We start from the raw sequence: 106,209 nt of genomic DNA, 5'->3' as shown, positions 1-106,209 counted from the left end.
CCCACCACCGCGCGCACCGTGTACGACGCATCCACCGCCGCACCACCATCCAGGAAATTGGTCGACGCGGTGACCGGCGAGGAATTCACCTTCGCGCCACCCCGGTAGACGTTGAACCCGACATCGCGCGCGTCACCGGCCAACAACCGCCAACTCACCAGGTTCCCACTGCCCGACCGCACACTCACCACACCACGATCCAACCGCTCCACCTGCTTACGACCCGTCGGATCACTCGGACCACCCGGGTTCTGGCCGGTCGTCGTCGTCGTGGTCGTAGTGGTCGTGGTGGTCGTCGGTCCGGCATCGCCCGTGCACGTGGTGCCGTTGAGCGCGAACGACGCCGGCGTGCCGACCTCGCTGCCGCTGGTCGTGGCGTTGAACCCGAACGACGCCGTACCACCGGTCCCGATCACCCGGTTCCAGTCCACGTTGGACGCCGTCACGCTCGCCCCCGAGGCGGCGAACGAGGCGTTCCAACCCTGGCCGTACCGCTCCGAGCCGGGGAAGCTCCACACCAGGCTCCACCCGTCCACCGGATCACCCAGATTCGTGATCGTGACACTGGCGGAAAACCCACCCTGCCACCTGTTCTGCACCACGTAATCGACCCCACAGCCTGGAGCGGCCGACGCCACCCCCGCGACCAGGAGGCCGCCCGTCAGCGCGGTGACCGCCGTGGCGGCGGCGATCGCCCGCGCTCTGAACGAGTTGGTGAGCACCGTTGCTCCATTCGTCCGCAGATTTTCCGGGAGCGCTCCCAGGCGGCGGCAGGGTAACGCCCTGCGCGACATCACAGCACCGCGCCCGAGCGCCCGTCAAGGATGAAACGATTCATTCAGCGTCTCACCCGAACGCCGATCCACTGATCCGGACCAGCGCTTTCCGCCGTTACAACGGTTCAACGACTGAACCAATACGAGCCAGGCGGGGCTCAGTCGAGGTGGAAGACCTCGGTGAGCGGTCGCATGGCCTCGTCGGGGTCCCGGCCGTCCAGCGCGGTGAAGAACTCGGCCATCTCCGCCTGCCACCGGTCGTTGACCTCGCGGGCCCGCATCCCGCGCTGGGCGGCGTCCCAGTCGGGGGTCTCCAGGTAGCCGACGAGCAGCCCGTCCTCGGCCAGGAAGAGGGCGTAGTTGCCCCAGCCGGTCTCCCGCAGCGCCTCGCGCATCTCCGGCCACACCTCGCGGTGCCGCTCGCGGTACTCCGCCATCCGCTCGGGGCGGACCCGCAGCAGGAAGCACACACGTCGCACGACTACCTCCGGGATCGGGTGTTGGCACGGGACCGTCGGATCAGGACGCTGTCGGATCAGGACGGTGGCCACCGGGGTCGCGGGTCGTCCGGGACGCGCACGCCGTCGTGGAAGGCGACCCGCACGGTGATCTCCCGCCGCCGGCCGGGTCCCAGCACCAGCGGCCGGTCCCAGGCCAGTGCCGAGCCGATGCCCTGGTACTGCCCGACCCGGACGAACCAGGGGTCGGTCGGTCCGGAGAGCAGGGCCGTCCAGGGCCGGCGCGGGTCGGTCACGACCACCGCCAGCCACGGCGCGGGGCGCCCGTTGACCTGCTCCTCCCCCGTGCCGCCGGGGGTGAGCACGTGCACGGTGGCCGGGTCGAGGTCGGGCAGCCGCCAGAACCAGCCGCCGTAGCCGGCGCCGGCCCGGCCCTTGCTGCCGGGGCTGTGCAGCACGGCCTCGGCGTCGGCGGTCAGCACGCTGGTCCACTCCAGCTCCCAGCCGCCCTCGACCAGCCGGCGGCGCACGCGTCGCCGTTCCGCGAGCAGCACCGTCCCGGTGGAGTCGCACCAGTGCAGCTCGTCGGGGCCGACCTCGCGGACCACGCCCAGCTCGCCGGGCACGTAGCCCCGGCCGGGGACGTAGTTGCGGCCGCCCCAGAGGTTGACGCCGTTGACGTCGGGCAGGGCCAGGCCGATGCCGCGGTGCCAGGGGTGGTCGGCGGGGTGCTCGCCGGTGACCACGACCCCGCCGAGCGTGCGCACCGGGTGCAGCGCGGGTCGGGGCACGACCAGGGGCAGCCGGGCGGTGTCGCGACCGTGGTGGGCGGCGGCGCCCAGCGGTGACCACGGCACCTCCAGCTCGCCGAAGGTGCGCAGCCCCTCGGTGGCCCGGGTGACGGCGTGGTCGACGCCGTCCACGTCGACCCGGTTGCCGTTGCGGCGCAGCCACGCCGGGTCGATGGGCACGGGGTCGGGGGCGGTGCGCACGGCCTCCACCACGCGCGTGAACGCCCCGGTGTCGGCCAGCGGGGCGTTCAGCGGCACGGCGGGGTCGGCCAGGTGGTCGAGCAGGTTGGCCAGCGGGGTGTCGTGCCCGAACCGCTCCTCGACGCCGTCGACGACGAGCCGGTGGCGGGTGTAGTGCAGCTCGGCGCGCTTGCGGGTGCCGTGCACGACGAGCACCGGGTCCGCGGGGACCTCGGCGCACAGGGTCACCGCGACCACCACGGTCGTGCCGCGGCGGGTGCGCAGCCGCAGGCAGGAGGTGTCGTCGGCCTCGATGTCGCGGGCGCGCAGCAGCTCCAGCTCCAGGTCGGCCACGTCGTCCACGCCGGTGCTGCCGTCCAGGGCGAGCGCGGTGGCGATGCCGTGGGCGAACGGGTTGGTCAGGGCGCCGTCCACGACGGGGACGCCGTCGAGGGTGCGGCGGCCCGCCCAGGGCGCGCGGGTGTAGTAGGAGTCCTCGCGCGACCACGTGCCGCGCACGCCGATGCCCCGGACCGCGCCCAGCGCGCCCGAGCGGATGAGGTGCGCCAGGCGGCGCAGGGCGGGCGAGCCCAGGCCCTGGAAGCCGACCTGCACCACCCGGCCTGCCGAGCGCCGCAACAGGTCGCGCCAGTCCTCCAGGGTGGCCGTGGGCGGTTTCTCCAGCAGCAGGTGCGCGCCCGCGCCGAGCACCCGGTGGGCCAGGTCGACGTGGGTGTGGATGGGGGTGGAGACGATGCCGATGACGGGGCCGCCGCCGGCCGCCGGCAGCAGTTCGCCCAGGTCGGCGGACACGGGCCGGTCGCCGACCAGGCGCCGGGCCTCGGCGTCCAGCGGTTCGACCTCGCACACGCCCGCCAGCTCCAGCCGCCCGGCCGCCTCCAGGGCGGCGATCTCCCGCAGGTGGAACCGCCCGTACCCGGCAGCCCCGGCGAGCACGACGCGCGGGGTCACCGGCGTTCCACCGCGACCGCGGCGAACACCAGCAGGCCCGGCGCCACGACCACGAACGCGGGCGCCTGGAGGAGCACCAGCACGATCACGGCCAGCGCGACGACCAGGTAGGCGTGGCCGGCGGGGTCCAGCGGGGGTCGGGTCAGCAGCGCGGCCCAGCGCTCCCCCGGCCGCCACCGCGCGGCGGTGCGCAGCAGCACCAGCGCCGCGGCCGCCAGCACCAGGCCGATCGCCGGGCCCAGGACCGCCGCGCCGGGCAGCCCGCCGGCCAGGGCGAGCAGGTCCAGCGCGCCGACGGCGAGCACGGCGAGCGGCGCGAGCACGGCCACCGGGTCGCGCAGGACCCGCCCCAGCAGCACGGCGAACCGCCGCGCGGTCGGCGTGCGGCCGTCCTCCACCAGCTCCCGCAGCAGCACCGCCCCGGCCGCCAACGCGGGCACGGCCGTGACCAGCGGCAACGCCGCCAGGCACACCAGCACCCCGATCAGCAGCACCTCGGCCAGCAGCGTCAGCGGCCGCGCCCACGCGTTCATCGCTACCCCTTCAACCCGGAGGTCGCCACACCGTCCACCAGGAAACGCTGGAACGCCAGGAAGAACAAGCCGATGGGCAGCAGCGCCAGCACCGACATGGCGAACATCGGCCCGAACGCCGACTCGGTGGCCTGGTCGACGAACAGCTGGAGCGCCAGCGGCAGGGTGAACTTCTCCGCGTCGTTGAGGTAGATCAGCTGCGAGAAGAAGTCGTTCCAGGTCCAGATGAAGGTGAAGATCGCGGTGGTGATCAGCGCCGGGCGCAGCAGCGGCAGGATCACGTGCCGGAAGGTGCCCACCGGGCCGCAGCCGTCCAGGGTGGCCGCCTCGTCCAGCTCGCGCGGCAGGGTGCGGATGAACTGCACCATCAGGAAGACGAAGAACGCGTCGGTGGCCAGGAACTTGGGCAGCACCAGGGGCCAGAACGTGTTGACCATGTCGAGCTGCTGGAAGATGACGTACTGCGGGATGAGCACCACGTGGTGCGGCAGCATGATGGTGATCATCATGAAGCCGAACAGGGGTCCCCGGCCGCGGAAGTGCAGCCGCCCGAACGCGTAGGCCGCGAGCGAGCAGGACACCACGTTGCCGATCACCGCGCCGACGGAGATCAGCAGGGAGTTCCCGAAGTAGTGCAGCACGCCGAACTCGCCCACCCCGTCGAACACCTGGGCGTAGTTGTCCCCGGTCGGTTCCCGGGGCAGCAGCGAGAGCGTGGACAGCACCTCGGTGGCGGGTTTGAACGAGGTGGACACCAGCCACCCCAACGGGTACAGCAGCACCAGCAGCGCGCCGATCACCACGACGTGCCACAGGACCTTCCTGGCCGGCGTCACCGGTCCTCCCCCGCGTAGAACACCCAGCGCTTGGAGCCGCGGAACACCAGGGCGGTCAGCAGCGCCACCACGACCAGCAGCACCCACGCCATGGCCGAGGCGTAACCCATCCGGAAGTCGGTGAACCCGCGCTGGTACAGGTAGAGCGGGTAGAGCAGGGTCGAGTCGCTGGGCCCGCCGCGCCCGCCGCTGACCACGAACGCGCCGGTGAACGCCTGGAAGGCGTTGATGGTCTCCAGCACGAGGTTGAACAGGATCACCGGCGAGAGCATCGGGAGCGTGACGTCGAGGAAGCGCCGGGCCGGGCCCGCGCCGTCGATGGCCGCCGCCTCGTAGAGCTCGCGCGGCACCTGCTTGAGGCCCGCCAGGAAGATCACCATGGGCGCGCCGAACTGCCACGCGGCCAGCGCGACCAGGGTGAGCAGCGCGTACTGCGGCTGGTCGACCCAGCCGCCGGTGTCGATGCCGATCCGGGCCAGCAGCCCGTCCACGGTGCCGTCGGTGGAGAACAGCGCCCGCCACACCAGCGCCACGCTCACGCTCGCGCCCAGCAGCGACGGCGCGTAGAACGCCGACCGGTAGAGGCCGACGCCGCGGCGGGGCCGGTTGAGCAGCAGCGCCACGGCGAGCGCCAGGGCCAGCTTGAGCGGCACCGACAGCAGCACGTACTCGGTGGTGGTCCACGCCGCGTGCCAGAACCGCTCGTCACCGGTGAACATGGTGACGTAGTTGTCGACGCCCACCCAGTCCGGGTCGTCGAACAGGTCGTAGTCGGTGAACGACAGGTACAGCGAGGCGGCCATCGGGCCGATGGTCAGCAGCACCGCCCCGACGATCCAGGGCGACAGGAACAGGTAGGCCACGCCCTGGCCCCGTCGCCGGCGCGCGGGGGGCGCGGGTGCCGGCGGCGGGGTGTCGGGGGTGCCCGCTCGGGCAAGCACGGACCGCGTCATCTCGGTCAGGACCCCAGCGAGGTCTCGGCGTCCTGGACGACGCGGGCGGCGGCCTCGGCGACGCCGACCCGGTTGAAGATCACGTCGTCGTAGGTGCGCTGGAAGTCGCGCTTGACGGCCGAGGAGCCGGTGGGCCAGGCGCCGAAGGCGGGGCCGATCTTGTCCTGCTGGGCCTGCTCGTAGTCGCACACCGCCTTGCTGGCCTCGGTCGAGCCCGCGCAGACCTGCGCGCGGACGTCCTCGTTGGGCGGCACGCCGCGGGAGGCGCCGAGCAGCCTGCCCGCCTCGGGGTCGTTGAGCAGGAAGTCCAGCAGCTCCACCGCGGCCTCCCGGTGCTCGGAGCGGCGGGCGACGGCGAAGGACACCGGGGGCAGCGCGGCCATGCCGCTCTCGGCGACGTCGCTGGGCACGGGGGCGAGCCTGAGGTTCGGGCCGAACGCGCCGAAGTAGCCGGTGGCGGTGGAGTCGTAGCCGATCTCGGAGGCGGACTGCCCGGTGACGATGCCGGAGTTCTGCACCGAGCCGTCCATCTTGGTGGTCACCTCGGCCGCGGACACGCCCTTGCCGGCGCGCATGGCGCCGATCATCTCCCAGTACCCGGTGAGGTCCTCGGCGGTGAAGCCGAGTTCGCCCTCGGGGGTGTAGAGCTGCTTGTCGTGCTGGCGCAGCCAGACCTCGAACCAGTCGATGGCCCAGCCGAAGTCGGTGGTGCCGGCGACGGTCCCGGCCGCGCCGACCTTGCCCACGGCCTCGGCGAACTCGGCCCAGGTCCACTTCTCGCCGGGCGCGGTGGGCACCTCCGCGCCCACCGCCTCGAAGTGGGTGGGGTCGAAGACCAGGACCTGGGTGGTGGCGCCGGCGGCCACGGCGTACTGCTTGCCGTCGACCTTGCCGCCCTCCAGCAGGTCGGCCGGGATCCGGTCGAGCCTGAGCGGGCCGCCCGCGTACTCGTCGAGCTCGGCGAGGACGTTGCGGCCCGCGTACTCGCCCAGGGTGGCCCGGTCCAGCTGGAGCAGGTCGGGCCCGGCGCCGCCGGCGACCTGGGTGGACAGCTTCTGGAAGTAGGCGTCGTACCCGCTGTACTCGGTCTCCACCCTGATGTCGGGGTTGCGCCGCTGGAACTCCTCGACGGCGGCCCTGGTGACCTCGGCGCGGTCCTCGTTGCCCCACCAGACGAACCGCAGCGTCACCGGTCCGTCGCCCTGGTCGCCGCCGCACCCGGACAGCGCGGCGGTCGCCGTCAGCAGTCCGACCAGCAGACCGGCCGCGCTCCGGCGAGACACTCGTCCCATCGCCCTCACCTCTCGTTTGAATCGGTTCAAACAACGTAGGTGAGGTGCATCACGGCGTCAAGGATAGCGCTTTCCTGGGAGAACGCCGAGGAGTTCCGGAGGGCTTGCCTTTCGGCTTGAAACGGTTCATCGTGTGGCCTCGTCACGCACCTCGCGCACCGTCGCGCCCCGGGAGGCCCGATGACCCGCCCGCGTTCCCGCCCTCTGCTCGCCGTGCTGGCGGCGACGGCGCTCCTGCTCACCGCGCCACCGGCCGGCGCCACCGGTGGTGGTGGTCCCCGGCTGGAACGCCTGGACCGGGGCCTGGTGGCCGTGCGCACCGACACCGGGGTGTTCCTCAGCTGGCGCCTGCTGCGCCACGAGGCCACCGGCCACACCGCCACGGGCCTGGCCGGCCCGGCGTTCGCGGTGTACCGCGACGGCCGCCGGGTCGCCACGGTCACCGACAGCACCAACTTCCTGGACCGCCAGGGCGGCTCGCACTACCGGGTGGCGCCCCTGGTGCGGGGCGTGCCGGTGGGCGTGAGCGGGTCGGTGTCGCCGTGGGAGGGCGGTTTCCACGACCTGCCGCTGCGCAAGCCCGCGGACGGCGTGACCCCGGCGGGCGAGTCCTACACGTACTCCGCCAACGACGCGAGCGTCGGCGACGTGGACGGCGACGGCAGCTACGAGTACGTCGTGAAGTGGGACCCGTCCAACTCCAAGGACGTCTCCCAGGTCGGCTACACCGGACCGACCTATGTGGACACCTACCGGTTCGACGGCACGCTGCTCCACCGGGTCGACCTCGGGGTGAACATCCGCTCGGGCGCGCACTACACGCAGTTCCTCGTCTACGACTTCGACGGCGACGGCCGGTCGGAGATGATGCTCAAGACCGCCCCCGGCACCTCGGTCACCTCCTACGACCGGCGCGGCCGGGAGACCTCGAAGCGGTACGTGACCATGCCACGCGAGGACGTGCGGGCGGGCTACTCGCACCGCGACGACTACCGGCTCGACGCCGCCGGCTACCACGAGCACCTGGTCCGGGTCTTCCGCGGCTGGCACGAGCACCCCGAGGTGGTGGCCGGGCGGTGGCCGGCCACGCTGGAGCAGGCGTTCGGCATCCCCGTGCGCCACACCTACCCCCTCTCCGACGCCGACGCGCGGGCCCTGGTCGACCACTTCGTGGACGTCTACGCGCCGAGCCGCAGCGCGCGCAACAACCTGCGGGCGTTCGCCGGGTTCGTGCTCTCCGGCCCCGAGTACCTGACCGTGCTGGACGGGGCCACCGGCCGGGAGCTCACGACCGCGCGCTACGAACCGGGCCGCCACGACGACGGGCTCATGTGGGGCGACTACGCGCTGGCGCGGATCGAGCCGGGCAACCGGGTGGACCGGTTCCTGGCCGGGGTGGCCTACCTCGACGGCAGGCGCCCCTCGGCGGTGTTCGCCCGCGGCTACTACACGCGCAGCACCCTGGTGGCCTACCGGTGGGACGGCCGGGACCTGCGGCGGGACTGGTTCGTCGACAGCGGGTGGGTGCCGATGGCCAACCCGTTCAACGACCCCGTGCACGGCCGCGACGGCACCTCCCCGGAGTACGGCACGCTGACCACCCAGGGCGCGCACTCGCTCAGCGCGGCCGACGTGGACGGCGACGGCAAGCAGGAGATCGTCTACGGCGCGGCCACCATCGACCACGACGGGTCGCTGCGCTACAGCTCCTTCGCCGAACTGCCGCCGGGCAGCGCCAACCCCGGCGAACGGGCCCGGCTGGGGCACGGCGACGCCCTGCACGTGACCGACGTCGACCCGGCCCGCCCCGGCCTGGAGATCTACATGGTCCACGAGGGCGCCCGCTCCGCGCCCTACGGCTACACCCTGCGCGACGCCTCCACCGGTCAGGTGATCTACGGCGGCTACACCGGCGTGGACACCGGGCGCGGCATGGTGGGCGACGTGCTGCCGGCCGAACCGGGGCTGGAGACCTGGGCGTCGGTGCCGGGCGGCGCGGGCGCGGTCGGCCTGTGGTCGGCCGACGGGCGGCGGCTGTCCGAGGCCATCCCCGGCACCAACCAGAGCATCCGGTGGGCGGCGGACCTCACCACCCAGGTCGTCGACGGCTCGGGCACCGCCGAACCGACCGTGCGCGACTGGCGGCGCGGCACGCTGCTGACCGCCGCCGGCACGCTGACCAACAACGGCACCAAGGGCAACCCGTCGCTGGTCGCCGACGTGCTCGGCGACTGGCGGGAGGAGCTGGTGGTGCGCACCGCCGACAGCTCGGCGCTGCGCGTCCACCTCAGCACGGAGGTGACCGGCCACAAGATGTACACCCTGATGCACGACCCCCAGTACCGGGTCGACGTGGCACGCCAGCAGACCACCTACAACCAGCCCGCCCACCCGGGTTTCCACCTCGCGTCGGACACCGACTGGGCCCGGGTGCCGCGCTAGGGTTGGCCGGGTGATCACCGTTGCGGTCGCCCAGCCGCGCTGCACCGCCCACGACGTGGCCGCCAACGCGGCGGCCCACGCCGAGGCGGTGCGCGCGGCCGCCGCGCGGGTGGTGGTGTTCCCGGAGCTGTCGCTGACCGGCTACCACCTCGACGCGCCCGAGGTGTCGTTCGACCTCCTCGCACCCCTGGTCGAGGCGTGCGCCGAGACCGGCGCCACCGCCCTCGCCGGCGCCCCCGTGGCGCAACGGCACATCGGGGTGCTGGAGGTGACCGGCTCCGGGGTGCGGGTCGCCTACCGGAAGGTGTGGCTGGGCCCGCTGGAGGCGGTGTGCTTCGACCCCGGCCCCGGACCCGCGGCCATCGAGGTGGACGGGGTGCGGCTGGGCCTGGCCGTGTGCCGGGACACCGGCGTGCCGCGCCACGCCGCGGACACCGCCGCGCTGGGCGTGCACGCCTACCTGGCGGGCGTGCTGGAGCACGACGTCGACGCCGACGTGGTGGCGGCGCGGGCGCGGCGGATCGCCGTCGGGCACGGGCTGTGGGTGGCGGTGGCGAGCTTCGCCGGCTCGACCGGCGAGGGGTTCTCCCGAGCCGCGGGCGGTTCGGGCATCTGGGACCCGTCGGGCGAGCAGGTGGCCGCGGCGGGCACCGCGGTGGGAGCGGTGGTCTCGGCGGTCCTGGACCGGCGGTGAGCGGCGGAACCCGGTCGATCAGCGGGGACCGCGGCGTCCCCGCGCGGGAGGGTGGATGACGAACTCCGACTTACCCGGCTTCTTCCACGACGCCGACAGCGCGGCACGCCGCGGGCAGCGGCGCACCCTGCGGTGGAACCGGGTCAGGCTGGTGGCGACGGTGGTGGCCGCGATCGGCGGGGCGCTGCCGTGGAAGATCGGGTCGTTCGGGTTCTGGGCCGCGGTCTCCGTCGCGGGCTTCGCGGTCGCACTGGCCGTGGAGATCCTGCTGCTGGCCACGCACCCCGAGCGGGACTGGTTCCACGGCCGCGCGGTGGCCGAGTCGGTCAAGACGCCGGCCTGGCGGTTCGCCGTCGCGGCCGACCCGTTCCCGCCGGGCCTGCCGCCGAAGCAGGCGCGCACCGAGCTCAGGCGCCAGGTCGCGGCCGCGCTCCCCGCCGACGAGGGCCGGGTGACCACGGGCTCCGACGACCCCTGCGCCACCCCCGGCATGGTGGCGCTGCGGGCCGGGTCGTTCCCCGAGCGCCGCGCCGCCTACCTGACCGGGCGGGTGCTCGACCAGAAGCAGTGGTACGCGGACCGGCCCGCGACAACGAGCGGCAGGCCCTGGTGTGGCGCCTGGTGCTCGTCGTGGGCGAGCTGACCGCGCTCGGGCCGGCCGTGTGCCGGGTGTTCGGGCTGTGGGACCTCGACCTGTCCGGGGTGATGGCCGCGGCCGTGGCGGGCGGCGCCGCGTGGCTGGGCCCGCGGCGGCACTCCGGACTGGCCACCACCTACGGCAAGGCCGCCGCCGACCTGGTGCTGGTCCACGACCACCTGCGCGACGTCGACGAGGACGAGTGGCCCGCCGCGGTGGCGCAGGCCGAGGACGTGATGACCGACGAGCGCACCCTGTGGCTGCACACCCGCCCCGCCGACCAGTGAGCGGCCCGGCCGCCGCGTCGTTAAGGTCGCGGGGTGGACGTGGCGGTGGTGACCGGGGCGGCGCGCGGGTTCGGGCTGGAGATCGCGCGGCGGTTGCGCGGGCGCGGCTACCAGGTGGTGCTGACCGACGTGGACGACGCCGTGGGCGACGCGGCGGCCGGGATCGGCGGGCACGGGCTCGTGGCGGACGTGCGGGACCCCGCGGCGCACCGCGCGACCGCCGCCCGCGCCACCGACCTCGGACGGCTCGCGCTGTGGGTGAACAACGCCGGGGTGCTGGCCACCGGCGCGGCCTGGGAGCACGACGACGACGCGGTGCGGCGACTGGTCGAGGTCAACGTGCTGGGCGTGGTGCACGGCAGCCGGGTCGCGGTGGAGGCGATGCGCGGGCACGGCGGCACGGTGCTCAACGTCTCCTCCATGTCGGCGCTGGGCCCGGTGCCGGGACTGGCCCTCTACGCGGCCACCAAGGCGGCGGTGCTGAACTTCGGACTGGGCCTCCAGGGCGACCTGAGGCGCGCCGGGGTGCCGGTGCGGGTGCTGACCTGCTGCCCCGACGCGGCGGACACCGACATGGTGCGCGAGGTCCGACCGGACCCGGCCTCGGCGGTGCTGTTCTCCGCCCCCCGCGGGCTGCTGACGGCGGCCGAGGTCGCCGACCGGGCGGTGGGGATGCTCGACGGGCGCCGCCTGGTGCGGGCGGTGCCCGCGTACCGGGCCGCGATGGCGCGGGCCGGCGCGGCGGTGCCGACGATCGGGCTGCGGGCGATCGAGGTGCTGCGGCGGCTGGGCGAACAGCGGCGCTCGGGCGGGTGACCGCGCGGGCGTGATCTCGGGGGCGTGATCTCGGGGGCGTGATCTCGGGGGCGTGATCTCGGGGGCGTGATCTCGGGGGTGACCGCGCGGGGATGACCTCCCGCCGAGGTCACCGCAACGCGCGAGGACGACGGCGGCCCAGGGCGATGCCGTTGTCGACGTGGTGCCGGGCCTCCCGACCGGTCCACCCCTCCACGCCCTCGTGCACCGAGGCGGCGTCCAACAGCAGGTCCGCCGCCACGTGCGCGTCCAGCCAACCCGCGCCGACCAACTCGCCCAACCGGCAGGCGGCGGTGAACACCACGTGGGCGCGAACCCCCGGCCGGGCCTCCCGCACCCGCTCCAACTCCCCCGCCACCACGGCGTCCCGGTAGGCGCCGACGCGCCGCGGCGAGGGCCGCTGGACCGGGATGTCCAGCTCCTCGGACGGCGGCGGGGCCAGCACGTCCACCAGCCAACCCGGCACCGGCGCCACCGGCAGGTCCCGCAGCACCCGGTAGCGGCGCCCGCCCACCCGCGACCCCGCCGCCACCACGTAACCGCCGATGCCGCGCGTGTCCACGTGCGGCGCGACCCGGCCCACGCTGTTGCCCAGCGGCACCTCCGGGGCCAGGAAGTAGCGGTGCTCTCCCCCGCCCGCCGTGGCCACCGCGTAGGTGTCGCGGGGGTCCTCCGCACCGTGCTGCCACGCGCGACGCGCGAAAGCCTCGCGGCCGTGGGGCACGTCCAGGTCCACCACCAGCAGCCCGGCCGGACCGCACGCGATGCCGATGTTGTAGGGGCGGTGCACCCACCACTGCCGGATCCGGTCGCGGTCCGTGGTGGCCTCGTGCTCCCAGCCGCGCAGGGCGGGAGCCTTGTCGTGCGGGCGCAGCGGCACCACCGGCCAACCACGCGCGGCGGCGGCCAACGCCTCCTGGTACCTGGTCACGCGCTCCCCCTCCGGCCGGTGCGGCGGGGGGAGCGCCGCTGCACCCAGTGTGCCCGCCCCGACCGGTCCTGGACACCGCCGGGAGAGCGATCCGCGCAGGTGGGCGCGGGTTCTCGGCTCACCGTCGGTCATCGGCCCCACGCCCGGCCCACCGGGAGCACCGCCGCCAGACCGGCACCCCTGGCCGTGCGACCCGACCGGCCGCTCGCCGAGGGCGGCGGCGCCACCGGGCCGACCTTCGGCACGCCCCGGGTGGCGTTCGAGGACGAGATCGCGGGCTACGAGCCGCGCGGCCCGCGCGTCGCGGCCCACCCCGGCGCGGTTCGCCGCACCCCGCTCGGGTAACCGGGCGGAGGGTTCACTCTTTCAGGGAATGGATGGGTGGATCGCCACGGAGCGCGCCGACGTTGTGGCACCGTGAGTCGCGATGGGGTTGTTCATGGCAGAGGGCGACCTGGTCGCACGGTTCGCGCGCCGGCTGCGGTTGTTCGACGCCAACGCCGACGGCGCGGTGCGCCACCGGGACGTGGTGGCGGTGGCCGAGCGGCTGATCCGCGGGTTCCGGCTCGACCCGGCGTCCACCGGCGCGGAACGGGTGCGGGTCGCCTACGAGGCGCTGTCGCTGGTGCTGGTATCGGACTACGGCGACCCCGCGCGCGACGCGGTGACCGGGACCGGGCTCGCGGCCGCGCTGGAGGCCGACCCGCGGCGCACGGCCGAACTGGGCGGGCGCCTCGCCCGCGCCGACGCGGTGGCGGTGCGCGAGTGCCTGGCCCGCGTCGGCGCGCAGGTGAAGGCGGAGCAGGTGGCCGAGGTCGTGGTGGCGCTGGGGGCGCACCCGGGCGACCTCCCGGTGATCCAGCGGGTGTTGGAGCGGGACGGGGCGCTGCTGCCGCTCGCCTCGGTGGACCGGGTGTTCACCGACTACTTCGCCGGCTGCGGCGACCCGCGCCTGTACGGCAGCCGGTAGGACCGCCGGCGGACCGGGTGTTCGACCAGTAACACGATCGAGTTCACTCGCGCCCGAAAACCCTGCCGCACACACCCCCACGCTAAGATCACAGCAGGCGCACCCCTGCCACGGCGCCGGTTCCGAGGGCGGTCGTCCTCACCCCCCTTCCCGCTCGATCGCGGTCCTCGACCGCCCGAAACCTCCTACGCCGCAACGCTTCCGGCCACGCCGCGTCGGACGACTCCCACCCGTACCCGGATTCCCCCCAGGAGACCACCGTGTCGCGCAGGAGAAGGTCCACCGTGGCGATGCTGCTCGGCCTGGGGGTCGGCGCGCTCACCGCAGGCACGTGCACCACCGTGTTCACAATGGACGGTCGACGACCGGCGGAGGCGGACCGCGGGTCGTGGGTCACGCCGGCCGTGCCCCGGATCGATCCGATCGACCGCGTCCCGAGCCGTGAACCGGCGCGGTGGAGCCAGCCCCGGGAGGCATTACCGTGACTCCGCTCCGCCCCCTGCCTCGTTGACAGTGTTGCTTTCGAGCAACACTGAAGTTGTCGAGCGCACTGACGAAAGGTGGTGACGACACGGCGGCGGACGACGGACGGCGGTTGTCAGCCGGTGGTCAGCGGGCAGCAGTCATCGGGCAGCAGTCGCCGGCCGGCGGTCAGCGACCGTCAGTGATCAGTCCCGGAAGGGGATCTCGGCCCACACGGTCGTGTCGCGTCCCTGCGACACCACTCCCCAGCGCTCGGACAGCGCGGCCACGAGCACCAGACCCGCCGCGATCCGCCACGGCCCGCTCGGGCGCAGGGACCGGTCACGCACGCTGACGACCAGCCGTTCGCGCCAGTGGTCGAGGACCAGCTCGATCACGAAGGGCGGAGCGCCGTGCCGCCGGGCGTTGTCGAACAGCTCCCCCAGGACGACGCCGATCAGCAGCACGTCCGGCGCGGGCCACCCGTCGATCCGGTCGCGCAGCCACGCGGCGACGTCGGCGGGCGAGGTCGTGTCCTCGTCCTGGACGACCAGCACGGCGGTGTCGTTGCCGGCGGTCACAGCTCGCGCTCGGTGGTGTCGAGCGGGCGGACCGGGTGCACCGGCGTCGGCTGGTGGGCTGGCGGGGAGGACACGTACGAGCCTCCCACGCACCCCCGCGACCGCACCTGACGATCACCTTGCGATCCCGCGCCACCCCACCGCCTCAACGACCCACCGCCTCGCCCACCCACCACCTTCCTGCGCCACCGACTCTCCGACCTATGGCCTCCCTACGCCACCACCTCGCTACGCCATTCCCTCTCCGCACCACTCCCCCCTGCGCCGCCACCTGGCCGGCCCGCGACCTCGCTTCCTCCACCTCCCTCCCCGGCGAAGGCGCCTCCCACCGCCTCCTCCGCCGGCACCTCGTACGCCCAGGTGGTCATCCCGCAACCCCGCGTGGGAGGGTCGGGTCCGCTCCCCCGCACGGGGGAGCGGACCGGTTCGCGGCGGGCAGGGCCGCGGTCGCGGCCATAGGGTGGGGTGATCATGGATCCCGATTCCGAGTCGGCGCTCACCCCGGCGGGCGACCCGGCGTCCGTCGTGGCCTGTTTCGAGGAGCTGCCCGCCGCGGTGTGGGCGTTCCGCGGACCCGACCTGGTGGTGGTCGCGGCCAACCGCGCGGCACGCGCGTCCGTCGGTGATCGGCCCGGTCTCGTCGGCCGACCGGTGCGCGAGTCCGTGCCGGAGGCGGCGGGTCAGCAGGTCTTCGACCTGATCGAGCAGTGCTACACCGGCGACCGGGTGGTGCTGGGCAGCGAGCGGCGGGTGCTGGTCGACCGGGACGGTGACGGGCGGCTGGAGGAGAGGTTCTTCACCTTCACCTGCCTGCCCTCGCGAGATGAGCACGGCCTGGTCACCGGGGTGGTCGCCCACGCGGTGGAGGTGACCGGGCAGGTGACCGCGCGCCGCGCGGCGGAGCAGCGCCACCAGGCCGCGCAACACGTCGTGCACGTGCTGCAACGCGCCCTGCTGCCCGACGCCCTGCCGGTCCTGCCCGGTGTGCGGCTGGCCGCCCGGTACGTGGTCGCGGGTGACGAGCGGGCAGCGGGCGGCGACTGGTTCGACGTGGTTCCGCTCCCGGGCGGCGGGCCGGCGGGGCGGGAGGGTGGCCGGGTGGTGCTGCTGGTCGGCGACGTGGTCGGGCACGGGCCCTCGGCCGCCGCCGCGATGGGGCAGCTGCGCACGGTCGCGCTGCACGCGCTGTGGTCGGGCGCGGGCGTCGAGGGGGCGGCGGCGCAGCTGGACGCCTTCGCCGCCCGCCTGCCGGCGACCCGCGCCGCGACGATGTGCCTGGTGGAGCTGGACACCGCGACCGGGGACCTGTGCGGGGTGAACCGGGGTCACCCGCCCGCGCTGGTGGTCGCCGCCGACGGCTCGACCCGGTTCCTCACGGGCTCCGGCCACGACGCCCCGCTGGGCGTCGGCAGGCCCGCGAGCACGCCGTGGCGGGACCGGCTCGGGTCCGACGACGCGCTGCTGCTGTACTCGGACGGCCTGGTCGAGCGCTCGGGCCGGTCCCTGGCGGCCGGGCTGTCCGCGCTGGCGACCGTGACCGCGGCCGCGGTGTCCGAGACGGTCGACGAGGACGGCACGCTGCCGAGGAGCCCGGCCGACCGGCTGTGCCTGGCCGCGGTGGAGCGCATGGGGTGGCTCGGGTACGAGGACGACGTGACGGTCCTCGTCGCCCGGCGTCCGGGCCTGCGGCAGCCGCCGCTGCGCCTGGTGCTGCCCGCGACGCCGGCCGCGCTGGTGTCGCTGCGGCACGGGATCGCGGACTGGCTCGCGGACCTGGACGTCGACCGCGACCGGGTGTTCGCGGTGCAGCACGCGATCGGTGAGGCGGTCACGAACGCCGTCGAGCACGCCTACGCCGGCGGGCCGGGGCCGGGGCCGGGGCCGGGGTCCAGGTCGGGATCGGGGTCCAGGTCGGGATCGGGGTCCAGGTCGGGATCGGGTGAGGTGGTGGTGGTCGACGCGCACCTGTCCGACGACGGCTTCGCCGAGTTCGCGGTGACCGACCGGGGTCGGTGGCGGCCGGTGCCCGAGTCGCCGGGCGGCCGTGGCCGGGGGTTGGCGCTGTTGCGCCACTTCGCCGACCGGGTGGAGATGACGCCGTCCGAGGGCGGCACCACGGTGCGGATGGCCTTCCGGCTGACCCGCGTGCCGCACCTCGACCACCCGGAACAGCCCGCCGCCCGACCGGCGGACGACCTGACCAGCGAGCTGCGGCGCGGCGCGCACCCGGTGCTGACGGTGCGGGGGGCGATCGACGCCCACACGGCGGAACTGCTGCACACCACCCTGCTCGACGCCAGCCGTGGTGGCGGGCGGCCCCTGGTGGTGGACCTGACCGGGGTGACGCACCTGGCCAGCGCCGGGGTCCGGCTGCTGCACGAGGTCGCCGGCGAGCTCGACGCGGAGCTGGTCGCGCCGGTGGACAGCGCCGCCGGGCAGGTGCTGGCGCTGACCGACCTGCGGCACCGACCCGACCTGCCCGAACCGACTGGTCCACCCGAACCGCCCGCTCGGCCCGGTGGCGGCTGAGCGGCGGGGCCGGCAGTCCCCGGCCCGCCCCGCCACCACCCCCGCCTACTGCGAATCCACAGTGGACATCTCCGGTTCGCTGTCGTCCAGGAACCCGCCCGACTGGTGCCTCCACAACCGCGCGTACGCGCCGTTCGACCGCAGCAGCTCGTCGTGCGTCCCCTGCTCGACGATCCGGCCGTGGTCGAGCACGATCAGCCGGTCCAGGCGGACCACGGTGCTGAGCCGGTGGGCCACCACGAGCGCCGTGCGCCCCTCCATGAGCCGCCACAGGGCTTCCTGGACGAGGAGTTCGCTCTCCGAGTCCAGCGCGCTGGTCGCCTCGTCGAGCAGCAGGATCGGCGCGTCGCGCAGGATGGCCCGCGCCAGCGCCACCCGCTGGCGCTGCCCGCCGGAGAGCTTGACGCCCCGCTCCCCCACCAGCGTGCCGAACCCCTCGGGCAGGGCCTCGGCGAACTCGACGACGTGCGCCGCCCGCGCCGCGTCCCGCACCTCGGCGTCGGTGGCGCCCGGCCGGGCGAAGGCGATGTTGTCCCACAGGGTCCGGTGGAACATGGCCGGTTCCTGCGGCACGTACGCGATGAGGCTGCGCAGGTCCGCCTGGCGCAGCCGGGCGATGTCCTGGCCGCCGACCAGGATGCGGCCTCCCTGGATGTCCATCAACCGCAGCAGCAGCCGGGTCAGGGTGGTCTTGCCGCCGCCGGAGCGGCCGACCAGGCCGATGGTGGTGCCGCCGGGCACGGTCAGGTCAAGGCCGGCGAACAGCGGCGGCGCGCCGGCGTGGGCGAAGGTCACGTCCTCGAAGCGGACCTCGGCGGTGGACGGGCGCAGCGGCACCGGGTCGGCCGGGTCGACCACCTGCGGCGGGGTGAGCAGCAGCTCGGTGAACTGGGCCGCCTCGGTCAGGGAACTCTCCAGCCGCCGGTAGATGTTGTTGAACTCGAACATGATCCGGGTCGCGTTGGTGAAGTAGGTGAAGGCGACCACGATCGCCTCCACCCCGAGCGCGCCGCCGCCCAGGCTCACCGCGAGCAGCAGGCCCAGCGCGTTGGTGATCACCAGCATCGGCGCGATGGCGGTGTCGATGCGGAGGTTGGCGTAGTCCCACGACCGGATGGCGATCCTGCGCTGCTCGGCGGCGCGCTCGCGGTGCTCGGCGTTCTCGCGCTCCTCGGCGGCGAAGGCCCGCACCGCGTCCATGTTCGACAGGGTGTCGGCCACGCGGCCCGACACGCGCGCGATGGCCGCCTCCCGCTCGTCGACCAGGCGCTGGCGGCGGCGGATCAGCGGGGCCACGACCAGGGCGGTGACCAGGATGAAGCCGATCAGGACGACCACCAGCAGCGGGTCGTAGCGCCACAGCACCACCGAGGCGAACACCAGCGGTACCAGGTTGGACAGCACGGAGAACGCCATGGCGTCGATGAACTGCTCGAACCTCCCGGCGAAGCTGAGCACCCTTTTGGTGAGCGAGCCGGCGAAGTTGTCGTGGAAGAACGCGGCGTCCTTGGCCAGCAGCTCCTCCATGCCGAGCACGGACAGGTGCTCGATGCCGCGCCCGTCGGCGCGGTTGAGGCAGTGCAGCCCGACGCGCCACAGGGCTTCCCCCGCCAGCGCGAGGCCGGCGAAGGTCAGCACGTAGGGCAGGGCGGTGGCGACGTCGACGGTCGCGCCGTCCGCGATGCGGCCCGCGAGCGCGGCGACCACCAGCGGCGGCAGGTAGTAGTGGCAGATGTTGCCCAGTGCGGGCAGCAGGAGCGCCGGTGTGGCGGTCTTCTTCTGGCGGACCAGCTCGCGCAGGTAGTAGCGCAGCGCGAGCAGCACCGCTGTTTTCCTGGTGGTCGGGTCCTCCGCGTCGCCACGTGCTCCGGGCGCGGTCATCCGTCTCCCTCCCGGGGATTACGAACTCGGACCGGCCATGCTGCCGCAGCGGGTGCGGTCGCAGCGATCGATTATCGGCGGCGCGGACCCGCCCGTGCGCTCGTGGGCCGGTCCGCGCCGCGCCTGCCTCAGCGGGCGCCGCCGTCCTCCTCGTGGTTCGGGCGGCGGGCGCGCAGCGAACCGGGGTGCGCCTTGGCGGCGGGGTCGCGGCGGGTCTTGAGCAGGCTCGCCACCGTGACCACGACCAGGATCGCGATGATCACCCCGAGGCTGAGGGGGGTGGGGATCTCGGGCACGTCGGGCGAGAGGTCCACGTGGGCCCAGTGCAGGATGAGCTTCACGCCGATGAACCCGAGGATGACGGCCAGGCCGGCGGAGAGGTAGACCAGCCGGTCGAGCAGGCCCTTCACCAGGAAGAACAGGGCGCGCAGGCCGAGCAGCGCGAAGGCGTTGGCGGCGAAGACGATGAACGGCTCCTCGGTCACGCCGAACACGGCCGGGATGGAGTCCAGCGCGAAGAGCAGGTCGATGCCGCCGATGGCGACCAGCACGATGAGCAGCGGCGTGCCGACCCGCCTGCCGTTCTCGCGGGTGAACAGCCTGCCGCCCTGGTACTCGGTGGACAGCGGCAGCAGGCGGCGGGCGGTGCGCACGACCGCGTTGTTCTCCACGTCCGGGTCCTCGTTGCGGTGCCGGAACAGCTGCACGGCGGTGAAGATCAGCAACAGGCCGAACAGCAGGAACATGAACGAGAACAGCGAGAGCAGGGTCGCGCCGACCGCGATGAAGATGGCGCGCATGACCAGCGCCAGCACGATGCCGAAGGTCAGCACCTTGTGCTGGTGCTCCTCGGGCACCGCGAACGTGGTCATGATGATCACGAACACGAACAGGTTGTCCACCGAGAGGGACTTCTCGACGATGTAGCCCGCGAAGTACTCGGTGCCGAACTCGCTGCCGTGGGCCGTCCACATCCAGACGCCGAACCCGACGGCCACCAGGATGTAGAACACCGACCAGGCGGTGGCCTCGGCGAAGCCGACCTTGTGGGGGCGGACGGCCGCGAGCACCAGGTCCACCGCGAGCAGCACCAGGATCAGCCCCACGGTGACGACCCAGGTGAGGGTGTCGATCTCAAGCACCGGGTTCCTCGCTTTCCTGATCACCCGTCATGTACGAATCGGACATTAGAGGCAAACGGTACCGGCGCGCGAACCGGCACACCGGAATCCGACCCCATCCCGTGCCCGGCCGCATCTCGTGGTGCCCGACGACCTCACGGTTCACCCGTCAGCGCGGTGTCACGTGATCTCCGCCGCCCGGCCGGGAGCCCCGCGGTTCAGGGGCGCGGGCGCACGCGCGCCCACCGGCGGCCTCGCTGGGACCTGGGCGTGGTGGCGGCCGAGCACTTCGGGCACAGGTGCAGCCCGTGGTCCGCGGTCTGCTCGATCCACACCGCGTCCGCCCAGCTCACGTGCTGGAACCTGCCGAGCCGGCTGCGGCTCAGGGCCAGGCCGCACAGGGTCTGGTCGGTGCCGGGCGTCCACGCGTGCACGTCGCCCGAGGGCTGTCGCACGCCGTCCTCGTCGACCCACAGGCTGGACGCGGCGACCGCTGGTGCCGAACTCATGGTGGCGGTGTACCCGCTGCCCGGCCCGTGACGCGCCGGTGGCCCGGACGGCGCCCGCCGTCCGGCCCACCGGGGCCGGTCTCGGGACCTTCGTCGGCGGGGGTCCTCAGTAGCCGGGACCCGTGAACTTCTTCCGGTCGACGAAGTCGCGGACCCGGGCCGCCAGGTCCGACGCCGGGGCCGGGCGCTCGGCGTCGGCGGTCGCGGCGAACGCGCCGTCGGCCGGGACGTCCGGGCGCGGGGCGCCGGGGCACTCCACGCGGCTGCCCGGCAGCACGCCGTCGACCAGGTAGCGGTCGACCAGCGCGGTCACGCACTCGTTGCGGGCGTACAGGCCGTGCGTGCCCTCGTCCGAGACCGAGACCAGCGCGTCGTCGAGCCTGGTCGCCATGGCCGGCCCGCCGTCGTAGTGGGTCTGCGGGTCGGAGTCGGCCTGGACGACCAGGCCGACCGGGTACCTCGTCCGCTTCAGGTCGGTGACCCGGTCGGTGGTCTTGAAGGTGCGGAACGTGCACTCGGTCGGCGCGGCGCGCAGCACGCCGAACCCGTACGGGTACTGGACCCGGTACCGCCGCATGTCGTCGTAGTAGGTGTTCAGGTCGGTCGGCCAGTCGGCCTCGCAGGTGACGGTCTGGAACACGCCCGGCACGGTCTGGGCGATGCCGAGCTCGTAGAGCGCCCTGGTCGCCGCGACCGCGTCGGCCACCCGCCCGGGCGCGACCTCCTCACCCAGCACGTCGCGCCGGATCAGCGCCATGTCCTCGGCCAGCAGGTCCCAGATCTCGCGGTACCGGGCGTTGGCGCCGACGACGACGTCCCAGGTGCTCTGGTCGAGGTAGCCCTCCCACGGCTCCACCGCCAGGCGGGCAGACAGCTCCTCGCTGGTGGCGAGCACCTCGGCGGCCGTGGTGCCGAAGCCGTAGCGGCTGTCGCGCTCGGCGACCCAGGCGAAGAAGGTGTCCACGTTGTCGCGGATGGCCCGGGACTGGGCCTTGAACTGCTCGCGCCAGATCCACTCCGGGTGCACCGAGGAGTCGAGGACGTTGCGGTCGAGCCTGGTCGGGAACAGCGTCCCGTACACCGCGCCCAGGTAGGTGCCGTAGGAGAAGCCCAGGTAGTTGATCTTCTTCTCGTCCAGCACGGCCCGGATGACGTCCATGTCGCGGGCGGTGTTCGGGGTGTTGACGTAGGGGCGGATGCCGCCCGCGGCCCTGGCGCACGCCTCCTCGGCGGCCCGCGCGGTGGCGGTCCAGTTCGCGAACTCGGCGTCGGTGGGCCGCGTGGTCAGGGCGCCGACCTGGTCGGCCGCCTCGCACAGCAGCGGGCTCGACTTCCCCACACCGCGCGGGTCGAAGCCGATCAGGTCGTAGGTCTCCGCGATCCGGTTGGTCGCGAAGTACAGCGGCAGGTCGAGCCCGGGGCCGCCGGGCCCGCCGGGGTTGAGCAGCAGCACGCCGCGGCGCTTGGCCGGGTCGCTCGCGGGCCGCTTGCTGATGGCCACCTGCAACCGCCCGGCGTTCGGCTTCCGGTAGTTCAGCGGAACGGTGATGGTGGCGCACTGCAACTCGGCAAACCCGTCGCACGCGGCCCAGTCCACGTCCTGCTCGTGGAATTCGGTCAGGTTGGCGGCCGACGCCGTCGGCGCGACCGCGATCAGCCCGGACGCGGCCACCACGGCGGTGCCCAACGCCGCGACGAGCCGTTTCACCTTGCTCTTCACCCTGTTCTCCCCCTCATCCAGTCGGACGGCACCCGCAAACTAAGGAATTCGGGAAAGGCTCCGGCAGGTCCGAAAGTCGCATGGCCGGTGTGACGCCGAACTCATCGGATGGGCGGGCGAAAGGGCGTCCGCACGGATTGCCCCGGAGCGCCATATCACTTCTTCCGGCGGAATTCATCGTGCCCGGGGACCTTTTCGGCGACCGCTTTCGACGGATGTCCGCCCGACCCGTCATGATGTCGGGGTGAGGACGTCGCGCGAGGTCACCGTCATCGGTGGTGGGGTCGTCGGGTACACCTGCGCGCACGAGCTGGCGCGGGCCGGGCACGAGGTCACGGTGATCACCGCCGACCCGCCGGGGCGGACCACGTCCGCGGTCGCGGCGGCGGTGTGGTTCCCCTACGAGGCGGCCCCGGCGGACGCGGTGCTGAGGTGGGGCGCGGAGTCGCTGCGCGCGTTCGGCTCGCTCGCCGGGGACCCGCGGACCGGGGTGTCGCTGCGGTCGGGACTGGTGCTGCACCGCAGCGCCTCGCCGGACCTGTGGTGGACGGCCGCCGTGCCGTCGGCGGAGGCGGTCGGGACCGGGCTGCCCGCCGGGGTGGTGAGCGCGACGCGGTGCACGCTGCCGGTGGTCGAGATGGACCGGTACCTGGCGTGGCTGGTGGCGGCGGCCGGGGTGCGCACGGTGGTGGGCGAGGTGCGCGACCTGGCGGAGGTGCCGGGCACCGTGGTGGTCGCCGCCGGGCTGCGGTCGGGCGTGCTGGTCGGGGACGACGACGGGCCGGTGCCGGTGCGCGGCCAGGTCGTGCGGGTGGCCAACCCGGGGCTGACCGACTGGCTGATCGACGACGACAACCCGGCCGGGCTGACCTACGTGGTGCCGCGGGCGGCGGACGTGGTGTGCGGCGGCACGGCGGACCGGGGCGAGCACTCGCTGGAGCCGTCGGCCGAGGTGGAGGCGGCGATCCTGGCGCGGGTCGGTGACCTGGTGCCCGAGCTGCGCGGGGCGGCCCCGGTGAGCCGGGCGGTGGGGCTGCGGCCGGCCCGGTCGGTCGTGCGGCTGGACCGGGTCGTCCGCGACGGCCGGGTGGTGGTGTCCTGCTACGGCCACGGTGGCGCGGGCGTCACGCTGTCGTGGGGGTGCGCCGCCGACGTGGTCGCCCTGGTGTGACCGCCCAGGGGTGACCGTTCAGGGGCGACCGCTCAGGTCGCGGGCGCACCGGTCGGCCGTCGGTCTGCGGCGGGCGGACAGCGAGGTCATCAGCGTCAGCAGCCGCACCAGGTCGGCGGGCAGGTCCCGGGGCACCTCCGGTGGCCGGTGCAGCCGGGCGTTGGCGGCGGCCACCACGCCGCCGCCGTACTCGCGCCGCCCGGTCAGGCACTCCAGCAGCACCAGGCCCAGCGCGTAGACGTCGGCGGGCGGGCCCACGTCCTCGCCCCGGATCTGCTCGGGCGCCAGGTAGGCGGCGGTGCCGACGACCTCGTCCACGCGGGTGAGCCGGGTCGCGTCGGCCGAGCGGGCCAGGCCGAAGTCGGCCAGGTGGGCGGCGCCGTGGCGGTCGAGCAGGACGTTGCCGGGCTTCACGTCGCGGTGCACCACACCGCGCGAGTGGACGTGGGCCAGCGCGTCGGCCAGCCGGGCGCCCAGCTCCCGGACCCGCCCGGTCGGCAGCGGCCCGGCGGCCAGCAGGTCGCGCAGGGTGCCGCCGTCGAGCAGCCGCATCACCACGAACGGCGTCGGGCCGGACTCGGCCAGGTCGTAGACGGGCACGAGCCCGGGGTGGACCAGGGCGGCGAGGGTGCGCGCCTCGTGGGCGAAGCGCCGCACCCCGACCTCGTCGGTCGCGGTGCACACCTTCACCGCGACCGGTCGGCGCAGCCGCAGGTCCCAGCCGAGGTGGACCCGCGCCATGCCGCCCACGCCGAGCACCCCGTCCAGCCGGTACCGGTCCACCAGCACCCGAGCACCGCGCACACCGCTCCCTCCCCCGCCTCCCGAACCCCGGCACAGGTTGCCCGATCGGCGGCCGGTCGCGCTGCGGAGGTCCGAAGCGGTGTCGGGCGGGCACCGGGCGCCGCCGCGCACGGGGTGTGCGGCGGCGCCCGGCGGCGGTCAGCGGTTCGCGTGCAGTTCGGCCACCTCGGCGTCGCCGAGGGCCCGGTCCACCGCGCGGACCTCGTCCACCGACCCGCGCCAGTGGTCGGTGGGCTGCCCGGCGTACCGGGCCCGGCCGAGGGTCAGCGGACCGGTGCTCACCTCGTCCGGGCCGGCCGGGATGGTCGCCGCCCGCTGCCCGTCGACGTACAGGCGCAGCTCGCCCGCCGCCTCGTCGCGCACTCCGACCAGGTGGTACCAGCGGCCGGGTTCCGGGTTCACCGCGTGGGTGGCCCGCCGGCCGCCCGGCACGCTGAACGCGAAGTTCCCGTGGCCGTACTGGAGGTAGAACGGGTTCTCGGTGCGCCGGCCGTCCTGGCTGACCGCGGTGGCGTAGTTGCCCGGCAGCGAGTCCAGGGCGACCCACGCCGAGACGGTGTAGCTGCCGCGCGTGTCCAGGACCGGTCCCGCGGTCCGGGCGGAGTCGCCGTCGCCGTCGAACCTCAGCGCCTGCCCGCGCACGCCCGGCGCGTACGCCGCGTCCCCGTCGAGCGCGACGGGGTTCCCGCCGCCGCTGGTGTCCTCGCCGCTGCCGTCCAGCGACCACGTGCCGCGGCCCGGGTAGACCCGCTGCCCGGCGGCCGCGCCCGCGGCGAGCACCCGGCGGTTGACCTCGCGCACCGGACCGGGGTCGACCTTGATCTCCCGCCGGTCGTAGGTCCAGAAGCCGTTGAGCTCGGTCTCCACGTCGGTGATCTGGGTGTAGACCGAGCCGGACAGCTCGGCGCCCGCGCCCTCCAGGTAGTGGGTCTCGGTGTTGGAGACGTACTTCGCGGTCAGCGCCGCCTTGTCCGCCACCCCGCTGTAGATCGCGGCCGGCGCGCCGGGCCACTGGTGGCCGGGCGTGCGGAGGGTGAACCCGCCGTGCTCGCCGTCCATCGCCGCCCGGGTCGCGTCCGGCCACGGCGCGTCGTTGTTGAGGTAGTCGTGGTGGTCGATGACCTCGCCCTTGCCGGAGTCGCCCTTCGACGCGCAGCAGTTGACCCCGCTGTGCGCGTTGACCACCCGGGACGGGTCGGCGGCCTTGACGGACTCGGCGATGCGGCCCGTCTCCTCCCGGTCCCACTCGCCCCAGCCCTCGTTGAACACGATCCAGCCGATGATCGAGGGCGAGTCGTGCAGCTGCGCCCGCGCGCGGGCGCCCTCGGTGAGGAACGCCTGCCTGCCGGTCTCGTCGGTGACGTTGACGTTGACGAAGTCCTGCCACACCAGCAGGCCCAGCCTGTCCGCGTGGTGGTACCAGCGGGCGGGTTCGACCTTGATGTGCTTGCGCACCGCGTTGAACCCGAGGTCCTTCTGGGCCTTGAGGTCGAACAGCAGCGCCTCGTCGCTGGGCGCGGTGTTCAGGCCGTCGGGCCAGAAGCCCTGGTCCAGCATGGACAGGGAGAACACCGGTTTGCCGTTGAGGACGAGCTTGGGGAAGCCGCCGACCTCCTGGACGCCGACCGAGCGCATCCCGAAGTAGCTCTCCACCTCGTCGCGGCTCGACCCGTCGACCAGGCTGACGTCGAGGTCGTAGAGGTAGGGGTCCTCCGGGCTCCACAGGCGCGGGGCGGGCACCGGCAGGGTCAGGTCGGCGTTGGGGCGGCCGGTGACCTCGCCGACGCGCTTGCCCCGGTGGTCGCGGGCGGTGACCTTGACCGCGGCGCGGTCCGTGGCGGTCGCGGAGGACACCCGGACGGCGAGGGTGCCCGCGGTGATGTCCGGGGTGGTCTTCACATCGTCGATGGCCCGGTCGGGCACCGGCTCCAGCCACACGGTCTGCCAGATGCCGGAGGACTGCGTGTAGACGATGCCGCCGGGACGGCGGGACTGCTTGCCGATCGGCTGGTTGTCGCCGGTGGTGTCGGTGACCGCGACCACCAGTTCGTGCCGGCCGCGACCGCGCAGCGCGTCGGTGACGTCGGCGGTGAAGGCGGTGTAGCCGCCGGTGTGCTCGGCGACCGGCGTGCCGTCCACCCACACGCGCGCGTGGTGGTCGACCGCGCCGAAGTTGAGCTTCAGCCGCTCGCCCCGGCCGATCCTCCAGTTCGCCGGCACGGTGAACGTGCGGCGGTAGAACATGTGGTCCTCGTGGCGCTCCAGCCCGGACAGCTGCGACTCCACCGGGAACGGCACGATGACGCGCTCGGGCAGCCGTTGGCCGAAGGTCGGCTGCTGCCCGGCGGTGGCGGCGGCGAACTCCCACGGGCCGTTGAGGTTGAGCCAGTCCTCGCGCACCTGCTGCGGGCGGGGGTACTCGGGCAGCGGGCGCTCGGTGTCCACCTTTTCACCCCAGGGCGTCCGGAGCCGGTGGGTGGAGGTGTTGGTGGCGTTGCGGATGATCCCGGGCACGACTTCGCCGCCGACGGTCAGGCCGCCCTCGCCGTCGTAGGTGACGCGGACGCGCTGGCCGCGCTGGATCGCGGCGGGCACCTCGACGAGCGCCCTGGTCCGGTCGCCCCGGGCAAGGCCGGCCCGGCCCAGGGGGAACGGGACGGTGTCCACCTCGACCTTCAGGTGGGCGGTGAGGTCGCCGAGGTCGGTGATCTCGCGGTCGAAGTCGAGTTCCAGGCGGTCGCGCGAGACGGTCGGCCGCACCGGGTAGACCGGGAAGTCGGCGGGCGGCAGGAAGGCCGACTCGGGCACGGGCTGCTTGGCCAGCGCCGGGGTGGACCAGCGCAGGTACATGTTCGCGCCGCCGACGTCCTGGAACAGCTCCAGCCGGAAGTCGTGCTCCCGGCCCGCTTCCAGGCGGACCGGGGCGCTGTGCTGCTCGACGTCCCAGTCACCGACCCAGTGGTCGATCACCGGGTTGCCGTCGAGGAACAGGCGGAAGCCGTTGTCGCCGATGGCGTGGAAGGTGTAGTCGCCGGTGGCGGGGGCGGTGAGCCGGCCGGTCCAGCGGGCGGTGGTGTGCTCGGTGCGCCCGGTCAGGGCGGCGAACGTGCTGGTCAGGTCGCTGAAGTTGATGTCGGGGTCGAGGGTGGTGCCGCCGGGTTCGGCGAAGTCGCGCGCGCCGGGCGCGGACATGCGGAAGTACTCGCCCTTCAGGCCGTGCACGGGTGCGGGGTCGGCTCTCGCGGGCTCGGCTCTCGCGGGCAGGGCGGTGGCGGGGAGGAGGAACAGGCTGAGGAGGAGGACGAGGAACCGGCGGGCAGGGCGCATACGGGTTTCTCCTGGACTCGGCGGTGAGGCCCATCACAGCTTTGCTCATCTATCCACACCGTCGCGCAGAAGACAACAACAAAGCTCACTTTGGGAGCGCTTCCACGGGGGAAACGCTCAACTTCCCGCAGAGGTCCGGGTGCCGGAAAGCCACAGGGCCGGTGCGACCAGCTGACTGGTCGCACCGGCCCACGCGGGGGAGGTGGTGCACCGGGCGAGAGGTGGCGAATCGGGCCCGGAAGGTGGCGCACCCGGAGGGAGGTGGCGAATCAGGCCCGGAAAGTGGCGCACCGGGCGAGAGGTGGCGCACCAGGAGGGAGGTGGTGCACCGGGCGCGGCCGGGGGTGCTGTCCGGCCGCGCCCGGTCCGGCGGGGTCAGGTCGCGGTGCAGCTCACCGCGGTGACACCGCCGGTCGCCTGGCCGTTGGCGACGAACCCGAACGTCGCCGAGGCCGAGGGCGCCAGGGAGCCGTTGTGGGCGGTGTTGGTGACCGTGCCGCCGGTCAGCGTGCCGTTCCACAGGCTGGTGATGGTCCGCCCGCCGGCGACGGACAGTTCGACGCTCCAGCCGCGGGTCGAGGCGGTGCCGGTGTTGGTCACCGCGACCTCCGCCTGGAAGCCGCCCTGCCGGCTGGTGGTGGTGCGGTAGATGGCGGTGCAGCCGGAGCCGCCGCCCGTGCCCGGCCGGGTCGTGGCCGTCACCTCGGCCGTCGCCGGGGAAAGGTTGCCCGCCGCGTCCTTGGCTCGCAGCGCGTAGCTGTAGCGGGTGTTCGGGGTGAGCCCGGTGTCGGTGTAGCGCTCGCCCAGGCTGATGCCGGTGGTGCTGCCCTCGCCGCCGAGGCGGACCTGGTGGTCGAGGCCGACGAACTTGCCGACGAACTTGCCGGCGTGCTGCCACAGGGCGGGCTTGAGCAGGGCGTACTTGGTCTCGTCCCAGGTCTTCCAGTCGTCGAGCAGCAGGCCGCCCGTGTCACCGGAGTTCGGGTTGAGCACCCAGAACGTCTGGTGCAGGCCCTCCTCCACGATGAGGTCGCGCAGGGCGGCCATCCACCGGTCCTGCCGCTCGTCCTGGCCGAGCCGCCCGCCCCACTCCCCGATCAGCAGCGGCGCGGCGCCCTGCTCGTGGAGGTAGAGCCAGTTCGGCCGCCACACGTCGGCGATCAGCGACTCCTTGGTGAACGGCTTGTCGAACCACGGCTGGTTGAACACCAGCGGGCCGTAGTCGTGCGGCGAGTAGACCAGCTGGTCCTGGTGCGCGCCGAGGTCGACCGGGTGCTCGGCCACGCCGCGCGGGTTCCCGCCCCACCAGGTGTGGTGGTAGTTCGGGGACAGGTCGGGGTCGGTGTCGGGCGACTGCCACGTCTCACCGGCGCGCGGGTAGACCTCGACGCCCTCGCACAGGATCAGGACCTTCGGGTTGATCGCCAGGACGCGCCTGCCCGCGGTCTCGCAGACGTGCTTCCAGTTGTCGACGTCGGTGGAGCCGTCCCACTTGGCGCGCGGCGGCTGGTTCGGGGTGCCGTGCGGCTCGTTCTTGACGTCCATCGCCACGATGGTGTCGTTGTCCCGGTAGCGCGCGGTGACCCATTCCCACGCCTGGTGGAACAGCTCGGTCGTGATCGCGCCCTTGTACCAGACGGGGTGGACGTGGCCGGAGTTGTCGGCCTCGGCGCTGTGCACGTCCAGCAGCACCTTGAGCCCGTGGCGCTCGCAGAGCCGGAGCCAGTGGTCCCAGACCTGGAGGCTGTTCAGGCCGGCCAGCTCGGGGTTGACGTGGGTGTTGACGTTGGGGGCGGTCGCCTGGCCGTTCTTCCACTCCAGCAGCAGCCGGGTGGAGATCGGCACCCGGACGATGTTGATGCCGCGGTCGGCCATCGACCTGGTGACCTCGGCGATGTTGGCCGACCACAGGCCGTGGAACACGCGCTCGGTGGCGTTGAAGCCGAACCAGTTGGCGCCGGTGAGCCACACCCGGTTGCCCGCCTCGTCGACGATCTGGTTGCCCTCGACGTGCAGCCAGTCCTCCCGCGGGGCCGCCGAGGCGGCGGGGGTGGCGGCCGCGCAGGCGAGCGCGGTCAGCGCCGTCGCCGCGACGAGTGCCGCCGCCCGGCGCCACCGCGCCCGGCCCGGTCGTGTCGTCCTCATGTGCTGCTGTCCCGACCTTCCGACGTTGGAACCCGGTTTCGGCGCGGCTGCGGCGGGGGCGCTCCACCGGCGGCGATTCTTTCTGGGAGCGCTCCCAGTCCCGGCGTAGTGCAGGCGTTCGAGCCCGGTTGGCAACATCCCGCGCGCACAGTTGTCCACTATGGACACATTGGGCCGATCAGGTGACGAGTGGCGGTCTCGTTCGGGTGTTTTGTCGGTCGGGGTCCGGGTACCTGACGGGTCCGACGCGACATCGCAGGAGGTACCTGGTGGAACTCGGCCCGGCCCTGTACGCCGGGGCGGGCCTGGTCACGCTGACGGCGGCGTTGCTGCCCCGGTTGCTGGCCAAGGCGCCGATCTCGATGCCGATGGTGTTCTTGGGGGCGGGCGCGCTGGCGTTCGGCTTCGCCGAGCCGCTGCCGGAGCTGGACCCCAGGCTGCACGGGTCGGTCGTACTGCACCTGACCGAGCTGTGCGTGATCATCTCGCTGATGGGCGCGGGGCTGGCGCTCAACCGGCCCGTCGGCCTCCGGCGGTGGGGCACGACGTGGCGGCTGCTGGGCGTGACGATGCCGTTGACCATGCTGGCGGTCGGCGTGCTCGGCTGGGGGCTGCTGGGGGTGGGGGTGGCGGCCGCGGTGCTGCTCGCGGCGGTGGTGGCGCCCACGGACCCGGTGCTGGCCGGTGAGGTGCAGGTGGCCGAGCCCGCCGAGCACCCGGAGTCCGACGAGGACGAGGCGCGGTTCGCGCTGACCTCGGAGGCGGGCCTGAACGACGGGCTGGCGTTCCCGTTCACCTACGCGGCGGTGGCGATCAGCCTGGTCGGGGTGGCGCCGGGCGGCTGGTTGGCCGAGTGGGTCCTGGTGGACGTGCTGTGGCGGCTCGCGGCGGGTGTGGGCATCGGGGTGCTGGTCGGCTGGCTGCTGGGCCGGTTGTTCTTCTCCGCGCCGTCGGAGAAGTTCCGGTTGGCCGAGCACGCCGAGGGGTTCGTGGCGCTGGCGGCGACGTTCCTGGCCTACGGGGTCGCGGAGCTGGTCGAGGGCTACGGCTTCATCGCGGTGTTCGTGTGCGCCTGCACGGTGCGGGCCGCGGAGCGCCGCCACGACTACCACCACGTGCTGCACCAGTACGTGGAGCAGGCCGAGCGGATGCTCACCGTGGTGATCATCCTGCTGCTGGGGGGTGCGGCGGCGTCCGGGCTGCTGGCGGGCACGGGGTGGCGCGAGGTGCTGTTCGCGGCGGTGGTGCTGCTGGTGGTGCGGCCGGTGGCCGGGTTGGTGGGCCTGGCGGGCGGGAGCACGGGGCCGCGCGAGCGGATGGCGATCTCGTTCTTCGGCGTGCGCGGGGTGGGGTCGCTGTTCTACGTGGCCTACGCCCTGGAGGAGGGCCACTTCGCCGAGGAGGGCGTGATCTGGCGGGTGGTGGCGCTGGTGGTGATCGGTTCGGTGGTGCTGCACGGGCTGTCGGCGACGCCGGTCATGCGGCTGCTGGACCGGCGGCGCGACCGCGAGGCGCGGCGCAAAGGCCACCCGGACGAGGCGGCGGAGACCCCCGTCTGACCGGTTCTTCAGGGGCCTCGGGTCCCGTGCGCTCGGGCCCGAGGCGGTGGCCGCAGGCCGGTCACGCAGGCCGATCACCCCGGGTGGTTCCCCGGCTCCGGCGCGCCCTGGCCGTTCCAGCTCAGCAGTTTCGCGCCGAGCACCGCGGTCTGGAGCGTGAACCCCTGCCGGGGGTCGTCGGCGGCGTAACCGGTGAGCTCGCGGACCCGCTGGAGCCGGTAGGTCACGGTGCGCACGCCCACGTGCAGCTCGCGGGCGCAGGCGGTGGCCACCCGCCCGGCCGCGAAGTAGGCGGCGAGGGTGTCCAGCAGCGGTCCAGGGCCGCCGCGGGCCCGCCGCAGCGGTTCCAGCACCGCGTCGACGAGGTCGGCCAGCGCCGCGCTGTCGCGCAGCAGCACCCGGTAGACGAGCAGGTCGGCGGCCCGGTGCACGCGGCCGGGCAGGTCGAGCCGCTGGGCGATGTCCAGGGCGTTGCGGGCCTGCTCGAACGAGCGCACGGGACCGCCGGGGCCGGGCTGCGGGCGGCCGAGGCCGACGCGCCAGGTCGGTTCGGTCCCCAGCGCCGCCGCGACCTGGCGGGCGAACTCCTCGGGCGCCTCCCCCATCGCCTCGGGCGCCACGCACACCAGCAGCCCGTCCTTGGTGGTGACCAGCACGTCGCGGGAGCCCAGCCGCAGGTGCAGGGCGGTCTCCACGTCGCGGGAGACCTCGCCGCCGTCGATGACCGGTTCCGCGGCGCGCGCGGCGGCCACCACGGTGCTGCCGGCCAGCCGCAGCCCGAACCGCTCGGCGCGCTCGGCGAGGTCCCCGGGGTTGCGGCCGTCGAGCAGGTCGTCGACGAACTCGCGGGCCAGGCCAGCCAGGTGGCGCTCAGGTAGAGGTCGACCAGGTCGCGCAGCGGCACGCCCAGGGTGGCGGCGCGGGCGCCGGTGCCGTGGCGGGCCATCAGCCGCTCCGGGCCCAGCTGGGCGCCGGTGGCGCTGACCTCGGCGAGGTCCTCCAGGTAGCCGTCGAGGAGTTCGGGTGGCGCGTCCCGCGCGTCGCGGCTCGCCCGCGCCACCACGGTCGCCACGTCCAGCCCGGTTCCGGTTCGGCCGCTCATGGCGCCCAGTCTCGCAAGGGGATCTGCACCGTTCCCGCACCTCCCCACCCCGGTGCGCGCACACGGGTGGTCGAGCATCGGTCGGGTGGAGCACTGGTGGCGGGTGGCGGTGGTGTCGACGGCGGTGGCGCTGGGGGTGTTCGCGGTAGGGGTGGCGCCGACGGTGTTGTTCGGTGTGGTGCCGGTCCTGGTGTGGTGCGCCGACCCGCGGCGGTCCCGGCGGGTCGGGGTGCCGGTGGGGGTGGTGCTGCTGGTGCTGCTGGCGTGGTTCGCGCTGCCGCACGGCCTGGGGTGGTCCGGGCGGTGGGTGCCGTCGGCGGCGGAGGTGTGCTGGCTGTACCCGCTGTCGGCGGCGGTGGTGTGCCTGGTGGGCGCGCGGGTGGAGCGGCGGCCGGCGGGCTGCGTGCCGTGGGCGGTGGTGCTGTGCCTGGGGTTCGCGCTGGCCCTGGGCGACCTGGTGCTGCTGGACGAGTCGCCGCCCGGGGACGAGGGGGTCCTGCCGGGTCCGGTGGGGCTGCGGGCCGTGGAGGCGGATCCGGTGTGCGGTTCGGGCGGCTGCGCCCGGGTGGTGGGGTTCGGCGGGGACCGGGCGGCGGTGCGGGCGCACCTGGGGTCGCGTGGCTTCACCACGCCCTCGGGGCGCGGCGGCGGGTGGGTGTGCCGGGTGACCGGGGTCGTGGTGGAGCGGCGGGCGTGCGCGGGGCTGCGGGAGCGGGCCGGGGTGGTCGAGGTCACCTGGTACGTGGGGTGAGGGTGTTCAGCCGGCGGCCAGGGCCTGGTCCAGGGTGGGGTGGACCACCAGCAGGTCGCCCAGGCCGGTGAGCTGCACCGAGCGCATCGCGGGGGTGGTGTCGGTGGCCACGATCCGCAGCCGGGTCTCGGGCACCGCCTGGTCGTGCGCGGCGATGAGCGCCGCCAGGCCGGCCGAGGCCAGCAGGGCCACCCCCCTGAGGTCGACCACCACCACGGCGGGTGGCTCTCGCAGGACTTCGCCGAGCACGCGGCGCAGTTCCGGGGCGGTGACCGCGTCCACCTCCCCGGCGACCGACACCACCACCGCGTCGGCGCGGCGGGTGACGTCGAGGGCGAACCGCTGCGGGTCCGTGGGCTGTGTCGAGGCGTGCACGTCGTGGTCGCCTTTCGTCCGGGGCCGGCCGCCCGGCGGGCCTGGTGAGCCGCCCCGGGCCGGTCCCATCGTCACCCGTCCGGACGCGTACCGCCATTCAGCGGCTCGCCACCGGGCCGCCGGCGGCCCGGGATCTCCCTGGTCTCAGGGATGTTCGGGGCGGTCGGGTTCGCGAGGCTTGGGTACATCGCCCGGCAGGCGGGCGGACGAGGGGAGGACGGATGATCGGGAGGAAGGTGCGGCTGGCCCTGGCCGGCGGCCTGGCGGTCGCGGCCCTGGTCGGGGGGTCGGGCGCGGCCCAGGCCGACAGCGGCGGCGAGCGGGCGGGCGTCGAGCGGGGGTCGGGCGAGGTGGCCGTCGCCGCGGTGTGGCGCGGCGGCTACTACAACTACTACGACTGCGACCTGGCGGGCTTCCAGGGGATCTACCACGGCTGGTGGACCGGCTACATCTGCTCGTACCGGGCGGGTAGCTCGCCGGCGATCTGGGACCTGTACGCGTGACCGGGAACGGGGGAACGACCATGTGGATCAGGAACGTGGCGGCCGGTGCCGCCATCGCGGCGGCCGTCGGCCTGACCGGGGTGCTGGGCGCGGGGGCGGCGACGGCGGCGCCCTCCCCGACCTCGGCGGTGTCGGCGGAGGCGGCGGAGCTGCGCGCGGCCGCCTCGTGGCACCAGATGGAGATGTGGTACGACCTGAGCGCCTGCATGTTCTCGCAGCAGTTCAAGGCGTACCCGACCTACTGCGCCTACGGGCAGTGGGGCAGCACCGGCAGCTACGGCTACGTGCTGTGGGGCTGGTACTGACCTGACCGGCGCGGGGAGGCGGACCGGTTTCCGCCTCCCCGCTCACCCGCGTCGGGCGAACTCCGCGGCCAGCGCCGCCCGCGAGGTGATGTCGAGCTTGACGAAGACGTGCTTGAGGTGGGTCTCCACGGTGTAGCGGGACACGTGGAGCCGCTTGGCCACCTCGGTGTTGGTGAGGCCCTCGGCGACGTGGCGGATCACCACGAGCTCGGTCCCGGTCAGCGAGTCCCAGCCGGTGGTGGCGGGGCGTCGGCGGCCGCGCGGTCCCCGGCGCAGGCCGTGGCCGCGCATCACGGCGTGGACGCGCCGGGCCTCGCCGACCGCACCGCGTTCGTCGAGGGCGTCGAGGGCCCGGTGGAACAGCGGGCGCGCCGCGTCGACCTGCCCGGCGGCGGCGAGCGCGGTGCCCGCCTGCTCGCACGCCAGGGCCAGTTCCACGGGGCGGGGCGCGTCGCGGTAGGCGTCGACCGCCTGGAGCGAGTGGTGCGGCGCGTCCTCGACCAGGCCGCGGCAGCGCAGGGCGGCGCCGGCGGCGGAGGCGGTGCCGAAGCGCCGGGCGGCGGCCTCGGTGTCCCCGGTGACCCGGTGGGCCAGGGCGGTGTCGGACGCCGCCAGCGCGATGCGGACCAGGTCCGGTGGCGCCATCCAGTTGGTGTGCAGGAAGCGCAGCTCGGGCAGCAGGTCCCAGGCGCGGGCCGCGGTGGCGGCGGCGTCGGCGGGCCGGCCGCGCTGCTCCAGCAGCAGCGCCTCCACCCACAGCACCCAGTCGGCGCCCAGGACCGCGCCGCAGGCCCGCAGTTCGGTCCGGGCCCGTTCGACGAGGTCGGCGGCGGTGTCCGGTTCGCCCCGGGCGAGCGCGATCCTGGCCAGCACCGCGAGGACGTGGAAGTTCCAGCGGGTCGCGGTGTCGCGGGCCAGCGCCAGGCAGGCCCCGGCGCCGGTCGCGGCGTCGTCCCAGGAGCCGGCGTGCAGCTCGGCGATGGCGAGGTTGGCCTGGTAGTACGGCAGGACGCTGGCGTTGCCCGAGCGGGAGGCGTCGGCCAGGCCGCGGTGGTGGGTGGCGCGCGCGTCGGCGAGCCGGTCGGCGTCGGCCTGGGCGACGCCCAGGCACAGGTCGGCGATGAGGAACCCGTCGAACGAGGTGGCGGCCGGTGCGGCCGTGGCGGTGCCCTCCCGGCCCAGGACCAGGGCGCGGTCGACCGCGCCGCGGGCGGCGGCGCCCAGGGTGAGCGTCATCAGCGCGGTCGCCTCGGCCACGGCCTTCCCGGCGCGCCGCGCGGCGTCGAGCGACCGCTCCGCCTGCGCCACGGCCTCGGTGACCTCCCCCGTCATCAGCCGCAGGAACGCGCCGGGACCCAGGGTGATGTCGCGGGCCAGCGGGTCGGCGCACTGCTCGGCGGCGAGGGTGATCCGGTGGCCCGCCTCCTGCCACCGGCCCTGCCGCACCAGGGCGTGGGCGACCAGGACGGCCAGCCTGGCCCTGGCGGGCCGGTCGAGGGTGGTGGTGAACACGGTGCCGGCCAGCGCCTCGGCTTCGGCGACGCGACCGGACAGCACCAGCAGCGGGGCCAGTTCGACGACCAGGCCGGGTCGCGCGGGGTCGTGCTCGGGCAGCGCCCCCAGGGCGCGCTCGTACCAGTGCAGGGCCGAGGGGACGGAGTGCCGGGCGCACTCGCGGGCGGCGCGCCAGTACCAGGCCGCCGCGTCGGGTGCGGTCGTCTCAGGCGAGGCCGCGCCGGCGACCTCGACGTGCTCGGCGACCCGGGCGGCCGGCGCGCCGGCGGCGGCCAGGGCGCGGACGACCTCGTGGTGCAGGCTGCCGCGCAGCGCGGGCGGCACGTCCTCGTAGAGGGCCTGGCGGAACATCTCGTGCCGGAACGCCAGGCGCTCGCCGGAGCCGTCGACCACGCCGGTGGCCAGGGCGGGGCGCAGCTCGGTGAGCAGGTCCACCGCCTGCCGGCCGCTGACCGCGGCCAGTTCGCCCGCCAGGCAGGAGGTGCCGAGCACGGCCATGAGGCGCAGCAGGTCCAGTGTGGTCTCGGGCAGGAAGCTGTAGCGCAGCAGCAGCGTCTGGCGCAGGTCGGGCGGCACCGCGCCGGCGGAGGTGTCGACCTGGTTCCCGGCGCGGCGCAGCACCTGCCGCTGGTCGAGGGCCCGCAGCAGCTCCAGCAGGAACAGGGGGTTGCCGCCGGCGGCCCCGGCCAGCCGGCGCAGGCCCGCGCCGGGTTCGGCGTCCAGTGCCCGGTGCAGCAGTTCGACCGCGGCGTCGGGGGTCAGCCCCGCCAGCCGCAGCACCTTCCCGTCGGCGGCGGCGAGCCGGTCGAGGAGCCGGTCCACCTCCTTGCGGCGCGGCACCGGGCGCAGGGTGCCCACGACCAGCAGCGGCCGGTCGGCCAGGTGCCGGACCAGGGCGCCGATCGCGGTCAGGGTCGAGGTGTCGGCCCAGTGCAGGTCCTCCAGCGCGAGGGCCACGGGCGTGCGGGCGGTGCGCTCCTCGAACCACTCCACGATCGTCTCGATCACGGTGAACGACTCGTCCCCGGTGGCCGGGCGGCCCGCGGCGGTCGGGTCGACCGAGTCGAGCGCGGCGCGCAGGCGGTCGCCGGACCGGTCGCCGGACCGCAGGTCGGTGAACACCCGGAACGGGCGGCGGGCGTCGAGTTCGTGCGCGGAGCCGGTGAACAGCTCGAAGCCGCGCTCCCGCGCCCCGGCCTCGACCTCGCGCAGCAGGCGGCTCTTGCCGATGCCCGGTTCGCCCTCGACGAGCAGCGCGGTCGCCCGGCCGGACAGGGCGCGGGCGAGCGCCTCCCGCGCGTGGTCGAGTTCCGCCGCGCGGCCGACCAAGGGAAGCCCCATCCCCCACGCCCCTCCCGCGGGCCGTGCGTGCGACGTCCCCGTTCGTCGGCATCGGCGCGGCCGGAACCGGCAGCGTAACAAGGGGTTCGGGGCGTCGGCCGGCGATTTCCCGGATGCGTTCGGGCGCGGGGCCACGCGCGGGGCGGCGGTCGCGCCCGGCTCCGACCGGCGACCGCGGGCGGAGGTGATCTAGCATCCGCTGGGTGGACCGGACGAGGGTGGGCGCGTGGGCCGTGGTCGTGCTGGTGGTGGCGCAGGCGCTCGCCTCGCTGGTGTCGGTGGACGCGGACGGGCTGCGCGGCACCGGGGTCCTGCTCAACGCGGCGGCGGGCGCGTCCGCGGTGTGGCTGCTGCTGCGCCCCGGGCGCAACCGGTGGCCGCTGACCGCGTGGGCGGCCGGGTTCTTCGGCTGGCACGCGGTCGGCCTGGCGACCCTGGCGGGCCTGGTGACCACCGAGCTGGACGCGGTGTTCACCGGCTCGTGGCCGAGGGAACCCGCCACCGCCTACCAGGCGGTGCTGCTCACCCTGGCCGGTTTCGCCGTCCACCTGCTCCTGCCCCGGCCCGCGCGGGACTGACCCCCGCACCCGACAGCACTTCATCGAGGAGGCAATCCCGTGGCTCAGACGGTTCGTGGTGTGGTGGCCCGGAGCAAGGGCGCGCCGGTGGAGGTGGTCGACGTCGTGGTGCCCGACCCTGGGCCGGGTGAGGCGGTGGTCCGGGTGCAGGCGTGCGGGGTCTGCCACACCGACCTGCACTACCGCGAGGGCGGCATCAACGACGAGTACCCCTTCCTGCTGGGCCACGAGGCCGCCGGTGTCGTGGAGTCGGTGGGCGAGGGCGTCTCCGACGTCGCGCCCGGTGATTTCGTGGTCCTCAACTGGCGGGCGGTGTGCGGGTCCTGCCGGGCGTGCCTGAAGGGCAAGCCCTGGTACTGCTTCAACACCCACAACGCCGCCCAGCCGATGACCCTGGCCGACGGCACGGCGCTGTCCCCCGCGCTGGGGATCGGGGCGTTCGCGGAGAAGACCCTCGTCCACGCCGGGCAGTGCACCAAGGTCGACCCCCGGGTGTCCCCCGCGGTGGCGGGCCTGCTGGGGTGCGGGGTGATGGCGGGGCTGGGCGCGGCGGTCAACACCGGCAACGTCGGCCGCGGCGACTCCGTGGCCGTGATCGGCTGCGGCGGCGTGGGCGCGGCGGCGGTGGCCGGGGCGCGCCTGGCCGGGGCGACCACCGTCGTGGCGGTGGACCTGGACCCGCGCAAGCTGGAGTGGGCGACCGGGTTGGGCGCCACCCACACCGTCAACGCCCGCGACGAGGACGTGGTGGCGCGGGTCAAGGAGCTGACCGGTGGGTTCGGCGCGGACGTGGTGATCGACGCGGTCGGCCGGCCGGAGACCTGGAAGCAGGCTTTCCACGCCCGCGACCTGGCCGGGACGGTGGTGCTGGTCGGCGTGCCCACGCCGGACATGCGGCTGGAGATGCCGCTGCTGGACCTCTTCTCCCACGGTGGCGCGCTGAAGTCCTCCTGGTACGGCGACTGCCTGCCCTCCCGCGACTTCCCCTACCTCATCGACCTGCACCTCCAGGGCAGGCTGGACCTGGACGCCTTCGTCACCGAGACCATCGCGCTGGACCAGGTCGAGGAAGCCTTCGCCAAGATGCACCGCGGCGAGGTCCTGCGCTCGGTGGTGGAGTTCCGATGAGCACCCGCGTCGACCACGGCGTCACCCGCGGCACCTTCAGCCTCGACGGCGAGACCTTCGACGTGGACAACAACGTCTGGGTGATCGGGGACGACGAGGAGTGCGTGGTCGTCGACGCGCCCCACGACGTCGACAAGGTCCTGGGGGTGGTGGCCGGGCGCAGGGTGCGCGCGATCCTGGCCACCCACGCCCACGACGACCACGTCCGGGTGGCGCCCGCGCTGGCCGCGGCCACCGGCGCGCCGGTCCTGCTGCACCCCGACGACCTGGTGGTGTGGCGGCTGACCCACCCCGACACCGACCCCGACGGCGAACTGGCCGACGGGCAGGTCCTCGACATCGCGGGCACCGGGCTGCGGGTGCTGCACACCCCGGGCCACTCCCCCGGCGCGTGCTGCTTCCACGTCCCCGAGCTGGGCGCGGTGTTCACCGGGGACACCCTGTTCCGGGGCGGGCCCGGCGCGACGGGGCGGTCCTTCTCGGACTTCGACACCATCGTCGGCTCGATCTCCCGGCGGCTGCTGACGCTGCCCGCCGACACGGTGGTGCACACCGGGCACGGCGACGACACCACCGTGGGCGCGGAGGCGCCGCACCTGTCGGACTGGCTCAGCCGGGGCCGGTGAGCGGGCGGGGAGCGGATCGCGCACCCCGCCCGACCGGGTTTGGCTGTCACCCGGAGCGGTGAACCGGTGGTGCGTGACCACCGGGAGCAGCACGCGCGTGCGGGACGGTCGACAGCCGCACCGGGTCCGCTGGGACGGCGGTGTCCGCAGCCTGGAGGCCGGGTCCGGTCGGGAGGACGGCCCGGTGGTCGTCCTGGTGCCGGGGCTCGGCGCGCTGGGCTACCTGACCGACGCGCCGGCGGGCTGCGGCGGGTGGGCGCGGTCGTTCCTGCTGGACCTGCCCGGGTTCGGGCACCGGCGGCCGCGGCCGTGCGCGGCGGAGGTGCGGGCGGTGGCCTCCGCCGCGGCCCGGTGGCTGGACCTGGTGGTCGGCGACACCCCGGTGGTGCTGGTCGGCCACTCGACCGGCGCGCAGGCCGCGCTGCACGTCGCCGCCGACCACCCGGACCGGGTGGGCGCGCTGGTGCTGATGGGGCCGACGTTCCCGCCGGAGCAGCGGCGGTTCCCGGCCCTGTTCCGGGCCCACTTCCGCAACTCCCGGCGCGAGCCGCCCGGCCTGGTGCCCGTGACCGTGCCCTACTACCTGCGCGGCGGGCCCCGCGACCTGGCCCGGTTCGTCCGCTCCGCCCAGCACGACCGGCCCGAGCAGGTGATCACCGGGGTGCGCTGCCCGACGCTGCTGGTCCGCGGCGAGCACGACGCGTTCTCACCCCGCGGGTGGGTGGAGCGGCTGGCCGAGGCCGCCCGCGACGGGTGGGCGGAGACCACGGCGGGCGCCCACACCTTCCCCCACCAGCACGGCGGGGCCACCTCGGCGCTGATCGCGCGGGCGGCCCGGCGGGCGGGGATGCTCGGCGACGGCTGAACCCGGTGGTGGGCGGACCGGCGCTGCCGGTCGACTCGACCGACGCCGGCCGCGCCTACCTGCCGGACGCCGGCGGGTCTGATGGGCCACCCGGTGCGGGGCAAGCAGCACTACAGCGACCTGGTTCCCCTGGTGCGCCGCCCCAAGCCGCTGTCGGTGGCCGCCGAACTGCTGTGGCAGGTGCCATCACCCGCGCCGTGCCGGAGCACCGGCACGGCCGCCTCCAGGACGACGCCACCCCGCTGCTGCCGGAGTGGGGCCCGGACCGCGCGCACGCCCTGCTGCCGTCCACCTGACCTGCGTGGTTGCCGCGCCGGACGCCGGGTACCCGAGCGCACCGCTCGCGGACGGCGCGGCGGGCCCGGCGTCGGAGGTCTTGGTCATGGCCCACCCGTCCCTCCCCCAACGGGGGTCGATCGTCACCTACCTCAACCCCGACGTGTTCGCCCCGGAGGCGTTCCTCACCGGCGTGGTCACCGGGACACCCCTGGTGGACCCCGAGACCGACCGCGCCTGGGTGTCGGTGCTGCTGCCCGGCCGCACCACGTTCGTGCTCGACGCGGCCAACATCGTCGAGGTGCGGCCCTCGGTCAGCCCCGAGACCCGACCCGGGTCACAGGGGTGAGCAGTCCGGCTTGTCGGTCCACCCCGTCGAGCACCGGTAGAGCGGAAAGGCCGCGAGGTAGCCGTACCGGGCGCCCAGGGTGTTGTAGTCGGCGACGCCGACGCGCCCGGCGACGTAGTGCTGGGTCGCGGTGCCGGAGGCCGTCGCGGTGTACGGGGGTCGCGGGGTGGTGCCCGTGGAGGTCGTGGTAGGGGTCGGCGAGCCCGCGTCCAAGCCCCAGAAACGGCCCATGTGGTAGGCCGAGCAGATGTTGACGTCCAGGACGTAGGCGCCGGCCGCGCCGCACTGCGCGGGACCCGAACCGGGGTCGACCGGGTGGCCGTGACCCATGCCGGTGATCCGGTACAGCTCCACCACCCCGCCGTACACGCGGTGCGGGTAGCCGGCCACGGTGTCGCTGACCTCCGGGGTCTGGTCGGTGCCGTGCACGTCGGTCCACTGCTCCACCAGCTCGTCGGCGTTGGCGGGGACGACGGTGGTGTCCGCGGTGCCGTGCCAGATGGACACCTTCGGGCGCGGCCCGCCGGAGTGGGCGGCGCGCACCCGGTCACCCCACTGGGCCGGGGTCAGGTTCACCCCCGGGCTCATGCACCCGTACGCCTGCGCCACCGAGGTCGCGCAACCGTGGGGCAGACCCGCGACCACGCCGCCGCCGGAGAACACGTCGGGGTAGGTGGCGAGCAGGACCGAGGTCATCGCGCCGCCCGCGGACAGGCCGCTGGCGTAGGCGGCGCCCGCCCCGGTGTCCTGGCGGGTGCGGTCGACCATCTGCTTGATCGACAGCGGTTCCCCCGCGCCGCGCCGCGTGTCGCCGGGCTCGAACCAGTTGAAGCAGGAGTTGAGGTTGTTGCCCGTGCGCTGCTGCGGGAAGACCACCGAGAAGCGCCACTGCTCGGCCAGCTTCGCCCACCCGGTGCCGGCGACGTAGGTGGTGGCGTTCTGGGTGCAGCCGTGCAGCGCGACGACCACCGGGCGACCGGCGGGCAGCCCGTCGGGCACGTAGCGGAACATCTGGAGGTTGCCGGGGTTGGTGCCGAAACCGGTCACCTCCTGGAGCGAGGCGGCTCGGGCCGGACCCGCCGCGGACAACCCCACGACGGCCACCGCGGCGACCACCGCGGCGGTCAGGACCGCGGTGGCGGGGCGACGAACGGACATGACGCGACCTCCCCGTTGAGGATGAGCGACGACCGCCGCTCGCGTTGCGGTGAATCGTAAGGACCACCGGGTCGGGTTCGCCGTGGTGCGCGCCACCACTCCCGCCGGCGACGGGGTATCGGCACGCCACACTCCACTCAGGACTTGAGGGCCCCGGTCGTGGCGAGCGCGGTGCGGGCGGCGGACGCCCAGTGGGGCGCGCCGGCGCGGTCGGCCACGACCAGCGCGTGGCGGTAGTGGTCGGCCGCCGCCCCGTGACGGCCCAGGACGCGTGCCAGGTCCCCGAGGTGGTGGGCGACGGGCCGCAGCGTGAGCATCCCGCTGCCCGCGCCCGCCACCTCGTCGGCGGCCGGCGCGAGGTCGGCGTACAGGCGCTCGGCGGTCGACCGGTCGCCGCGCCGGACCGCGACGGCGGCGTGCAGGCAGGTGCGGGCCTCGTAGAGCAGGTCGCGCGGCGAATCGGGGACGGCGGTGCCCGCCGCCGGGTCGAGCAGGGGACGGCACCAGGGCTCGTAGGCGCCGAACCCGGTGTCGGGCGCCGGGGGATCGCCGCGCTGGAGGTGGTGGCACAGCAGGGCGAACGACAGGACGCCGCCGTCCACACCGGACATCCCCGTGCCGGCCAGGTGGGCGGCGGCGGCGCGGTAGGCGGCTTCCACCCCGGTGGTCCGCCCCGTGGCGGTGGCGCGCATCGCCCGGTACCAGCGGGTGAACACGCCCACCAGGGGCAGCCGGTGGTCCTCGCCCAACCGGTCGGCCGCCGCGGCGTGGCGGTCGGCGGCGGTGAAGTCGGCCAGCGCCGAACGGGCCTGGAGCAGGACCAGGTGACCCAGGACCTCGAAGGTGACCAGGTCGTGCCGGCGGGCCAGGTCCACCAGTTCGGCGCCGGTGCGGGCGCGGTCCGGGGCGAGGCCGGCGCGGTCGAACGACTGCATGAAGCGGGCGTTGAGGGCGAGGGCCAGCAGCGCCGGATTCCCCGACTCGCGAGCCAGCGCCTCGGCCTCGCGGGCGGCGGCGCGGGCGCGGTCACCGCCGGTCGCGCGCAGCTCCAGGGCGAGGGTGGCCAGCAGTCGGCCCCGGGTCTCGGTGCGGTCGGGTGGGAGGGCGGCCAGGGTGCGCTCGGTGATCCCGGCGATCCGGCGGGCCAGGTCGGGGTCGTCGTGGTCGGTCCAGATCGCGGGCACGTCGAAGGCGCCGATCACGCGGGCGGTCAGGTCGGGATCGCCCAGGCGGTCGGCGAGTTCGACCGCCTCGGCGCGGTGGTGGCGGGCTCGGTCGAGGTCCCCGGTGACGGCTTGGGTGCGGACCATGCCCATGACCAGTTCCAGCCTGGTGGCCGATCCGTGGGTGTCGGCGGGCTGGTCGGTGGCGGGCCGGTCGTGGGCGGGCCGGTCAGTGGTGGGCCGGTCGTGGGCGGCGAGTGCGGCCTGCCACCACCGCGCCGCCTCGTGCGGGGCGCGGTGACGTTCGGCGCGCTCGGCGGCCTCCCGGGCATACCGGGCGGCGCGGGCATCGGTCCCCGGGCTCTCGGCCAGCAGGAAGTGGTGGGCCAGCGCGTCCACCGCCCACGGGCGCAGCCGCTCCAACGCCTCCCCCGCCGCGGCGTGCCACCGGGCCCGGCGCGAACCGGACACGTCCTGGTGCAGCGTGTCCCGCACCAGCGCGTGGGCGAAGCCGAACCGCCCCGGACCGCGCTCGACGAGGAACCCGCGCCGGGCCGCCACCTCCGCCGCGTCGAGCACACCCGGACCGACCAGGACCGCCAGCAGCTCCAGGTCGAGGTCGCCGCCGATCACCGCCGCCCACCGCAGCACCTCGCGGACCGGCTCGGACAGGCCCGCCAGCCGCAACCGCACCACGTCGCGCACCCCCGGCGGCACCGACTCCGCCCAGCCCGCCCCCTCCGCCACGACCAGCCGGGCCAGCTCGCGCACGAAGAACGGGTTGCCACCGCTGCGCCGGTGGATCGCCGCCGCGGTGGCGGGATCGACCTCGTGGCCGGTCGTGGCGCGCACCAGCGCCGGCACCACCGCCGCGGGCAGACCACCCAGGTAGAGGCGGACCGGCTCGGCACGGGCGACCCGGCCGAGCAGGTCGGCCAGGGCCGCGGGGACGTCGGTGGTGCGGTAGGTCGCCACCACCAGCACCGGGTGGGCGGCCGAGTCGGTCACCACCGAGGCCAGCAGGTCCAGGGTCTCCTCCCCCGCCCAGTGCAGGTCGTCGAGCACCACCAGCAGCGGGGCGCGGCGGGCCACCCCGGCCAGGTGCGCGCCGACCGCGCGGTGCCGGTGGAAGCGAGCCACCAGCGGATCGCCGCCGGCCGGGCCGTCCCCCGCCGGCAGGCCGTGACCGGCGGCGGCCAAGGCGTCCAGCACCCGGCTCCACGGCCACGCCGCGGGCAGCCCCTCCGCGTCCGGGTTGGCGCCCCAGGCGGTGATCCACCCGCGCGCACCCAGGAGCCCGGCGAACGCCTCCGCCAGAGCCGTCTTGCCCGCACCCGCATCACCGGACACCAGCACCAGCGCGGGCCGCCGCAGCCCGGCGGCCCGCTCGGCGGCGGCGACCAACCCAGCCACCTCCTCCGCCCGACCGACCAACGCGGGCGCGCCCCCACCGCCCTCCTCCGCCCGATCGCACGACCCGGGCGCGCCCCCACCGCCCGCCGCCACCTCCGACGACCCGCCCACCTCGACCAGGTGAGGCGCCTGCGCCAGGACGTCCGCCTCCAACCGCCGCAGGTCCGGGCCCGGGTCCACCCCCAACGCCTCGGCCAACCCCTCCCGCGCCCGGCGCAACGCACCCAGCGCGTCACCCTGCCGACCCGCCCGGTACAGCGCCAGCGCCAGCAGCCGCCACGCCTCCTCCCGCCAGGGGTGCGCGAGGACGTGCGCCTCCAGGTCCGGCACCGCCACCGCCGCCCGCCCCAGCTCCACCAGCGCCCCCGCCCGCCGCTCCAGCGCCAGCAGCCGCAACTCCTCCAACCGCGCGGCCTCACCCCGCGCCCACGGGAGGTCCGCGAACTCCGCGTAGGCGGGCCCGCGCCACCACCCCAGTGCCTCCTCGACCCGCGCCAACGCCGCCCCGGCGGACAACTCCCCCGACCCGACCACCCCAGCTCCGACCACCGCCGCTCCGACCACCGCCGCCTCGAACCGCCACGCGTCCACGGCCCCCACCTCCGCCCGCAGGGCGTACCCGGGCGGCGCGGTCACCAGCAGCCGAGCCGGGGCGCGCGGCGGCCGATCGGGTTCCAGGGCCCGCCGCAACGCCGCCACGAACGTCCGCAGCGCGCCCACCGCACCCGCCGGCGGCTCCTCCCACAGGTCGTCGACCAGCCGCTCCACCGGCACCACCCGGCCACGCGCGAGCACCAACCGCGCCAGCACCGCCCGGTGCCGCGGCCCGCCCACCCCCACCGGACCCCGGCCGTCCTCGACCACCAGCGGACCGAGCACGCCGAACCGCACCGACACCGACCTCCCTCCCGAGCCGCGCACTCTAACCCGCCCCCACCACCCCGGCAGCCCCACGCCCGGCCACCGCCCACCGGCCCGCTCACCCAACGCTGACCGACCACTCATCGGCCCGGTCCACGCTGGTCACACCGCAGCCCGAACAACCCAGGAAGGCCCACCATGCGCATCCCCGGCTTCCACTACCGACGAGTGACCGTCGCCGACGGCGTGGCGCTCAACGTCGCCACCGCCGGCGAGGGCGACCCCGTCGTGCTGCTGCACGGCTTCCCCCAGACCCACCTGATGTGGCGGCACGTGGCCACCGACCTCGCCGCCGACCACACCGTCATCTGCCCCGACCTGCGCGGCTACGGCGACAGCGACAAACCCGCCGACACCGACGGCCACACCTACAGCAAGCGCACCGCGGCCGGCGACGTCGTCGCCCTCGCCCGCCTGCTCGGCCACGACCGCTTCGCCCTCGCCGGCCACGACCGCGGCGCCCTGGTCGCCACCCGCCTCGGCCTCGACCACCCGGACGCCGTCACCCACCTCGCCCTGCTCGACGTGCTGCCCACCCTCGACACCTGGGAGGTGCTGCACGGCGTCACCGCCTCGGTCGCCTTCCACCTCTACCTCATGGCCCAACCGCCCGGCCTGCCCGAACAGCTCATCAGCGCCGCCCCCGACGCCTTCTTCGGCCACTTCCTCGACACCTGGACCCGCTCCCCCGACGCCATCCCGCCCGAGGTGCGCGCCGCCTACCTGACCGCCTCCCGCGACGCCGTCACCTCGATCGTCGCCGACTACCGCGCCTCCGCCGGCGTCGACGTCGAGCACGACACCGCCGACAAGCGCGCCGGCCACCGGCTCACCATGCCCGTCACCGTCCTCCAGCAGGACTGGGGCGCCGCCCTCGGCTACGACGCCACCGCGCGCTGGCGCGCCTGGGCCGACGACCTGGAGCACACCACCGTGTCCTGCGGCCACTTCATGGCGGAGGAGGCCCCCGCCGACATCGTCAAGGCCCTGCGCGACCTGATGAACCGCTGAACCCGGCCCGAGCCCGCCGGCAGGTGCTGCCGGCGGGCCGGCAGCACGCTGGCAGCGCACCCCGGCACCGTCCCCGGCATGGACACCCGAGTTCTCATCGCCGGAGCCGGACCCACCGGCCTCACCCTCGCCTGCGACCTGGCCCGGCGCGGGGTCGACCACCTCGTCGTCGACCGCGACCCCGGCACGTTCCCCGGTTCCCGCGCCAAGGGCCTCCAGCCCCGCACCCTGGAGGTCTTCGCCTACCTGGAGCGGTGGTCGCGGGCCCGGCCGCCGGTCACCGGGTCCCGGTGATGGCGGCGCGCAGGTCGGGGTTGTCGGTGCCCCGCACCCGCCCGGCGCGCTCCAGCAGCGCGACCGCCGCCGCGCGGTCGCCCCGGGCCGCGCACCACGCGGCCTGGTCCTCCGGCACGGAGGCCGGCGCCGGGCCGTCGTGGCTGCGCCGGGCCGGCTCGACGGCCAACCGGTGGTGCTCCCCCGCCAGGTCCGGCTCACCGACCTCGGCCGGCGTCTTGGCGTAGTTGCTGTGCACCACGGCTCGGAACTGCGTGGTGGCCGCGGCGGGGTCGAGCGCCAGGGCCCCGCGGTGCTGCTCCAGCGCGGTCGCGGTGTCCCCGTTCAGCCTCGCCAGCTCGGCCAGGCCGTTGCGCACGCGGGCCAGGGCCGGCGGGTCGTCCTCGCGCGCGGCGGCGCGCTCCGCCCGCTCCAGGTCGAGCCGGGCGCGGTCGAGGTCGCCCGTGCGGGCCCACAGCGCCGCCGACTGCACGAGCACGAGCACCGGGACGGCGGGCGCGTGGCGCATCGCCTCCGACAGCGAGCGCTGCGCCTCGGCGGTGGCGCCGCGACCCGCCTGGAGGGCCGACAGGAACATCAGCGGGTAGGCCAGTGCGAGGTGGTCGCCGGGGTCCCGGAAGCCCCGGGCCGCGGCGGTGTAGTGCCGTTCGGCGCGCGCCGCGCCGCCGTCGCCGATCTCGGCGGCGGCGTAGCCCCGCAGCAGCTCCGCGACCGCGCGCCGCCACGGGTCGTCCGCGCCGGCGAGCCGGTCGGCGATCCCGGTCAGGCGGGCGCGGTGGGTGTGGTCGCCGAGCACGGCCACGGCCAGGGCCGCCGGCTCGTCACGGGTCGCGAGGCGGTCCAGCAGCTCCGCGGTCGGGTCGAGCAGGCCCCGGGCCAGGTCGGAGTCGATGCCCGCGGCCCAGCTCCGGGCCTCCGCGAGCCGGGTGCGCACCAGCCAGTACCACAGCCGGGCCGCGAACAGCCGCGGCGACATCGCCAGGTCGAGGTTCGCCCCCTCGGTGGTCAGGCGGTCCAGCCACACCGACTGCTCGGGCCCGCGCAGCCGCGGTTCGGCTCGTTCGGCCAGCCCGGTGTAGTGGGCCGCGTGCCGGGCGCGGACCTCCGCCAGGTCGTCGACCGGCTGGGCGGCCGCGTACTCCCGGACCGTCTCCAGCAGGCGGTAGCGCTCGTCGACCGCCACCACCAGCGACTTGTCCACCAGGGACGCCAACCGGTCCAGCGAGCCGCCGGCGACCTGCTCGACGGCGTCCGCGATCGAGCAGGCCGAGCCGGTCGCCCAGGCGGCGCGCGAGCTGCGCCGGGGTGAGCGAGCGCAGGCGGGCGGCGGCCAGCTCGATGGCCAGCGGGATGCCGTCGAGCGCCCGGCAGACCCGCGCGGTGGAGTCGTCGGGCGCGAACCCCGGCCGGACGGCCCGCGCCCGGTCGGTGAACAGGGCGACGGCCTGCGCCTCGGGCAGCGGGTCGAGCGGGCGCAGCACCTCCCCGGTGACGCCGAGCGGTTCCCGGCTCGTGGCGAGCACGCGCAGCCGGGGACAGCGGGCCAGCAGGTCGGCCGCGAAGTCCGCGACCGCGTCCACCAGGTGCTCGCAGTTGTCCAGCAGCAGCAGGCCGTCGCGGTCGGCCAGGACGTCGGCGGGCTCGTCGGTGGTGCCGAGCGCGGTGCGCACCGCGGACCCGATGCCGTCCCCGGCGGTCACGGTCGAGAGGTCGACCGGCCACACCCCGTCCGCCACACCCCGTCCGGGGCGGTGGCGAGCAGGCGTTCGGCCACCTCGACGGCCAGCCGCGTCTTGCCCGCGCCGCCGGTGCCGGTGAGGGTGACCAACCGGGCGCCCGCGAGGGCCCGGACCACCTCGTCGAGTTCCCGCTCGCGGCCGACGAAGCTGGTCAGCCGGGCGGGCAGCGGCGAGCGGCGAACCGGTGCGCGCAGGGCTTGCCGGTGGGCTTCGCGCAGTTCGGGACCGGTATCCGCGCCCAGCTCCTCGGCCAGCACCGCGCGGGCGCGTTCGTGGGCCGCGAGCGCCTCGGCCTGGCGGCCACGGGCGCACAGCGCGCGCACCAGCCGGGCGTGCAGCCCCTCGCGCAGGGGTGCGGCCGCCACCAGCTCCTCGATCTCGGCGACGAGGTCCGGCGTGCCGCCCACCGCCAGGTCCAGGTCGATCCGGGCCTCCACCGCGCCCAGCCGCAGCTCGACCAGGCGGGCGACCGGCGCCCGCGCGAACCCGGCGTCGGCGACGTCCGCCAGCGGGGTGCCCCGCCAGAGGGCCAGTGCCTCGCGCGGTCGCCCCTCGACCACGGCTCGGGCGAACACCTCGGTGTCGACCTCCTCGGGCGGGAGGTCCAGCCGGTAGCCGGTGGGGTAGGAGGTGATCGTGTGGTGGCCGATGGCGCGGCGCAGCCGGGAGACGAGCGAGTGGAGGGCCGCCGAGGGGTCGGCGGGCGCGGTGTCGGGCCACAGGTCGGTGATCAGCCGGTCGGTGGTGACGACCCGGCCGGTGTCGACGGCCAGGCGGATCAGCAGTGCGCGCAGCATGGCTCCGCCGAGGTGGACGGGCGTGCCGTCCGGGCCGGAGACCTCCAGGCGGCCGAGCACCCTGATCCGCACGCCGCCATTCTGGCAGCCGCTCGGTCGGGAGCCGGGGCCGGCGTGAGCTGGGGGTGAAGGGAACTGGGCGGCGGTGGCGCGGGCAGCAGGTGATCCCACCCGCCGCCCGCGCCACCGCAGATCAGACCCCCGCGGGCGCGGTGACGCTGGCCGACAGGCCGGCCAGCACCTCACCGAGCCGGGCGGTGACCTCGGCGTCGTCGGCCGGGTGCGTTTCGGCGAAGCGGGTGACCGAGCCGGGCACGGACAGGGTCAGGTCGTCGAGCACGGCGGCCCCCGCGATCCTCGCCGCCTTGCGCGCCTCGTCCTGCGCCCACACCCCGCCGTACTGGCCGAACGCCGTGCCGATCACGGCCAACGGCTTGCCCTTCAACGCCCCCACGCCATAGGGCCGCGACAACCAGTCGACAGCGTTCTTGAGCACCGCCGGGATAGTGCCGTTGTACTCCGGGGAGAACAGCAGCACGGCGTCGGCGCGCAGGGTCGCCTCGCGCAGCGCGGTCGCGGCAGCGGGCACTGCACCCTCGACGTCGAGGTCCTCGTTGTAGAAGGGCAGGTCGGCCAGCCCCTCGTACACCTCGATCCCGACGCCCTCCGGGGCGAGCCGGACGGCGGTCTCGGCGAGCTGGCGGTTGTGCGAGCCGGCTCGGAGACTGCCGACGAGCGCGAGGATGTGGACGGTCATCTCTGGAACCCCCGTGTGGGTGCGGTCGAACACTGCTCCCCATCTAAACGGGCCGTGTTCCGTTTCTCTTCCGGCTAGGCTGCCGAGGTGACCGACGCCACTCCGCCACCGGCCGCCGGAGAGCGGTTCGGGATCCACGACCCGCTGCCCGTGCTGCACCCGGGACCGCGCCTGCGGGCCGACGCGGTGCGCAACCGGGCCCGGCTGCTGGAGGCCGCCGCCCGGCTGGCCGCGGAGCACGGGGCGGCGAACCTGACCATGGAGGCCGTCGCCGGCGCGGCCTCGGTCGGCAAGGGCACGGTGTCGCGGCGCTTCGGCGACCGCACCGGCCTGCTGCTCGCCCTGCTCGACCACCACGAGCAGCGGTTGCAGGAGTCCTTCCTCACCGGCCCGCCGCCGCTGGGCCCCGGCGCCGACCCCGTGGCGCGCCTGCTGGCCTTCGGCCCCGCCGCCATGCGCCACGAACGCGCCCACCTGGACATGTACCTGGCCGCCGACCCCGCCCCGGCGCGCCGCTTCACCGTGCCCGCGTACCGGGTGCGCCTGACCCACGTCACCGTGTTGCTGCGGCAGGCGGGCGCGCCCGTCGACGTGGACCTGACCGCCTACGCGCTGCTGGCGTCCCTGGACACCGCGCTGGTCGACCACCTGATCACCCGGCGGGGCTTGTCCCTGGAACGCCTGGAGGCCGGGTGGCGCGACCAGGTCGGCCGGGCGACCGCGACCTGACCGCGCGCCCTCAGCGCAGGCCGATGGCGGGCAGCCAGCCGCGCGGAGCCCCGGCCGCGGTGCGCAGTGCGGCCAGCACCCCGGCGGCCCCGGTGAGCAGCGACATGTCGGTGCGCGCGAGCTCGGCCACCTCCTCGCCGCGTCGGCCCAGGTGGTCCGCCAGTCGGTGCCGCAGCCCGGCGGCCTCCGGCAGGTCCGCGTGGGTGGCGAACGCGTCCGCGACCGCCAGCACCCCGGCGGCGCCGTGGCAGACGGCCACCCGGTCGGTCACCGCCTCGCCGTAGAGGTGGAAGTCCTCGTCGTAGTGGTCGCACAGCGACCGCATCGCCGTCGTGGCGGGCGTGGTGAACCCCGGCTCGCCCAGCGCGTCCCCCGCCTCCCACAGCGCCCAGGCCGCACCGGGGCAGCCGTAGCACCACGCCTGTCGCCGCACGGCCCGCGCCGGCGGCGGCGCGCCCCCGGCGGTCGGCCAGCTCACGATGCCCAGCGGGTCGCGGCGCGCCTGGGCCGGCAGCCACCGCGCCAGCCCGCGCAGCGGTTCGGCCACGTCGGACCCGGCTCGCAGCGCGGCGGCGAGCGCCACGACGACACCGGGCACGCCGTGCGCCAGCCCCGCGTTGATCCGGCCCTGCACCCACCCGAGCAGCTCGTGCCCGTCGTACGCGGTGCACCGCAGTCCCCCGGCCCCCTCCTCGCACAGCGCGGCCAGGCGCGCGGCGATGACGTCGGTCCCGCCGGGCCGGGCGGCCGGGACGCAGTGGGCCAGCAGCACCCCGGCCGGTCCGCCGACCAGGTCGTAATCGCCGTAGGCGAGCCCGTCCGGCGTGCCGGGCGGGGACCGGTGCAGCGCGGCGGAGACGGCCTCCGCCGCCCGCTCCAGGGGCGGGTGGACCGCGGCGAGCAGGCGCAGCCCCGCCAGCTGCCCGGCGAGCCCGCCGAACAGGCCGGGGTGCGCGGTCGTCGTCCGGCGCAGACCGCCCAGCCACGCCCGTGCCGCGAGCGCGGCGACCGGGTCGCCGGGCGGCAGGGTCGAGGCCAGCACCACGGGCCCCGGGTCCGGGGTCGGCGCCCCGTGCTCGGCCCACTCGCGCAGGGCGTGGCGCGCGAGCCCGTCCACCAGGGGGTGCTCCCCCACCGCGTTGACCACCGTCCTCCTCCCGCGGGTGGGCGGGTCCGCCCGGACCCGCCCACACCGGCTCTCACCCGTGCCCGGCTCCGCGCGCGATCAGAACGCCCCGTCCCCGTCACCGTCGTCGCAGAACGCGATGAGCGAGCACGCGAGGACGCTGCACTGGTCCTGGCTGAACGCCATCGGCTCCGTCGGGGTCACCAGCCGCACCTCGCTGATGCGCTCCTCCAGGTCCGCGATGAGGGTGTCCAGCTCCGCCGGCTCCAAGATCGCCTGGTCCATGTGTTTCTCCCTTTCGAACTGCTCCGTACTGCTTCGGCAAGTGGTCCCGCCGGTCACCGGCGGTGTGGTGGGGCAAGGGGAAGACACGCCGCCACCGCGTGGGGCGTCGGCCTCCCCCGCGGGTCGGCGGGGTCCGCGAGGACCCGATCACCCGGTGCTCGAACGCGGTGAGCCCGGCCCGTGGTCAGAACATCCCGTCGTCGTCACCGTCGTCGCAGAACGCGAGGACCGAGCACAGGAGGTTGCTGCACTGGTCCTGGCTGAACGCCATCGGCTCCGTCGGGGTCACCAGCCGCACCTCGCTGATGCGCTCCTCCAGGTCCGCGATGAGGGTGTCGAGTTCGGCCGGCTCCAAGATCGCCTGGTCCATGTCGTTGTGTCCCTTCACACTGCGTCGGCCACTAGTGCCGCTCCCGCCCGGCCGGGCGGGGAGCTGGGGTCACCGGTCACCGGCAGGCGCAGCAGCAGCTGGCACGCCAGGCGGTCACCGGCGGTGTGGGTGGTGTCGTCGACGGGGAAGTCCGCCGGGGTGGGCAGCATCTCGGTGAGGACCAGCTCCTCGCCGCCGGCGAGGACCCGGTCCAGCACGCGCGACGCGGGCAGCCCGGCCAGGTCCACCGGCACCCGCCGACCTCCCGGCGGGCCGGCGAGGGCGAACCGGGGCAGCGAGCGGGCCCGGGTGAGCCGGCCCAGCGCGCGGAACCTCGCCCCCTGGTCCGCGTCCGGGGCCCACAGCTCGTCCCGGCGCACGCGCCACTGCGCGCGGCAGACGACCAGCGAACCGGCGGTGAGGCGCGGCAGGTGGCGGCGTCCCGGGAACGCCGCGAGCGCGTCCGCCCGGTGCCCGGTGGCGCGGTGCGCCCCGGGCGGCCCGGCGACCAGCAGCAGGGCCAGGGCGACGTCCCACGGCGGGAACGGCATGCGGGTGGCGTGGTGGACCGGCCACAGGCGTTCACCACCCGCCTCGGCGATCACGGTCCGCCCCTCGCGGCGCAGCGTGATCGCGTCCAGCGGGACGTGCCGACCGGGGTGCTCCTCCCCGAAGTACGGGCGGTGGTCCGGGTCCCCGGTCCACAGGTCGGTGCAGGCGGGGCGGCGCACGGCGTTGGCCGAGCGCGCGTTGTGCGGCGGCACCAGCACCTCCACCAACCGGCCGCCGCGGGCCCGCTCGAACTCCCGCAGGAACTCCCGGTAGGCGGTCACCGGTCCCGGTTCGACGTCGTGGACCAGCCGCAGGCCCCGCGCGAACCGCGCGTCCAGGGTCCCGGCGGGCACCGCGGTGTCCAGCACGGCCACCGGGGCGCCGGGCTCGGGCGGCAGGGGCCGCAGCAGGCAGTCCACGGGCCAGTCCGGGAGGGACCGGGGCGCGTCCACCGCGTCGAGCAGGTCGTGGGTCAGCTCCACCGCGCCGCCCGGCTCGTCGGGGTGGTCGGCCAGCCACCGCAGCAGCGCCGAGTACCCGGAGCCCGGGTCGTGCGCGACCGGCCACGCGCCGCCGTCCGCGGGCACCGGCCGGTGGTCGGGGCGGTCGGCCAGGAACCGGCGCACCAGCTCCGGCACGGGCGTCGGCCGCTCGTCCACCAGGTCGCGCAGCGGGGACGAGGAGGCCGGGGCGTCGGCCTTCACCAGCGCGTCCAGCCGCCGCAGCACCCCCGTGGCCACGCGGACCCCGGCCTCGTCGGGGACCGGCGCCGCGCCGGTGACCCGCCGGTGCACGTCCAGGAAGTCGTCGCCCGTGCGGGGGCGCGCCCGCGCCGGGCCCCACGTCGAGGCGCGATCGGTGACGTCCCGGGAGCGACGGAGCACGCCCAGCCGGACGAGGTGGTCGAGGAACGAGGCGAGCGCGGCGCGGCCGGCCGGCTCGCCGGCACGCGGGCCGAGCAGGGCGGTCACCACCTCGTCGCGCGGTCCGGGCCCGGCGGCCAGCGCCCGGCGCACGGCGCTCAGCGCGGCGGTGTCCCTGACCCGCACCTCGCACAGCAGCCCGGGGTCCCGCTCGTGCGGGACCCACGTGACGAAGTCCCCGCCCTCGGACCAGTGCAGGCCGGGCAGCGCCAGGCCGTCCCCGCACGACCGCGCGGTGTGGACGTTGGGCACCTCGTGCACGGCGAACGGACCCGCGGTCAGCGGCCCGGTCCCCCCGGGAGCCGGGGCCACGTGCCCGAACCAGTTGCGCGGCGTGGTCTCGACCGCGCCGCGCGCGATCAGCCGCCACAGGTGGTCGGCCCGCTGCCGCAGCCGCTTGCCCTCCCACGACTCACCGGCCGCCACCCGGCGCTCCACGTCCGCCAGCAGGTCCGCGGCGTCGTGGACGAGAGCGGCGGTCCCGACCGGCGAGGACCGCAGCAGCCGCCAGGGCAGCCCCGCCAGCCGGCGCCGCTCGGCCGCCAGGTCGTCGAGCAGCCGCGCGTCGGCCTCCCGCCGCGCGCGGGCGTGGACGGCCAGGCGGTCCAGCCCGATCGCCGACGGCGGGTCGACCCGGGCCGCGGCGCGGCGGGTGAGTGCGAGGACGGCCTCGTCGGGCAGCTCACGGCCACCGTGCGCGGCCCGCCGCACCCGCAGCACGGCCTGCCGCTCGGCGGCGGTCACCTCCGGCCGGGGCACGACCCGGTCGCCCAGCCGGGCGGCGAGCGCCCGGCCGTGCTCGCGCTCGGCCTCGGCCGCGGCGTCGGCGTCGGCGAGCGCGGAGAACAGCTCCGGGCACCCGCCGGCCAGCCACAGCCGCACGGGCAGCCCGGCCAGCCGGAGCAGCACCGCCGGGTCACCCACGGTCCGCCTCCCCCGCGGGCGTGCCCTGGGGCAGCCGCGCCCCTCCGTCGCCGGAACCCGTTTCCCCCTCCGGCGTGCCCAGGGCCTCGGCCAGCAGGACCTGGCGCTCGGCGGGCAGCGCGCCCCGGTTCCAGTGGAAGACGACGTGGAACGCTGCCGCGTGCCGGGGGCCGGCACCGGTGTCGTGGCCGTCGAAGACCTCCGCCCGCCACCGCGCGCCGATGTCCAGGGCCCGTTCCCGGTGCTCCGCGACGACGTGCCGCGCCCACTCCGGCAGCGACGCCGTGAGCCGGTCCTGGTCCTGCCACAGCGCGCGCAGGCCGCGCACCGCGGCGTCGAGCCCGGTCTGCCCGCGCGCGCCCTCCGGCAGCCGCCGCCCGGCCTCCGAGCGGACCCGGTCCCACACGTCCCGGTCCTCCCACCCGACCACCGACAGGCCGTCGAGCACGGCCCGCACCATCGCCAGCGAGACCACCCACGTGGGCACCCCGCCGCGGCGGCGCACCTCCAGCCAGGCCAGCGAGTCCGCGGTGAACAGCTCGTGGGCGTGCCGCACGGACACCCGGCCGCCGAACAGCCCGGCCTCCGCCTCGTACACCGCGGGCACGACGGTCGTCGTCACGCCACCGGCGGCCAGGCCGTCGGCCCAGCGCAGCACCCGCTCGCGCAGCGCCTCGCGGCCGCCGGGCGGTGCCTGGAACCGGACCCGCAGACCGGGGCTCTTGTGCATGAAGAAGAACCCGGTCGCCGCGCCGCCGGCCAGCAGGCGGCGCGTGAAGTCGAGCAGTTCGCCCTCCAGCGGGGCGCGGTCCCGGGTGGCGGGCGACAGTCCCACCTGGACCCACCGGCGCTCGTCGGCGGGCGTCGCCAGGGCGCCGAGCCCGGCGGCGAGGAACGCCCGCTGCGCCTCGGCCAGCTCGGGATCGGCCCGCGCCCCGTCGTCGGGGCCGTTCCCGGCGACCAGCCGCAGGCACCCGGCCAGCAGGTCCTCCAGGGGCACCCACCGCTCCCCCACCGGCACCGCGCCGCCGCGCGGAGGAGCGACCCGTGGCGCGGCACGGGACAGGAGGCCAGGCGTCATCTCACACCCCTACGTAGGTTGTGCCCCGGGAATACGGTTTTGGCGCGGCCTTAAACGCGGCGAGCTGCCGCTCTCACCGCATCGGGTGGCGCTGTGACCCGGCCGTGAACGCGAGGATCACTCGGCCGGTGAATTGACCCGTTGCCACTCGCGGAGAGTCAGGCGGGGTTGGACGAACCGGGCGGCACGCAGGCAGATGGCACGCAGGCAGGTGACACGCGACCGGACTCGGCACGCCGAACGGCTCGGACCGGCGACCGCCGGGCGCGGTTGTGCGGCTACGCGGTGGGAGCGGTGCCGGCGGCAAGGGCGGTGCGAGCGGTGAATGCGGTGCGAGCGGTGAAGGCGGTGCGAGCGGTAAGAGCGGTGCCGGCGGTGAAGCCGGTGCGGGCAGTGCCGGTGGTCAGAGCGGTGCCGGCGGTCAGAGCCGCCAGTCCGCGCCGCTCGCGATCTCCTCGCCACCACCGAGGTGGAACAGGGTGGCGCGGGCGGCGATGAGGGCCGCCCTGGTGGCGTCCACGTCGCCCGTCACCGCGTGGGTGAAGGCGTTGCCCAGGTAGCCCTGGGCGATCTTGAGCGCGCCGCGGCGGTCGCGCGCGGCCACGCCCGCCAGGTCGCCCTGGACCGGGGCGACGGCGAGGGTGAAGTCGGTGAGCATCAGCTCCAGGGCGTCGGCCCGCGCGGTCGGTGGCAGCGCGGCGATCGCGGCCTCCACGGCCGCGGCCAGCACGGGCAGCGGGTCCCGCTCCGGGTGCCGGCGGGAGACCGTGGCGGATCCGGCGCGCGTCTGTTCCGGGACGGGAACGGACTGCTGGTGGAGGCTCACGGGGACCAGCTTAGAGACCCGCTCGGGCCCTTGCTCACCGTGCATCTGCACGTGCACCCGCACGGGCTAATGCAATCCGCACCAATGCGGCTCCAAAACCCCTCCTGACCTCGGTGTCCGCACCCGGGGCACCGCTCCGAACCCCACGCGGACGTGTCGCGGCGCCGCCGGACCGCGCCACCCCGACCACGTCGGCGGCCCCCGCGCCCGGCTGCTCCGCTCACCGGTCGGGGTGATCGAACCTGGCATAGATTGAGTTCATGAGTGGCGACGCCTCGCTTTCCGCGGCCGAGAAGACGCTGAGCGTCCTGGAGGCGCTCGCCGAGCACTCGCGCATCGCCGACATCGCCGACGCGTCCGGACTGCCGAAGCCGACCGTGCACCGCATCCTGCAAACCCTGGTCCAGCGCGGTTTCGCGCGCGCCGACGGCCGCGGCGGCTACGTGGGCGGCCCGCGGATCCTCAGCCTCGCCGGTCGCTTCCTCCAGCGCCTGGACGTCGCCGAGCACGTCCGCCCGACGCTGCGCGACCTCCACGAGCGCACCGGGTGGACGGTCCACTTCGCCCTGCTGTCCGGCGACGAAGCCGTCTACGTGGCCAAGTTGGAGGGGGCGCGGCCCTACCACCTGGCCTCCCGCGTCGGCATGAGCCTGCGGTTGCACTGCACGTCCATCGGCAAGGCGGTGCTGGCCGCGCTGCCCGACCACGAGGTGCGGGCCCTGGTCCGCCGCACGGGGCTGCCCGCCCGCACCGGGCGCACCATCACCGACGAGGACGCCCTGCTGACCGAGCTCGCGGCGGTGCGGGAGCGCGGTTACGCCGAGGACCACGAGGAGAACGAGGACGGGGTGCGGGCGATCGGCGCGGCCGTGTTCAACCACACCGGCGAGGTGGTCGGCGCGGTGTCGGCGGCCTCGCTGGTGGACTTCGCCGAGGCGCCCCGCGACCTGCCCGCCCTGGTGGTGGGCGCGGCCGGCGAGGTGTCCCGGGCGCTGGGCGCCGATTGACGCCGGACCAGACCGTGTGACCCGCTCCACTCCACCGCCTGCCGCGAGATCGGCGCGGCGCCGGCCGGGTTCTCGCCGCCGGTGGCCGCGGCCGCGGTGACCGGGGAGCGGCGCGGGTCCGGCACACCCTATTGCGGCGTCCCACCCCGCCGGACGATCATGACCTCTGTGCAGAGGCCCCGGGAGATCATCGACCGCGGAGACCTCACCCTGCGGCGGTGGCGGGCGGACCGCGACTTCGAGCCGCTGTCGCGGGTGATCGGGGAATCGCTCGACCACCTCCGGCCGTGGATGCCGTGGGTCGCCCACCACAGCGCGGCCACCACCCGGGCGTTCCTCGCCGGCTGCGACCCCAAGTGGCGCGCCGGTGAGGCGTACAACTACGCGATCGTCGCCGACGGGGAGCTGGTCGGCAGTTGCTCGATGTACCGGTCGGGCGATACCCGGGGCATGTTCATGGGGTACTGGCTGCACCCCGCCGCCACCGGTCGCGGCCTCGCGACCCGGGCCGCGGAGGCGATGGCGGCCGAGGCGTTCACCCTGCCCGGGGTGGACTACCTGGAGATCGTGCACGACCTGGCGAACACCGCCAGCGGCGCCGTGCCGCGGCGGCTGGGGTTCACCGAGGTCGGGCGCGAACGCGCGATCCCGCCCGGCGCACCGTCGGACAGCGGTGTCGACGTGGTCTGGCGGCTGACCCGCGACGCCGGGTCCTGAACACGTCCACCGGCACGGGACCGGGGTGGTCGCCCCGATCCCGTGCCGGTGGTCGCGAAGCAGGTCAGCGGCGGAACGGGCCGCGCCGGGTCACTGGTAGTAGCAGCTCTCCTGGATGACCCTGCTGCGTTCGAGCTGGCCCACCGTCCCGTCGTAACGGGCGAGGTAGTGCAGCGGCCCCCGGTAGTCGAGGATGCGGACCAGCGAGTTCTGGGGCACCCAGATCCCCGAGCTCGGGCTCGTGTAGAGGATGGCGGAGCTGTTGGTGCGGCACAGCTGGTTCGGGCTGGCCGCCTCCGCGCCGCTCGCCACCGACAGGACGAGGGCCGAGGCGAGGGCGGCCGATGCCGCGCCGCGCAGAAGGGTACGCACGTGGTTCCCCGTTTCGGGTCAGGTTCAGCGCGATCTCGCACTGCGGGTGTTCGAGGTGCTGCCCCACCCTGCTGCGCCGCGGTCGACCTGTCCACCCGGGCACTGCGGTACGCCGCAGGCACGTCGCGCCGGCAGTCGGACCCGCGGTGGTCGCGGGCGGGGTGGCCGTCCTGCGGAGGTGCTAACGGCACGGACCTCCTGGCGTCGGGCAGCGGCTCGTACACCATCACCTGGAACACCGGTGACACCAGCACGATCGGCTACCACCGCTCCGCCAACTACGTCCTGGGCACGCTGGTCATCGTGGAGAGCGGGACGGTGACGGCGGGCCGGTTCGCGGGCGACTCCGTCACCCACGTCGTCGAGCTGCTCAACCTCGACCTGTTGTCCTGCCTCGCGGAACCCGGCCTCACCTCGGCCTCGGGCCTCGGCACCTACGTCTTCGCCTGAGCGCGCGAACGGACGGGGGTGCGGACGGGCGGGTCCGCACCCCCGCCGATCACCGCCCGTCCGGCGGGCCGTCGACGACCGCGCCGACGAGCGGGACGCCGGGGGCGCCCGGCGCGGGGTTCGCCAGGTCGAAGCGGACCCGCTCGACCGGCTCGGCTTCCGCGTCGACCACCGTCCGCACGAACTGCTCCTTGGTCACCTCACCGGGCAGGAAGATGGTGACCAGCTGCAACCCGGTGGTCGACAACGGGCGCGAGGGCAGCGGGTCCTCCCGGGAGACGCGCTGGCGGAACCACGTCTCGTCGACGTCGGTGGTGGACAGCTCGGTCCCGTCGGGGGCGACCGGCAGGCCCCGGACCGTGACGTTCGAGTCGGCCGGGGAGGAGATCGTCAAGCGCCAGACCAGGGTGCCGCCCTCGGGGACCTCGTCGGTGACCGGGGTGGCGGTGAGGGTCGGCGGCGGGTCGTCGTTGGGTGTGGTCAGCCTGTCCGTGTAGTGGCCGACGACCGCGCCCCGCACGGTCTTGACCAGCACCGTGCGCCTCGTGTCGAAGCTCCAGCGGGTGTTGCCGGTGACCTGCACGGGCACCTCGACCCGGTGCTGCCCCGGCTCGATCACCACCAGCCGCCCGGTGTAGGTGGTGGCGCCCTGGTCCTGGACGAACACCCGCACGGAGCCCGCGCCGTCGCCGGTGACCGAGACCGGGAACCCGACGGTCCGCGTGCCGGAGTCGCCCTCCTCGACGGTCAGCGGCCCCACGTCGACGCGCGGCAGCGCCACCGGGCGGGGGTCCGGCAGGCCGGGGGCCCAGCCGTGGGCGTCGATGAGCCACGCCTGCCCGGCGCCGCCGTGCGGGACGAGCTCCAGCTCGGCGACGCGGCGCAGGTCGACCCCGCGCGTCGGCAGCGGCACGCGGACCTCCTGCGCCCAGCGGGCGGACAGCCGCTCGGTGGCGGGCAGCCCGTCCAGCGTCACCGAGCCCAGCTGGGCTCGGCGGCCGGCGCTGTCGGTGACGGCCACGTCGAAGCGGTTGCCGGTGGTGTTCGGCGGCACGGCCAGCCTCAGCGCCAGGTGCCGCGACCCCGCCAGGGACACCGGCGCGCCGGGCCGCACGGTCGCGGCCTGCCCGTCGGCGGTCCACCCCAGCGCCACGGCGAACCGGCCGGGTTCGGGCACCACGCGGTTGAACCGGGTGAAGTGCGGTGACGGGCGGGTGGCGGCCGGGTCGACGCACGCCGCGGCCGGATCGGTCGAGACCTGGGCGCACACCCGCGCCGACCCGCCCGCGGCGGTCACCTCGTCGGGCACGACGAACGGGGAGCGCGCGCCGCCCACGGCGTGGGCGAGCACGCGCGCCGGGTCGGCCGAGGGCGCGCGGGCGCCCGACCCGTCGAGCAGCGGCAGCACCCGCCGGTCGCCCGCGACGAACAGCCGCGCCGCCGCGGCGATGTAGGTCGCGCCCGCCGTCTGCTGCTGCTCGGCCGTGAGCCGGGTGGCGGTGCCCGGCGAGCACACCGCGTCGGCGGGCGGGGTGCGGAAGTCGTCGGAGGCCGGGGCCTCGGCCTGGCCGGGCGTCCACTCGGTGTTGAAGTAGTTGTGGTTGGCGCCGACGAAGTACAGCGCGCTGTGCAGCGCGGTCCCCCGGCTCACGCCGCGGGTCGCGTCCACGAACAGCTGGCCCTGGAGGTCGGACACGTCGCCGTCGCAGCCGGGCAGGATCGTCACCGACGGCACGTCCGGCGCGGGGTTGTGCCCGAAGATCGTCGGGCCGATGAGCAGGGTGCCCCGGATGCCCCAGCGCACCGGGCCGTCGCCCGGTGCCGGGGAGAGGCTGTCGAGCGCGGCCCGGTTGACGCCCTCGCCGCCGCGGGAGTGCCCGACCAGGAGCACCTCGCCCAGGTCGGCGACCGGCGCGGCGCGGACGACCTCGGGCGCGGCGCCCCGACCGGCGCCCGCCCAGTCCGCCCACCTCGCCAGGTGGGCGCGGACCAGCGCCGACCGCGCGCCCGCGCCCGACTCGACGTCCAGCGTGTCGTGGGCGTTGACCGCGTTGGCCGACACGGACACGGTCACGTAGCCCTGCGAGGCGAGCAGCCGCTGCGCCTGGAGGTAGCCGCGGTGGCTCGGCACCGGCTTGGCGGGCGCCGGGCAGGGCCACTCCAGCAGCATCTCGACCCCGTTGTAGCAGGTGATGTGCCTGCCGTGCAGGAACAGCGCCAGCGGGCGCCTGCCGGGCGCGTCGGTCGGCGCGACGACCACGGCCCTCATCTCCAGCGGCACCGGGTAGCCGGGCACGGTGATCGGGTCGACCTCGTACTCCCCGGTGCGCGTGGCGAACCGGCCCGGCCTGCCGGGATCGGTGTCCCCGGCGGGCAGCGGCGCGGGTGGCGCCGCGGTCGCCGCGGTCGGCGGGGGCGGGGGCTCCTCGACGTCCAGCCGCCGGTCCGACGCCCGCACCTGGAGCTCGTCGTCGTCGACCACCCCGGCCGCGTCCAGGGTGTAGGTGCGCAGGTCGGTGGACGGGCGCGGCACCCCCAGCAGGCGGTCGCCGTCCCAGAACTCGATCGCGGCGCCGCCCGGCGGGATCGGAGCGGGCGCCGTCCACGTCAGCCGGGTGTCGGTGATCGTCCACCCCTGCGGCGACGGGTCCGGCGCCGGTCGGGGTTGGGCCGTCGCCGTGACCGGAGTGGTGAGAGCCGCCACCACCACGGCGGGCAGCAGAAGAGTCGTCCAACGCATGTGCGATCCCCCTGAATCGACCGACTTCCGATCAGTTCTAGCGGGGCCGGACAGCGCGTCACAAGCGTTGGCGAAACTGTTGCGGCAATTCGCCGAAATACTTCCCGAAAGTACCTGTCACCGGCTGCTCGGCGTGGTCCGGACGGGGCGGCGGCGCTGGTCCCCCTGGCGCAGGGCCGTCGGCCGCGACACCATCGGTCGGGTTTTCGCGATTCTCGACACTGAGGGCGACGGGGGTCGGCAGGGGTGATTTCACCTCCATGGGCGCCGGGGTGGCGGGGGAATTCGGTTTCGCCGCCGATTCACCGCGGGCCCGGAGCCTGATCGCGAAGTACGAGGAGATCCGGGACCAACTCCGCGGCGCGGACCTCGACGGCGGCGGCTACATCGACCTGGACGCCTTCGCGGCCATCCACCGGGGAACCGGGGTCGCGGGGCGGCACGGGTGGTGCCGCGTCCGCTCAGGGGCGGTCGTCGAACAGCTGGACCCAGCGGCCGTCGAACCCGCCGTTGGCCGCGAGGTGCCACCCGGCGGGCAGCCAGGTGCCCGACTCGCGGTGGTCCGCGGTGTCGACGGTGCCGGTGTGGACGAAGAAGTCGTGCTGCCGCCAGTACGCGCCGTGCGAGGCGGGGTCGCCGCTGACCGCGCCCCTGCTGCGGCCGGAGCTGTCCAGGCCGATCCCCTCGTACCCGCCGAAGTCGTCGGAGCTCGCGCTGTCGTCGGCGTTCGCCTCGGCCGAGTACGCGCCGTAGAGCCAGCTCTTGGACGGGATGCCCTCGCGGCCGTCGGTGAGGTCGCCCGCGCCGAGGTCGAGCGAGGCGGTGCGGAAGCGCTGGAGGCCGGCGTCCACCTCCGCCTGCCCCGTCTCCGAGGTCACCGGGGTCTCCAGCAGCACGTCGCTGGTCTTGGTGTCCCGCCAGTGGAGCTGCCAGTCCCGCCAGTGCGTCGGCAGGACGTCGGCCAGGTCCTGGAGCTCGTAGGTGACGCGCTTGACCGACCGCCAGGCCGTGGAGTCGCCGTTGTCGAGCCGGCTGGCCAGGGTCGGGGCGGAGGCGGAGGTCACGGCCCGCGCACCCCACGTGGAGACCGCGGTGGACGACGCCTCCGGGACGAACACGTAGTGGACGTTCTTCTCGCTGTCGTTGTTGATGTCGACCTCGGCCTTGCCGGTCCCGTTCAGGCCCGCCGCGACGGTGCTCCACGGCGTGGTGGCGAACCGCAGCTCGTGACCGCGCGTGGTGGTCGGCAGGGCCCCGCTGCCGTCGGCCTGCCACAGCATCAGGTGCTTGCCCGTGGGCGTGGTCATGAACCGCACCGCGCTGTCGGTGGAGCGGCGCATGATGTGCTCGTGGTGGGTGGTCACCGTGGCGTAGGCGACGCCCTCACCGGTGCCGGGGTTGCCGGTGACGCCGCGCAGCACGATCTCGACGCGCTCCCAGTCGTGGATCTGACCGAAGTCCTTGTCCGCCGCGTTGTAGACGTGGTAGAGCAGGACGAGGTTCTTCGTCCCGTTCTCGGCGTACTCCAGCAGTGCGCTGTAGAGCGTCGGCCGGATGCGCCAGTGGGTGTTCGCGCCCTGCGCGTACTGGTTGGCGTTGCGCCAGTTCACCCGGTTGTCGGAGAACCGCCCGTTGCGGTCGAAGTCGTAGTTGGACAGCCAGTCCGTGCCCTCCTGGCCGTTGTTCTCGTCGCCGCGCTTGAAGATCAGCGGCGCGTAGTGGTTCAGGTACGCCTGCCGCTGCGCGGTGGTCAGGGTCCACGAGGCGGCCCCGGCGCTCCCGGCGCCGGACCAGGTCACCGCGGTGGTGGCCACCAGGGCGGCGAGCAGAAGGCGAATGGTTCTCACGTCACAAGCCCTTCGTCGACGGGCGGGTCCGGTGGTGCGCGCAGTGGGCCAGGGTGCCACCGCGCGGACCCGCGCCACCCGTGGTTCACCGTCCCGGACCAGCGCTGTCAGCGCAGGGGAGCAACCGGACCTGCGGGTCCCCGAAACCGGTCCTCACCCGCCGTCACCTCGTGCCCGCCCCGTCGTCGGCGGGGCCGGCCAGGGCGGGACCGGACCAGGGCGATGAGCCCGCCCAGGACCGAGAGGCCCGCGGCGCACAGGCCCAGGGCGCCGGGGTCCGCCGACCCCCTGAGGACCCCGAAGCCGGCGGAACCGACCGCCTGCCCGACGGCCAGGGCGATGAACAGCACCGAGGTGCCCGCTCCGGCGGCGTCGGGCCAGACCTGCCTGCTCCACAGGACCAGCACGCCGGACAACCCGAGGTAGCCGGTGCCGAAGACCGCCATGCAGGCGTACGCCACCCAGGCGGTGCCCGTGCCCACGGCCAGCGACAGCGCGACACCGGACAGCGCCAGCGCGCCGGAGCAGAGGCACCACCCCCCGCGCCTACCCCACCGCTCGACCACCACACCCGTCAGCGTCCCGAGCACGCCCCCCGACCCCAGGGCGATCCACAGCCAACCCACCCGGTCGGCGCCCACGACCCCGGTCCCGGTGACCGACAGCGGGCCGAACGTCCAGATCAGGGCCGATCCCGCGCCGGCGATCACCGCGGCCGTGCCCGGCACGACCAGGAGCCGCCACGGGCGCGCGGCCGGAGCCGTCCCCGCGCGTCGGGGGGCGGTCAGGTCCGGGCGCGAACGCACGGAACCCCGGGTCGCCGCCGCGGCCACCGCGCACAGCAGCGCCATGAGCACCCAGGCCCAGCCGACCGAGGGGGCGAGCGGGGCCAGCACGCCCGCGCCGATCACCCCCGCGGCCGTGCCCGAGTTGACCAGGGACTGCCCCGTCGCGGCGGCGCGGCCGGTGACGACCGCGTCGACGATCGGGACCAGCGCGGGGGAGGCGAACCCGCCCCCCATCCCCCCGACGAACACCGCGAGCACGAACACCACCGGGTCGGTGGCCACCGCCACGCCGAGGCAGCCCGCGGTCGCGGTGGCGCCGGCGAGGAGCACCCCGGCGCGGGGGTGGCGGTCGGCCAACCGGGCGGCCACCGCGGCGGCCAGGGCGTACGAGGTGAACTGCGCGGCCCCGGCCCACCCGAGGACAGCGGTCAGGTCCGGGCGCTGCGCGCCCAACCGCGGCGCGAAGAGGCCGATCCCGAACCTGGCCATCCCGTAGGTGGCGGCGATCAGGGCCATCCCCGCCACCGCCGTGCCCAGGCCGGACCCGGTCCGGCGCTCCTCGGTGGTCGTCGACATCCGGCACCCCGTATCGGTATAACGATCGTTTCGGTATAACGAGCGTTATAGTAGGAGCATGGCCGGTCGCCCGCACACCAGGGAGCGCATCCTCGACGCCGCCGAGGCGCTCTTCTTCCGCAACGGCATCGCGGTCACCGGCGTGGACCAGGTCGCCGCCTCGGCGGGCGTGGCGATCGTGACCCTCTACAAGCACTTCGGCGCGAAGGACAACCTGCTGCGCGAGGTGCTGGCGCGCAGGCTGGAGGCGTGGACCCGGCACTGGGACGCGGCCGTCGACCGGGCCGGCTCACCGGAGGACCGCCTGCTGGCGGTGTTCGAGGCCGTCGAGACCTTCCGCGCCGCCTCGGGTCCGACGCAGTGGTGCTGCTTCCTGGCCACCGCCTCCGAGCGCGCCGCGCCGGCGGACGGGCGGGCCGACCCCGTGTTCGACCTGGTCCGGCAGGACACGCGACTGGTGGCCGAACGACTCTCCCGACTGGCCGAGGACGCCCGGTGCGGCGACCCGGACGGCGTGGCGTCGGTGCTGCTCCTGCTCTACAACGGGGTGCTCGCCAGCCTGCTGCGGGGAAGTCCCGCCGATCCCGTGGGCCGGGCCCGCAGCGCCGCGCGGTCGGTCATCTCCTCCTGACCCCTTCCTCCGCGGAGCAACGCCACACCGGGCGGCACGTCTTGTCTTCCGCGGGCGGGGAGGCCCGCGACGGCAACGGGGAAGATCACGCGCGAAATCGCATGGGCGACCGCGGTGGAGCCGTGATCCCGGTGAGGAACACGCGGGGGGAACCATGACCGGATCCGCCGAACTCCCGAACAGACCGGATCACTGCGGGTGAGGACGCTCTTCGATCTCGCCCGCGAACTGGACGCGCTGCGTGCGCGGGCCGCGAGGGGGACGCGCCCGACCACGTCGGCGCCCGGCTCACCCCGACCGCGCCAACTACCGCCCGACGTCCCCGCCTTCACCGGTCGCACCGGCGCGCTGACCGACCTCGACGTCCTGCTGGACGGGGCGGCCGGTCGGGCGCGAGTGGCCGTGGTGTCGGCCATCGCGGGGGTCGGCAAGACGGCGTTGGCCCTGCGCGTCGCCGCCGAACCGGCGCGCTCCCGCCCCGACCGGCGGTTGGCCGACCTGGTGGAGGAGCTGTCCGCCGAACAGCACCGACCGGACCTGCTCGACGCGGGCGGCGACGCCCTGGTGGCCGCGCTGTAGTGGTGGTGCCACCCCCGCCGCGCGGCTGTCTTCCGGTCGAGCCCGCACACCCGGCTGTCCAGGATCGTCCAGCTCCGTCCCGACGGGCCCGGTGGCCGCGCTGCGGGTTGGTTGTACCAGGGCAGCCCGTACGACATCTGCCCCGGGGGGAATGGATGCGCCAGATCAGAACGCTGCTCAAGACAGCCGACGGGGAACACGGCCGGCGCGGCCGAGGCCGATTCGGGTCCGTGGCACGTCGTCAACCGGCACAGCGGCCTGTGCCTCACCGTGCAGGGGGCGGCACCACCAACAACGCCTACGTCATCCAGTACGCGTGCAACAGCACCGCGCCGTACAACGAGAGCTGGGCGCTGGTGCCGTAACACCTGCCGACGACCTGACCGACCGTCCCGCCGCAGCCCCGCTGTCCGCGGGGCGGTCGGTCGCCTGGGGAGAGGACCCGCGGCCCTCCCCCGGCGTCGTAGTCGCCGAACGGGTGAGGTCCGTACGCCGGACGAGGTGGCGGATCGGGCAGGCGGTCCGGGAGAGGTGCAGTCCGGGTGTCGCCCATGTCGTCGCCACCGCCGTACCCGCGGGGTCCTGGGTCCGCCCCCGGTACCGGGGTCAGGGCCGCCCCCCGGTCGGCAGCTCCTAGGCGGCCGTTCCGGTCCAGGTGACCGGCAGTTCGTGGACGCCGTAGATGTTCATGTCGGTCCTGAGCCTCACCTCGTCGGCGGGGATGGCCAGGCGCAGGCTCGGGAACCGGCGCAGCAGTCCCCCGAAACCGGCGCGCATCTCGATGCGGGCCAGCTGCTGGCCGAGGCACTGGTGGATGCCGTGGCCGAAGGACAGGTGACCGCGCGCCCCGCGGCGGACGTCCAGGGTGTCGGGGTCGTCGAAGCGGCCGGGGTCTCGGTTGGCGGCCAGCAGCGAGAAGACGACGGTCGACCCCTTGCCGATGGTCTCGCCGCCGAGCTCGACGTCCTCCGCCGCGTAGCGGAACAGGACGTCGACGACCGACAGGTAGCGCATGAGCTCCTCGACGGCACCGGGCAGCAGGTCCGGGTCGGCGCGCAGGGCGGCCGCCTGCTCGGGGTGCTCCAGGAGCGCGAAGGTGCCCAGGGACAGCATGTTGGCGGTGGTCTCGTGGCCCGCGAACAGCAGCAGGAAGGCGATGCCGGTCAGCTCCTCGACGGTGAGCTCGTCGTGGCGGGCCAGGTCGGACAGCAGGTCCTCGCCGGGGTCGGCGCGCTTGCCCGTGACCAGCTCGCCCAGGAACGTGGTCATCGCGGTGTAGGCGGCCAGCTTGTCCTCCAGCAGGATGTCCTTCTCCAGGAATTTGGCGGAGTTGACCTGGAAGGTCTCCCGGTCCTCGTAGGGCACGCCGAGCAGTTCGCAGATCACCAGCGAGGGCACCGGCAGCGCGAACTCCTGGACCAGGTCGACCGGCGGGGTGAGGCGCGCCAGCTCGTCCAGCTGCCGCTCCACGACCTCGGTGATGCGCTCTTCGAGCTGCTTCGTGCGCTTGACCGTGAAGGCGCCGGTGAGCATCCGCCGCAGCCGGGTGTGGTCGGGCGGGTCCATGGCGATGAACAGGCCCGGCACCTGCGGGGACGGTTCGGTGAAGGCGGGCATCCCGGGGGTCTCGTACGGCACGTGGAGGACGCCGAGGTCCTGGCGGGAGCTGAACCGGGTGTCGGCCAGGAGCTGCCGGACCGCGTCGTAGCCGGTGACGACCCAGCCCTGGTGGCCGTCGGGGAAGGTCAGGGGGCTGACGGGGCGGGTCTCGCGCAGCCGGGTGGTCTGGCTCGGCGGGTCGAAGGGACCCGCGTCGCGCTCCGAGGAGAGGCCCTGCGGGACGGGAGCCGTTGAGGTCATGGGACTTCCTTTCGCGGTGGTCGGGCGGGGACGGGCCGACGGTGCGGCTACGCCCGGTCCCAGGTGACCGGGAGGCTGTGCGCGCCGTGGATGTTCCTGTTGTGGCGCATCGGCACGTCCTCGGCCGGGACCGCCAGGCGCAGGGTGGGGAACCGGGCGAGCAGCGCCGGGAACGCGATCCGCAGCTCGACCCGGGCCAGCTGCTGGCCGAGGCACTGGTGGATGCCGTGCCCGAAGGTGAGGTGGCCGGTGGCGTCGCGGCGCAGGTCGAGGGTGTCGGGGTCGGCGAACTTCGCCGGGTCGCGGTTGGCCGCCTGGAGCGCCAGGGTGACCGTCTCGCCCGCCTTGATCACGTGACCGCCCAGCTCCACGTCCTCCAGCGCCCCCCGCGCCCCGGTGTGGGTGATGGTCAGGTAGCGCAGCAGTTCCTCCACCGCCCCGGCGACCAGCCGGGGGTCGGCGCGCAGGGCGGCGAGCTGGTCGGGGTGGGTCAGCAGGGCGTAGGCGCCGAGCCCGATCACGTTGGCGGTGGTGTCGAGGCCCGCGCCGAGCAGAAACGTGCCCAGGCCCGCCACCTCCGCGTCGCCCAGGTCGCCGGCGGCGAGTTCGCTGAGCACGTCGTCGGTCGGGTTCGCGCGTTTGGCGGGGACCAACCGGTGCACGTAGTCCTGGAGGGCGCCGTAGGCGGCGTACATGTCCTCCAGGGAGGCGTCCACGGAGGTCAGGGCCTTCACGTGGCGGTTGAAGGTCTCGCGGTCCTCGTAGGGCACGCCGAGCAGTTCGCAGATCATCATCGCCGGGACGGGGTGTGCGTACGCCTCCACGAGGTCCGCGGGCCCGCCCCGCTGCTCCAGGGCGTCCAGGTGCTCGGCGGTGATCTGTTCGAGGCGCTCGGTGAGCACCCGCATCCGGCGGACGGTGAACCTGCCGGTCAGCAGCTTGCGGTAGCGGGTGTGCCCGGGCGGGTCGATCCCGGTGAGGTCGCCGACCGGCGCCGGTGGCATCGTCGCGCCGTCGGGCAGCGGCTGCGGGAGGTGCAGGAGTTCGTAGCGGGAGGTGAACCGGGGGTCGGCCAGGACCGCGCGGGCCTCGGCGTGGCCGGTGGCCAGCCAACCGACGTGCCCGTCCGGGTAGCGCATCCTGGTGAGCGGGCCCTGCTCGCGGATGCGGGCCAGCTCCGGCGGTGGGTCCAGGGGGCGGCCCTCGGGACGGGTGGTGGGTAACGACTCCACCACCGGGATCTGCTGGTGCTGCACGTCTTCTCCTCGCGGGGTCGGGTTATCGGGTGGATTCGCGGTTGAACAGCTTCTTGGACCACAGGTAGCCGACGAGGGCGATCAGGACGCCCCAGCCGAGCGCGATGACCGCGTTGTCGCCGATCGGGGTGCCCATCAGCAGGCCGCGCAGGGTCTCGATGAACGGGGTGAACGGCTGGTACTCGGCGAACCAGCGCAGCGCGGTGGGCATCGAGTCGGTCGGGACGAAGCCGCTGCCCAGGAACGGGAGCAGGACCAGCGGCATACCCACGTTGCTCGCCGCCTCGACGCTCTTGCTCGCCAGTCCGAACGCGACGGACAGCCAGACGAGGGCGAAGGACATCAGCACCAGGACGCCGGCCAGGGCGAACCAGTCCCCGACGCCCGCCGTCGGCCGGAACCCGATGAGCAGCGCGACGCCGATGACCGCGGTGATGCTCAGCAGCGTCTGGATGACGCTGCCGACGACGTGTCCGGTCAGGACGGAGACGCGGGCGATGGACATCGTGCGGAACCGGTCCACGATGCCCTCGGTCATGTCCATCGCGACCGAGATCGAGGTGCCCTGGACGGCCGAGGCGACCGCCATCAGGATGATCGCGGGGGTGACGTAGTCGACGTACTCCGCGCGCCCGCCGGAGGGTCCGCCGAGGCCGGCGCCGAGCGTGCCGCCGAAGACGTAGACGAACAGCAGCAGGAAGATGATCGGCATCCCGATGAGCATCACCGTCATGGACGGGTAGCGCGCCATGCGCCGGAGGTTGCGGCGCAGCATCGTCGCGGAGTCGGTCAGGGCCAGGGTCGCGGTGCTCATCGCGCGGTCACCTTCTCGTGGTCGGGGTTGCCGGTCAGGGCCAGGAAGACGTCGTCGAGGTCGGGGCTGTGCACGCTCAGGGAGTCGACCTGGACCGCGTCCTCGTCGAGCCGGCCGAGCAGGGCCTTGAGCGAGCGGAGGCTGCCGTCGTGCGGGACCCGCAGCGCGAGGGCGTCGCTGTCGCGGCTCGCCCGGCCCACGGCCCGCGCGGCGGACTCCAGGTCGCGGGGGTCGGTGAACCGCAGCAGGACGTGGCCGCCGGGGACGCGGCGCTTGAGCTCGTCCGGGGTGCCCTGGGCGACGATCCTGCCGTGGTCGAGCACCGCGACCAGGTCCGCGAGCTCGTCGGCCTCCTCCAGGTACTGGGTGGTGAGGAAGATGGTGACGCCGCCGGCCACGAGTTCCCGCACGATCCGCCACATGCTCCGGCGGCTGCGCGGGTCGAGGCCGGTGGTCGGCTCGTCCAGGAAGATCACCCGGGGCGAGCCGACCAGGGTCATCGCGAGGTCGAGCCGGCGCCGCATCCCGCCGGAGCAGGTCGCCGCCGGTTTCCCGGCCGCCTCGACCAGGTCGAACCGCTCGACCAGCTCGGCGACCCGGCGCCGGCCCTCCGCGCGGCCGAGGTGGTGCAGGTCCGCCATCAGCCGCAGGTTCTCCCGGCCGGTCAGCAGGTTGTCGACCGCGGAGAACTGGCCGGTGACGCCGATCGCGGCGCGGACGGCGTCGGGGTCGCCGGCGAGGTCGTGGCCCGCGACGCGCGCGCTGCCGCCGCCGGCCCTGATCAGGGTGGACAGGATCTTGACCGTCGTGGTCTTGCCCGCGCCGTTGGCGCCGAGCAGGGAGAACACGGTCCCGGCGGGGACGTCGAGGTCGATGCCGTCGAGCACGACGTGGTCGCCGTAGGACTTGCGCAGCCCGGTGGCGGTGATCGCCGGCGGGGTGGACGGGGTCATGGGGATCTCCTCGGGGAGGTCAGGGACGGCGGACGGTGATGTCGCCGTAGGAGGTGTGCGCGCGGACCTCGACGGTCCGTTCGGAGCCGTCCGGCGCGCCGTCGACGGCGTCGAGCGAGTTGCGCACCCGGCCGTGCCCGGTGGCCAGGTCCAGCCACGCCGCCACGCCCTCGGCCACGGCGATGTCGAGGTCCCCGCACGCGGTGTCCAGCACGACCGCGTCGCGCGTGGCCTCGCCGATGCGGATGTGGCCGTTGGCGGTCTTGGCCTCCACCTTGCCGCCGGCCCGGCCGACGGAGATGTCACCGTTGGCCGAGCGCACCCGCAGCTCGCCGGCGACCGCGCCGATGTCGGTGCCGCCGTTGGAGTTCTTGACGACGGCGGCCCCCCCGATCCCGCCGACGCGCAGTTCCCCGCTGCCGGTGGTGATCTCGGCGTCGCCGCCGACCTCCTCCACGGTGACGTGGCCCGCGGAGGTGTCCAGGTGCAGCGGGCCGGTCCGGTCGAGGCGGACGTGGCCGACCGAGGTCTTCACCCGGCACTCCCCCAGCACGCCGGTGCCGAGGCAGTCGCCCACCGACATGTCGACGTGCACCCGCGACCCCGCGGGCAGCTCGATCAGCACGTCGACCGACCTGGTCTTCCCGGAGAAGTCGAGCATCCGGGACTTGGGCCCGCGCACCGTCAGCGCGCCGTCGGCGAAGTCGACGCGGGTCGCCCGCGCGGCCTTGACGTCCGAGTCGTCCGACTCGTCGGTGGGCCGCACCTCGACGACGGTGTCCGCCCGGTCGGCCGCGACGATCCGCACCTCCCCGACGGAGAGTTCGACGGTCGCGGAGATCGGTTCCGGGGTGGCGTATTTCGGCATGGCTGTCCCCTCGGGATGGGTGGGAAGAACATCCCCGCAGGTGGTGCGGGGCGAAGGAGGTGCGGTGCGGCGGGCGCCGGGCCCGGTGGAAGAGGTGCGGCGCGGCGGGCGCCGGGGCTAGCGCACCCAGCCCTGGTAGTGCTGCGCGCCGCGCTTGGTGGGCCGCTCGGCCCCGCGCTCGCGCTCGGGGCCGCGCAGCGCCGCCGCGGCCGCCCGGACCAGCCACGCGTTGACCGACCGGCCCTCCTCGGCGGCCGCCTCCTCGATCGCGGCCTTCAGCTGCTCCGGGAGGCGCACGTTGATCCGCACCGCGGGGCCGTCCTCGAAGCCCGCCGCCGTGTCGGCGGCCGGCGCCGCGGTGCGGTCCGGGGTGGGCTGCTCCGGCTGCTCCGGCCGCGGGACGGTCACGACGAACTGCGGGTCGCGGCCGCGCAGGCGCACCTGGGCCGAGCCGGGGGCCAGGTCGCGGGTGATCTCGTCGGCGGCGGCCGACAGCACTTCGAGCAGGGACAGCCGGATGGCCGACTCCATCGCCACCGTCAGCCGCTCGACCACGGCGCCGGCGTCGTCCCCACCGGTCTCGACGACGGTCAGCAGCTCGCGACCGAGGGAATCAACGTACGGCGTCAGGTCCATGGCACCACTGTGGCACACAGTGGTGCCACATGCAACCCGCGATGACTCAAGGTGGCTCACTGTGGCTCAGTGCGGCATCACGTTGGCACATCGCGGCCGGGGCGGTGCGGGTGGCGCGGTCGACTACGCTGCGCTCCCGTGCAGATCGCCGCCGACGTCCTCACCGCGCTGGTCGCGGCCATCCACGTCTACATCGTCGTGCTGGAGGTGTTCCTGTGGAACACCCCGCGCGGGAGGGCGGTGTTCGGCACCACCGAGCGGTTCGCGGCCGAGTCGAAGGCGTTGGCCGTCAACCAGGGCCTCTACAACGGGTTCCTGGCGGCCGGACTGGTGCTGGGGATCGTCCTGCCCGGCACCGCCGGCTTCACCCTCGCGGTGTTCTCCCTGGCCTGCGTCGTCGTGGCGGGCCTGGTCGGCGCCGCCACGGTGAGCCGCCGCATCCTGGTCGTGCAGTCGGTGCCCGCCGCGGTCGCCCTGCTGGTGGTCCTGCTCGCGCGGTGACGCCCGCCGGGGACTCCCCGACCGGGGTCGTTCGACCGACACCGCGGCACCGGGAGGACGCGTACGGTCACCCGGCCCCGATCGGCTGACCGGGGCACACGACCGAGGGAGTCGCCGAATGACCACCACCAGCCGGATCGCCGCGGGGCTCGCCACCGCCGGCCTGGTCGCCGCCGCCGCGGTGCTCACCGCCGTCCCGGCGACCGCGGCGAGCAAGGGCAGCATCAGCATCTACAACAACTGCGGGCGCGCCGTCTCCACCACCATCCACCGCCTCGGCGGTGCGATGATCGCCGGCACCGCCGCGGCCCCGGCGGGCAGCCGCTACTCCTACCCGGTCTACGCGGGCGGCTACCTGGTGCGCGTGCCCGCCGGGCAGCGCACGGTGACCGTGCTGGACGTGCCGGGCAAGGTGCACGTCGTGTCGGTCAAAGCCTGCTGAGGTCCCGGGTCCACGCGCGGCGGCGCGGGGGCGGCCACCTCGTCGTGGCACGCCCCCGCACCGCCGTCGGTCACCTGAACAGGCGCAGCGGCACGGCCTGGGCCATCGCGGCCATGCCGGCGTCGTTCGGGTGCAGGTGGTCACCGCTGTCGTAGTCGGACCGCAGGCGCTGCGGGTCGGCCGGGTCGCGCACGGCCCGGTCGAAGTCGATCACCGCGTCGTACTCGCCGCTGCCGCGGACCCACCGGTTGACCTCCGCGCGGGCCGCCTCGTTCTCGGGGCTGTGGAAGCCCAGCGTGTCGCCCTTGAACGGGGTGATGGTGCCGCCGTAGACCCGCAGGCCGGCCGCGTGCGCGCGGTCGATGAGCTGGCGGTGCGCGCCGATGATGTCCTGCGCGCTCACCTTCTCCGACAGCGGCGCGCTGGTGCCGGGGTGGCCCAGGTCGTTGACGCCGAGCAGGACCACCACGTGGCCGACGCCCGGCTGGGCGAGCACGTCCCGGTCGAAGCGGCGCAGCGCGGAGTGCCCGAAGTGGTTCGCGTAGCCCTCGGCCGGGTGCCCGGCGGGCGGGTTCGGGTCGTGCAGCAGCCGGTTGCCCGCGATGCCCTGGTTCACCACGCCCAGGTGCCGCAGCTCCCGGTCCTCCTGGAACCGGCGGGCCAGGACGTCCGGCCAGCGCCGGTTGGCGCCGCGCGTGGTCTCCGCGCCGTCGGTGATCGAGTCGCCCAGCGCGACCACCGCCCCACCGCGGCCCGACACGCTGACCCCGGTGAGGAAGTGCCACTTGCCCAGCACGCCGGTCGGCGTGATGTCGCGCGCGCCGGTCACGTTGCCCGCCGCGACCCAGCCGTCCTGGTACGGGAAGGCGTGCACGGTGCTGCCGGGCGTGCGGCGCGGCAGGTGGATGCTCACCACCAGGTCGGCGCCCGCCTGCACGGGCAGCGCCACCGGGTCGCTGAGCAGCGGCGCGCCCGCCGGGACGGTGACGGACGTGCGACCGCCGAAGGTCAGCCGCCGGTCGGTGCGCGGCTCGACGGCGGAGCCGGCGCCGTCCCGCCTGGCCACCCGCGCCTCGCCGACGACCAGCGGGCCGGTGCCGAACTCGTTGGACAGCTCCACGCGCAGGCTCGGGCCGCCGACCGACAGGTGGACGACCTGCCGCAGCGTCTGGTCCTCGAAGGACGTCCGGTCCGAGGCGGGCACGGTCGTGGGCGAGGTGCCCCACGAGCCGACCCACGTCGCCGCGCCGCGCGGGGTCGCGGTCGCCGGGAACGGCACCAGCAGCAGGACCGCGACCAGCAGCGCCTTCCAGGCGTGCCCGCGCACCGGGATCGACCTCATCCGGGTCACCGCCTGGCCGGCAGGTCGAATCGCCAGCCACCGGCGCGCAGCTCGGGGATGATCCGGTCGACGGCCTCGACCGTCTGGGCCCGGTCGTCCGGGCCGTCGTGGAGCAGGACCACGGCGCCGGGGGTGACGCCCTCGCGCAGCCGCCGGACCAGCTCGTCGGTGCCCGGCGGCTCCCAGTCGGAGATGGTCAGCCGCCAGCCCAGCGACCTCATGCCCAGCTTCGCGGCGACGGCGGGCGACTGGCCCCAGGAGCCGTAGGGCGCGCGGAAGTAGCGGATCGGCGGCGCCCACGGCACGGCGCGGCGGATGGCGGCACTGGTCTGCCGCAGGTCGGCCTCGATCCGCTCCGGCGTCCAGGTGCCCAGGTCCTCGTGGTGCATGGTGTGGTTGCACAGCACGTGCCCGTGGGCGACGATCGAGCGGACGATCCCCGGGTGCTGCTCGACGAAGTCGCCCCACAGGCAGAAGGTCGCCTTGACGTGGTGCTTCCGCAGCACCCGCAGCAGGCGCGGGGTGTCCTCCGGGTTGGGGCCGTCGTCGAAGGTGAGCGCGACGGTGCGACCGCCGTGGCGAGTCGAGTCGATGATCCCGGTCTCGTCCGCGCCGCTCGCTTGGGCCGGACCGGCGGCCAGGCCCAGGACCAGGCCGGTGGTCAGGACAACCGCTCTCCACCGCATGGGGCAACCTCTTTTCGCTCGGACACCGCAGCGGGCCGCACCACTATCCGGTCAGGTGGTCCCCTCCTCCAGGTGTTTCGCGGATGTTTCGAGTCTCAACTGGAGCCTCGTCCCGGTCGGCCAGCACGCGCCGCGCGACGGCGAAAGCGGCGTTGGCGCGCGGCACGCCCGCGTAGACCGCGGTGTGCAGCAGCACCTCGCCGATCTCGTCCGGGGTCAGGCCGTTGCGGACCGCCGCGCGCACGTGCAGCGCCAGCTCCTCGTGGCAGCCCAGGGCGGTGAGCAGGGCGAGGGTGAGGCAGCTGCGGGTGCGGCGGTCGAGGCCCTCCCGCGCCCACACCGCGCCCCACGCGGTCTCGGTGATGTAGTCCTGGAACGGCCGGGTGAAGTCGGTCGCGGCCGCGGTGGCGCGGTCCACGTGGGCGTCGCCGAGCACCTCGCGGCGGACCTTCGCGCCCTGCTCGTGCCGTGCGTTCAAGGGTTCTCCTCCAGGTGGCGCAGCACCGCCCCGGTGAAGCGCCCGGGTCGTTCGGCGGTGCCCAGGTGGGCCGCGCCCGCCACCACCTCCAGGCGGGCGCCCGGGACGGCGCGGGCGATGCGCTCGCCGTGCTCCGGCGGGGTGGCGGGGTCCTCGGCGCCCGACAGGACCAGCGTGGGCGCGGTGATGCGCGGCAGCACGTCGGTCAGGCGCATGGTGGCGATGGCCTCGCAGCACGAGGCGTAGCCCTCGGCGGGCGTCGCGGCGACCACGGCCCGGTGGCGCGCGGTGCGCGCCGGGTCGGCGGCCCGCCACCCGGGCGTGAACCAGCGCGCCACCACGGCGTCGGCGATCGCCTCGGTGCCGCCCGCGCGCACGGCGGCGGCGCGCCCGGTCCAGCCCTCGGCCGGTCCCGGCGCGGCGGAGGTGCAGCACAGCACGAGGCGGCCGACGCGCTCGGGCCGGTGCGCGGCCAGCCACATGCCGACCATGCCGCCCAGCGACAGGCCCACCCAGTGCGCGCGCCGCACGCCGAGCCGGTCGAGCAGGGCGGTGGCGTCGCCCGCCAGGTCGGCCAGGCGGTAGGGCCCCGGCGGGACCGGTGACGCGCCGTGGCCGCGGTGGTCGTAGCGCACCACCCGGAACCCGGCGGCCACCAGGGGCCCCACCTGCGGGTCCCACATCGTCAGGTCGCTGCCCAGGGAGCCCGACAGCACCACCGCGGGCCCGTCGGGCGGCCCGTGCTCCGCGTGGTGGACCTCGGCGGGAACGCCGTCGACCGGGTCAGACATCGAAGAACACGGTCTCCCCCTCGCCCTGCAACCGCACGTCGAACCGGTAGCCGTCGGCCGCGCGGGTGGCGATCAGCGTGGACCTGCGGTCGGCGGGCACGGCCCGCAGCACCGGGTCCGCCGCGTGCGCGTCGGCGTGCTCGGGGAAGTAGACGCGGGTGACCGTGCGGTGGAGCATCCCGCGGGCGAAGACCGACACGTCGAGGTGCGGCGCCTGCGGCGCGCCGCCCGGACCGGGCACGGGGCCCGGCAGCACGGTGTGGACGGCGTACTCGCCCGAGCGGGTGTCGGACCGGCCGAAGCCGCGCCAGCCCGCCGCCGGGCCGCGCGGGTCGTCGGGGTGGTCGAACCGGCCGTCCGGGTCGGCCTGCCAGGTCTCCACCAGGGCGTCGGTGACCGGCTCGCCCGCGCCGTCGAGCACCCGCCCGCGCAGCCACACCGCGCCGGGCGTGCCCTCGGGCACCACGTGCGGGCCGTCGTCCCAGACCAGTCCGATGTGGAGGAACGGGCCCACGGTCTGCGACGGGGTGGTGGGCAGCTCCGCGCGCGCCGGGTCAGTGGTCGTCATCCTCGTCCTCCTCCTCGAACGGGGTGGCGGCCGACCCGCGCAGCACGATGTCGAACTCGAACGCGAGCGCCCACTCCGGTCGCGTGCGCCCCAGGTCGAAGCGGGACACCAGGCGGCTCCGGGCGGCCTCGGGCACGGAGTTGAAGATGGGGTCCTGGCCGAACAGCGGGTCGTCCGGGAAGTACATCTGGGTGATCAGCCGCTGGGTGAACGACCGGCCGAACAGCGAGAAGTGGATGTGGGCGGGCCGCCAGGCGTTGTCGTGGTTGCGCCACGGGTACGCGCCGGGCTTGACGGTGACGAACTCGTAGTGCCCCAGCGGGTCGGTGACGGTGCGGCCGACGCCGTCGAAGTGGGGGTCGAGCGCGGCGGGCCACCGGTCGGCGGCGTGCCGGTAGCGGCCACCCGCGTTGGCCTGCCAGATCTCCACCAGCGAGTCGGGCACCGGGCGGCCGTCGCCGTCCAGGACGCGGCCGAAGACGACGATCCGCTGCCCGACCGGCTCGCCGGCGTGCTGCCGGGTCAGGTCGTGGTCCAGCTCCCCGATCCGGCCGGGGCCCAGCAGCGGCCCGGTCACCTCGGTGAGCAGGTGCGGCAGCAGCACCAGCGGCTGCCGGGGGTGGCGCAGCGAGGTCGACCGGTAGCCCGGCGAGTCCAGCGGCGGGTGGCTGTCGGGGTCGCGGCGGTAGCTGGGCAGCACGAGCCGGGCCCGCTCGGTCACCGGTTCTCCCGGGGTCGTGGTCCCTCCCGCGGTCACGGGTCCTCCCGGACTTCCGGCACGGTCTCCCCCGTTCACCCGGACGCACCCGTGAGGGCGCGCAGCGCGGCCAGTTCCTCGTCGGTCGGCACGGGGTTGACCACCAGGTCGGGCGAGACCACCAGTTCCCAACCGGTGGCCGCGCGGACCCGGTCCACCCGGACACCGGGGTGCACGGCGGTCAGCACCAGCTCGCGCGTCACCGGGTCGGGGCGCAGCTCCCCCAGGTCGGTGACCACCAGCGTCGGCCCCCGTCCGGGCAGGCCGAGCGCCTCCCGCTCGCCGGGGCCGCGGCCCTGCCCGAAGGAGGTGACGAAGTCGACCCGGTCGACGAACGACCGCACGCCCTGCCGCACCACCACGAACACCTCGCGGCACGACGCGGCGATCTCCGGCGCGCCGCCCGCCCCCGGCAGCCGCACCCCCGGGTTGGCGTAGTCGCCGCCGATGACGGTGGTGTTGATGTTGCCGAACCGGTCCAGCTGCGCCGCGCCGAGGAAGCCGACGTCGATGCGGCCGGGCTGGAGCCAGTAGTTGAACACCTCGGGCACGCTCACCACGGCGTCGGCGGTCTCGGCCAGGACGCCGTCGCCGATCGAGGCGGGCAGCCGGTCCGGTTTCGCGCCGAGCGCGCCGGACTCGTAGACCAGCACCAGGTCCGGGGCGTGGGTGCGCCGGGCCAGGTTGGCCGCCGTGGAGGGCAGGCCGATGCCGACGAACACGCGCTGCCCACCGGACAGCGCCCGCGCCGCGGCCACGGACATCATCTCGTCGGGGGTGAAGCCGCTCACGGCGCCACCCCCCTGATCCCGGCGAGCCAGTCGCCGAACCGCTCGCGGTCGCGGCTGATCGCGTCCCACGCGGCGTAGTGGTCGTTGTCGCGCTCGGAGTAGCCCTGCGCGTAGGAGGGGTGCGCGCCGCCGGGCACCTCCGCCACCCGCGTCACCACCCAGGAGGGCAGCACGACCGCGCCCGGCACGGGCTCCAGCTCGTCCACCACCTCCTCGACGGTGACCAGGCTGCGCTTCGCGGCCAGCACGGCTTCCTTCTGCACGCCCGGCAGGCCCCACAGCTGCACGTTGCCCGCCCGGTCGGCGCGCTGCGCGTGGACGACCGAGACGTCCGGGTTGACCGCCGGCACCGCGGTCAGCCGTTCGCCGGTGAACGGGCAGGTGATCGGCTTGACGTTGGCGGTCACCCGGGACAGGTCGGTGCCGGTGTACCCGCGCAGCACCGCGAACGGCAGGCCCGAGGCACCCGCCACGTAGCGGTTGGCCATGCCCGCGTGGCTGTGCTCCTCCAGCTCCAGCGGCGCGGGCCAGCCGTGCTCGACCGCGTCGCGGAACCGGTGCAGCGAGCCGACGCCGGGGTTGCCGCCCCAGGAGAAGACGAGCTTGCGCGCGCAGCCGGCGCCGATGAGCTGGTCGTAGACGATGTCGGGCGTCATCCGCACCAGGGTCAGGTCGCGCCGCCCCTGCCGGATGATCTCGTGCCCGGCGGCGACGGGGATCAGGTGCGTGAACCCCTCCAGCGCCACCACGTCCCCGTCGCGCACCAGTTCGGCGACCGCCTCGGCCAGTGTTCCGATCAGGGCCATCCCGCCCCCTCCCGTGTTCGGTGGTCGTGCCGGTCTCACGGTTCGACGGGCCAGCCGGTGTAGGACTCGGCCAGGTGGGTGGCCGCGGCCGTGCTGCCCGCGACCAGCTCCAGCTCGCCCAGCTGCCGCCGCAGGTCGAACGGCGAGCCGACCGGGTCCCGGTGCAGCATCGAGGTCATCCACCAGGAGAAGTGCTGGGCCCGCCACACCCGGCGCGCGGCGGTGGGCCCGTAGTCCTCCAGCGCGTCGGCGTCGCCGGTGGCGAAGAACCGCTCCAGCACGCGGGCCAGCACCACCACGTCGGCCACCGCCAGGTTGAGCCCCTTGGCGCCGGTCGGCGGCACCACGTGCGCGGCGTCCCCGGCCAGCAGCAACCGGCCGTGCCGCATCGGCTCGCACACGTAGCTGCGCATGGGGATGACGCCCCGGTCGACGATGCGGCCCTCGTTGAGGGTGAAGCCGTCCTCGCCCGCGACCCGGGCGCCCAGCTCCGACCAGATCCGGTCGTCGCCCCAGTCCTCGGGCCGCTCGTCGGGCGCGCACTGGAAGTACATCCGCTGCACGTCCGGGGTCCGGGTGCTGATCAGCGCGAACCCGCGCTCGGAGTGGGCGTAGACCAGCTCCGGCGACGAGCGCGGCGCCTCGGCCAGGATGCCGAACCAGCCGAACGGGTAGGCGCGGAAGTAGTCGGTGCGCCGCCCGTCGGGCACGGCGCGCCTGCTGACGCCCGAGGAGCCGTCGCAGCCGGCCACCACCTCGCACCGCAGCTCCACCGGGGTGCCGTCGGCGTCGGTGAAGGAGATGACCGGTTCGTCGGAGGCCACCTCGCGCAGCGCCACGTCCCGCGCCCCGAACCGGAGGTCCGCGCCGGCCCCGACCAGCGCGGCGATCAGGTCCTTGAGCACCTCGTGCTGGGGGTAGAGCCACACCGCCCGCCCGGTCAGGCCGGTGAAGTCGATCCGGTGGCCCCGCCCGCCGAACCGCAGCTCGATGCCCTCGTGCCGGGCGCCCTCGGCGTGGACGCGCGCGCCGACGCCCAGTCCCGTCAGCAGCTCCACGGTGCCCTGCTCCAGCACCCCGGCCCGCATGGTCCGCTCGATCTCCGCGCGGTCGCGGGTCTCCACCACGACCGAGTCGATGCCGCGCTCGGCCAGCAGCAGGGACAGCACCAACCCCGCCGGACCGGCGCCGACGATCCCGACTCGCGTTCGCATGTCCCCGAGCCAAGAGCGGAGCGGCGCGGACCGCCAGGAAGTCCTTCCGCCCAGTGGAAGGACGGGCAGATCCCGTGCCGATACCGCGGTTAGGGTCGCCCCGAGCGGTGCTCACGGCGGGGTTCACGCCGGTGCTCGCGCTGGTGTTCACGCCGGAGTTCGCGGCGGTGCTCGCGCCGGGGTTCGCCGCGGTTGTCCACGACGGGGTTCGCGCGGGAGGAGGCCGGCATGGCGGTCCGCGACGGTGCTCCCGGGCGCTCGGTGACCGGGCGGGCGCTGGCCCTGCTCGCCGCGTTCGACGCGGAGCACCCGAGGCTGACCATCACCGAGCTGGCGCGCCGCGCCCACCTGCCCCTGGCCACCGCCCACCGGCTGGCCGCCGAGCTGACGTCCTGGCAGGCCCTGGACCGCGCCGCGGACGGCCGCTACGCCATCGGGCTGCGGTTGTGGGAGACCGCCGCGCTGGCCCCGGTGTCCGGCGGGCTGCGCGAGACCGCGCTGCCGTTCATGCAGGACCTGTACGAGGCGACCGGGGAGAACGTCCACCTCGCCGTGCGCGACGGCTTCGACGCCCTGTACGTGGAGAAGCTGTGCGGCCACCGCTCGGTGCCGCTGGTCTCGCGCACCGGCTCCCGCCTGCCGCTGCACCCGACCGGGGTCGGCAAGGCGCTGCTCGCGCAGGCCGACCCGGGTTTCGTGCGCGACTACGCCGAACGCCCCCTCGCCCGCTTCACCCCCTACACCATCACCCAGCGCGGGCGGCTGCTGCGCGAGGTCCACGCCACCGCGTCCCGGGGCTACGCGCTGACCAGCGAGGAGATGACGCTCGGGTCGTGCTCGGTCGCGGTGTCCATCCCGGGTGAGGGGGCCGCGCCCGCCGGTGCGCTGGGCATCGTGGTGCGCTCGGTGCGCACCGACCTCCAGCGGTTGGTGCCGGACCTGCGGGCCGCCGCCGAGGGCGTCGCGCGCCGGTTGGCCGACACCACCGACGAGAGGGGCGGGCGGCCCCGCCGGACCTGAACCGGTCCGGTCGGTCCGTCCGGTTACGCGCCGGAGCGATGTCGATACCCGGTCACGCCCAGGTGTCGATCAGGCTGATGGTGGTGTACAGGTCCCAGGTCGCCTCCTCGGCGACCTCCTCGGCCTGTAGGCGCAGCACTTCCTCCACGCTGATCACTCCTTTCCTCTGGTATCCGTGCGACTGGTATCCGTGCGACGGCACTCCACGACGTGGTCTCGCCCCGGTCGCGGGCGGGCGCGGACGGCGCGCCGGCACGTCGGCGGCGAAAGCTGCGACCGGGTGCCGGGTGAGGACGCGGGACGGCACCGCGGCCGCGGACCGACCTCGGCACCGCGTACTCCGCGGCCAACCGCGACGTGGCGCCATTCGCGTCCCCCCGGTGAGGTACTTCGCCGCCTCGCACAGGGTATCGCGTTCCTCCTCGGGTGCCCGGCTCCGATTGCCCTAGTCACGACCCCTCCGACGCGTGGGGGCGCTGCCAGGCCCCCGCCGCCGCGGCCCGCACCACGTAGTCCTCGAAGGTCCGGGGCGCCCGGCCCAGCAGGGCGGCGAGGTCGTCCGTCGTCTCGGTGATCAGCCCCTGTTCCATCAGCACGAACATCTCGGCGACGTGGTGGGCGTCGTCCTCGCCCACGCCCTCCGCGACCAGCGCCGCGACGTACTCGGCCGGGGAGATCCGCCGGTAGCGGATCTCCCGCCCGGACGCCCGGGAGATCAGCCCGACGGCCTCGGCGAAGGTCAGCGCCCGCGGTCCGGTCAGCTCGTAGACCCGCCCGGCGTGCCGGCCGGGCTCGGTCAGCACCGCGGCCGCGGCGTCGGCGACGTCCTCGACGTCGATGAACGGTTCGGGGACCTCGCCGGCGGGCAGCGCCAGCTCCCCCGCGACCAGCGGGGCGGAGAACACGTCCTCGTCGAAGTTCTGGTTGAAGTTCGACGGCCGCAGGACGGTCCACTCCAGCGCCGAGCCGCGCACGGCGTCCTCGGCCGAACGCATGTCCAGCCCGAACGCGGAATCGCCCCAGGTGTCGGCCCCGCGCCCGGAGAGCAGGACGAGCCGCCGCACGCCGACCGCCTCGGCCCGCGCCACGAACCCGTGCACCGGGCCCGGCACGCCCGGGGCCACCACGTAGACGGCGTCGACGTCCCGCAGTGCCGCGTCCCAGCCGCCGGGGTCGGACCAGTCGAACCGGGTCGGACTCGACCGGGAGGCCGCGCGCACGGGGGTGCCGTGCAGCCGCAGCCGGGCGGCGACCCGTCGGCCGGTCTTGCCGGTCGCGCCGAGGACGAGAGTGGTGCCGTTGCTCATGGGATCGAGTGAACCCGGCCGGCTCGGACAATCCCATAGGTGAGAAGCCGGACTCCCTACGTGATCGTCTAGCCTGGAGGACGTGGACGCCTTCAGTGACCTGATCCGCGGGGTGCGGGCCCACGGCTCGCTGTTCGGCAGCACGACCCTGTCCCCGCCCTGGGCGCTGCACTTCGTGGACGGCGCGCCGCTGACCCTGTGCACCGTGCTGACCGGGTCGGGCTGGATCGTGCCGGAGCACCACCGGCCGGAGCCGCTGCGGGCCAGGGAGACGATCGTCGTGCGCGGCCCCGCGACGTTCACCTTCGTCGACGAGGTCGGCAGCCGGGCCGAGCCGATCGCGTGCGGTGAGGACTGCGCGACGCCCGAGCAGGGCGGGACCCGGCACCGGCGCGGCTGGCACGACAGCTGCGGGGCCACCGAGGAGGACCGGGGCGCGACGACCCTGATCGTCGGCGCCTACCCGGTGCGCGGCGAGATCAGCCGACGGCTGCTGGACGCGCTGCCGGTCGTGCTGCGCGTGGAGGCCGGTGGCACGGCCGACGCCGTGCTGGACCACCTCGCCGCCGAGCTGTCCGTGGACACGCCGGGGCAGCAGGTGGTGCTCGACCGGCTGCTGGACTGGATGCTGGTGTGCACGCTGCGCGAGTGGTTCGACCGGCCCGGCGGCGAGCCGCCGTCCTGGTGGGCCGCCCAGCGGGACCCGGTGGTCGGCGACGCGCTGCGCCTGCTGCACGCCGAACCGGCGGCGCCGTGGACGGTCGCCGCGCTGGCCGACCGCACCGGGGTGTCGCGTTCGACGCTGGCCAAGCGGTTCACCGACCTCGTCGGTGAACCGCCGCTGACCTACCTCACCCGCTGGCGCATGACGCTCGCGGCGGACCTGCTGGTCGAGCGGGAGGCCGCGACCGTCGCGGACATCGCGCGCACCGTGGGTTACGCCAACCCGTTCGGGTTCAGCGCGGCGTTCAAGCGGGTGCGGGGCGCCAACCCGAGCGAGTTCCGGCGCGCCGCGGCCACCGCTTCCCCGGTGGGGTGAGGAGGGGCTCCCCACCCCGGTCGGCTCGTCAGAGGTGGGGCAGCTCGACCTGGACGGTGCGGCCGTTCAGCGGCTGCACGGGGCGCGAGTTGCCGTTGTAGAACAGGTTCTGGAAGCGGGTGACGGTGGCCTGGGTGACCGTCTTCTCGCTCATCAGGAACCACTGCACGCCCTCGGTGAACGGCGCGGTGGTGAGCGAGCCGGTGTAGCGGGCGGTGGCGCGGTTGACCGGCAGCAGGGTGTTCAGGTCGATGTCGGCGACGTGCACCTCCTCGCCGCACTCGGGCGCGAGGTGCGCCAGCACCGTGTCCACGGTGGACGCCGCGCCGACGCGCAGCGGCACGCCGATCACCAGCAGGGCGCCCGCGGCGCTGCGGTGCACCAGGTGCATCTCCAGCGGGTCGGAGTGGCCGGCGAGCCGGTGCTCCGAGGGGGTGTGGAAGTGGAACTGCACGAGGTCGTACCGGACGTTGGAGAGCGTCACGTGGCCGGCGCCGGCCTCGACCTCGAACTCCTCGGTCTCCTCGTGGTCGCGCACGGCGCAGCCGTTGGTGGCCGCGGCGTCCTTGCGGACGTAGTGGAGGTCGCCGGCGGCGTGGTGGCCGTAGGAGATCTGCAACTGGGGCAGGTGCGGGTTGATGCGGATCGACGCGGGCGAGATGTCGATCGGGCTCTGCAACGGCACCTGCGACTGGGCCGGGGCGACGCCGCCGATCAGCAGCGCGGAGAGGACGACGGGGACGGCGGCGACAACGATGCCTTTTCTTGCCACTGGGGTGCAGCCCTTCGAGAACCTGGGGCCCAGGCGGGGATCGACCCGCCGGGCGGGACCGCATCATCTTCACCCGATCGAGTGGTCGACAAAAGATCAACAAATCACCCGAAAAGAGCAGAAAAGACATAAAAACTGTGCCATCGGTCACAAGCGGCTATTCCTAGACCATTCAGTCTCGCGCTAACGGAGTAATGCTCACGATTTCCGGCACTTTCCGCAACCAACCTGTGGTCACCCGAACAGTGGAGGACCAGATCAGCGGATGACCGGGTGGGCGGATGGTGATTCGGCGGGTGGCCGGTCCGGCGGATGGCCGGCTCGGCGAACGACCGGTCCGGCGGGCACCCGGTCCGGCGGATGACCCGTACGGCGGACGACGACACCGCCCCGGCACTCGTGCTTCAGGCCGGTCTACCGCGGCGCGGCCTCGCCTGATCTGGGCCGGTGCACGAGTTCCTGCGCTCCGTGTGGGCCGAACCGCGTCCCCCTCACCCGCCCTCGCGCGCCCGGTGGGACTGGGCCCTCGTCGGCGTGCTCGCGGTGGCCGCGGTGCTGGAGGGGTTGCTGCGGCGTGACCCCCGGTCACCGGTCGTCTCGGTGGTGGTCACCGCGGGACTGCTGCCGACGCTGCGGTGGCGGCGGACCCGGCCGCTGCTGGTGGTCGGGATCGCCTTCGGCGCCTGCGCGGTGGTCCCGGTGCTGACCGGCGCCGAGCCCGAGCTGAACACGCTGGTGTACCTGTTGCCGCTGCCGTTCTCCCTGTTCCGCTGGGGTTCCGGGCGGGCGCGCGGGCGCGGGAGTTCGACCGGGTCGCGCTGCTCGAACGGGAGCGGCTGGCCCGCGACCTCCACGACACCGTCGCGCACCACGTCTCGGCGATGGCCGTCCGCGCCCAGGCCGGGCTCACCACGTCGGCCTCGCACCCGGAGGCCGCGGCCGACGCGTTGCGGGTGATCGAGGCCAAGGCGTCGAGGGCGCTGACCGAGATGCGCGCCATGGTCCGCGTCCTGCGGCGGGGCGAACCAATCGACCTGGCGCCGAACCCGCGCGTCGCCGACCTCGAACGGCCGGCGGCACGCCCGGCACGCCTCCCGGATCGGGGTCCGGGTGGTCGTCGACGAACGGGCGGTACGCCTGTGGGTGGCCGACGACGGCGAGCGCCCGGCCCCGCCGACCGCGGCGCGGGGCCACGGGCTCATCGGCATGGCCGAGCGCGCCGGCCTGCTCGGCGGCACCTGCGAGGCGGGCCCGAACCCGGACCGCGGGTGGACCGTGGCCGCCGTGCTGCCGCGCACCGGGGGTGCCGCGTGAGCGTCAGCGTGGTCGTCGCCGACGACCAGGAGATCATCCGCACCGGTCTCACCACGATCCTCGACGCCCAGCCCGACATCGAGGTGGTCGGCGCGGCGGCCGACGGTCGGCGCGCGGCCGAGCCGGCCCGGGAACTGCGCCCCGACGTGTGCCTGTTCGACATCCGGATGCCCGTGGTCGACGGCATCGAGGCCACCCGCGCCCTCGCCGGGCCGGGTGTCGCCGACCCCCTGGCGGTCGTCGTGATCACCACCTTCGACCTCGACGAGTAGGTCTACGCGGCCCTGCGCGCGGGTGCCAGGGGGTTCCTGCTCAAGGACGCCGGGCCCGCCCTGCCGGCCCAGGCCGTCCACGCCGCCGCGAACGGCGAGGCGCTGATCACCCCGAGCGTCACCGCCCGGCTGCTCGACGCGTTCGCCGGCTCCCGACCGCCCGGCCCGCCGGCGCAGCCCGTGGAGGCGCTCACCGACCGGGAGGAGCAGGTCGTCGCCGCGGTCGCGGCCGGGCTCACCAACCTGGAGATCGCCCACCGGCTCCACATCACGCTCAGCACCGTCAAGACCCACGTCACGAGCCTGATGAACAAGCTCGGCGCCCGGAACCGGGTGGAGATCGCCATCCGGGCCCACGACACCGGCCGGGTCCGGCGCGGCGAGGCCCGCCGGTAGCCGGAAGTACGACCCCGGTCCCGGTCTTCCGGCCGGCACACCCCGGCCTGGTTCCCGATGAGCCGGCACCGCCGCACCGGCCACCATCCGGGCATGACGACGACACCACCGCGCCTCGCTCCCCCCGGGGTGGGTGGCGCGTGCCGGCCGGGCTGGTGGCGCTCGGCCTCGTCCCGGTGCCGGCGGGCGCCCTCCGGCTGGTCGAGCCGGCCGGCGGCCCCCCGCTCGCGTCGAACGGCGAGCGGTACCACCCCGTCGCGCCGGTCCCCCTGGTGGCGCACATCGTCGCCGTCAGCGCGTACTCCGTCCTGGGCGCCCTCCAGTTCGCGGCCCGGTTCCGCGCCCGGCGGCCCGGGTGGCACCGGGCGGCGGGACGGCTGCTGGTGCCGTGCGGGCTCGTCGGGGCCCTGTCGGCGCTGTGGCCGGCCCTGGTCCACCACGGCCCGGACGAGGCGCTGTTGGTGCTCACCGGCTGGCTGGTCAACGTCGTGGTGGCCGAGCGGGTCGTCCACCGCTCCCGCCGCCCGTCCCCGGCGCTCCGACCGGCGGGTGCGCGATGAGGGCGATCGTCCAGGACCGGTACGGCTCCCCCGACGTGCCGGTGGTCGACCGGACCTACGCGCTCGACGAGGTGCCCGACGCCATCCGGTACGTCGAGGACGAGCACGCGCGGGCCAAGGTCGTCATTACGGTGTGAGCGTGCCGTGGTGGTCGCGGCCCGCGACCACCACGGCACGGGGAGCGGTTACGGCGCCCAGGGGGCCGCGAGGGTCCAACTGCTGTCGGCGGTCAGGGTCTGCGGGCGGTTGGCACCGGTGTCGCCACCGGAGGCGATGTGCACCTGCGAGTCGTGGTGGCGCAGGTAGGAGCCGGGGACGTTGATCGACTCGAAGGTCACGCCGGTGCCGCTCAGCCCGGGGCGGGCGCAGAACGTGGCGTCGTCGCGGAACAGCGCCGTGCCGTCGTTCGGGGAGTTGCGCACGCGGCCGGCCGCGTGCCGGAGGAACTGGCCGGGGAAGTTCACCGACTCGAACGAGTAGCACGACGAGTCGGCCAGGCCGCGCCGGACGGTGTAGGTGGCGTCGGCCTTGAGCAGCGCGCTGCTGCCGCTGGTCACGACCTCGGTGTAGGCCAGGCTGTCGGCGTGCCGCAGGTACCGGTCGGTGTAGCCCCACGTGGTGACCCGCAGCGACTGGCGCACGTCCGTGGCCAACCGCACCGAGCTGCGCCACAGCGCCGGGTCGGCGGTGTTCCAGGTGGCGTCGGCGGCGAAGCCGGTCGCGGTGTCCCAGGCGTTGGGGCCGCCGCTGCGCGCCAGGTACACGCCCTCGGCGTAGTGCCGGAGGTAGGTGCCCGGGAAGTTCAGCGACTCGAAGGACGTGCCGCCCGCCGCGAGACCCGGCCGGGAGCACCAGGTGGCGTCCGCGCGGAACGAGCCCCCGGTGTCGCCGTCCAGGCGCACCCGGCTGTCGGCGTGCCGCAGGTGGCGACCGGGGAGGGAGACCGACTCGAACGAGAAGCAGCGCGGGTCGGCCAGGCCCGGCACGGTCCGGTAGGACGCGTCCTGGCGCGGCCCGTCGGCGCTCGCCGTGCTGATCACGTCGGTGCGGGCGGCGGAGTTCAGGTGCCGCAGGTACCGGTCGGTGTAGCCGGGCGTGGTCACGCGGAACGAGCGGACGTGCCCGAGCGTGAGGGGCACCGGGGCGTTGAGGTTGCGCGAGGCGTTGATCAGGTCGGCGTGCGCGGCGCGCAGCTGGTTGGTGTCGACCTTCTGCACCCGCCGGTCGTAGGTGAACAGGCCGTTGTACTCGCCCTCCACGTCGGTGATCTCGGTGTAGACGTAGGCGGAGACGCCCTTGGTGGTCATCAGCTGCCGCACGTCGCGGACCATGCCGGTGTAGCGGTCGTTGAGCTGGGCGGCGCTGAAGACCTGCTCGTAGGCGAAGAACTGGCCGTTCGGGCTGTGCTCGTGGCCCGGGTTGCGCAGGCCGATGCCGCCGAACTCGCCCAGCACGGAGAACCGCGTCGAGCTCGGGCGGGGCGCGTCCGGCCCGGTGTAGACGTGCCAGTCGATCATGTCACCGGTGCCCGGGTCGCCCTTGGACGCGCAGCAGTTGTAGCCGCTGTGGGCGTTCATCAGCCGGGTGGGGTCGTAGTTCTCCAGGCTCGTGGTGACGCGCTGGGTCTCGGCGAGGTTCCACTCGCCCCAGCCCTCGTTGAACGGCACGTAGGCGATCACCGCCGGGGAGAACCGGTGCTCGTCGACGATCTCGCGGGCCTCGGTCTCGAACTGGGCGATCTGCGCCGGGGTGCGGTTGGCGTCGGAGGTCGGGGTGGACGGGACGTCCTGCCACACCAGCAGGCCGAGCCGGTCGGCGTGGTGGTACCAGCGGGCGGGTTCGACCTTGATGTGCTTGCGGATCATGTTGAAGCCCAGGTCCTTGTGCTTCTGCACGTCGAAGGCCAGGGCCGCGTCGGTCGGCGCGGTGTAGAGGCCGTCGGGCCAGAAGCCCTGGTCCAGGGTGCCGACCTGGAACACGAAGTCACCGTTGAGCGTGGGCCGCATGACGCCGTTGAGCAGCTTCTTGCCCACCTCGCGCATCCCGAAGTAGTTCACCACCTGGTCGACGGTGGCTCCGGAGGCGTTGCGCAGCGAGACCCGCAGGTCGTACAGGTGGGGGTCGTCGGGCGACCACCGCCGGGCGTTCGGGACGGGCACGGAGAACTCGGCGAAGCCGCCGGTGGCGCTGCCCACGACGGTCGAGCCGGACAGGGCCTCGGCGAGCACGGTGTGCCCGGTGACGTCGCCGCGGGTGAAGACCCGGACCCGGGCGGTGTTGTTCGCCAGGTTCGGGTAGACGTCGACGGAGAAGACCGACGAGGTCGGCGTGGGTTCCAGCCAGACGGTCTGCCAGATGCCCGACGACGGCGTGTAGAAGATGCCGCTGGGGTTGTTGACCTGCTTGCCGACCGGCTGCTTCTCGCCCCGGCCGTCGGTCGGGTCGTAGACGCGCACCACCAGCTCGTTCGTGCCGCCGTTGAGCTGCGGGGTGATGTCGACCTCGAACCGGTCGTAGCCGCCCCGGTGCGTGGTGACCTGGGTGCCGTTGACCCAGACGGTGGCCTCGTAGTCGACCGCGCCGAAGTGCAGCTGCACGCGCCGGCCGCCCCAGGACTGCGGGACGGTGAAGGTGCGCCGGTAGAACATGAGGTCGCGGTTGTCGTTGCGCATGATGCCCGACAGCGCCGACTCGATCGGGTAAGGCACGAGGACGCGCTCGGGCAGGGTCTGGCCCAGCGGCGGCGCGGCGTTGCGGTTGACGTTGCCCGCGCCGTCGGTGGCCGGGTTGAGGAACTGCCACTCGCCGTTGAGCGACTGCCAGTCCGGTCGGGTCATCTGCGGGCGCGGGTACTCCGGCAGGGGGTTGGTGGTGGACACCTGGCCGGTCCACGGCGTGGACAGCGGAGGTGTCTTCGGCACGATCGCGGCGGACGCGGTCGGGGTGGCGACGGGCACGGCGACGAGGCCGGCGGCCAGTGCCAGCACGGCCGCCGCCGGGGCGACGAGGCTGCGCATGGAACTCCTTCGGGTGCGGAGGGTGGAGGAGCCGGGTTTTCGCGGGGTGGTGCGGTCGTGCGCCGAGGGGGCGGCGGTCAGCCGAACACGCGCAGTTCGTAGATCCGCGTCGCACCGTCGGTCGTGCCGGTCGGCGTGCCGACGTCCAGGCGGACGTGGCGCCCCGACACGCCGGACACCGGGTGGACCGTGGTGGCCGCGCTGTTGCCGGCCACGTCGACCACCCTGGTCCAGGTGGTGCCGTCCGGGGACACGGACAGGCCGAACGCCCTGGTGTTGAAGCCGGCCTGCTCGCCGCCGGCCTGGGCGTGCGCGATCTCGAACCGGGAGATCGACCTGCTCGCGCCGAGGTCGACGCGCAGCCACGCGCCGGGGGTGGAGGAGCAGAACTTGTCGCCGTTGCCGCCGGTCACGGTGCCGTTGACGGCCTTCTCCGGCCCCTCCCCCGGCGCGCACGGCGGGGTGCCGGTCGCCGGGCGGCCCTGCGCGAGGTTCGCGACCGGTCCCACCGCCGGGCCCACCGCGACGTCGTCGAAGGTCGCCGCCGCGTTGAACACGCGCACGCCGTTCGCGCCGGAGGCGAAGGCCGCGTCGACGACGTCGAGCCGCGGGGTGGTCATGTCGTCGACGTACACCCTGATCGACGCGCCGATCGCGGTGACCCGCAGCCGGTGGGCCGTGCCGACGGCCGTGGTCAGCGGCGCGGAGCCCAGCGAGGTCCAGGAGTTGTCGGCGCGGCCGAGGACGACCCGGCCGGCCGGGCTGATGCCCGCGTAGTAGCCGGCGTAGGCGTCCGCCCCCACCGCCGGCCTGGTCGCGCGGAACACCAGGCCCGCGTCACCGCCGCCGGAGGTGACCGTCACCTGGGTGTCCTGGGTGAAGTCGCCGAAGTTCGTGTCCAGCAACGCCTTGCCCCCGGCGGAGGCGTCCGTCCGCAACCGCCCGCCCGAGGCCGTCCACGTGCCGCCGTGGGTCTTCCAGCCGTGGGTGTTGTCGTCGGCGAAGTTGTCCTGGACCTTCATCGCCACGCGTCGGATGGTGCCGTCGGCGTTGAAGTACATGCGGTCGTAGGCGAGCTGGCGGTGGTTGCCGTCGGTCTCGCCCAGCGGCCGCCGGTGGTAGACGATGTACCAGGTGTCGGTGCCCGGCACGTTGAGCACCGCGTTGTGGCCCGAGCCGCGCGCCACCGCCGGGTCCTGCGCCAAGACCTCGTCCAGCTTGGCGAACGGACCGGTGGGTGAGTCGGCGATGGCGTAGGACACCGAGTAGTCCGGGCCGGTCCAGCCGCCCTCGGACCACATCAGGTAGTACCGGCCGCCGCGCTTGAACATCTGCGCGCCCTCCACGTAGCCCGACGGGGTGATCTCCCGGTACGTGCTGCCGTCGGCGAACCTGCCCAGGCTGACCATGTCGGGGTTCAGCTTCACCACGTTCGCGTGGCTGTGCCCGCCGTAGTACATGTACGCCTGGCCGTCGTCGTCGATGAAGACGTCCTGGTCGATCGGTTGCGCCCCGTTGTGGAACGCGTCGACCAGGGGACGCCCGATCGCGTCGCGGTAGGGCCCCTCGGGACGGTCGGCGACGGCCACGCCGATGCCGCCGAGCTGCGTGTCACCCTGGATGTCGTTGGCGGCGAAGTACAGGTAGTACCGGCCGTTGCGGGCGACCGGCGCGGGCGCCCACACCGCCTCCTCGGCCCACGACACGTCCGCCGTGGTCAGCACGTTCGGGTGCTTGGTCCAGTGCACCAGGTCGGTCGAGGAGAACGCGTCGAGGTAGGTCTGCTCGGCGTAGCGCTTCGACGTCGTCGGGTACACCCAGTACCGGTCGCCGTACACCGCCACGTCCGGGTCGGCGTACCAGCCGTCGACGAACGGGTTGCCCGCCACGGCGGTCGGGAGGTCGGGCGCCGCGGCGGCGACCGCCGGTGGCGAGGAGGTCGTGAGCACGCCGCCGACGAGCAGCGCGGCCAGGGCGGTCGAGACGGGTTTCGCGAGAGCGGTCATCGTGGGCGCCTCCGGGTTGCGGGGGGAACGCGGCGGGAGAGCACGGCGGGGAGCTTGCGCGGGGGCGGGGAGCTTGCGCGGGGGCGGGGAGCTTGCGCGGGGGCGGGCGGGATGCGTCCCCGCGGTCATCTCCTGTCCGGGTCCTTGGCCGGCGAGCGCTGGAGGACGACCACCGCCAGGAGGAACGCGCCGCTGACCACGGACTGGTAGTTGCTGTCGAGCGTGCCGATCTGGTTGATGACGTTCTGGATCACGGTGCGCAGCGCCACGCCGATCACCGTGCCCAGGACCGTGCCCATGCCGCCGGTCAGCAGGGTGCCGCCGATGACCACCGCGGCGATGGCGTCGAGTTCCAGGCCGACCCCGATCACCGTGACACCGGACTGGAGGTAGGCGGCGGTCATGGCGCCCGCGAGGCCGGACAGCAGGCCCGACATCACGTACACCAGGGTCTTGGTCCGGGCCACCGGCAGGCCCATGAGCAGCGCGGAGTGCTCCGCGCCGCCGACCGCGAACACCGACTGGCCGAACGCGGTGCGGCGGAGCAGGACCCCGCCCGCCACGCACAGCGCCAGCGCGACGAACACCGGGTAGCCGAAGCCGAGGAGCGTGCCCCGGCCCAGCTCCAGGAACGCCGAGTCGTCCGCGATCCGGTAGGTCGTGGCGCCCTCGGAGGTGATCGCCAGCAGCAGCCCGCGGGCGAACAGCAGCGTGGCGAGCGTGACGATGAACGGCGCCATGCCCGTCCGCGCCACCAGCAGCCCGTTGAGCAGCCCTATCGCCCCGCACACCGCCAGCGGCAGCAGCAGGGCGGCGAGGAAGCCCCACTGGGAGCCGTAGGCGGCGAGCACCCCGCCCAGCGCGTAGACCGAGCCCACCGACAGGTCGATGCCGCCGGTGATGATCACGAACGTCATGCCCAGCGCGATCACGGCCAGGAACGCGCTCTGCAACGCGATGTCGCGCAGGTTGTCCGGGCTGCCGAAGCGGGGGAAGCCGAACCACGCGACCACCACCATCAGCACCAGCGCCACGGCCGCGCCCTGGCGTTGCAGCACGCTCACCCAGGACGCCCGGCGAACACGGGTCTCGACGGTCATCGGCTGCTCCGCTCACGTGCCGCGTAGACCGCGCCGACGATGATGGCGGCCTGCGCCACCTGCGCGGTCGAGTAGGGCAGGTCGTGCTTGATCAGGGTGGCCGCCACCAGCTGCATCAGCAGCGCCCCCGTCACGGTGCCCAGGACGCGGACGCGCCCGCCGGTCAGCGGGGTGCCGCCGACGACCACCGCGGTGATGGCGGACAGCTCCATGAGCAGGCCGACGTCCGCCGGGTCCGACGCCGACAGGCGCGCGGTGGCCAGCACGCCCGCCACCGCCGCCAGCACCGCGCAGATGGCGTACACGCCCAGCAGCGCGCGCTTGACCGGCAGGCCGGCCAGCGTGCTCGCCACCCGGTTGCCGCCGATCGCCACGATCTGCCTGCCGAACGTGGTCCGCCCCACCAGCAGCGCCACGACCACGGCGAACACCCCGGCCAGCAGGACGCCGACGGGGACGCCGAGCACGTCGCCGGAGCCCAGCCACAGGAAGGTCGGGTCGTGGACCTGCACGAGCTGCCCGTCCGCGATCACGAGCGCCAGGCCGCGCCCGCCGACCAGCAGGGCCAACGTCGCCACGATGGGTTGGATGCCGAGGTAGGCGACCAGGACGCCGTTGAACGCGCCCGCGACGAGTCCCGCGACCAGGGCGACGGCGACGGCGGGCAGCGGGCCGTAACCGAGGTAGAGCGGGATGACGGCGGCGGACAGCGCCATGACCGCGCCGACGGAGAGGTCCACGCCCTCGGTGCCGATGACCAGGGCCATGCCGAGCGCGACGATGCACACCGGCGCGGCCTGGACCAGCTGGGTGCGGAAGTTGCCGACGGTCAGGAAGTTCGCGGTGAACGCGATGTTGAACAGCAGCAGCGCGGCCACGGCGGCGTACACGCCGTACTCCTGCAACCACCGGGCGGTGCGGCGGCGGTCGAACCTGGCCGGCGCCGGGGCGGTCACGACGCCTCCGCTGCGGGCTGCCCGGCGGCGATCGCCGTGAGCACGTTGTCCTGGGTGAGCTGGTCACCGACCAGCTCGTCCACGACCGCGCCGTCCTTGAGCACCAGGAGCCGGTCCGCGCCGTCGAGCAGCTCGTCCAGTTCCGAGGAGATCAGCAGCACCGCCAGCCCGTCCCGGGCCAGTTCGTCGACCAGCGCCTGGACCTCGGCCTTGGCGCCGACGTCGATGCCCCGGGTGGGCTCGTCGAGCAGCAGGACCTTCGGCTGGGTGCACAACCACCGGGCCAGCAGCACCTTCTGCTGGTTGCCGCCGGAGAGCTCCGAGACCTTCTGCTCCGGGCTCGACACCTTGATCCGCAGCCGCTCGACGAACGTGGCCACGATCCGGTCCTGCTCGGCGCGGCTGACCACGCCGAAGCGCGACAGCCTCGGCAGCGCGGCGAGCACGATGTTCTCCCGCACCGACAGGTTCGGGATGATCCCCTCCGCCTTGCGGTCCTCCGCGAGCATGCCGATCCCGGCCCGCATCGCGCCCGGCACGCCCGAGCCGACCTCCACCCCGCCCACCAGGACGGTGCCGGAGTCCAGCGGCAGCGCGCCGACGATGGCCCGCGCGGTCTCCGTGCGACCGGAACCCAGCAGTCCGGCCAGCCCGACCACCTCGCCGGGCCGGACCGACACCGACACACCGCGCAACCGCTGCCCGCTGGTCAGGTCCCGGGCCTCCAGGACCGGTTCGGTGGCCGCGCGGTGCTCATCGCCGAACGCCGTCGCCCCGTGCTCGCGCAGGTCGCCGACGGTGCGACCCAGCATCATCGACACCAGCTCGATCCGGGGCAGGTCCCGCAGCGGACCGGTGTGCACGCGTCGGCCGTCCCGCAGCACCGTCACCCGATCGCAGATCCGGTACAGCTCGTCCATCCGGTGACTGACGTACACGACCGCGACACCCCGTCCCCGCAACCGCTCCACCACCGAGAACAACGTCTCCACCTCACGCGGCTCCAACGACGACGTCGGCTCGTCCATCACCACCACACCCGCCTCCGCCGACACCGCCCGCGCCAACGCCACCATCTGCTGCGCGCCCACCGCGAGCGACCCCAGCGGACGGCGCACGTCCTCGCGGATGCCGTGGTGCCCGAGGATCTCGGCGGCCTCGGCGTTCATCCGCCTCCGGTCCACCAACCCGAACCGACGCGGCTCCCGACCCAGGAACAGGTTCCCCGCCACGCTCATCAACGGGACCAGGTTCACCTCCTGGTGGATCGTCGAGATCCCGGCCCGCTGCGCATCGGCCGGCCTGGCGAACTCCACCGGCTCGCCCCGGTGCAGCACCGTGCCGGAGGTGGGGCGGTGCACGCCCGTCAACACCTTGATGAGGGTGGACTTGCCGGCGCCGTTCTCGCCGACCAGGGCGTGCACCTCCCCCGGTTCCAGCGCGAACGACACCCGGTCCAGGGCGCGCACGCCCGTGAACTCCTTGGTGACGTCGACGACCTCCAGCACCATCAGTACGCGTTCCCCAGCTTGGCGGCGGCGTTGGACTCGTCGTACCGGTCGTCGGAGATGATCACGTTCTCCGGGATGCCCTTGCCGTCGGCGAAGTCCTGGAGCGCCTGGAACGCCAGCGGACCGAAGCGCGGGTTCGACTCGATCACCGCGTTGTAGGCCCCGTCCGCGAGCAGCTGCACCGCGTTGCGCGTGCCGTCGACCGACACGACCTTGACGTCCCGGCCCGGCGACCTGCCCGCCGAGCGCAGCGCGGTCACCGCGCCGATGCCCATCTCGTCGTTCTCCGCGTACACCGCGGTGATGTCGGGGTTGGACTGGATCAGCTGCTCCATCACCGCCTGGCCCTTGGACCGGTCGAACTCGCCGGTCTGCTCGGCCACGACCTCCAGGCCCGCGGGCAGGTTGTCCTTGAACCCCTTGGTGCGGTCGGTGGTGACGTTGTTGCCCGACGCCCCCAGCAGGATCGCCACCTTGCCGGAGCCACCGGTCACCTCGACCATCGCCTCGGCGGCCCGCTTGCCCTGCTCGACGAAATCCGAACCGATGAACGTCAGGTAATCCCCGCACGGCTCGGAACTGACCTTGCGGTCGATGGTGATCACCGGCACCTTCTTCGCCTTCGCCGCCTCCAGCGCCGGTTGCAGGCCATCGGAGTTCAACGGGGCGACGATCAGCAGTTGCGCGCCCCGGTCCAACAGCGACTTGATGTCACCGACCTGCTTGTTCACATCGCTCTGTGCATTCGTCACCAACAGCCTGTCCTCGGGGACACCGAGTCGGGCCGCCTCGTCCCTGATCGACCGCGTCTCCGCGGTGCGGAAAGGATTTGCCTCCTTCTCCGACTGCGAGAAACCGACCACGGCGTCCTTCACGTCGACCCTCGGATAACCGATCGCCTCGCGGGAACAACCGGGCCCGGCGACCTGCGAGGCGGCGGCGGACGCGGCGGGACCACCGGTGCCGCTCGTGGTGGTCGGGCTCTCACGGGCGGTGCAGGCGGTCATCAAGAGGGTCACCGCCGCCAGGGCGGCTCCGGCGCGGACGGACTGCGACATGGGGTGCTCCTCATCCGGGTGTGCGTGACTCGCGTCACGAGCAGTTTTTTACATCGTTGGTACAACGTTGTAAAGGACCGGTGGCGCCGATAGCATCCCGCTCGACCCCAGCACCGGCGGTCGGGTGGAGGTAGTGGTTGGCCACGCTGAAGGACGTCGCCGCGCTCGCGGGCGTGTCGGTGAAGACGGTGTCCAACGTGGTCAACGGCTACGCGTTCGTCCGGGACGACAACCGCCGGCGGGTCGAGGAGGCCCTGCTCGCCACCGGGTACCGACCCAACCTCGGGGCGCGGAACCTGCGTCGCGGGCGCACCGGGTTCCTGGGGCTGGTCCTGCCGGAACTGGGCATCCCGTACTTCGGCGAGCTGGCCGGGCTGGTGCTCCGGGCGGCCCAGGCCCACGAGTGGAACGTGCTCATCGAGCAGACCCTCGGCACCCGCGAGGGCGAGCGCGCCACCCTGGCCTCGCTGGGCACGCACCTGATCGACGGCGCGATCGTGAGCCCGGAGGCGCTGATGGAGGGCGACTTCGCCGAGCTGGCCCCCGGCATCCCGGTGGTGGTGCTCGGCGAGCACAGCGTGGACCTGCCCATCGACCGGGTGGGCATCGACAACGTGCGCGCGGCCCGGGAGGCGGTGCGGCACCTGCTGACGCTCGGGCGCACGCGGATCGCGGCGATCGGCGCGCACCCGCACCGCGGCACGGCCGCGCAGCGCCTGGAGGGCTACCGGTCGGCGCTGGCCGCGGCCGGGTTGCCGCCGCGCGACGACCTCGTGGCGACCGCCCTGAACTACCACCGCCGTGACGGCGCGTCGGCCATGGCGGCGCTGCTGGCGCTGCCCGAACCGCCCGACGCGGTGTTCTGCTTCAACGACCTGCTCGCCGTCGGCGCCCTGCGCACGGTGGCCGAACACGGCCTGCGCGTGCCCGAGGACGTGGCCGTGGTCGGGTTCGACAACGACGAGGAGGGCAGCTACAGCCGCCCCTCGCTGACCACCGTCGCCCCCGACAAGGCCGCCATCGCCGGAGCCGCCGTCGACCTGCTGCTCCGGCGGGTGGAGACCGCCGACCTGCCGCCCGAGCAGGTGCGGACGCCGTTCCGGCTGGAGGTCAGGGAGAGCACCGGGGGCTGACGCGCGCGTCGCGCCGGAACGGTCCGACCGTCGATTCCCCGGGCTGTGTGGAATATTGCGGAACCCCGTATCGCGCACCAGGGGCGTGACGAATTCGCTACTGCGTCCCAACGGTCCCGGAGGTCACGTGGAATCGTTGTGCCGGCCGGCGTCACCGCGACGGAGAAGCCCAATCCGCACTCGTGCCCCCAGCCGCGACCGGTAGACCTTTTGCACGTCAATCGCCTCGGGGTGGAAATACCCGGTCAGCCGGCCGGCCGGGTCGACCGAATTCCACTCGTTGCGGTCCGCGCGCGGCTGTCCCTAGGTTCCGGCTTGTCGGTGAACCACCTCCGGGACGAAGATGAGGGGCGCTTTCAATGCGACGAAGATGGCAGGCGATCCTGGCGTGCGTGCTGGCGCTGGTCGTTTCCGGCACCACCCAGGCGATCGGCGGCGCGAACACCGCCGACGACTGCGTCGGCATGACGTGGACGGTCCGGGACAACCACTGGAACGCGGACACGGTGCTGGTCGGCAACGACGTCACCACCAACGGCTACCAGGGCGACACCTCCTGCGACGTGCCGCTCCCGGTGCTGTGCCTGAAGCCGTCCGGCCTGGCGCTCCCGCCCGGCGTCGTGCCCGACTTCTACAACGGCTGGAGCGGCGGCGAGGCGAAGCTGACCCCCGCCGTGTCGGGCTACGCGCTCTACAGCCGCGCCGCCGCCGACGGGTTCTGCGCCTCGCAGTTCGGCGTGGGCTACCGGATGGGCGAGCACCACGACGGCAACGGCGGCTGGGGCTGGTGGGCCAAGGGCGACCTGCTCCGCACGTGGGTCGCGATCGACGACCAGGCCGCCAACCCCTGGAACACCGGTACCGGCAGGGCCATGACGTGGTCGATGATCACCAAGGACTGGAGCCGGGACCTGGTCAGGTTCGGCAACGACGTCAAAACCGACAGCTACGCCGGAGACACCCCGGTCACCGACCGGCTGCCGGTGCTGTGCCTGCGCAAGGACGGTCGGGCCGCGCCGAGCGGCATCCCCTTCGACTTCTACAACGGCTGGGCCGCCGGTGAGGTCAAGCTGTCGACCCCCGTGCGGGGCACCGCGCTGACCTCCCGCGCGGCCGCGGACGCCGTGTGCGCCTCGCAGTTCGGCGCGGGCTACCGGATGGGCGAGCACCACGACGGCAACGGCGGCTGGAGCTGGTGGGCCGCGGGCAACGTCCGGTTCTGGGTGGCGATCAACAACCAGCCGGCCAACCCCTGGGACTGATCCGCACGAGGTGGCGGGCCCCGTACGCCGGCGGGGCTCGACATCCGGACCAGGGCCACGCGGTCCTCACCGCGAGGAGCCGGCACACGCGGCCGGGCCGCCCACCACCTCGCGGCGACAGACGGCCCGGCCGGAAGCACGAGATCAGAGCAAGGACGTCAGCGCGTCGCGCGTGAACGGGGCGACACCCGCCACATCGCCCTTCTCCACCTTGCGAGCCCACTCGGGATCAGCCAGCAGCGCCCGGCCCACCGCGATCAGGTCGAACTCGTCCGAGGCCAGCCGCTCCAGGAGTTGGTCGATACCGGTGGCCGAGGGGTTCTGCCCCGCGAAGGTGGCCAGGAACTCGCCGTCCAGGCCGACCGAGCCCACGGAGATCGTGGGGCGGCCGGTGATCTTCTTGATCCAGCCCGCGAAGTTCAGGTCCGAGCCCTCGAACTCGGGCTGCCAGTAGCGGCGCGTCGAGCCGTGGAAGATGTCCGTGCCCGCTTCCACCAGGGGCGTCAGGATCGTCTCCAGCTCCTGCGACGTGTGCGCCAGCTTGGCGTCGTAGGCGCCGGGCTTCCACTGGGACAGGCGCAGGACCACCGGGAAGTCCGGCGACGTCGCGGCGCGCACCGCGGCCACGACCTCCGCCACCAACCGGGTCCGGGCGAGCGCGCTGCCGCCGTAGCCGTCGGTGCGGCGGTTGGTGACCTCCCACAGGAAGTTGTCGAGCAGGTAGCCGTGGGCGCCGTGCAGTTCCACGCCGTCGAAGCCCAGTCGCCTCGCGTTGGCGGCGGCCTCGGCGAAGGCCGTCACGACGGACTCCAGGTCGGTGGTCGTCGGCACCGGGCCGGCTTCGCCGATCGGGGCGCCCTCCAGGTCCAGGCCCGACGGCGTCAGCACGGGCGCCTCCGGCACGGGCGGCGAACCCGGCTTGCGGGACGCGCCGACGTGCCACAGCTGCGGCACGATCCGGCCGCCCTCGGCGTGCACGCGCTCGACGACGCGCGCCCAGCCCGCCAACGCGTCCTCGCCGTGGAAGCGCGGGACGTCGGCGCTCTCGCCGGCGCTGGGGTGCCCGACGTAGGTGCCCTCGGTGACGATCAGGCCCACACCGCCGGCGGCGCGCCGGCCGTAGTAGTCGGCGACGTTCTCGCCCGGTACCCCACCCGGGGAGAACTGCCTGGTCATGGGAGCCATCACGACGCGGTTCGGCAGGTCGAGCGAACCGGCGGTGAAGGGGCGGAACAGCGGCGCGGTGTCGACGGCGGTGCGCGCGGGCGTGGTCATGGCCATCCTCGGTGGTCGAAGCGGAGCGTTTGCTCCTCTTGAGGCTAGCACAAGCGGAGCGCGCGCTCCGTTACGTCCGAAAAGCGACTATGCTGGGGTCGTGGCCACCGACCCGCCGCCCCGGCGACCGCTCCGCGCCGACGCCGAGCGCAACCGCGCCGCGATCATCGAGGCCGCCGCCGAGGTGCTCGCCGAGCAGGGCAGCGCCGTGGACGTCCGGGAGATCGCCCAGCGCAGCGGCGTCGGCATGGGCACGCTCTACCGGCACTTCCCCACGAAGGAGGACCTCCTCGAAGAGGTCCTCGACCGCGAGTTCACCGCGTGGGCGGGCGCCGCGCGCGAGGCGGCCGACACCACCGACGACCCGAAGGCCGCGCTGGAGGGGTTCTACGAGCACGCCCTCGCCACCCAAGCCTGCCACCGGGCCGTCGTGGAGGCGTACGGCCACAACTGGAGCGGCCCGCCCCTGGACTGCGCGCGCCTGCTGCACCCCGTGCTCGACGACCTGCGCACCCGCGCCCAGGACGCGGGGGTGCTGCGCGCCGACGCGACGACGACCGACCTGGCGCTGCTGCTGGCCACGTTGAGCCACACCGCGCAACTGGTGGCCGACCACGGCGCGTGGGTGTGGCGGCGGCAGCTGCGCATCGCCCTCGACGGCCTCTCGGCAGCGCACGGCACACCCCTGCCGACGACGTGAGGGACACGGCCGGCGACCGCCCGACCACGCGTGTCGAGACGCCTTAAACACGAATTCACCCTGAACTTCTAGGCCGAACGAGTGATCTTGGCCCCTGCGGATAACTGACAGCGACGTCCGCCGATGTAAGAATCCGTGCGGGCATCGCTTCGCGTGTGCGCCGCACGATCACTCGCGCGCGGGTGGTCTTGCGCACCCGTCACCACCGGAGGCGATCAGGATGTCACTGACCAGCGACGAGCGAACGCCGCACGGACCGGTTCTGCCGGGGGCCGGGGACCACCTCGCCGCCACCGCCACCGCCCCCGCCCGCGTCGTCCTGGGCATGTCGTGCGAACTCGACGACCTCGACGCCGCGCTGTGGGCCTCGGCCTACGCGAAGCGCCGCGGCCACGGCCTCGCCGTTCTGCGACCCGACGACGCGGCGCACGAGCCGGCGGACCTGCTGCCGACGGGCTCGCGGGAGCACGTCCGCGCGTCCACCACACGCGCCCTGGTGGCCGAGTCCCGCACCGCGGACGTGGTCGTCGTGAACTCGCGGACCGCGGCGGACAGGGCGCTCGCGCTCGTCGTGGCCGCCTCGGCGTGGTGCCCGGTGGTCGTCGTCCCGCCCGGCGCGGGGCTGCGCGACGACCTGCCCGTCCTGGTCGGCGCCAACGGCGACGGCCTGTCCGAGGCCACCCTCCTGGCCGGGTTCGCGCTGGCCAGGGTCCTGAACACCGGGGTGCGCGCGGTCTGCTGCACGCGCGAGGCGCTCGATGCCGGACCGCTGCCCACGCCGACCGCGCGCGCCGCAGCGGACCTGGTCGACCGGTGCGCCCAGCGGTACCCCGACGTGCCGGTGGACACCAGGGTGGCCAGGTCCCAGCCGGTCACCGGGCTCACCCGCCACGCCGGGTCGGCCTCGCTGCTCGTCGTCGGCTGCACCCCGACCACCGAGGCGTCCACCAGCCGCCGCCTGCTCGACCGGTGCGCCGGCCCGGTCGCCCTGGTCGGCCCCCGGGCCGCGGTCCGGGCAACGACACCCGCCGAGGTGGGCCGGTAGCCCCACCGGGGCTCAGGCCGGTGGGGACCGGTCCGACCGGTAGCCCCACCGGGGCTCAGCCCGGCGGGAACCGGTCCGGGCCGAACGCGAGCACCACCTGCATCACCAGGTCCGGTCGGGAGTCGACCAGCTCGTACGCCGCCGCCGCGTCCGCCACCGGCAGGACGTGCGAGACCAGCGGGCGCAGCCGGAGGTGCCCGGCCACCGCCAGGTCCAGCACCGTGTCGGCCAGGCGCTTGCGGTCCCAGCGGTGGACCAGGGCGGGCGCCACGCCGGAGATCTGGGAGCACACCAGGGTCACCCGGTTGTGGTGGAACTCCTCGCCGAGCAGCAGACCGAGCCCCTCGCCCTGGTAGAAGCCGCCGGCGACGACGCGGGCGTTCCGGGCGACCGTGCGGACGGCCTCGTGCAGGGCCCGGGGGTTGCCGCTGACGTCCAGGGCCACGTCCGCGCCGCGACCCCCGGTCAGGTCGCGGACCCGCTCGGCCACCTCACCGCCGCGGACGTCCAGCACCTCCTCCGCGCCGAGCCGCGCGGCCAGGTCCAGGCGCTGCGGCACGGCGTCCACGCCGACCACCCGCGCGCCGTTGCGCCGGGCCAGCTGGGCGACGAGCTGGCCCACCACGCCGAGGCCGAACACGACGACGGTCTCCCCCACGTGGATGTCGGCGTCCAGCACCGCGTTGAGCGCGACGGAGCCGATGTGGCTGAAGATGCCGAGGAGCGGGTCCGCCCGCGGGTCGAGCAGCCGGTCCGCCGCGTACGCCTCCTCCACCACGGTCCCCGAGCGGTGGCCCCACACGCCCCAGACCAGCCGGCCGGGCCGGACGGAGGTCACCGCGGGGCCGACCTCGACGACCTCGCCGATCTCCTCGTAGCCCACCACGGTCGGGTAGGCGGTGGCCGGCGCGCCCGGCGCGAACAGGCGCCGGTCGGCGTCCCAGGTCTTGGTGAGGTGGGCGTTCGTGCCGCGGTACTGGCTCATCTCGGTGCCCGCCGAGATCCCCGAGTACAGCGTGCGGAGGCGGACGCCGGTCGCGCCCAGCGGCGGGTCGGGCTCCTCGCCCAGGGAGACCGACCCGGGGCCGTCCAGCCGCACCACCGTCACCACCGGGGCTCCTCCGGTCCGTGCGCGAGGACGTCGAGCAGCAGCGCCGCCGTCCAGCTGAAGTCGTCGGCCCCGAGACCCTCACCGGTCAGCGGGTGGAAGTACTCGCGGAACCCCGCGCCGGCCACCAGGTCCACCGCGTCGGCCGCCAGGCGCCGCGCGAGGTCGGCCTCGCCGTGGTCGCGCAGCGCGGTCCACAGCAGCCAGTTCGTGTTCATCCAGGTGGGGCCGCGCCAGTACCGGCGCGGGTCGGCGTCGGGCGCGGTCAGGTCGTAGCTGGGCACGCCGCGCACGCCCGGCGACCCGAGCCCGAACGCCGGTCCGGTCAGCGTCGCGAGCAGCGCCGACCGGCGCCCGGCGGGCAGGTCGGGCAGCAGCAGCGGCACCAGCCCGGCGACCGTGCGCCGGGGCACGGTCCGGCCGGTGCGCGCGTCCAGCGCCGCGTAGCACCCCAGCGCGGGGTCGAACAGCCGGGCGTGCACCTGGTGCGCCAGCTCCCCCGCCCGCTCGACGTGCCGACCGGGATCGGCGCCGACGCGGCGGGCGAGGCCGGCGAGCGCGTGCTCCGACCAGGCCAGCACCGCGCAGAACAGCGGGTCGACCACGCAGAACGGCAGGTCGGTCAGGTCGTCGTCGGCGTAGCCGCGGTCGCGGTACGCGGCGACGACGGCCAGGTAGCGGGCGTAGTCCTGGTCGGTGGGGCGGTGCCCGGCCTCGGCGTGCCTCAGGTCGCGGCGCAGGCCGGGGACGGCCTCGACCGGTCCGGCGCCGGCGGCGCGCAGCGGTTCGTCCCACGCCGGGCTGTTGTCCAGCCCCGTCTCCCACGGGTGCACCACGGCCACCAGGCCGGACGCCACCCGACGCCGCTCGAACAGGTAGTCGTGGGAGCGCGCGAGCCGGGGGTAGAGGTGCCGGAGGGCGGCGTCGGTCGCCGCGCCGGGGTGCCGTTCGGCGACGGCGAGCACGGCGGCGGCGTGCACCGGCGGCTGGACCAGGCCCGTCGTGGACACCCCCGGCGCCGGGCCGTGCGGCGGCAGCGGTCGCCAGGAGGCCGGTCCGGGGAAGTACGCGTCCTCGGGCACGGCGGGGTTGAACACGATCTGCGGCACCCGCCCGTCCCGCCACTGCGCCTCGTGCAGCGCGGCCAGCTCCGCGAACGCCCGACCGGGGTCGACGTGGGCCAGCCCGACGGCGATGAACGCCGAGTCCCAGCTCCACTGGTGCGGGTAGAGCGCGCCGGTCGGCACGGTGGTCGAGCCGCGCCGGTTGCGCAGCAGCGTCGCGGCGGCCCGCGCCCGGAGGCCGGCGACGTCCACACCGCCGGGCGAGCCCGGTCCGGTGCGGGCGGTTCCCCGTGGCGGCATGTCGGCCATTAATCCCGCCGTCGGTCACAACGCGCAATGCGGCAACCCGATCCCGGACGCCCGCGGAGCGGAAACGCCGGTGCGGCACCGAACTCGGGCCCGAAGCCGTGGCCGGGACGGCGGTTGTCACGGGACGAACCCCGGGTGTTGGGTGGCGGCCACCGCACCACCGGAAGGGAGCGACCATGACCCGACGGGGAGTCCGCGTGCTCACCGCCGCGGTGTCCGCCGCCCTGCTCCTGGCGGCCTGCGGCGGTGGTCCCGGCGACGGGGACGACGGTGCGCTGCTGTTCTGGACCATCGAGGACACCGCCGACCGCGTCCAGGCCCAGGAACGCCTGCTGGCGCGGTTCACCGAGCGGAC

99 protein-coding genes and 3 pseudogenes (1 of these 102 cut by a window edge) are annotated in these 106,209 nt (G+C 74.6%); 41 read left to right on the top strand and 61 right to left on the bottom strand.

Annotation, left to right across the window (positions count from 1 at the left end):
• The 7 genes from ACFP3R_RS02020 to ACFP3R_RS01990 form a co-directional block, all read right to left on the bottom strand.
• Window positions 1-794 (bottom strand): cellulose binding domain-containing protein (locus tag ACFP3R_RS02020; RefSeq protein ID WP_380632111.1); only part of this gene is annotated, 794 nt, incomplete at its 3' end.
• A gap of 140 nt (window positions 795-934) precedes the next feature.
• Window positions 935-1,255, bottom strand: a complete 321-nt coding sequence (locus tag ACFP3R_RS02015) for an L-rhamnose mutarotase (protein WP_380632110.1) — start codon at window positions 1,253-1,255, stop codon at window positions 935-937.
• A 56-nt stretch (window positions 1,256-1,311) separates the two neighbouring features.
• A complete protein-coding gene (locus ACFP3R_RS02010) occupies window positions 1,312-3,177 on the bottom strand; it encodes a DUF6807 family protein (protein WP_380632108.1) in 1,866 nt (621 codons plus the stop codon).
• Complete coding sequence (locus ACFP3R_RS02005) at window positions 3,174-3,710, bottom strand: hypothetical protein (protein ID WP_380632106.1); 537 nt, start codon at window positions 3,708-3,710, stop codon at window positions 3,174-3,176. Before ACFP3R_RS02005 ends, ACFP3R_RS02010 begins: the two co-directional genes overlap by 4 nt.
• Before the next feature lie 2 nt (window positions 3,711-3,712).
• Window positions 3,713-4,546, bottom strand: a complete 834-nt coding sequence (locus ACFP3R_RS02000; protein WP_380632105.1) for a carbohydrate ABC transporter permease — start codon at window positions 4,544-4,546, stop codon at window positions 3,713-3,715.
• Window positions 4,543-5,499 (bottom strand): carbohydrate ABC transporter permease, encoded by a 957-nt coding sequence (locus ACFP3R_RS01995; protein WP_380632104.1) that lies wholly within the window; start codon window positions 5,497-5,499, stop codon window positions 4,543-4,545. Before ACFP3R_RS01995 ends, ACFP3R_RS02000 begins: the two co-directional genes overlap by 4 nt.
• Before the next feature lie 5 nt (window positions 5,500-5,504).
• The gene (locus ACFP3R_RS01990) at window positions 5,505-6,791 is read right to left on the bottom strand and encodes an ABC transporter substrate-binding protein (protein ID WP_380632103.1); all 1,287 of its coding nucleotides are present in this window, start codon (window positions 6,789-6,791) and stop codon (window positions 5,505-5,507) included.
• 180 nt (window positions 6,792-6,971) lie between these two features.
• On the opposite strand from ACFP3R_RS01990, the gene ACFP3R_RS01985 reads away from it, so the two are divergent.
• The 5 genes from ACFP3R_RS01985 to ACFP3R_RS01965 are packed head-to-tail and all read left to right on the top strand — an operon-like array spanning window position 6,972 to window position 11,667.
• Window positions 6,972-9,233: a rhamnogalacturonan lyase gene (locus ACFP3R_RS01985; protein ID WP_380632101.1), complete on the top strand. Its 2,262-nt coding sequence runs from the start codon at window positions 6,972-6,974 to the stop codon at window positions 9,231-9,233.
• Window positions 9,234-9,243: 10 nt separating this feature from the next.
• The gene (locus tag ACFP3R_RS01980; protein ID WP_380632099.1) at window positions 9,244-9,927 is read left to right on the top strand and encodes a carbon-nitrogen hydrolase family protein; all 684 of its coding nucleotides are present in this window, start codon (window positions 9,244-9,246) and stop codon (window positions 9,925-9,927) included.
• Between the two features lie 55 nt (window positions 9,928-9,982).
• Window positions 9,983-10,570 (top strand): DUF4231 domain-containing protein, encoded by a 588-nt coding sequence (locus ACFP3R_RS01975; protein ID WP_380632098.1) that lies wholly within the window; start codon window positions 9,983-9,985, stop codon window positions 10,568-10,570.
• On the top strand, window positions 10,558-10,851 hold the full coding sequence (locus tag ACFP3R_RS01970) for a hypothetical protein (RefSeq protein WP_380632096.1): 294 nt from the start codon (window positions 10,558-10,560) through the stop codon (window positions 10,849-10,851). The genes ACFP3R_RS01975 and ACFP3R_RS01970 overlap by 13 nt, the downstream gene beginning before the upstream one ends.
• Before the next feature lie 33 nt (window positions 10,852-10,884).
• A complete protein-coding gene (locus tag ACFP3R_RS01965) occupies window positions 10,885-11,667 on the top strand; it encodes an SDR family oxidoreductase (RefSeq protein ID WP_380632095.1) in 783 nt (260 codons plus the stop codon).
• A gap of 109 nt (window positions 11,668-11,776) precedes the next feature.
• Here ACFP3R_RS01965 and ACFP3R_RS01960 read toward each other — a convergent pair whose 3' ends face one another.
• A complete protein-coding gene (locus ACFP3R_RS01960) occupies window positions 11,777-12,598 on the bottom strand; it encodes a bifunctional DNA primase/polymerase (protein ID WP_380632093.1) in 822 nt (273 codons plus the stop codon).
• Between the two features lie 186 nt (window positions 12,599-12,784).
• On the opposite strand from ACFP3R_RS01960, the gene ACFP3R_RS01955 reads away from it, so the two are divergent.
• Window positions 12,785-12,943, top strand: coding sequence for a hypothetical protein (locus ACFP3R_RS01955; protein WP_380632091.1), 159 nt, complete (start codon window positions 12,785-12,787; stop codon window positions 12,941-12,943).
• Window positions 12,944-13,037: 94 nt separating this feature from the next.
• Entirely contained in the window at window positions 13,038-13,568 is a 531-nt protein-coding gene (locus tag ACFP3R_RS01950) for a hypothetical protein (protein ID WP_380632090.1), read from the top strand.
• Window positions 13,569-14,236: 668 nt separating this feature from the next.
• On the opposite strand, the gene ACFP3R_RS01945 is transcribed toward ACFP3R_RS01950, so the two are convergent.
• Entirely contained in the window at window positions 14,237-14,611 is a 375-nt protein-coding gene (locus tag ACFP3R_RS01945) for an ATP-binding protein (RefSeq protein WP_380632088.1), read from the bottom strand.
• A 471-nt stretch (window positions 14,612-15,082) separates the two neighbouring features.
• On the opposite strand from ACFP3R_RS01945, the gene ACFP3R_RS01940 reads away from it, so the two are divergent.
• Entirely contained in the window at window positions 15,083-17,140 is a 2,058-nt protein-coding gene (locus ACFP3R_RS01940) for a SpoIIE family protein phosphatase (protein WP_380632087.1), read from the top strand.
• Between the two features lie 45 nt (window positions 17,141-17,185).
• Here the strand turns inward: ACFP3R_RS01940 and ACFP3R_RS01935 are convergent, their stop codons facing one another.
• The 4 genes from ACFP3R_RS01935 to ACFP3R_RS01920 form a co-directional block, all read right to left on the bottom strand.
• On the bottom strand, window positions 17,186-19,021 hold the full coding sequence (locus ACFP3R_RS01935; RefSeq protein WP_380632085.1) for an ABC transporter ATP-binding protein: 1,836 nt from the start codon (window positions 19,019-19,021) through the stop codon (window positions 17,186-17,188).
• 128 nt (window positions 19,022-19,149) lie between these two features.
• Window positions 19,150-20,163 carry a TerC family protein gene (locus ACFP3R_RS01930; RefSeq protein ID WP_380632084.1) on the bottom strand — a complete coding sequence of 338 codons (1,014 nt, stop codon included), beginning with the start codon at window positions 20,161-20,163 and terminating at the stop codon, window positions 19,150-19,152.
• A 197-nt stretch (window positions 20,164-20,360) separates the two neighbouring features.
• The gene (locus ACFP3R_RS01925) at window positions 20,361-20,651 is read right to left on the bottom strand and encodes a hypothetical protein (RefSeq protein ID WP_380632082.1); all 291 of its coding nucleotides are present in this window, start codon (window positions 20,649-20,651) and stop codon (window positions 20,361-20,363) included.
• 106 nt (window positions 20,652-20,757) lie between these two features.
• Window positions 20,758-22,371 carry an alpha/beta fold hydrolase gene (locus tag ACFP3R_RS01920; RefSeq protein WP_380632081.1) on the bottom strand — a complete coding sequence of 538 codons (1,614 nt, stop codon included), beginning with the start codon at window positions 22,369-22,371 and terminating at the stop codon, window positions 20,758-20,760.
• A gap of 244 nt (window positions 22,372-22,615) precedes the next feature.
• Between ACFP3R_RS01920 and ACFP3R_RS01915 the strand changes: the two genes are divergently transcribed.
• A complete protein-coding gene (locus ACFP3R_RS01915; RefSeq protein ID WP_380632080.1) occupies window positions 22,616-23,542 on the top strand; it encodes an NAD(P)/FAD-dependent oxidoreductase in 927 nt (308 codons plus the stop codon).
• 18 nt (window positions 23,543-23,560) lie between these two features.
• Here the strand turns inward: ACFP3R_RS01915 and ACFP3R_RS01910 are convergent, their stop codons facing one another.
• The 3 genes from ACFP3R_RS01910 to ACFP3R_RS01900 all read right to left on the bottom strand — a co-directional run bounded on the left by ACFP3R_RS01910 (window position 23,561) and on the right by ACFP3R_RS01900 (window position 29,818).
• Window positions 23,561-24,346, bottom strand: coding sequence for a serine/threonine-protein kinase (locus ACFP3R_RS01910; RefSeq protein WP_380632079.1), 786 nt, complete (start codon window positions 24,344-24,346; stop codon window positions 23,561-23,563).
• 138 nt (window positions 24,347-24,484) lie between these two features.
• A complete protein-coding gene (locus ACFP3R_RS01905) occupies window positions 24,485-27,673 on the bottom strand; it encodes a LamG-like jellyroll fold domain-containing protein (protein WP_380632077.1) in 3,189 nt (1,062 codons plus the stop codon).
• 375 nt (window positions 27,674-28,048) lie between these two features.
• Window positions 28,049-29,818, bottom strand: a complete 1,770-nt coding sequence (locus ACFP3R_RS01900) for a cellulase family glycosylhydrolase (RefSeq protein ID WP_380632075.1) — start codon at window positions 29,816-29,818, stop codon at window positions 28,049-28,051.
• 269 nt (window positions 29,819-30,087) lie between these two features.
• On the opposite strand from ACFP3R_RS01900, the gene ACFP3R_RS01895 reads away from it, so the two are divergent.
• Window positions 30,088-31,377 carry a cation:proton antiporter gene (locus ACFP3R_RS01895; protein WP_380632074.1) on the top strand — a complete coding sequence of 430 codons (1,290 nt, stop codon included), beginning with the start codon at window positions 30,088-30,090 and terminating at the stop codon, window positions 31,375-31,377.
• Between the two features lie 74 nt (window positions 31,378-31,451).
• Here the strand turns inward: ACFP3R_RS01895 and ACFP3R_RS01890 are convergent, their stop codons facing one another.
• Complete coding sequence (locus tag ACFP3R_RS01890; protein ID WP_380632072.1) at window positions 31,452-32,519, bottom strand: PucR family transcriptional regulator; 1,068 nt, start codon at window positions 32,517-32,519, stop codon at window positions 31,452-31,454.
• A gap of 45 nt (window positions 32,520-32,564) precedes the next feature.
• Between ACFP3R_RS01890 and ACFP3R_RS01885 the strand changes: the two genes are divergently transcribed.
• Window positions 32,565-33,230 (top strand): hypothetical protein, encoded by a 666-nt coding sequence (locus ACFP3R_RS01885; RefSeq protein ID WP_380632071.1) that lies wholly within the window; start codon window positions 32,565-32,567, stop codon window positions 33,228-33,230.
• 6 nt (window positions 33,231-33,236) lie between these two features.
• Here the strand turns inward: ACFP3R_RS01885 and ACFP3R_RS01880 are convergent, their stop codons facing one another.
• A complete protein-coding gene (locus ACFP3R_RS01880) occupies window positions 33,237-33,605 on the bottom strand; it encodes an anti-sigma factor antagonist (protein WP_380632070.1) in 369 nt (122 codons plus the stop codon).
• A 221-nt stretch (window positions 33,606-33,826) separates the two neighbouring features.
• Between ACFP3R_RS01880 and ACFP3R_RS01875 the strand changes: the two genes are divergently transcribed.
• Both ACFP3R_RS01875 and ACFP3R_RS01870 read left to right on the top strand, forming a co-directional pair.
• Window positions 33,827-34,108, top strand: coding sequence for a hypothetical protein (locus ACFP3R_RS01875; protein ID WP_380632069.1), 282 nt, complete (start codon window positions 33,827-33,829; stop codon window positions 34,106-34,108).
• A gap of 20 nt (window positions 34,109-34,128) precedes the next feature.
• The gene (locus tag ACFP3R_RS01870; RefSeq protein ID WP_380632068.1) at window positions 34,129-34,413 is read left to right on the top strand and encodes a hypothetical protein; all 285 of its coding nucleotides are present in this window, start codon (window positions 34,129-34,131) and stop codon (window positions 34,411-34,413) included.
• Window positions 34,414-34,455: 42 nt separating this feature from the next.
• Here the strand turns inward: ACFP3R_RS01870 and ACFP3R_RS01865 are convergent, their stop codons facing one another.
• Complete coding sequence (locus tag ACFP3R_RS01865; protein WP_380632067.1) at window positions 34,456-37,269, bottom strand: helix-turn-helix transcriptional regulator; 2,814 nt, start codon at window positions 37,267-37,269, stop codon at window positions 34,456-34,458.
• A 203-nt stretch (window positions 37,270-37,472) separates the two neighbouring features.
• On the opposite strand from ACFP3R_RS01865, the gene ACFP3R_RS01860 reads away from it, so the two are divergent.
• The 6 genes from ACFP3R_RS01860 to ACFP3R_RS01835 all read left to right on the top strand — a co-directional run bounded on the left by ACFP3R_RS01860 (window position 37,473) and on the right by ACFP3R_RS01835 (window position 41,091).
• Complete coding sequence (locus tag ACFP3R_RS01860) at window positions 37,473-37,847, top strand: hypothetical protein (protein ID WP_380632066.1); 375 nt, start codon at window positions 37,473-37,475, stop codon at window positions 37,845-37,847.
• 39 nt (window positions 37,848-37,886) lie between these two features.
• Entirely contained in the window at window positions 37,887-38,975 is a 1,089-nt protein-coding gene (locus tag ACFP3R_RS01855) for an S-(hydroxymethyl)mycothiol dehydrogenase (RefSeq protein WP_380632064.1), read from the top strand.
• Complete coding sequence (locus ACFP3R_RS01850; protein WP_380632063.1) at window positions 38,972-39,601, top strand: MBL fold metallo-hydrolase; 630 nt, start codon at window positions 38,972-38,974, stop codon at window positions 39,599-39,601. The genes ACFP3R_RS01855 and ACFP3R_RS01850 overlap by 4 nt, the downstream gene beginning before the upstream one ends.
• A 97-nt stretch (window positions 39,602-39,698) precedes the next feature.
• Window positions 39,699-40,466 carry an alpha/beta fold hydrolase gene (locus ACFP3R_RS01845; protein WP_380632061.1) on the top strand — a complete coding sequence of 256 codons (768 nt, stop codon included), beginning with the start codon at window positions 39,699-39,701 and terminating at the stop codon, window positions 40,464-40,466.
• Window positions 40,467-40,639: 173 nt separating this feature from the next.
• Complete coding sequence (locus ACFP3R_RS01840) at window positions 40,640-40,762, top strand: hypothetical protein (protein ID WP_380632060.1); 123 nt, start codon at window positions 40,640-40,642, stop codon at window positions 40,760-40,762.
• An 86-nt stretch (window positions 40,763-40,848) separates the two neighbouring features.
• Window positions 40,849-41,091 carry a hypothetical protein gene (locus ACFP3R_RS01835; RefSeq protein WP_380632059.1) on the top strand — a complete coding sequence of 81 codons (243 nt, stop codon included), beginning with the start codon at window positions 40,849-40,851 and terminating at the stop codon, window positions 41,089-41,091.
• Here ACFP3R_RS01835 and ACFP3R_RS01830 read toward each other — a convergent pair.
• Entirely contained in the window at window positions 41,080-42,249 is a 1,170-nt protein-coding gene (locus tag ACFP3R_RS01830) for an extracellular catalytic domain type 1 short-chain-length polyhydroxyalkanoate depolymerase (RefSeq protein WP_380632057.1), read from the bottom strand. The two genes, ACFP3R_RS01835 and ACFP3R_RS01830, sit on opposite strands and share 12 nt — an antisense overlap.
• Window positions 42,250-42,386: 137 nt before the next feature.
• On the bottom strand, window positions 42,387-45,716 hold the full coding sequence (locus ACFP3R_RS01825; RefSeq protein WP_380632127.1) for a BTAD domain-containing putative transcriptional regulator: 3,330 nt from the start codon (window positions 45,714-45,716) through the stop codon (window positions 42,387-42,389).
• A 168-nt stretch (window positions 45,717-45,884) separates the two neighbouring features.
• Between ACFP3R_RS01825 and ACFP3R_RS01820 the strand changes: the two genes are divergently transcribed.
• Window positions 45,885-46,757 (top strand): alpha/beta fold hydrolase, encoded by an 873-nt coding sequence (locus tag ACFP3R_RS01820; RefSeq protein ID WP_380632056.1) that lies wholly within the window; start codon window positions 45,885-45,887, stop codon window positions 46,755-46,757.
• Window positions 46,758-46,835: 78 nt separating this feature from the next.
• Window positions 46,836-46,997 (top strand): annotated as a pseudogene (locus tag ACFP3R_RS01815) (FAD-dependent monooxygenase); the annotation flags it as partial.
• 37 nt (window positions 46,998-47,034) lie between these two features.
• On the opposite strand, the gene ACFP3R_RS01810 reads toward ACFP3R_RS01815, so the two are convergent.
• From ACFP3R_RS01810 to ACFP3R_RS01800, 3 genes are all read right to left on the bottom strand, one after another.
• Window positions 47,035-48,264, bottom strand: coding sequence for a hypothetical protein (locus ACFP3R_RS01810; protein WP_380632054.1), 1,230 nt, complete (start codon window positions 48,262-48,264; stop codon window positions 47,035-47,037).
• A 483-nt stretch (window positions 48,265-48,747) separates the two neighbouring features.
• On the bottom strand, window positions 48,748-49,659 hold the full coding sequence (locus tag ACFP3R_RS01805) for an AfsR/SARP family transcriptional regulator (RefSeq protein ID WP_380632053.1): 912 nt from the start codon (window positions 49,657-49,659) through the stop codon (window positions 48,748-48,750).
• Between the two features lie 121 nt (window positions 49,660-49,780).
• Window positions 49,781-50,344: an NADPH-dependent FMN reductase gene (locus ACFP3R_RS01800; RefSeq protein WP_380632052.1), complete on the bottom strand. Its 564-nt coding sequence runs from the start codon at window positions 50,342-50,344 to the stop codon at window positions 49,781-49,783.
• 87 nt (window positions 50,345-50,431) lie between these two features.
• On the opposite strand from ACFP3R_RS01800, the gene ACFP3R_RS01795 reads away from it, so the two are divergent.
• Entirely contained in the window at window positions 50,432-51,073 is a 642-nt protein-coding gene (locus ACFP3R_RS01795; RefSeq protein ID WP_380632051.1) for a TetR/AcrR family transcriptional regulator, read from the top strand.
• A gap of 10 nt (window positions 51,074-51,083) precedes the next feature.
• On the opposite strand, the gene ACFP3R_RS01790 is transcribed toward ACFP3R_RS01795, so the two are convergent.
• The 6 genes from ACFP3R_RS01790 to ACFP3R_RS01765 all read right to left on the bottom strand — a co-directional run bounded on the left by ACFP3R_RS01790 (window position 51,084) and on the right by ACFP3R_RS01765 (window position 57,160).
• Window positions 51,084-52,220, bottom strand: a complete 1,137-nt coding sequence (locus ACFP3R_RS01790; protein ID WP_380632049.1) for a lanthionine synthetase LanC family protein — start codon at window positions 52,218-52,220, stop codon at window positions 51,084-51,086.
• A 78-nt stretch (window positions 52,221-52,298) separates the two neighbouring features.
• Window positions 52,299-52,484: a hypothetical protein gene (locus ACFP3R_RS01785; protein ID WP_380632048.1), complete on the bottom strand. Its 186-nt coding sequence runs from the start codon at window positions 52,482-52,484 to the stop codon at window positions 52,299-52,301.
• Between the two features lie 184 nt (window positions 52,485-52,668).
• Window positions 52,669-52,854 (bottom strand): hypothetical protein, encoded by a 186-nt coding sequence (locus tag ACFP3R_RS01780; RefSeq protein WP_380632047.1) that lies wholly within the window; start codon window positions 52,852-52,854, stop codon window positions 52,669-52,671.
• Between the two features lie 14 nt (window positions 52,855-52,868).
• A complete protein-coding gene (locus ACFP3R_RS01775) occupies window positions 52,869-55,253 on the bottom strand; it encodes a lantibiotic dehydratase (protein ID WP_380632045.1) in 2,385 nt (794 codons plus the stop codon).
• On the bottom strand, window positions 55,246-56,253 hold the full coding sequence (locus ACFP3R_RS01770) for a thiopeptide-type bacteriocin biosynthesis protein (protein WP_380632043.1): 1,008 nt from the start codon (window positions 56,251-56,253) through the stop codon (window positions 55,246-55,248). The genes ACFP3R_RS01775 and ACFP3R_RS01770 overlap by 8 nt, the downstream gene beginning before the upstream one ends.
• 502 nt (window positions 56,254-56,755) lie before the next feature.
• On the bottom strand, window positions 56,756-57,160 hold the full coding sequence (locus ACFP3R_RS01765; RefSeq protein WP_380632042.1) for a hypothetical protein: 405 nt from the start codon (window positions 57,158-57,160) through the stop codon (window positions 56,756-56,758).
• A gap of 260 nt (window positions 57,161-57,420) precedes the next feature.
• Here ACFP3R_RS01765 and ACFP3R_RS01760 point away from each other — a divergent pair, with 260 nt between their 5' ends.
• Together ACFP3R_RS01760 and ACFP3R_RS01755 are read left to right on the top strand one after the other, a co-directional pair.
• Entirely contained in the window at window positions 57,421-58,167 is a 747-nt protein-coding gene (locus tag ACFP3R_RS01760) for an IclR family transcriptional regulator (RefSeq protein ID WP_380632041.1), read from the top strand.
• A 168-nt stretch (window positions 58,168-58,335) separates the two neighbouring features.
• Window positions 58,336-58,884: a GNAT family N-acetyltransferase gene (locus ACFP3R_RS01755; protein ID WP_380632039.1), complete on the top strand. Its 549-nt coding sequence runs from the start codon at window positions 58,336-58,338 to the stop codon at window positions 58,882-58,884.
• Between the two features lie 90 nt (window positions 58,885-58,974).
• Here ACFP3R_RS01755 and ACFP3R_RS01750 read toward each other — a convergent pair whose 3' ends face one another.
• Window positions 58,975-59,256, bottom strand: coding sequence for a hypothetical protein (locus ACFP3R_RS01750; RefSeq protein ID WP_380632037.1), 282 nt, complete (start codon window positions 59,254-59,256; stop codon window positions 58,975-58,977).
• Window positions 59,257-59,559: 303 nt separating this feature from the next.
• Here ACFP3R_RS01750 and ACFP3R_RS01745 point away from each other — a divergent pair, with 303 nt between their 5' ends.
• A complete protein-coding gene (locus ACFP3R_RS01745) occupies window positions 59,560-59,706 on the top strand; it encodes a hypothetical protein (protein WP_380632036.1) in 147 nt (48 codons plus the stop codon).
• Window positions 59,707-59,755: 49 nt separating this feature from the next.
• Here the strand turns inward: ACFP3R_RS01745 and ACFP3R_RS01740 are convergent, their stop codons facing one another.
• From ACFP3R_RS01740 to ACFP3R_RS01730, 3 genes are all read right to left on the bottom strand, one after another.
• Window positions 59,756-62,446 (bottom strand): hypothetical protein, encoded by a 2,691-nt coding sequence (locus ACFP3R_RS01740; protein WP_380632035.1) that lies wholly within the window; start codon window positions 62,444-62,446, stop codon window positions 59,756-59,758.
• Window positions 62,447-62,907: 461 nt separating this feature from the next.
• Window positions 62,908-64,293, bottom strand: coding sequence for a hypothetical protein (locus tag ACFP3R_RS01735; RefSeq protein ID WP_380632033.1), 1,386 nt, complete (start codon window positions 64,291-64,293; stop codon window positions 62,908-62,910).
• Window positions 64,294-64,400: 107 nt separating this feature from the next.
• Window positions 64,401-65,657, bottom strand: a complete 1,257-nt coding sequence (locus ACFP3R_RS01730) for an MFS transporter (protein WP_380632032.1) — start codon at window positions 65,655-65,657, stop codon at window positions 64,401-64,403.
• A 58-nt stretch (window positions 65,658-65,715) separates the two neighbouring features.
• Here ACFP3R_RS01730 and ACFP3R_RS01725 point away from each other — a divergent pair, with 58 nt between their 5' ends.
• Both ACFP3R_RS01725 and ACFP3R_RS01720 read left to right on the top strand, forming a co-directional pair.
• Window positions 65,716-66,288 (top strand): TetR/AcrR family transcriptional regulator, encoded by a 573-nt coding sequence (locus ACFP3R_RS01725; RefSeq protein ID WP_380632031.1) that lies wholly within the window; start codon window positions 65,716-65,718, stop codon window positions 66,286-66,288.
• A gap of 198 nt (window positions 66,289-66,486) precedes the next feature.
• Window positions 66,487-66,867 carry a hypothetical protein gene (locus ACFP3R_RS01720; protein ID WP_380632030.1) on the top strand — a complete coding sequence of 127 codons (381 nt, stop codon included), beginning with the start codon at window positions 66,487-66,489 and terminating at the stop codon, window positions 66,865-66,867.
• Window positions 66,868-67,500: 633 nt separating this feature from the next.
• Here ACFP3R_RS01720 and ACFP3R_RS01715 read toward each other — a convergent pair.
• The 6 genes from ACFP3R_RS01715 to ACFP3R_RS01690 form a co-directional block, all read right to left on the bottom strand.
• Window positions 67,501-68,727, bottom strand: coding sequence for a cytochrome P450 (locus ACFP3R_RS01715; RefSeq protein WP_380632029.1), 1,227 nt, complete (start codon window positions 68,725-68,727; stop codon window positions 67,501-67,503).
• Between the two features lie 47 nt (window positions 68,728-68,774).
• On the bottom strand, window positions 68,775-69,983 hold the full coding sequence (locus tag ACFP3R_RS01710; protein WP_380632027.1) for a cytochrome P450: 1,209 nt from the start codon (window positions 69,981-69,983) through the stop codon (window positions 68,775-68,777).
• Window positions 69,984-70,005: 22 nt separating this feature from the next.
• Window positions 70,006-70,797: an ABC transporter permease gene (locus tag ACFP3R_RS01705; RefSeq protein ID WP_380632025.1), complete on the bottom strand. Its 792-nt coding sequence runs from the start codon at window positions 70,795-70,797 to the stop codon at window positions 70,006-70,008.
• Complete coding sequence (locus ACFP3R_RS01700) at window positions 70,794-71,750, bottom strand: ATP-binding cassette domain-containing protein (RefSeq protein ID WP_380632024.1); 957 nt, start codon at window positions 71,748-71,750, stop codon at window positions 70,794-70,796. The genes ACFP3R_RS01705 and ACFP3R_RS01700 overlap by 4 nt, the downstream gene beginning before the upstream one ends.
• 19 nt (window positions 71,751-71,769) lie before the next feature.
• Window positions 71,770-72,618 carry a DUF4097 family beta strand repeat-containing protein gene (locus ACFP3R_RS01695; RefSeq protein WP_380632022.1) on the bottom strand — a complete coding sequence of 283 codons (849 nt, stop codon included), beginning with the start codon at window positions 72,616-72,618 and terminating at the stop codon, window positions 71,770-71,772.
• A gap of 117 nt (window positions 72,619-72,735) precedes the next feature.
• On the bottom strand, window positions 72,736-73,254 hold the full coding sequence (locus ACFP3R_RS01690) for a YlcI/YnfO family protein (RefSeq protein ID WP_380632020.1): 519 nt from the start codon (window positions 73,252-73,254) through the stop codon (window positions 72,736-72,738).
• A 138-nt stretch (window positions 73,255-73,392) separates the two neighbouring features.
• Here ACFP3R_RS01690 and ACFP3R_RS01685 point away from each other — a divergent pair, with 138 nt between their 5' ends.
• Both ACFP3R_RS01685 and ACFP3R_RS01680 read left to right on the top strand, forming a co-directional pair.
• Entirely contained in the window at window positions 73,393-73,755 is a 363-nt protein-coding gene (locus ACFP3R_RS01685; RefSeq protein ID WP_380632019.1) for a DUF1304 domain-containing protein, read from the top strand.
• A 118-nt stretch (window positions 73,756-73,873) separates the two neighbouring features.
• Entirely contained in the window at window positions 73,874-74,197 is a 324-nt protein-coding gene (locus ACFP3R_RS01680; protein ID WP_380632017.1) for a hypothetical protein, read from the top strand.
• Window positions 74,198-74,267: 70 nt separating this feature from the next.
• Here the strand turns inward: ACFP3R_RS01680 and ACFP3R_RS01675 are convergent, their stop codons facing one another.
• From ACFP3R_RS01675 to ACFP3R_RS01635, 9 genes are all read right to left on the bottom strand, one after another.
• On the bottom strand, window positions 74,268-75,539 hold the full coding sequence (locus ACFP3R_RS01675) for an SGNH/GDSL hydrolase family protein (RefSeq protein WP_380632015.1): 1,272 nt from the start codon (window positions 75,537-75,539) through the stop codon (window positions 74,268-74,270).
• Between the two features lie 5 nt (window positions 75,540-75,544).
• The gene (locus ACFP3R_RS01670; protein WP_380632013.1) at window positions 75,545-76,225 is read right to left on the bottom strand and encodes a polysaccharide deacetylase family protein; all 681 of its coding nucleotides are present in this window, start codon (window positions 76,223-76,225) and stop codon (window positions 75,545-75,547) included.
• 43 nt (window positions 76,226-76,268) lie between these two features.
• Window positions 76,269-76,703, bottom strand: coding sequence for a 4-carboxymuconolactone decarboxylase (pcaC, locus tag ACFP3R_RS01665; protein WP_380632012.1), 435 nt, complete (start codon window positions 76,701-76,703; stop codon window positions 76,269-76,271).
• Window positions 76,700-77,494, bottom strand: a complete 795-nt coding sequence (gene pcaD, locus ACFP3R_RS01660) for a 3-oxoadipate enol-lactonase (protein WP_380632010.1) — start codon at window positions 77,492-77,494, stop codon at window positions 76,700-76,702. The genes pcaC and pcaD overlap by 4 nt, the downstream gene beginning before the upstream one ends.
• Window positions 77,487-78,062, bottom strand: coding sequence for a protocatechuate 3,4-dioxygenase subunit alpha (gene pcaG, locus ACFP3R_RS01655; protein ID WP_380632008.1), 576 nt, complete (start codon window positions 78,060-78,062; stop codon window positions 77,487-77,489). Before pcaG ends, pcaD begins: the two co-directional genes overlap by 8 nt.
• The gene (gene pcaH, locus ACFP3R_RS01650; RefSeq protein ID WP_380632007.1) at window positions 78,049-78,783 is read right to left on the bottom strand and encodes a protocatechuate 3,4-dioxygenase subunit beta; all 735 of its coding nucleotides are present in this window, start codon (window positions 78,781-78,783) and stop codon (window positions 78,049-78,051) included. The genes pcaG and pcaH overlap by 14 nt, the downstream gene beginning before the upstream one ends.
• A 71-nt stretch (window positions 78,784-78,854) precedes the next feature.
• On the bottom strand, window positions 78,855-79,586 hold the full coding sequence (locus tag ACFP3R_RS01645) for a CoA-transferase subunit beta (protein WP_380632125.1): 732 nt from the start codon (window positions 79,584-79,586) through the stop codon (window positions 78,855-78,857).
• Window positions 79,587-79,606: 20 nt separating this feature from the next.
• Entirely contained in the window at window positions 79,607-80,416 is an 810-nt protein-coding gene (locus ACFP3R_RS01640) for a CoA transferase subunit A (RefSeq protein ID WP_380632005.1), read from the bottom strand.
• A gap of 35 nt (window positions 80,417-80,451) precedes the next feature.
• Entirely contained in the window at window positions 80,452-81,630 is a 1,179-nt protein-coding gene (locus ACFP3R_RS01635; protein ID WP_380632004.1) for a 4-hydroxybenzoate 3-monooxygenase, read from the bottom strand.
• Window positions 81,631-81,858: 228 nt separating this feature from the next.
• Here ACFP3R_RS01635 and ACFP3R_RS01630 point away from each other — a divergent pair, with 228 nt between their 5' ends.
• The gene (locus ACFP3R_RS01630) at window positions 81,859-82,650 is read left to right on the top strand and encodes an IclR family transcriptional regulator (RefSeq protein ID WP_380632002.1); all 792 of its coding nucleotides are present in this window, start codon (window positions 81,859-81,861) and stop codon (window positions 82,648-82,650) included.
• 449 nt (window positions 82,651-83,099) lie between these two features.
• Here the strand turns inward: ACFP3R_RS01630 and ACFP3R_RS01625 are convergent, their stop codons facing one another.
• Window positions 83,100-83,957, bottom strand: a complete 858-nt coding sequence (locus ACFP3R_RS01625; protein ID WP_380632001.1) for an NAD(P)H-binding protein — start codon at window positions 83,955-83,957, stop codon at window positions 83,100-83,102.
• A gap of 82 nt (window positions 83,958-84,039) precedes the next feature.
• Between ACFP3R_RS01625 and ACFP3R_RS01620 the strand changes: the two genes are divergently transcribed.
• On the top strand, window positions 84,040-84,996 hold the full coding sequence (locus tag ACFP3R_RS01620) for an AraC family transcriptional regulator (protein WP_380631999.1): 957 nt from the start codon (window positions 84,040-84,042) through the stop codon (window positions 84,994-84,996).
• 28 nt (window positions 84,997-85,024) lie between these two features.
• Here ACFP3R_RS01620 and ACFP3R_RS01615 read toward each other — a convergent pair whose 3' ends face one another.
• Window positions 85,025-85,768, bottom strand: a complete 744-nt coding sequence (locus ACFP3R_RS01615; protein ID WP_380631998.1) for a carbonic anhydrase family protein — start codon at window positions 85,766-85,768, stop codon at window positions 85,025-85,027.
• A gap of 491 nt (window positions 85,769-86,259) precedes the next feature.
• Entirely contained in the window at window positions 86,260-86,640 is a 381-nt protein-coding gene (locus ACFP3R_RS01610) for a hypothetical protein (protein WP_380631996.1), read from the bottom strand.
• 9 nt (window positions 86,641-86,649) lie between these two features.
• Here ACFP3R_RS01610 and ACFP3R_RS01605 point away from each other — a divergent pair.
• The 5 genes and pseudogenes from ACFP3R_RS01605 to ACFP3R_RS01585 all read left to right on the top strand — a co-directional run.
• Window positions 86,650-86,730, top strand: a pseudogene (locus ACFP3R_RS01605) (hypothetical protein); the annotation flags it as partial.
• 148 nt (window positions 86,731-86,878) lie between these two features.
• Window positions 86,879-87,082, top strand: coding sequence for a sensor histidine kinase (locus tag ACFP3R_RS01600; RefSeq protein ID WP_380632132.1), 204 nt, complete (start codon window positions 86,879-86,881; stop codon window positions 87,080-87,082).
• Window positions 87,079-87,750: pseudogene (locus tag ACFP3R_RS01595) on the top strand (response regulator). Before ACFP3R_RS01600 ends, ACFP3R_RS01595 begins: the two are co-directional and overlap by 4 nt.
• A 140-nt stretch (window positions 87,751-87,890) precedes the next feature.
• Window positions 87,891-88,310, top strand: coding sequence for a DUF2306 domain-containing protein (locus ACFP3R_RS01590; protein WP_380631994.1), 420 nt, complete (start codon window positions 87,891-87,893; stop codon window positions 88,308-88,310).
• Window positions 88,307-88,447 carry a zinc-binding dehydrogenase gene (locus tag ACFP3R_RS01585; RefSeq protein ID WP_380631992.1) on the top strand — a complete coding sequence of 47 codons (141 nt, stop codon included), beginning with the start codon at window positions 88,307-88,309 and terminating at the stop codon, window positions 88,445-88,447. Before ACFP3R_RS01590 ends, ACFP3R_RS01585 begins: the two co-directional genes overlap by 4 nt.
• A gap of 48 nt (window positions 88,448-88,495) precedes the next feature.
• Here ACFP3R_RS01585 and ACFP3R_RS01580 read toward each other — a convergent pair whose 3' ends face one another.
• The 6 genes from ACFP3R_RS01580 to ACFP3R_RS01555 all read right to left on the bottom strand — a co-directional run bounded on the left by ACFP3R_RS01580 (window position 88,496) and on the right by ACFP3R_RS01555 (window position 97,958).
• Window positions 88,496-91,327, bottom strand: coding sequence for an AbfB domain-containing protein (locus ACFP3R_RS01580; RefSeq protein ID WP_380631990.1), 2,832 nt, complete (start codon window positions 91,325-91,327; stop codon window positions 88,496-88,498).
• A 77-nt stretch (window positions 91,328-91,404) separates the two neighbouring features.
• Window positions 91,405-93,333, bottom strand: a complete 1,929-nt coding sequence (locus tag ACFP3R_RS01575) for a family 43 glycosylhydrolase (protein WP_380631989.1) — start codon at window positions 93,331-93,333, stop codon at window positions 91,405-91,407.
• A gap of 125 nt (window positions 93,334-93,458) precedes the next feature.
• Window positions 93,459-94,433: an ABC transporter permease gene (locus ACFP3R_RS01570; protein ID WP_380631988.1), complete on the bottom strand. Its 975-nt coding sequence runs from the start codon at window positions 94,431-94,433 to the stop codon at window positions 93,459-93,461.
• Window positions 94,430-95,389 (bottom strand): ABC transporter permease, encoded by a 960-nt coding sequence (locus ACFP3R_RS01565; protein ID WP_380631986.1) that lies wholly within the window; start codon window positions 95,387-95,389, stop codon window positions 94,430-94,432. Before ACFP3R_RS01565 ends, ACFP3R_RS01570 begins: the two co-directional genes overlap by 4 nt.
• The gene (locus ACFP3R_RS01560) at window positions 95,386-96,900 is read right to left on the bottom strand and encodes a sugar ABC transporter ATP-binding protein (RefSeq protein ID WP_380631985.1); all 1,515 of its coding nucleotides are present in this window, start codon (window positions 96,898-96,900) and stop codon (window positions 95,386-95,388) included. Before ACFP3R_RS01560 ends, ACFP3R_RS01565 begins: the two co-directional genes overlap by 4 nt.
• Window positions 96,900-97,958 (bottom strand): ABC transporter substrate-binding protein, encoded by a 1,059-nt coding sequence (locus ACFP3R_RS01555; protein ID WP_380631984.1) that lies wholly within the window; start codon window positions 97,956-97,958, stop codon window positions 96,900-96,902. The genes ACFP3R_RS01560 and ACFP3R_RS01555 overlap by 1 nt, the downstream gene beginning before the upstream one ends.
• 137 nt (window positions 97,959-98,095) lie before the next feature.
• Between ACFP3R_RS01555 and ACFP3R_RS01550 the strand changes: the two genes are divergently transcribed.
• Together ACFP3R_RS01550 and ACFP3R_RS01545 are read left to right on the top strand one after the other, a co-directional pair.
• On the top strand, window positions 98,096-99,091 hold the full coding sequence (locus ACFP3R_RS01550; protein WP_380631982.1) for a LacI family DNA-binding transcriptional regulator: 996 nt from the start codon (window positions 98,096-98,098) through the stop codon (window positions 99,089-99,091).
• A gap of 359 nt (window positions 99,092-99,450) precedes the next feature.
• Window positions 99,451-100,353: a hypothetical protein gene (locus tag ACFP3R_RS01545; protein WP_380631981.1), complete on the top strand. Its 903-nt coding sequence runs from the start codon at window positions 99,451-99,453 to the stop codon at window positions 100,351-100,353.
• 144 nt (window positions 100,354-100,497) lie between these two features.
• On the opposite strand, the gene ACFP3R_RS01540 is transcribed toward ACFP3R_RS01545, so the two are convergent.
• Window positions 100,498-101,628, bottom strand: a complete 1,131-nt coding sequence (locus tag ACFP3R_RS01540) for an NADH:flavin oxidoreductase (RefSeq protein WP_380631979.1) — start codon at window positions 101,626-101,628, stop codon at window positions 100,498-100,500.
• 100 nt (window positions 101,629-101,728) lie between these two features.
• Here ACFP3R_RS01540 and ACFP3R_RS01535 point away from each other — a divergent pair, with 100 nt between their 5' ends.
• A complete protein-coding gene (locus ACFP3R_RS01535) occupies window positions 101,729-102,328 on the top strand; it encodes a TetR/AcrR family transcriptional regulator (RefSeq protein WP_380631977.1) in 600 nt (199 codons plus the stop codon).
• Window positions 102,329-102,548: 220 nt separating this feature from the next.
• Window positions 102,549-103,373, top strand: coding sequence for an adenine nucleotide alpha hydrolase family protein (locus ACFP3R_RS01530; protein WP_380631975.1), 825 nt, complete (start codon window positions 102,549-102,551; stop codon window positions 103,371-103,373).
• Window positions 103,374-103,428: 55 nt separating this feature from the next.
• On the opposite strand, the gene ACFP3R_RS01525 is transcribed toward ACFP3R_RS01530, so the two are convergent.
• Both ACFP3R_RS01525 and ACFP3R_RS01520 read right to left on the bottom strand, forming a co-directional pair.
• Window positions 103,429-104,484, bottom strand: coding sequence for a zinc-binding dehydrogenase (locus ACFP3R_RS01525; RefSeq protein ID WP_380631973.1), 1,056 nt, complete (start codon window positions 104,482-104,484; stop codon window positions 103,429-103,431).
• Entirely contained in the window at window positions 104,478-105,845 is a 1,368-nt protein-coding gene (locus ACFP3R_RS01520) for an MGH1-like glycoside hydrolase domain-containing protein (protein ID WP_380631971.1), read from the bottom strand. Before ACFP3R_RS01520 ends, ACFP3R_RS01525 begins: the two co-directional genes overlap by 7 nt.
• Window positions 105,846-106,030: 185 nt before the next feature.
• Between ACFP3R_RS01520 and ACFP3R_RS01515 the strand changes: the two genes are divergently transcribed.
• Window positions 106,031-106,209 carry the beginning of an ABC transporter substrate-binding protein gene (locus ACFP3R_RS01515; RefSeq protein WP_380631969.1) on the top strand. 1,210 nt of this gene lie beyond the right edge of the window, so only the first 179 of its 1,389 coding nucleotides appear in the window; its start codon is at window positions 106,031-106,033; the stop codon falls past the right edge of the window.

The organism is Saccharothrix lopnurensis (assembly GCF_042658445.1).
Lineage (GTDB): Bacteria > Actinomycetota > Actinomycetes > Mycobacteriales > Pseudonocardiaceae > Actinosynnema > Actinosynnema lopnurensis.
Note: the sequence above shows the minus strand (reverse complement) of the source record. Positions and strands in the feature narration are given on the sequence as shown.

Bases quoted from the DNA above. Each gene is read 5' to 3' on its own strand.
- ACFP3R_RS02005 (WP_380632106.1), bottom strand. From the start codon at position 3,710: ATGAACGCGTGGGCGCGGCCGCTGACGCTGCTGGCCGAGGTGCTGCTG.
- ACFP3R_RS01995 (WP_380632104.1), bottom strand. From the start codon at position 5,499: ATGACGCGGTCCGTGCTTGCCCGAGCGGGCACCCCCGACACCCCGCCG.
- ACFP3R_RS01990 (WP_380632103.1), bottom strand. From the start codon at position 6,791: ATGGGACGAGTGTCTCGCCGGAGCGCGGCCGGTCTGCTGGTCGGACTG.
- ACFP3R_RS01985 (WP_380632101.1), top strand. From the start codon at position 6,972: ATGACCCGCCCGCGTTCCCGCCCTCTGCTCGCCGTGCTGGCGGCGACG.
- ACFP3R_RS01975 (WP_380632098.1), top strand. From the start codon at position 9,983: ATGACGAACTCCGACTTACCCGGCTTCTTCCACGACGCCGACAGCGCG.
- ACFP3R_RS01950 (WP_380632090.1), top strand. From the start codon at position 13,038: ATGGCAGAGGGCGACCTGGTCGCACGGTTCGCGCGCCGGCTGCGGTTG.
- ACFP3R_RS01940 (WP_380632087.1), top strand. From the start codon at position 15,083: ATGGATCCCGATTCCGAGTCGGCGCTCACCCCGGCGGGCGACCCGGCG.
- ACFP3R_RS01935 (WP_380632085.1), bottom strand. From the start codon at position 19,021: ATGACCGCGCCCGGAGCACGTGGCGACGCGGAGGACCCGACCACCAGG.
- ACFP3R_RS01925 (WP_380632082.1), bottom strand. From the start codon at position 20,651: ATGAGTTCGGCACCAGCGGTCGCCGCGTCCAGCCTGTGGGTCGACGAG.
- ACFP3R_RS01905 (WP_380632077.1), bottom strand. From the start codon at position 27,673: ATGCGCCCTGCCCGCCGGTTCCTCGTCCTCCTCCTCAGCCTGTTCCTC.
- ACFP3R_RS01900 (WP_380632075.1), bottom strand. From the start codon at position 29,818: ATGAGGACGACACGACCGGGCCGGGCGCGGTGGCGCCGGGCGGCGGCA.
- ACFP3R_RS01875 (WP_380632069.1), top strand. From the start codon at position 33,827: ATGATCGGGAGGAAGGTGCGGCTGGCCCTGGCCGGCGGCCTGGCGGTC.
- ACFP3R_RS01870 (WP_380632068.1), top strand. From the start codon at position 34,129: ATGTGGATCAGGAACGTGGCGGCCGGTGCCGCCATCGCGGCGGCCGTC.
- ACFP3R_RS01865 (WP_380632067.1), bottom strand. From the start codon at position 37,269: ATGGGGCTTCCCTTGGTCGGCCGCGCGGCGGAACTCGACCACGCGCGG.
- ACFP3R_RS01850 (WP_380632063.1), top strand. From the start codon at position 38,972: ATGAGCACCCGCGTCGACCACGGCGTCACCCGCGGCACCTTCAGCCTC.
- ACFP3R_RS01835 (WP_380632059.1), top strand. From the start codon at position 40,849: ATGGCCCACCCGTCCCTCCCCCAACGGGGGTCGATCGTCACCTACCTC.
- ACFP3R_RS01830 (WP_380632057.1), bottom strand. From the start codon at position 42,249: ATGTCCGTTCGTCGCCCCGCCACCGCGGTCCTGACCGCCGCGGTGGTC.
- ACFP3R_RS01820 (WP_380632056.1), top strand. From the start codon at position 45,885: ATGCGCATCCCCGGCTTCCACTACCGACGAGTGACCGTCGCCGACGGC.
- ACFP3R_RS01800 (WP_380632052.1), bottom strand. From the start codon at position 50,344: ATGACCGTCCACATCCTCGCGCTCGTCGGCAGTCTCCGAGCCGGCTCG.
- ACFP3R_RS01785 (WP_380632048.1), bottom strand. From the start codon at position 52,484: ATGGACCAGGCGATCTTGGAGCCGGCGGAGCTGGACACCCTCATCGCG.
- ACFP3R_RS01780 (WP_380632047.1), bottom strand. From the start codon at position 52,854: ATGGACCAGGCGATCTTGGAGCCGGCCGAACTCGACACCCTCATCGCG.
- ACFP3R_RS01760 (WP_380632041.1), top strand. From the start codon at position 57,421: ATGAGTGGCGACGCCTCGCTTTCCGCGGCCGAGAAGACGCTGAGCGTC.
- ACFP3R_RS01740 (WP_380632035.1), bottom strand. From the start codon at position 62,446: ATGCGTTGGACGACTCTTCTGCTGCCCGCCGTGGTGGTGGCGGCTCTC.
- ACFP3R_RS01730 (WP_380632032.1), bottom strand. From the start codon at position 65,657: ATGTCGACGACCACCGAGGAGCGCCGGACCGGGTCCGGCCTGGGCACG.
- ACFP3R_RS01725 (WP_380632031.1), top strand. From the start codon at position 65,716: ATGGCCGGTCGCCCGCACACCAGGGAGCGCATCCTCGACGCCGCCGAG.
- ACFP3R_RS01715 (WP_380632029.1), bottom strand. From the start codon at position 68,727: ATGACCTCAACGGCTCCCGTCCCGCAGGGCCTCTCCTCGGAGCGCGAC.
- ACFP3R_RS01705 (WP_380632025.1), bottom strand. From the start codon at position 70,797: ATGAGCACCGCGACCCTGGCCCTGACCGACTCCGCGACGATGCTGCGC.
- ACFP3R_RS01700 (WP_380632024.1), bottom strand. From the start codon at position 71,750: ATGACCCCGTCCACCCCGCCGGCGATCACCGCCACCGGGCTGCGCAAG.
- ACFP3R_RS01695 (WP_380632022.1), bottom strand. From the start codon at position 72,618: ATGCCGAAATACGCCACCCCGGAACCGATCTCCGCGACCGTCGAACTC.
- ACFP3R_RS01690 (WP_380632020.1), bottom strand. From the start codon at position 73,254: ATGGACCTGACGCCGTACGTTGATTCCCTCGGTCGCGAGCTGCTGACC.
- ACFP3R_RS01680 (WP_380632017.1), top strand. From the start codon at position 73,874: ATGACCACCACCAGCCGGATCGCCGCGGGGCTCGCCACCGCCGGCCTG.
- ACFP3R_RS01675 (WP_380632015.1), bottom strand. From the start codon at position 75,539: ATGAGGTCGATCCCGGTGCGCGGGCACGCCTGGAAGGCGCTGCTGGTC.
- ACFP3R_RS01670 (WP_380632013.1), bottom strand. From the start codon at position 76,225: ATGCGGTGGAGAGCGGTTGTCCTGACCACCGGCCTGGTCCTGGGCCTG.
- pcaD (WP_380632010.1), bottom strand. From the start codon at position 77,494: ATGTCTGACCCGGTCGACGGCGTTCCCGCCGAGGTCCACCACGCGGAG.
- pcaG (WP_380632008.1), bottom strand. From the start codon at position 78,062: ATGACGACCACTGACCCGGCGCGCGCGGAGCTGCCCACCACCCCGTCG.
- ACFP3R_RS01645 (WP_380632125.1), bottom strand. From the start codon at position 79,586: ATGATGTCCGTGGCCGCGGCGCGGGCGCTGTCCGGTGGGCAGCGCGTG.
- ACFP3R_RS01640 (WP_380632005.1), bottom strand. From the start codon at position 80,416: ATGGCCCTGATCGGAACACTGGCCGAGGCGGTCGCCGAACTGGTGCGC.
- ACFP3R_RS01635 (WP_380632004.1), bottom strand. From the start codon at position 81,630: ATGCGAACGCGAGTCGGGATCGTCGGCGCCGGTCCGGCGGGGTTGGTG.
- ACFP3R_RS01630 (WP_380632002.1), top strand. From the start codon at position 81,859: ATGGCGGTCCGCGACGGTGCTCCCGGGCGCTCGGTGACCGGGCGGGCG.
- ACFP3R_RS01625 (WP_380632001.1), bottom strand. From the start codon at position 83,957: ATGAGCAACGGCACCACTCTCGTCCTCGGCGCGACCGGCAAGACCGGC.
- ACFP3R_RS01585 (WP_380631992.1), top strand. From the start codon at position 88,307: ATGAGGGCGATCGTCCAGGACCGGTACGGCTCCCCCGACGTGCCGGTG.
- ACFP3R_RS01580 (WP_380631990.1), bottom strand. From the start codon at position 91,327: ATGCGCAGCCTCGTCGCCCCGGCGGCGGCCGTGCTGGCACTGGCCGCC.
- ACFP3R_RS01575 (WP_380631989.1), bottom strand. From the start codon at position 93,333: ATGACCGCTCTCGCGAAACCCGTCTCGACCGCCCTGGCCGCGCTGCTC.
- ACFP3R_RS01570 (WP_380631988.1), bottom strand. From the start codon at position 94,433: ATGACCGTCGAGACCCGTGTTCGCCGGGCGTCCTGGGTGAGCGTGCTG.
- ACFP3R_RS01560 (WP_380631985.1), bottom strand. From the start codon at position 96,900: ATGGTGCTGGAGGTCGTCGACGTCACCAAGGAGTTCACGGGCGTGCGC.
- ACFP3R_RS01555 (WP_380631984.1), bottom strand. From the start codon at position 97,958: ATGTCGCAGTCCGTCCGCGCCGGAGCCGCCCTGGCGGCGGTGACCCTC.
- ACFP3R_RS01545 (WP_380631981.1), top strand. From the start codon at position 99,451: ATGCGACGAAGATGGCAGGCGATCCTGGCGTGCGTGCTGGCGCTGGTC.
- ACFP3R_RS01540 (WP_380631979.1), bottom strand. From the start codon at position 101,628: ATGACCACGCCCGCGCGCACCGCCGTCGACACCGCGCCGCTGTTCCGC.
- ACFP3R_RS01530 (WP_380631975.1), top strand. From the start codon at position 102,549: ATGTCACTGACCAGCGACGAGCGAACGCCGCACGGACCGGTTCTGCCG.
- ACFP3R_RS01520 (WP_380631971.1), bottom strand. From the start codon at position 105,845: ATGCCGCCACGGGGAACCGCCCGCACCGGACCGGGCTCGCCCGGCGGT.